97 protein-coding genes and 2 pseudogenes (1 of these 99 only partly in view) are annotated in these 115,343 nt (G+C 61.8%); 40 read left to right on the top strand and 59 right to left on the bottom strand.

Going from position 1 to position 115,343, the window contains the following annotated elements; translation table 11 throughout:
- Window positions 1–962 carry the 5' portion of an aldo/keto reductase gene (locus P9250_RS07005; RefSeq protein WP_244830776.1) on the bottom strand. The gene continues 16 nt to the left of window position 1, outside the view, so only the first 962 of its 978 coding nucleotides appear in the window; the start codon lies at window positions 960–962; its stop codon lies beyond the left edge, outside the window.
- A gap of 248 nt (window positions 963–1,210) precedes the next feature.
- Here P9250_RS07005 and P9250_RS07000 point away from each other — a divergent pair, with 248 nt between their 5' ends.
- Together P9250_RS07000 and P9250_RS06995 are read left to right on the top strand one after the other, a co-directional pair.
- A complete protein-coding gene (locus tag P9250_RS07000; protein WP_310391974.1) occupies window positions 1,211–2,176 on the top strand; it encodes a LysR family transcriptional regulator in 966 nt (321 codons plus the stop codon).
- A 120-nt stretch (window positions 2,177–2,296) separates the two neighbouring features.
- Entirely contained in the window at window positions 2,297–3,151 is an 855-nt protein-coding gene (locus P9250_RS06995) for an oxidoreductase (protein ID WP_310391972.1), read from the top strand.
- Window positions 3,152–3,207: 56 nt separating this feature from the next.
- Here the strand turns inward: P9250_RS06995 and P9250_RS06990 are convergent, their stop codons facing one another.
- Genes P9250_RS06990 through P9250_RS06980 form a run of 3 tightly spaced genes read right to left on the bottom strand, consistent with a single transcriptional unit; the run spans window position 3,208 to window position 10,261 of the window.
- Window positions 3,208–4,110: a transglutaminase family protein gene (locus P9250_RS06990; protein WP_250494576.1), complete on the bottom strand. Its 903-nt coding sequence runs from the start codon at window positions 4,108–4,110 to the stop codon at window positions 3,208–3,210.
- Window positions 4,107–6,740 carry a circularly permuted type 2 ATP-grasp protein gene (locus P9250_RS06985; protein WP_250494575.1) on the bottom strand — a complete coding sequence of 878 codons (2,634 nt, stop codon included), beginning with the start codon at window positions 6,738–6,740 and terminating at the stop codon, window positions 4,107–4,109. Before P9250_RS06985 ends, P9250_RS06990 begins: the two co-directional genes overlap by 4 nt.
- A 29-nt stretch (window positions 6,741–6,769) precedes the next feature.
- Window positions 6,770–10,261 (bottom strand): transglutaminase family protein, encoded by a 3,492-nt coding sequence (locus tag P9250_RS06980; protein ID WP_310391969.1) that lies wholly within the window; start codon window positions 10,259–10,261, stop codon window positions 6,770–6,772.
- A 190-nt stretch (window positions 10,262–10,451) separates the two neighbouring features.
- Here P9250_RS06980 and P9250_RS06975 point away from each other — a divergent pair, with 190 nt between their 5' ends.
- Window positions 10,452–11,513, top strand: coding sequence for a putative zinc-binding metallopeptidase (locus tag P9250_RS06975; protein WP_244830786.1), 1,062 nt, complete (start codon window positions 10,452–10,454; stop codon window positions 11,511–11,513).
- Between the two features lie 8 nt (window positions 11,514–11,521).
- Here P9250_RS06975 and P9250_RS06970 read toward each other — a convergent pair whose 3' ends face one another.
- Together P9250_RS06970 and P9250_RS06965 are read right to left on the bottom strand one after the other, a co-directional pair.
- Window positions 11,522–12,559: an alpha-E domain-containing protein gene (locus P9250_RS06970; RefSeq protein WP_250469366.1), complete on the bottom strand. Its 1,038-nt coding sequence runs from the start codon at window positions 12,557–12,559 to the stop codon at window positions 11,522–11,524.
- 56 nt (window positions 12,560–12,615) lie between these two features.
- Window positions 12,616–14,088: a circularly permuted type 2 ATP-grasp protein gene (locus tag P9250_RS06965; RefSeq protein ID WP_244830788.1), complete on the bottom strand. Its 1,473-nt coding sequence runs from the start codon at window positions 14,086–14,088 to the stop codon at window positions 12,616–12,618.
- A gap of 422 nt (window positions 14,089–14,510) precedes the next feature.
- Between P9250_RS06965 and P9250_RS06960 the strand changes: the two genes are divergently transcribed.
- The 5 genes from P9250_RS06960 (at window position 14,511) to P9250_RS06940 (ending at window position 19,684) form a co-directional block, all read left to right on the top strand.
- Window positions 14,511–15,218, top strand: coding sequence for a YceH family protein (locus tag P9250_RS06960; RefSeq protein WP_244830789.1), 708 nt, complete (start codon window positions 14,511–14,513; stop codon window positions 15,216–15,218).
- A gap of 282 nt (window positions 15,219–15,500) precedes the next feature.
- On the top strand, window positions 15,501–15,707 hold the full coding sequence (locus tag P9250_RS06955) for a DUF3311 domain-containing protein (RefSeq protein WP_370652249.1): 207 nt from the start codon (window positions 15,501–15,503) through the stop codon (window positions 15,705–15,707).
- Window positions 15,704–17,185 (top strand): monocarboxylate uptake permease MctP, encoded by a 1,482-nt coding sequence (gene mctP, locus P9250_RS06950; RefSeq protein WP_309847266.1) that lies wholly within the window; start codon window positions 15,704–15,706, stop codon window positions 17,183–17,185. The genes P9250_RS06955 and mctP overlap by 4 nt, the downstream gene beginning before the upstream one ends.
- Before the next feature lie 93 nt (window positions 17,186–17,278).
- On the top strand, window positions 17,279–18,217 hold the full coding sequence (locus P9250_RS06945; RefSeq protein WP_310391966.1) for an LLM class oxidoreductase: 939 nt from the start codon (window positions 17,279–17,281) through the stop codon (window positions 18,215–18,217).
- Window positions 18,218–18,223: 6 nt separating this feature from the next.
- The gene (locus P9250_RS06940; RefSeq protein ID WP_310391964.1) at window positions 18,224–19,684 is read left to right on the top strand and encodes an amidase; all 1,461 of its coding nucleotides are present in this window, start codon (window positions 18,224–18,226) and stop codon (window positions 19,682–19,684) included.
- A 27-nt stretch (window positions 19,685–19,711) separates the two neighbouring features.
- Here P9250_RS06940 and P9250_RS06935 read toward each other — a convergent pair whose 3' ends face one another.
- Together P9250_RS06935 and P9250_RS06930 are read right to left on the bottom strand one after the other, a co-directional pair.
- Entirely contained in the window at window positions 19,712–20,263 is a 552-nt protein-coding gene (locus tag P9250_RS06935; protein WP_310391962.1) for an H-NS histone family protein, read from the bottom strand.
- Between the two features lie 229 nt (window positions 20,264–20,492).
- Entirely contained in the window at window positions 20,493–20,933 is a 441-nt protein-coding gene (locus P9250_RS06930; protein WP_310391960.1) for a DUF3331 domain-containing protein, read from the bottom strand.
- A gap of 477 nt (window positions 20,934–21,410) precedes the next feature.
- On the opposite strand from P9250_RS06930, the gene P9250_RS06925 reads away from it, so the two are divergent.
- A complete protein-coding gene (locus P9250_RS06925) occupies window positions 21,411–21,680 on the top strand; it encodes a DUF1488 family protein (protein WP_244830795.1) in 270 nt (89 codons plus the stop codon).
- A gap of 6 nt (window positions 21,681–21,686) precedes the next feature.
- On the opposite strand, the gene P9250_RS06920 is transcribed toward P9250_RS06925, so the two are convergent.
- Both P9250_RS06920 and P9250_RS32590 read right to left on the bottom strand, forming a co-directional pair.
- Window positions 21,687–22,976, bottom strand: a complete 1,290-nt coding sequence (locus P9250_RS06920; protein ID WP_310391955.1) for a cytochrome c — start codon at window positions 22,974–22,976, stop codon at window positions 21,687–21,689.
- An 11-nt stretch (window positions 22,977–22,987) separates the two neighbouring features.
- Window positions 22,988–23,404 carry a molybdopterin cofactor-binding domain-containing protein gene (locus P9250_RS32590; protein WP_409014863.1) on the bottom strand — a complete coding sequence of 139 codons (417 nt, stop codon included), beginning with the start codon at window positions 23,402–23,404 and terminating at the stop codon, window positions 22,988–22,990.
- Between P9250_RS32590 and P9250_RS32585 the strand changes: the two are divergent.
- Window positions 23,399–23,449: pseudogene (locus tag P9250_RS32585) on the top strand (hypothetical protein); the annotation flags it as partial. The gene P9250_RS32590 and the pseudogene P9250_RS32585 sit on opposite strands and share 6 nt — an antisense overlap.
- 78 nt (window positions 23,450–23,527) lie before the next feature.
- On the opposite strand, the pseudogene P9250_RS06915 reads toward P9250_RS32585, so the two are convergent.
- From P9250_RS06915 to P9250_RS06870, 10 genes and pseudogenes are all read right to left on the bottom strand, one after another.
- Window positions 23,528–25,222 (bottom strand): annotated as a pseudogene (locus P9250_RS06915) (molybdopterin cofactor-binding domain-containing protein); the annotation flags it as partial.
- Between the two features lies 1 nt (window position 25,223).
- On the bottom strand, window positions 25,224–25,679 hold the full coding sequence (locus P9250_RS06910; protein ID WP_244830799.1) for a (2Fe-2S)-binding protein: 456 nt from the start codon (window positions 25,677–25,679) through the stop codon (window positions 25,224–25,226).
- Between the two features lie 321 nt (window positions 25,680–26,000).
- Window positions 26,001–26,789, bottom strand: a complete 789-nt coding sequence (locus P9250_RS06905; protein ID WP_310391948.1) for an aspartyl/asparaginyl beta-hydroxylase domain-containing protein — start codon at window positions 26,787–26,789, stop codon at window positions 26,001–26,003.
- 105 nt (window positions 26,790–26,894) lie between these two features.
- Entirely contained in the window at window positions 26,895–27,968 is a 1,074-nt protein-coding gene (locus P9250_RS06900) for an alcohol dehydrogenase catalytic domain-containing protein (RefSeq protein WP_244830806.1), read from the bottom strand.
- A gap of 32 nt (window positions 27,969–28,000) precedes the next feature.
- A complete protein-coding gene (locus P9250_RS06895) occupies window positions 28,001–29,038 on the bottom strand; it encodes an NAD(P)-dependent alcohol dehydrogenase (protein WP_250511042.1) in 1,038 nt (345 codons plus the stop codon).
- Between the two features lie 32 nt (window positions 29,039–29,070).
- Window positions 29,071–29,820 carry an SDR family oxidoreductase gene (locus P9250_RS06890; protein WP_250511041.1) on the bottom strand — a complete coding sequence of 250 codons (750 nt, stop codon included), beginning with the start codon at window positions 29,818–29,820 and terminating at the stop codon, window positions 29,071–29,073.
- Between the two features lie 7 nt (window positions 29,821–29,827).
- Entirely contained in the window at window positions 29,828–30,808 is a 981-nt protein-coding gene (locus P9250_RS06885; protein ID WP_244830810.1) for a sugar-binding transcriptional regulator, read from the bottom strand.
- Between the two features lie 36 nt (window positions 30,809–30,844).
- Complete coding sequence (locus P9250_RS06880; RefSeq protein WP_284503485.1) at window positions 30,845–31,690, bottom strand: carbohydrate ABC transporter permease; 846 nt, start codon at window positions 31,688–31,690, stop codon at window positions 30,845–30,847.
- A gap of 32 nt (window positions 31,691–31,722) precedes the next feature.
- Window positions 31,723–32,649, bottom strand: coding sequence for a carbohydrate ABC transporter permease (locus tag P9250_RS06875; protein ID WP_244830813.1), 927 nt, complete (start codon window positions 32,647–32,649; stop codon window positions 31,723–31,725).
- 39 nt (window positions 32,650–32,688) lie between these two features.
- The gene (locus tag P9250_RS06870) at window positions 32,689–34,059 is read right to left on the bottom strand and encodes a sugar ABC transporter substrate-binding protein (RefSeq protein ID WP_310391943.1); all 1,371 of its coding nucleotides are present in this window, start codon (window positions 34,057–34,059) and stop codon (window positions 32,689–32,691) included.
- Window positions 34,060–34,320: 261 nt separating this feature from the next.
- On the opposite strand from P9250_RS06870, the gene P9250_RS06865 reads away from it, so the two are divergent.
- The 7 genes from P9250_RS06865 to P9250_RS06835 all read left to right on the top strand — a co-directional run bounded on the left by P9250_RS06865 (window position 34,321) and on the right by P9250_RS06835 (window position 41,945).
- The gene (locus P9250_RS06865; RefSeq protein ID WP_250494562.1) at window positions 34,321–35,442 is read left to right on the top strand and encodes an ABC transporter ATP-binding protein; all 1,122 of its coding nucleotides are present in this window, start codon (window positions 34,321–34,323) and stop codon (window positions 35,440–35,442) included.
- Between the two features lie 120 nt (window positions 35,443–35,562).
- Window positions 35,563–35,847 (top strand): hypothetical protein, encoded by a 285-nt coding sequence (locus P9250_RS06860; protein ID WP_310391940.1) that lies wholly within the window; start codon window positions 35,563–35,565, stop codon window positions 35,845–35,847.
- A 152-nt stretch (window positions 35,848–35,999) separates the two neighbouring features.
- Complete coding sequence (locus tag P9250_RS06855) at window positions 36,000–36,509, top strand: spore coat U domain-containing protein (protein WP_244830818.1); 510 nt, start codon at window positions 36,000–36,002, stop codon at window positions 36,507–36,509.
- A 1-nt stretch (window position 36,510) separates the two neighbouring features.
- Window positions 36,511–37,305, top strand: a complete 795-nt coding sequence (locus P9250_RS06850) for a molecular chaperone (protein ID WP_310391938.1) — start codon at window positions 36,511–36,513, stop codon at window positions 37,303–37,305.
- A gap of 7 nt (window positions 37,306–37,312) precedes the next feature.
- Entirely contained in the window at window positions 37,313–39,784 is a 2,472-nt protein-coding gene (locus P9250_RS06845) for a fimbria/pilus outer membrane usher protein (RefSeq protein ID WP_310391936.1), read from the top strand.
- Window positions 39,781–40,752, top strand: a complete 972-nt coding sequence (locus tag P9250_RS06840; protein WP_310391934.1) for a spore coat protein U domain-containing protein — start codon at window positions 39,781–39,783, stop codon at window positions 40,750–40,752. Before P9250_RS06845 ends, P9250_RS06840 begins: the two co-directional genes overlap by 4 nt.
- 293 nt (window positions 40,753–41,045) lie before the next feature.
- Window positions 41,046–41,945, top strand: coding sequence for an EAL domain-containing protein (locus P9250_RS06835; RefSeq protein WP_310391932.1), 900 nt, complete (start codon window positions 41,046–41,048; stop codon window positions 41,943–41,945).
- 168 nt (window positions 41,946–42,113) lie between these two features.
- Here P9250_RS06835 and P9250_RS06830 read toward each other — a convergent pair whose 3' ends face one another.
- The 13 genes from P9250_RS06830 to P9250_RS06770 form a co-directional block, all read right to left on the bottom strand.
- Window positions 42,114–43,496 carry a sigma 54-interacting transcriptional regulator gene (locus tag P9250_RS06830; protein ID WP_244830823.1) on the bottom strand — a complete coding sequence of 461 codons (1,383 nt, stop codon included), beginning with the start codon at window positions 43,494–43,496 and terminating at the stop codon, window positions 42,114–42,116.
- Between the two features lie 5 nt (window positions 43,497–43,501).
- Window positions 43,502–45,217, bottom strand: a complete 1,716-nt coding sequence (locus P9250_RS06825; RefSeq protein WP_310391930.1) for a TadG family pilus assembly protein — start codon at window positions 45,215–45,217, stop codon at window positions 43,502–43,504.
- Between the two features lie 7 nt (window positions 45,218–45,224).
- On the bottom strand, window positions 45,225–45,524 hold the full coding sequence (locus tag P9250_RS06820) for a DUF3613 domain-containing protein (RefSeq protein ID WP_310391928.1): 300 nt from the start codon (window positions 45,522–45,524) through the stop codon (window positions 45,225–45,227).
- Window positions 45,525–45,550: 26 nt separating this feature from the next.
- Window positions 45,551–46,333: a pilus assembly protein gene (locus tag P9250_RS06815; protein ID WP_310391926.1), complete on the bottom strand. Its 783-nt coding sequence runs from the start codon at window positions 46,331–46,333 to the stop codon at window positions 45,551–45,553.
- Window positions 46,330–47,298: a type II secretion system F family protein gene (locus P9250_RS06810; protein ID WP_409014862.1), complete on the bottom strand. Its 969-nt coding sequence runs from the start codon at window positions 47,296–47,298 to the stop codon at window positions 46,330–46,332. Before P9250_RS06810 ends, P9250_RS06815 begins: the two co-directional genes overlap by 4 nt.
- Window positions 47,299–47,335: 37 nt before the next feature.
- A complete protein-coding gene (locus P9250_RS06805) occupies window positions 47,336–48,316 on the bottom strand; it encodes a type II secretion system F family protein (RefSeq protein ID WP_409014820.1) in 981 nt (326 codons plus the stop codon).
- Window positions 48,309–49,694 (bottom strand): CpaF family protein, encoded by a 1,386-nt coding sequence (locus P9250_RS06800; protein ID WP_310392752.1) that lies wholly within the window; start codon window positions 49,692–49,694, stop codon window positions 48,309–48,311. The genes P9250_RS06805 and P9250_RS06800 overlap by 8 nt, the downstream gene beginning before the upstream one ends.
- 2 nt (window positions 49,695–49,696) lie before the next feature.
- The gene (locus tag P9250_RS06795) at window positions 49,697–50,989 is read right to left on the bottom strand and encodes a fimbrial protein (protein ID WP_244830827.1); all 1,293 of its coding nucleotides are present in this window, start codon (window positions 50,987–50,989) and stop codon (window positions 49,697–49,699) included.
- Window positions 50,986–52,344, bottom strand: a complete 1,359-nt coding sequence (locus tag P9250_RS06790) for a type II and III secretion system protein family protein (protein ID WP_409014861.1) — start codon at window positions 52,342–52,344, stop codon at window positions 50,986–50,988. The genes P9250_RS06795 and P9250_RS06790 overlap by 4 nt, the downstream gene beginning before the upstream one ends.
- A gap of 100 nt (window positions 52,345–52,444) precedes the next feature.
- A complete protein-coding gene (cpaB, locus tag P9250_RS06785; RefSeq protein WP_310391920.1) occupies window positions 52,445–53,395 on the bottom strand; it encodes a Flp pilus assembly protein CpaB in 951 nt (316 codons plus the stop codon).
- Window positions 53,396–53,427: 32 nt separating this feature from the next.
- Window positions 53,428–53,904 (bottom strand): TadE/TadG family type IV pilus assembly protein, encoded by a 477-nt coding sequence (locus P9250_RS06780; RefSeq protein ID WP_244830829.1) that lies wholly within the window; start codon window positions 53,902–53,904, stop codon window positions 53,428–53,430.
- A complete protein-coding gene (locus P9250_RS06775) occupies window positions 53,901–54,410 on the bottom strand; it encodes a prepilin peptidase (protein WP_244830830.1) in 510 nt (169 codons plus the stop codon). Before P9250_RS06775 ends, P9250_RS06780 begins: the two co-directional genes overlap by 4 nt.
- 142 nt (window positions 54,411–54,552) lie before the next feature.
- Window positions 54,553–54,729 (bottom strand): Flp family type IVb pilin, encoded by a 177-nt coding sequence (locus P9250_RS06770; RefSeq protein WP_244830831.1) that lies wholly within the window; start codon window positions 54,727–54,729, stop codon window positions 54,553–54,555.
- A 643-nt stretch (window positions 54,730–55,372) separates the two neighbouring features.
- Between P9250_RS06770 and P9250_RS06765 the strand changes: the two genes are divergently transcribed.
- Both P9250_RS06765 and P9250_RS06760 read left to right on the top strand, forming a co-directional pair.
- Complete coding sequence (locus tag P9250_RS06765) at window positions 55,373–57,295, top strand: collagen-like triple helix repeat-containing protein (protein ID WP_310391918.1); 1,923 nt, start codon at window positions 55,373–55,375, stop codon at window positions 57,293–57,295.
- A gap of 233 nt (window positions 57,296–57,528) precedes the next feature.
- On the top strand, window positions 57,529–59,244 hold the full coding sequence (locus tag P9250_RS06760; protein ID WP_310391915.1) for a POTRA domain-containing protein: 1,716 nt from the start codon (window positions 57,529–57,531) through the stop codon (window positions 59,242–59,244).
- 25 nt (window positions 59,245–59,269) lie between these two features.
- On the opposite strand, the gene P9250_RS06755 is transcribed toward P9250_RS06760, so the two are convergent.
- Both P9250_RS06755 and P9250_RS06750 read right to left on the bottom strand, forming a co-directional pair.
- Window positions 59,270–59,566: a DUF4148 domain-containing protein gene (locus tag P9250_RS06755; protein ID WP_244830834.1), complete on the bottom strand. Its 297-nt coding sequence runs from the start codon at window positions 59,564–59,566 to the stop codon at window positions 59,270–59,272.
- A gap of 61 nt (window positions 59,567–59,627) precedes the next feature.
- A complete protein-coding gene (locus P9250_RS06750; protein WP_244830835.1) occupies window positions 59,628–60,071 on the bottom strand; it encodes a MarR family winged helix-turn-helix transcriptional regulator in 444 nt (147 codons plus the stop codon).
- Between the two features lie 1,026 nt (window positions 60,072–61,097).
- Between P9250_RS06750 and P9250_RS06745 the strand changes: the two genes are divergently transcribed.
- The 7 genes from P9250_RS06745 (at window position 61,098) to P9250_RS06715 (ending at window position 69,277) form a co-directional block, all read left to right on the top strand.
- Entirely contained in the window at window positions 61,098–62,012 is a 915-nt protein-coding gene (locus P9250_RS06745; RefSeq protein ID WP_284509451.1) for a lipid A biosynthesis lauroyl acyltransferase, read from the top strand.
- Window positions 62,013–62,196: 184 nt separating this feature from the next.
- Entirely contained in the window at window positions 62,197–62,400 is a 204-nt protein-coding gene (locus P9250_RS06740) for a cold-shock protein (protein ID WP_244830836.1), read from the top strand.
- 1,054 nt (window positions 62,401–63,454) lie between these two features.
- The gene (locus tag P9250_RS06735) at window positions 63,455–64,000 is read left to right on the top strand and encodes a fimbrial protein (protein WP_250469320.1); all 546 of its coding nucleotides are present in this window, start codon (window positions 63,455–63,457) and stop codon (window positions 63,998–64,000) included.
- Between the two features lie 109 nt (window positions 64,001–64,109).
- The gene (locus tag P9250_RS06730; RefSeq protein ID WP_250469318.1) at window positions 64,110–64,853 is read left to right on the top strand and encodes a fimbria/pilus periplasmic chaperone; all 744 of its coding nucleotides are present in this window, start codon (window positions 64,110–64,112) and stop codon (window positions 64,851–64,853) included.
- A gap of 151 nt (window positions 64,854–65,004) precedes the next feature.
- Window positions 65,005–67,587: a fimbria/pilus outer membrane usher protein gene (locus tag P9250_RS06725; RefSeq protein ID WP_310391911.1), complete on the top strand. Its 2,583-nt coding sequence runs from the start codon at window positions 65,005–65,007 to the stop codon at window positions 67,585–67,587.
- 34 nt (window positions 67,588–67,621) lie between these two features.
- Window positions 67,622–68,701: a fimbrial protein gene (locus tag P9250_RS06720; RefSeq protein ID WP_250527648.1), complete on the top strand. Its 1,080-nt coding sequence runs from the start codon at window positions 67,622–67,624 to the stop codon at window positions 68,699–68,701.
- 57 nt (window positions 68,702–68,758) lie between these two features.
- Window positions 68,759–69,277 (top strand): fimbrial protein, encoded by a 519-nt coding sequence (locus tag P9250_RS06715; protein WP_250527647.1) that lies wholly within the window; start codon window positions 68,759–68,761, stop codon window positions 69,275–69,277.
- Window positions 69,278–69,928: 651 nt separating this feature from the next.
- Here P9250_RS06715 and P9250_RS06710 read toward each other — a convergent pair.
- The 5 genes from P9250_RS06710 to P9250_RS06690 all read right to left on the bottom strand — a co-directional run bounded on the left by P9250_RS06710 (window position 69,929) and on the right by P9250_RS06690 (window position 75,753).
- The gene (locus P9250_RS06710; RefSeq protein WP_310391907.1) at window positions 69,929–70,474 is read right to left on the bottom strand and encodes a hypothetical protein; all 546 of its coding nucleotides are present in this window, start codon (window positions 70,472–70,474) and stop codon (window positions 69,929–69,931) included.
- Window positions 70,453–71,358, bottom strand: a complete 906-nt coding sequence (locus tag P9250_RS06705; RefSeq protein WP_310391905.1) for an AAA family ATPase — start codon at window positions 71,356–71,358, stop codon at window positions 70,453–70,455. Before P9250_RS06705 ends, P9250_RS06710 begins: the two co-directional genes overlap by 22 nt.
- Window positions 71,359–71,429: 71 nt before the next feature.
- Window positions 71,430–73,544 carry an EAL domain-containing protein gene (locus P9250_RS06700; protein WP_310391903.1) on the bottom strand — a complete coding sequence of 705 codons (2,115 nt, stop codon included), beginning with the start codon at window positions 73,542–73,544 and terminating at the stop codon, window positions 71,430–71,432.
- Window positions 73,545–73,662: 118 nt separating this feature from the next.
- Window positions 73,663–74,943 (bottom strand): cardiolipin synthase, encoded by a 1,281-nt coding sequence (cls, locus tag P9250_RS06695; protein WP_250494542.1) that lies wholly within the window; start codon window positions 74,941–74,943, stop codon window positions 73,663–73,665.
- A 57-nt stretch (window positions 74,944–75,000) separates the two neighbouring features.
- Entirely contained in the window at window positions 75,001–75,753 is a 753-nt protein-coding gene (locus P9250_RS06690) for a DUF4410 domain-containing protein (RefSeq protein ID WP_310391900.1), read from the bottom strand.
- A 324-nt stretch (window positions 75,754–76,077) separates the two neighbouring features.
- Between P9250_RS06690 and P9250_RS06685 the strand changes: the two genes are divergently transcribed.
- On the top strand, window positions 76,078–76,866 hold the full coding sequence (locus P9250_RS06685; RefSeq protein WP_250494540.1) for an SDR family NAD(P)-dependent oxidoreductase: 789 nt from the start codon (window positions 76,078–76,080) through the stop codon (window positions 76,864–76,866).
- Here P9250_RS06685 and P9250_RS06680 read toward each other — a convergent pair.
- The 3 genes from P9250_RS06680 to P9250_RS06670 form a co-directional block, all read right to left on the bottom strand.
- Window positions 76,863–78,296 (bottom strand): UdgX family uracil-DNA binding protein, encoded by a 1,434-nt coding sequence (locus tag P9250_RS06680; protein ID WP_310391898.1) that lies wholly within the window; start codon window positions 78,294–78,296, stop codon window positions 76,863–76,865. The genes P9250_RS06685 and P9250_RS06680 overlap by 4 nt on opposite strands.
- 7 nt (window positions 78,297–78,303) lie before the next feature.
- The gene (locus P9250_RS06675) at window positions 78,304–79,515 is read right to left on the bottom strand and encodes a putative DNA modification/repair radical SAM protein (protein ID WP_244830846.1); all 1,212 of its coding nucleotides are present in this window, start codon (window positions 79,513–79,515) and stop codon (window positions 78,304–78,306) included.
- Between the two features lie 76 nt (window positions 79,516–79,591).
- Complete coding sequence (locus tag P9250_RS06670) at window positions 79,592–79,951, bottom strand: DUF3140 domain-containing protein (protein WP_310391896.1); 360 nt, start codon at window positions 79,949–79,951, stop codon at window positions 79,592–79,594.
- 103 nt (window positions 79,952–80,054) lie between these two features.
- Here P9250_RS06670 and P9250_RS06665 point away from each other — a divergent pair, with 103 nt between their 5' ends.
- Window positions 80,055–80,276, top strand: coding sequence for a hypothetical protein (locus P9250_RS06665; RefSeq protein WP_244830848.1), 222 nt, complete (start codon window positions 80,055–80,057; stop codon window positions 80,274–80,276).
- Window positions 80,277–80,420: 144 nt separating this feature from the next.
- On the top strand, window positions 80,421–80,738 hold the full coding sequence (locus P9250_RS06660; RefSeq protein ID WP_244830849.1) for a hypothetical protein: 318 nt from the start codon (window positions 80,421–80,423) through the stop codon (window positions 80,736–80,738).
- Window positions 80,739–80,808: 70 nt separating this feature from the next.
- On the opposite strand, the gene P9250_RS06655 is transcribed toward P9250_RS06660, so the two are convergent.
- Together P9250_RS06655 and P9250_RS06650 are read right to left on the bottom strand one after the other, a co-directional pair.
- Entirely contained in the window at window positions 80,809–81,759 is a 951-nt protein-coding gene (locus P9250_RS06655; protein WP_250511015.1) for an aldose 1-epimerase, read from the bottom strand.
- Entirely contained in the window at window positions 81,756–82,541 is a 786-nt protein-coding gene (locus P9250_RS06650) for a phytanoyl-CoA dioxygenase family protein (protein ID WP_309847018.1), read from the bottom strand. The genes P9250_RS06655 and P9250_RS06650 overlap by 4 nt, the downstream gene beginning before the upstream one ends.
- A 188-nt stretch (window positions 82,542–82,729) precedes the next feature.
- Here P9250_RS06650 and P9250_RS06645 point away from each other — a divergent pair, with 188 nt between their 5' ends.
- The 5 genes from P9250_RS06645 to P9250_RS06625 all read left to right on the top strand — a co-directional run bounded on the left by P9250_RS06645 (window position 82,730) and on the right by P9250_RS06625 (window position 88,514).
- Window positions 82,730–83,830, top strand: a complete 1,101-nt coding sequence (locus P9250_RS06645; protein WP_244830852.1) for a LacI family DNA-binding transcriptional regulator — start codon at window positions 82,730–82,732, stop codon at window positions 83,828–83,830.
- Window positions 83,831–83,935: 105 nt separating this feature from the next.
- Entirely contained in the window at window positions 83,936–84,943 is a 1,008-nt protein-coding gene (locus P9250_RS06640) for an ABC transporter substrate-binding protein (protein ID WP_244830853.1), read from the top strand.
- 70 nt (window positions 84,944–85,013) lie between these two features.
- The gene (locus P9250_RS06635; RefSeq protein WP_310391893.1) at window positions 85,014–86,570 is read left to right on the top strand and encodes a sugar ABC transporter ATP-binding protein; all 1,557 of its coding nucleotides are present in this window, start codon (window positions 85,014–85,016) and stop codon (window positions 86,568–86,570) included.
- Entirely contained in the window at window positions 86,567–87,550 is a 984-nt protein-coding gene (locus P9250_RS06630; protein ID WP_409014818.1) for an ABC transporter permease, read from the top strand. The genes P9250_RS06635 and P9250_RS06630 overlap by 4 nt, the downstream gene beginning before the upstream one ends.
- A 7-nt stretch (window positions 87,551–87,557) precedes the next feature.
- Window positions 87,558–88,514, top strand: a complete 957-nt coding sequence (locus P9250_RS06625) for an ABC transporter permease (RefSeq protein ID WP_310391890.1) — start codon at window positions 87,558–87,560, stop codon at window positions 88,512–88,514.
- A gap of 251 nt (window positions 88,515–88,765) precedes the next feature.
- On the opposite strand, the gene P9250_RS06620 is transcribed toward P9250_RS06625, so the two are convergent.
- Window positions 88,766–89,680 carry a tetratricopeptide repeat protein gene (locus P9250_RS06620; protein ID WP_310391887.1) on the bottom strand — a complete coding sequence of 305 codons (915 nt, stop codon included), beginning with the start codon at window positions 89,678–89,680 and terminating at the stop codon, window positions 88,766–88,768.
- 254 nt (window positions 89,681–89,934) lie between these two features.
- On the opposite strand from P9250_RS06620, the gene P9250_RS06615 reads away from it, so the two are divergent.
- Together P9250_RS06615 and P9250_RS06610 are read left to right on the top strand one after the other, a co-directional pair.
- Entirely contained in the window at window positions 89,935–90,723 is a 789-nt protein-coding gene (locus P9250_RS06615; protein ID WP_310391885.1) for a substrate-binding domain-containing protein, read from the top strand.
- A 224-nt stretch (window positions 90,724–90,947) separates the two neighbouring features.
- Entirely contained in the window at window positions 90,948–95,825 is a 4,878-nt protein-coding gene (locus tag P9250_RS06610; protein WP_310391884.1) for a response regulator, read from the top strand.
- A 44-nt stretch (window positions 95,826–95,869) separates the two neighbouring features.
- On the opposite strand, the gene P9250_RS06605 is transcribed toward P9250_RS06610, so the two are convergent.
- Window positions 95,870–96,988, bottom strand: coding sequence for a 3-deoxy-7-phosphoheptulonate synthase (locus P9250_RS06605; RefSeq protein WP_284507856.1), 1,119 nt, complete (start codon window positions 96,986–96,988; stop codon window positions 95,870–95,872).
- A gap of 203 nt (window positions 96,989–97,191) precedes the next feature.
- On the opposite strand from P9250_RS06605, the gene P9250_RS06600 reads away from it, so the two are divergent.
- Window positions 97,192–97,866, top strand: a complete 675-nt coding sequence (locus P9250_RS06600) for an HAD family hydrolase (RefSeq protein WP_250469293.1) — start codon at window positions 97,192–97,194, stop codon at window positions 97,864–97,866.
- Between the two features lie 6 nt (window positions 97,867–97,872).
- Here the strand turns inward: P9250_RS06600 and P9250_RS06595 are convergent, their stop codons facing one another.
- The 10 genes from P9250_RS06595 to P9250_RS06550 all read right to left on the bottom strand — a co-directional run bounded on the left by P9250_RS06595 (window position 97,873) and on the right by P9250_RS06550 (window position 108,375).
- Window positions 97,873–99,042: a porin gene (locus tag P9250_RS06595; RefSeq protein ID WP_244830860.1), complete on the bottom strand. Its 1,170-nt coding sequence runs from the start codon at window positions 99,040–99,042 to the stop codon at window positions 97,873–97,875.
- A 256-nt stretch (window positions 99,043–99,298) separates the two neighbouring features.
- A complete protein-coding gene (locus P9250_RS06590; RefSeq protein WP_310391878.1) occupies window positions 99,299–99,754 on the bottom strand; it encodes a hypothetical protein in 456 nt (151 codons plus the stop codon).
- 203 nt (window positions 99,755–99,957) lie between these two features.
- Window positions 99,958–100,305 carry a DUF2778 domain-containing protein gene (locus P9250_RS06585; protein ID WP_310391876.1) on the bottom strand — a complete coding sequence of 116 codons (348 nt, stop codon included), beginning with the start codon at window positions 100,303–100,305 and terminating at the stop codon, window positions 99,958–99,960.
- 1 nt (window position 100,306) lies between these two features.
- Complete coding sequence (tssD, locus tag P9250_RS06580; protein ID WP_310391874.1) at window positions 100,307–100,939, bottom strand: type VI secretion system tube protein TssD; 633 nt, start codon at window positions 100,937–100,939, stop codon at window positions 100,307–100,309.
- 126 nt (window positions 100,940–101,065) lie between these two features.
- The gene (locus tag P9250_RS06575) at window positions 101,066–102,370 is read right to left on the bottom strand and encodes an MFS transporter (protein WP_250469286.1); all 1,305 of its coding nucleotides are present in this window, start codon (window positions 102,368–102,370) and stop codon (window positions 101,066–101,068) included.
- Window positions 102,371–102,402: 32 nt separating this feature from the next.
- The gene (locus tag P9250_RS06570) at window positions 102,403–103,323 is read right to left on the bottom strand and encodes an amidohydrolase family protein (protein ID WP_309847000.1); all 921 of its coding nucleotides are present in this window, start codon (window positions 103,321–103,323) and stop codon (window positions 102,403–102,405) included.
- Window positions 103,320–104,258, bottom strand: coding sequence for an amidohydrolase family protein (locus tag P9250_RS06565; protein ID WP_310391872.1), 939 nt, complete (start codon window positions 104,256–104,258; stop codon window positions 103,320–103,322). Before P9250_RS06565 ends, P9250_RS06570 begins: the two co-directional genes overlap by 4 nt.
- Window positions 104,255–105,556 carry an MFS transporter gene (locus P9250_RS06560; RefSeq protein WP_310391870.1) on the bottom strand — a complete coding sequence of 434 codons (1,302 nt, stop codon included), beginning with the start codon at window positions 105,554–105,556 and terminating at the stop codon, window positions 104,255–104,257. The genes P9250_RS06565 and P9250_RS06560 overlap by 4 nt, the downstream gene beginning before the upstream one ends.
- A 46-nt stretch (window positions 105,557–105,602) precedes the next feature.
- Window positions 105,603–106,970, bottom strand: coding sequence for a homoserine dehydrogenase (locus P9250_RS06555; RefSeq protein WP_310391868.1), 1,368 nt, complete (start codon window positions 106,968–106,970; stop codon window positions 105,603–105,605).
- Window positions 106,971–107,022: 52 nt separating this feature from the next.
- On the bottom strand, window positions 107,023–108,375 hold the full coding sequence (locus P9250_RS06550; RefSeq protein WP_310391867.1) for a gluconate:H+ symporter: 1,353 nt from the start codon (window positions 108,373–108,375) through the stop codon (window positions 107,023–107,025).
- Between the two features lie 403 nt (window positions 108,376–108,778).
- Between P9250_RS06550 and P9250_RS06545 the strand changes: the two genes are divergently transcribed.
- Entirely contained in the window at window positions 108,779–109,495 is a 717-nt protein-coding gene (locus P9250_RS06545) for a GntR family transcriptional regulator (protein WP_310391865.1), read from the top strand.
- A gap of 30 nt (window positions 109,496–109,525) precedes the next feature.
- On the top strand, window positions 109,526–111,133 hold the full coding sequence (locus P9250_RS06540; RefSeq protein ID WP_310391863.1) for an acyl-CoA synthetase: 1,608 nt from the start codon (window positions 109,526–109,528) through the stop codon (window positions 111,131–111,133).
- Window positions 111,134–111,143: 10 nt separating this feature from the next.
- Here P9250_RS06540 and P9250_RS06535 read toward each other — a convergent pair whose 3' ends face one another.
- A complete protein-coding gene (locus P9250_RS06535; protein WP_310391861.1) occupies window positions 111,144–112,040 on the bottom strand; it encodes a LysR family transcriptional regulator in 897 nt (298 codons plus the stop codon).
- A gap of 88 nt (window positions 112,041–112,128) precedes the next feature.
- Between P9250_RS06535 and P9250_RS06530 the strand changes: the two genes are divergently transcribed.
- On the top strand, window positions 112,129–112,905 hold the full coding sequence (locus tag P9250_RS06530; protein ID WP_310391859.1) for an NAD(P)H-dependent oxidoreductase: 777 nt from the start codon (window positions 112,129–112,131) through the stop codon (window positions 112,903–112,905).
- Window positions 112,906–112,956: 51 nt separating this feature from the next.
- On the opposite strand, the gene P9250_RS06525 is transcribed toward P9250_RS06530, so the two are convergent.
- A complete protein-coding gene (locus P9250_RS06525; RefSeq protein ID WP_250527629.1) occupies window positions 112,957–115,110 on the bottom strand; it encodes a hypothetical protein in 2,154 nt (717 codons plus the stop codon).
- Window positions 115,111–115,343 lie beyond the last annotated feature (233 nt).

The following is a 115,343-nucleotide window of genomic DNA, read 5'->3' as shown; positions in this document are numbered from 1 at the left end:
ACCGCGTGCGGCACGTAAGGCTTTTCGAGCTGCGCGATTTCCTCGTCGGTCAGGTTCAATTCGAGCGCAGCAACTGCATCGTCGATATGTCCCACCTTGGACGCACCGATGATCGGCGCACTCACAGGCGTCTTCTGCGCAACCCAAGCCAATGCAACCTGCGCACGCGGTACTCCACGCGCTTGAGCGACGGCGGCAACGGCTTCGACCACTGCACGGTCCGCATCGTCCGTTCGATACAGCGTGCTGCCGAATGCATCCGACTCTTGTCTTGCGCTGGTCGCATCCCAGTCGCGCGTCAGGCGTCCTCGTGCAAGCGGACTCCACGGCAATACGCCGATGCCCTGATCCACGCAAAGCGGCAGCATCTCCCGCTCTTCTTCGCGATACAGCAGGTTCAAGTGGTTCTGCATCGTCTTGAACTCGGTCCATCCTTTGGCACGCGAAAGATACAGCGACTTGCTGAACTGCCACGCATACATCGAAGACGCACCGATATAACGCGCCTTGCCCGCCTTCACGACATCATGCAGCGCTTCGAGGGTTTCCTCGATCGGGGTCGTATAGTCCCATCGATGAATCTGGTAGAGATCGACGTAATCCGTTCCGAGTCTGCGCAAGCTGTTATCGATCTCGTTGAAGATAGCCTTGCGCGACAAGCCACCACCGTTCGCACCGGGACGCATGCGATTGAAGACCTTCGTTGCAATGACGATATCGTCGCGTCGCGTGAAGTCGCGCAATGCGCGGCCGACAATCTCCTCCGATGTGCCATCCGAATAGGTATTGGCGGTATCGAAGAAGTTGATGCCCGCGTCCAGCGCGTGCTGAATGATCGGGCGGCTCTTTTCTTCGTCGAGCGTCCATGGATGCGTGCCGCGCTCCGGCACACCGAACGTCATGCAGCCGAGACACAGGCGCGAGACCTCGAGTCCGGTCGAGCCCAGTTTCACGTATTCCATCGTGTGATTCTCCATTCAAGGCGAACAAGCGTGTAGGCAACCAAGCTCTCTACCTTAGCGCATGCAGCCCCGGCGCGCTTTCAGCCAGCCTTAAAAGCCTGCATGGCAATTCGCGCTTGACGCATCCCTTCACTCCTGCCGGTAGCGTCCGCTGCTGCTAACATGCCCTGCTTCGAAGCGCCTTTATCAGATGTTCAAGCTCGCGTGGCTTGCAAGGAAGCGCCGATATTCGTTCGAGGAATGCGTGCATGCATCAGGATCAGCTGGACGGCATCATGACGTTCGTCGCGGTAGCCGAGGAAAAGGGCTTTTCCGCCGCTGCCGTGCGGCTTGGCGTGTCGCCCTCCGCCGTAAGTCAGGCTATTCGCACACTTGAGAAGCGCGTGGGCCTCGCGTTGTTCTCGCGCAATACGCGCGGCGTGAGCCTTACCGAAGCCGGAGAAAAATTCTTCGAACGCGTCTTGCCCGCAGTGCGCGAACTCGCGCTCGCTTCGGAAGAGCTCGGCGCGGCGGCCGAACGACCGTCCGGAACCTTGCGCATTACGGTGGCGCGCTCGGGTCATATGATCGTGCTGCAGCCCGTGTTACGCCGCTTTCTCGAACGTTATCCGGAGATTCGCGTCGACCTGTGCATCGACAATTCGCTCGTCGATATCGTGGCGCGCGGCTTCGACGCGGGCATTCGTTTTGGCGATCGTGTCGAGCGCGATATGGTGGCCGTACGGATCGGGCCGCCCATCGAAGCGCATATCGTCGCATCGCCTGACTATCTTGCACGGCGCGGCGTTCCGAAGCATCCGCATGATCTGGCGGCGCACGACTGTATAAGCTTTCGTCTGATCAGCACCGGACAGATCGAGCGCTGGAGCTTCAGGAAGAATGGGGAATCGCTCGATCTCGTCGTGACAGGTCGGCTCATTCTCAATGACTCGGCTGCGCTCGTGCAATCGGCGCTGGATGGCATCGGCATCGCTTATATGATCAATGGTTATATCGAGCGATTCATCGAGGAAGGCCGGCTCGTGCGCCTCCTCGCCGACTGGAGCCCGCCACTGCCCGGCTATACGCTGTATTACCCGGACCGCCGTCATGTCGCGCCGAAGCTGCGCGCCTTCATCGACTTTCTTCGCGATGAGCGTGACGGGCTCGCGACTTCGCAGCAAGACATCGAACATAGGCCAAGCGTCGATATGCTGATTCGTCCGGCGCTTTGAAGTCTTTGTCTGTCAGCGGCGCTTATAAGGGCTTGAATCTCCAGACGCTGTCGCACAAGCGGGGAATGGATCATGCTCGCGAATTGCTCATGAATAACGTTTTTTAACGGAGAATCGCACATGGCAACGACCGCTGACAAACCCGTCTGGTTCATTACCGGATGTTCGACCGGCTTCGGCCGTGAACTCGCCGCCAAGACCTTGGGCCTCGGCTACCCGACCGTGATCACCGCGCGCAACGTCGCGGCCGTCGAAGATCTTGCAAAGGAGTACGGCGATCTGGCGCTTGCGCTCACGCTCGATGTCACCGACCCTGCTCAGGTCAAAGCCGCAGTGCGCGATGCGACGGCCAAGTTCGGCCGCATCGACGTGCTCGTGAACAACGCGGGCATCGGCTACTTCGGCTCGCTGGAAGAAAGCGAAAGCGAAGAAGTGCGCAAGATGTTTGAAATCAACGTCTGGGGCTTGGTCGATATGACCCAAGCCGTGCTACCGGGCATGCGCGCGAAAAAGAGCGGGACCATCGTGAATATTTCGTCGGTCGGCGGGATCATCGCGTTCCCGGGCATCAGCTTCTATCATGCGACGAAGTTCGCGGTCGAAGGCTTGTCGGAATCACTGTCGCAAGAAGTAAAGCCGCTCGGCATCAAGGTGCTCATCGTCGAGCCGGGACCGTTTCGCACCGACTGGGCGGGCCGCTCGGCGAATCAGGCGCCGCATACCATCGCCGATTACGCCGAGACCGCGAAGGCGCGCGTCGATATGGTGCGCAACTACAGCGGCAAGCAACCGGGCGATCCGGTGCGTGCCGCCGAAGCGATCATCAAGGCGGTCGAAAGCGACAATCCGCCGTTGCGGCTCTTGCTCGGCAAGGCCGCGCTCACCAACGCGCGCCTGAAAGTCGAAGCCCTGTGCAAGGACTTCGATGGCTGGGAAGCGGTGACGCTGGGCGCGGACTTCCCAGAAGGCGAATGAGTGCGCTGATGAATAGGGCATTCTGCATGCGGTCTGTTGAATGCAGAATGCCAGACTTACAACGCCAGCACGTTCACCGCCACGTCTATGTGGTGCGACCCGCCGCCGAGAATCATCCCGCGCAATAACGACACGTCCGTGTAGTCACGCCCCGTGGAAAGCGTGATGTGATCGAGATCCGCCAGCACGTCGTTGGTCGGATCGAGATCGACCCAGCCGCTCTGCGGACAATGCACTGAAACCCATGCGTGCGAGGCATCCGCGCCGATCAGCCGGGTCTGGCCCGGCGGCGGGTCGTTGCGCAAGTAACCGCTCACGTAGCGCGCCGGCAAGCCGAGCGAGCGCAGGCAACCGATCATCACCTGCGCGAAGTCCTGGCATACGCCGTGACCCAAGTCGAAGGCGCGCGTGGCGGGTGTATCGAACGCAGTCGACGACGGGCGGTACTCAAAATCCGCATGAATGCGATGCATCAGATCGATTGCACCCACGACGAGCGGTGTGTCGGCCTCAAAGCTCTGTGCGCCGTACTCGCGCAACGCCTGATCGAGCGCGATGTTCGGCGACGCATAGCAAAACTCGCTCTCCGCGAAGAACCGCGCGCCCGCGTGGTATTGCAGGCGCTGCACGACCTTTTCCCACGGCGGCGTTTCGGCGGGATCGAACGCATTCCAGCGCGGCACGAGCCGCACCGTGGTCTCGCTCGTCATCGAAAGACGCTCGTGCGGCGCATCGAGCGAAAAGTACAGCACGTCGTTGCCGAACGCATCGACTCGGCTGTGCACATAGGACGGCACCGGCTCGATCCGCTCCGTATGCGCGATCACCTGTTGCCACGGGCAATGCAACGGGCGAATCACCGCGAGATGCTGCGCGATCTCGACAGGCGTCGAATAACGATACGTGGTGCGATGCGTGACCGCGAGCGTCGTGGCTTCGGGGTTGCTGGATACGGTCATGAAGATACCTGCGAGGCCAGCGTGTTCGCATGGCTGAAGTAACGCGCGCTTACCTCGTTCGAAGCCACGCCCACGGCGCTCACGAGCCGGTCGCACAGTTCGATCAGATTGGCGAAGCGGCCGTCCTCGTCCGTCTCGCACAGCGACTCGAGACTCGGAAATGATTCTGCATGCGGCATGATGAATGCAAAATGCGTTCGACGCGCGCCGCCCGCCGCCGCCGCGATTTCATCGAGCTTTTTGCGCAAGCGGACATACACGCCGACGAGGCCGCGCGGGTTGGTTTCATCCAGCACGATCATGTCGATGAGCGCCGGCACTTCCAGCCGTCCCGGATAGCGTGATCGATACGTCAACGTGCTGTCGAAAAGCTGCAGCAACAAGTCGAAGCCTGCCGGTGTGGTCAACGTGCCGTGCTCGGCAGCCACGCGCACGAAGCTCGCCATGTTCGCGACGCGTTCGATATGCCGGCCAATGAAGAGCAGCCGCCACGCTTCGTCGCGCGTCATGCGGTCGCCTTGCGCACCGCTGATGGCGGATAGCTGCGTCGCCAGATGTTCGAGCGCATTCGCGAGCATTACGCGGTCGTAGTGCCTGCTGACCGGCGGCGCGGACTCGCCGCTTCCGCTCGCATTCGGACTTCCGCTCGCCGAAGGCAGCGCAAGCCGCGCGAGGGCATCGCGGAAATCGTTGCGCGACGCGAGAATGTTGCGCCAATGATCGTTGGAAAGACGGTCGCGAATTTCGCCCGAGGCGCGTGCCTGATCCGCGAGATTGCCGCCAATGCTCGTCGACCGGTTTGCAAGACCCATCACCAATGCGCGCTCGAAGGCTTGCGGAGAACTGCGCGCGGGCGTATCGATCGATGGAATTAGGCCGCATTGCGCCGCGAAGTCGGCAAGCGTCGGGAACAGATCGCCGTTGTCGTTGACTTCGAGCGTGCCCAAAAGCAGGCGGCACAGGCGCACGTTGTTCTCCGAGCGCTCGCTGTAGCGGCCCGCCCAAAAAAGATTTTCTGCCGCGCGGCTCGACACCGTGCGGCGCGCGCGCACGTCGCCCGGTTTCATCGGCGAAGGCAACAGCGATGCGGCCGGCACCGGTTGACTCGACAGCACCCACGTATCCACGCTGCTGCCGCCGAACTGCATGGACACCGTGGCTCGCCGGTCTGCGGCAAGCCGCGTGAAGCCGCCCGGCACGACGCTGAAGCCGCCGTCGATGTTCGCAATGGCATACACGCGCAGCACACAGGGACGCGAACCCAACGCGCCATCATTGAAACGCGGTGCGCTCGAAAACTGCAGGTTCTCCTGCACCGTGAAAACATCCGGCGAGCGTTCAATCCGTTCGCGCCATTCCGCCAGGTCCTGCACGCCCGCGTCGATGCCCGGCGGATGGTCGGTTTGCGCGCCCGGCCACGTCGGCGCGAGCAACGCTCGGTCCAGTTGCTCGAAAGCTTCCTCGCGCGCGGCGGGCTCGCCGCACCACCACGTCGGCACGGTCGGCAAGTCGAGCGACTCATCGAGCAAGGCATCGGCGATACCCGGCAGGAATGCATTGAGCGCGGGAGATTCGGTGAAGCCCGCGCCCGGCACGTTGGACACCATCACGTTGCCCGCGCGCATGACCTGCAGCAGTCCCGGCACGCCGATGGTCGAGTCGCCGCGCAACTCGACTGGATCACAAAATGCGTCGTCGAGCCGCCGTAATATTGCATGCACTCTCGACAAACCCGCGAGGGTCTTGAGATAGAGCTTGTCGTGCCGCACCGTCAGATCCTTGCCTTCCACGAGCGTCACGCCCAGATAGCGCGCAAGGAACACGTGCTCGAAGTAAGTCTCGCTGAATGGTCCGGGACTCAAGAGCGCGATATGCGGTGCATCGGGAGAAGTCTCTTCGTGTTCGCCATCGTCGTCGCGCATGGTGGCGCGCGCGGCGCGTGCGAGCGTCGCGATGAGTTGCGCATAAGCGGGCGCGAGACGGCTTACGCGCATGGCGCGAAACGGATCGGCAAAAAGACTCGCGACGATGAGCCGGTTTTCGAGCGCATAACCGAGGCCGGAAGGCGCCTCGGTCCGATGCGCCATGACCGTCCATGTGCCCTTTGGCGTGCGCGCGAGATCGACCGCGACGATCTGCAGAAAGCGCCCGCCAGGCGGTACGTAGCCCTTCACGGGACGCAGATAGCCAGGATGTCCGAACACGAGCGCGGTGGGCAAGAGACCACGATGCAGCAGCGTCTGCGGGCCGTAGATATCGGCCATGATCGCTTCCATGAGACGCGCGCGCTGAGCGACGCCGCGTTCGATCACGGCCCACTCTTCTTCGTCGATCAGAAGCGGCAGCAGGTCGAGCGACCACGCGCGCGGCTCGCCGTTATCGGCATAGACGTTGTACGTGATGTCGTTGTCGCGAATCTGCTGCGCAACGGCGGCCACGCCTTCATCCAGATGCTCGATACCGTCTTCACCGAGCAATTCGAAAAACTGGCGCCAGGGCTCGCGCAACTGGCCGGAAGAATCGCGCAATTCGTCCCAGTGCCCTTCGCGCGCCGGCAAGGTGCGCATCAGCGCGAGTGCGTCGACACGCGCACCGGACGTGTCGAAGGGCAAGGTCGATTGAAACGGCAAGATCGTCTGGTTCCGTGAATGAGCGCTTCTTAACGATAGCGCAGGTCGAGCGTGAAGGGGAATTCGAGGCTGCGTTGCTGCGGCTCGATCTGTGTTGCACCCGGCGTATGTCCCGTCGCGAAGAAACGCGCGCGCCGGCGGCTCTCCGCTTCGTATGCATTCACCGGGAACGTCTGATAATTGCGCCCGCCCGGATGCGCGACATGATACTGACATCCGCCGATGGCGCGGCCCGTCCAGGTATCGACGATATCGAAAGTCAGCGGCGCATGCACGTCGATGGTCGGATGCAGCGACGCCGATTGCGACCATGCTCTGAAGCGCACGCCGGCCACATATTCACTGACGCGTCCCGTGGGCTGCATCGGCAAGGGGCGGCCGTTCACGGTAATGACATGCCGGGCGCCGTTGAGCCCGAGCGCCCGCACTTCGAGCCGCTCGACGGAAGAATCGACGAAGCGCACCGTGCCGCCTATCGCACCTTCCTCGCCCATCACGTGCCACGGTTCGAGTGCATTGCGCAGCGTCAGTTCGATGCCATTGGTGTCGTAGGCGCCGACGAGCGGGAAACGGAATTCAAAATGCGGATCGAACCAGCTCTTCTCGAATGCGAAGCCGGCTTCGCGCAAGTCGGCCAGCACGTCCTCGAAATCCATTTCCACGAAACTGCCGAGCATGAAGCGGTCGTGCAGCTCCGTGCCCCAGCGCGTAAGGCGCGCGGTGTAGGGCTTTTCCCAGAAGCGGGCGACCAGCGCGCGCAGCAGAAGCTGCTGCACGAGGCTCATGCGCGCGTGCGGCGGCATTTCGAAGCCGCGCAGTTCGAGCAGGCCGAGGCGGCCGGTCGGACCATCGGGCGAATACAGTTTGTCGATGCAGAATTCCGCGCGGTGCGTGTTGCCGGTCACATCGATCAGGATATTGCGCAGAATGCGGTCGATGAGCCAAGGCGGCACGGTGGCGCTGTCGCGACCGCCCAGCAGATCGAGCTGGCGTTGCAGTTCCTTGAATGCAATTTCAAGCTCGTAGACCTGATCGTTGCGCGCCTCGTCGACACGCGGCGCCTGGCTCGTCGGACCGATAAAGAGACCCGAGAACAGTGTGGATAGCGACGGGTGGTTGAGCCAATAGGCAATCAGGCTCGCGAGCAGATCGGGCCGTCGCAGGAACGGGCTATCGGGCGGGGTCGCACCGCCAAGGACGAAGTGGTTGCCGCCGCCCGTGCCGGTGTGACGGCCGTCGAGCATGAACTTCTCCGGGCTCAGATACGTCTCGTGCGCCGCGTTATAGAGAAATTCGGTGTGCTCGACGAGCTGTTTCCAGTTAGATGCCGGATGAATGTTCACCTCGATCACACCAGGATCGGGCGTGACTTGCAGCACCTTCAGACGCGTGTCGCGCGGCGGCGGATAGCCTTCGACGATCACCGGGATACGCAGGTCGGCGGCCGTGGCTTCGACGGCGGCGAGCAAGTCGAGATACGCGTCGAGCGAGGTCAGCGGCGGCATGAACACATGCATGAGCTTATTGCCGTTGCCGTGTTTCTTGAGCGCATCGGCTTCGGCTTTCGGACCTGCGGCGCGCGCCGGATTGCGTGCTTCGACGCACACGGCGGTACGCGCGATCCACTTCGCGGATTCGCCTCGTTCGGGCATGCGAGTGCTTGCCGAATACGCCGATGCATCGCCCAAGGCTGACGATCCGGTCAATGCTTTCCCCGGACCTGCCGCATCGCTGCCGAGAACATCTGCGCCCGGCTCGGCATTTTGCACACCGGATTCAAAATCCAGGTCGGCGGCATATTGCATACGAAATTCAGCCGCCCGCCGCAACGGCATGGACGGCGCAAACGGGTCGTGCTCGTGCTGATACGGATAGTCGCTCTTGGCCACCCACGGCAGCGAATCGAGCGGCATGCGGTAGCCCATCGGCGAATCGCCCGGAATCAGATACATGCGCTCGTCGCGGAAGAACCACGGGCCGCTCGCCCAGTGCGCCGGACGCGTGCCGTCGGCGGCTTCGCGGGCAATCGGCAGCGCGTAGCCGGTCACCGAGGGCAAGCCGGAATCGAACACACGGAAGAGCCGTGCGCGCTCCAGTTCGTCGTCGAGACGCGAGTCGAACGGGTCCACGTTGACCGGCAGGCGACGCTCGCGCCACAGGTAGTACCAACTGTCTTCGTAGCCCGCCTGAACGTATTTTGCATCCAAGGAAAGCTTGCCCGCGAGATGGCGAATGAAGCGCTCGGCATCTTCGGCGGTGTAGTTGGCGGGCTCGCGTTCGTCCGCGAAGAGCGTGGGATCGCTCCAGCACGGCTCGCCGTCCGCACGCCAGAATAGCGACAGCGCCCAGCGCGGCAACTGCTCGCCGGGATACCACTTGCCCTGGCCGATATGAAGGAAGCCGTTCACGCCGTACTCCGCGCGCAGCTTGTCCATTAGCGTGACCGCGTAGGCGCGTTTGGTCGGACCAAGGGCGTCGGTGTTCCATTCGGGCGCATCGCGGTCGCGCACGGCGACATAGGTCGGCTCGCCGCCCATCGTCAGGCGCACGTCGGAAGCATTCAATTGCGCATCGACCTGATTGCCCATGCGCAGCACGTCACTCCAGTCTTCCTCGCTGTACGGCTTCGTCACACGCGGCGTTTCCAGCACGCGCGTGATGGTCATGGTGTGAGTGAATTCGACTTCGCTCTCATCGACTGCACCTGAAACGGGCGCCGCGCTGTCCGGTTCCGGCGTGCACGCCACCGGAATGTGGCCTTCTCCCGCGAGCAGGCCCGAGGTCGGATCGAAACCGATCCAGCCCGCGCCCGGCAGAAACACTTCGCACCATGCATGCAGATCCGTGAAGTCGACTTCCGTGCCGCTCGGACCGTCGAGCGATTTCGTATCCGGCGCGAGCTGCAGCAGATAGCCCGAGACGAAGCGCGCTGCAAGTCCCAGATGGCGCAGCGTTTCGACGAGCAGCCAGCCTGAATCGCGGCACGAACCGGCAGCGCTGACGAGCGTTTCCTCCGGCGTCTGCACGCCCGGTTCCATGCGGATCAGGTAGCGAATCTCATCGGCGAGACGTTGATTCAATCCGACCATGAAGTCGATGGTCGGCGTCTCCGTACGGTCGATGCTCGCGATGAACTCCGCAAAGCGCGGCGTCAATTCGCGCTTGATCATGTAGGGTGCAAGGTCGTGGCGCAAATCCGGCGCGTAAGCGAACGGAAATTTTTCGGCGGACGGTTCGAGAAAGAAATCGAACGGGTTATAGACCGCCATCTCGGCGACGAGATCGACCGTCACCTTGAACTCGCGCGTTTTCTCCGGGAAAACAAGGCGCGCCTGATAATTGGCGAACGCGTCCTGCTGCCAGTTGATGAAGTGTTCCTCGGGCTCGACGTTCAACGAGTACGACAGAATCGGCGTGCGGCAATGCGGCGCCGGGCGCAAGCGCACCACTTGCGGCGACAGCCCGACGAGCCGGTCATAACGGTAATGCGTGACATGGTTCAACGCGACGCGAATGGACACACCGGACTCCTTTTATTCAAATGACGCCGCACACGGACAGTGCATCGTGCGCGTCTTATCTGTTGCTTAAGCGTTGCTGTAACGCCAGGCGGGAAGAGCGCTTAACGCGGCACGATGATTGCGTGGACTGCGCGCATCCACGAACACCGCGTCGGTTCCGACGCGAACTCCACCCCTTCCGGCTATCACGATGAAGACTTTTCACTGCAACCGCTGCGATCAGCTCGTGTTCTTCGAGAACACACACTGCGAAAATTGCGGCGCGCGGCTTGGCTACGTGCCCGAACTCAATCAGATCAGCGCATTCGAGGAAACCGGCGACGGCCAATGGAAAAGCCTGCATCCCCTCGCGAAAGACATGTTGTACCGCCCGTGTCATAACTACGAGGTCGAGAACGTCTGCAACTGGGTGGTTCCCGCCGACTCGCCGGAAACGCTCTGCTGCTCCTGCAAGCTCACGAGCGTCATTCCCAACCTCGACAATCCCGACAACCGCACCTACTGGTATCGGATCGAGGCGGCCAAGCGGCGCTTGCTCTATACGCTTTCCGAGCTCGGCCTGCCGGTGATCTCGCGGCAGGAAGACCCGGAACGCGGCCTCGAATTCCGCTTTCTCGAAGGCGATTCGCAAGGCCACGGCGTGATGACGGGTCACGACAACGGCATCATCACGCTCAACATCGCGGAAGCCGACGATGCGCATCGCGAGAAAACGCGCGCCGATCTGCATGAGCCGTATCGCACCTTGCTCGGTCATTTCCGCCATGAAACAGGGCACTATTTCTTCGATCGCCTGATTGGCGACACCGCGCGAATTGCGCCATATCGCACTGCATTCGGCGACGAGCAGCAGGACTACAACGCCGCGCTCCAGCGCCATTACAACGAGGGACCGCCTCCCAATTGGGAAGAGAACTTCGTGAGCAGCTATGCCACGATGCATCCGTGGGAGGACTGGGCCGAGACCTGGGCGCATTACCTGCATATCGTCGATACGCTCGATACCGCCGTGTCCTGCGGCCTCGCGCTCGTCCCCGACAGTCCGCATGAACCGACGCTTACCGACCAGACGCCTGTCGAGGAAACCACCTTCGATAACCTGATGAAACGCTGGTTTCCGTTGACCTATGTGCTCAACAGCCTGAACCGCAGCCTGGGCATGCCCGATGGTTATCCGTTCACGCTCGCCCCGGCGGTGATCGACAAGCTGCGCTTCGTGCATCGCGTCGTCGCGGCGGCGTCGAAACGCTAGGGACGTATTCAAGCGGAGCCTTGCGACTGGCTCTGCGACTGACCCGTCCCCTGCGTTTGCGTCTGCGTTTGCGAGGGCTCCTGAGTCGCTTCCGGCGTCTCGGGAGCGATAGGCAAGAGAAACTCGCGGCTGATACGGCCTGCAAGATCGTTCACGCGCGCGAGAAAGCTCACGAGATACGCGTGCAGCCCCGCTTGCAGAATCTCGCTGATGCGTCCCGTTCTAAGCTCGGCGCTCAATTGCGCCGCCAGGCGCGACGCCTCGGTCTCGCGACCCTTGGTGACATGACGGATGAGCAGCTCCGCTTCGGCAATACTCGCCGCAAGCGAGCGCGGCCATTCGCCATAGAGAATCAAGAGGCCCGCAACGCGCTCGGGCGTGATGACATCGCGATACACCCGGCGATACACCTCGAAGCCCGATACCGAGCCCAGCACGGCGGTCCAGTGGTGATAATCGAACGGCTGCGCGGAGGTATCGGCGCGCTGCTCCATCATCTCGAACTTCACATCGAGAATGCGAGCCGTATTATCCGCACGTTCGATGAAGGTTCCGAGACGCATGAAGTAAAACGCATCGTCCTTGACGAGCGTGCCGAGCTGAACCCCGCGCGAGAGATGCGAACGAAACTTCACCCACTCGAAGAAGGTATAGGGCTCGCGCTCGAGAATGCCATCGGCCAGCATGCGCTGACAGTCGAGCCACGTCGTATTGAGCGATTCCCACAACTCGCTGTTCGTGGAACTGCGTACAGCGCGTGCATTCTCGCGAGCAGCCCGCAGACAACTCACGATGGACGAGGGATTCGACATGTCCCGCGCCATGAAGTCGACGACCTCGTGGCTCTTCATGCCGTGGTGCGCGGCGGAATAGATGCCGCTTAGTTCGGAGATGGAAAGCATCGCGCGCCAGCCCAGTTCCGCATATTCGTCGGACTGCGGCAAGAGCGAAAGCTGATAGTTCGCGTCGAGCATGCGCGCGGTGTTTTCGGCGCGTTCGGTATAGCGCGCCATCCAGAAGAGATGATCCGCGGTACGGCTCAGCATGGGTTTTCCCGGTTGTTGATATGGAGGTTCGCGTCTCGATTCTCGAGCCGGGGCTCTTAGCGTTCAAGCACCCACGTGTCCTTGGTTCCGCCTCCTTGCGACGAATTCACGACAAGAGAACCTTCACGTAGCGCGACCCGAGTAAGGCCGCCCGGCACCATGCGCACCTCGTTGCCCGACAGCACGAACGGACGCAGATCGATATGGCGAGGCGCGATGCCTGCCTCCACATACGTCGGGCATGTCGATAGCGCGAGCGTAGGCTGCGCGATGTATTTGTCCGGATGCGCTTCGAGCACCTTGCGAAACTCGGCGATCTGCGCGGTCGTCGATGCCGGGCCGACCAGCATGCCGTAGCCGCCCGCGCCATGCGTTTCCTTCACGACGAGTTCGGGCAAGTGATCGAGCACATACTTGAAGTCGTCTGGCTTGCGGCACATCCATGTCGGCACGTTGTTGAGTATCGGCTCTTCGCCGAGATAGAAGCGCACCATGTCCGGCACATACGGGTAGATCGATTTGTCGTCGGCAATGCCTGTTCCTACCGCATTGCAGAGTGACACGTTGCCTGCGCGATATGCCGAGATGAGGCCCGGAACGCCGAGCGACGAATCTTCGCGGAACACCAGCGGATCGAGGAAGTCGTCATCCACGCGGCGATAGATCACATCGACGCGCTGCGGCCCTTGCGTCGTGCGCATATACACGAAGTCGTGGTCGACGAAGAGATCCTGTCCTTCGACCAACTCGACGCCCATTTGCTGCGCTAGGAACGTGTGCTCGAAATACGCCGAGTTATACATGCCGGGCGTCATCACGACGATCGTCGGATTTTCAACGCCTGCGGGTGCCGCCGCGCGCAATGTATCGAGCAGCAAATCGGGGTAATGCGCAACCGGCGCCACGCGGTTACGCGCGAACAGATCGGGAAAGAGCCGCATCATCATCTTGCGGTTTTCAAGCATGTAGGACACGCCCGATGGCACGCGCAGATTGTCTTCGAGTACGTAGAACTCGCCTTGGCCGGCACGAACGATGTCGATACCCGCGATATGCGCATAGATGTCGCGCGTCACCTTAACGCCGCGCATCTCCGGCCGATACTGCGAATTGTTGAGAATCTGCGCCTCGGGAATGATGCCCGCGCGAATGATGTTCTGCTCGTGGTAGATGTCGTGAATAAACCGATTGAGCGCATTGACGCGTTGCCGCAAACCGCGCTCTAGCGCTTTCCATTCGTCTGCGGGAAAGATGCGCGGAATGACATCGAAGGGAATGGTGCGCTCGGGAATGCTGCCGGATGTATCGCTCGTTCCATAGACTGCGAACGTAATGCCGACGCGGCGAAAGTTGAGATCGGCTTCGGCGCGCTTGAGGCTGATTTGCTGTTCGCTCTGCGCGATGAGCCAGGTCATGAAATCGCGGTAATGCTTGCGCGGATCGCCCACGTCATTGAAGGCTGCCGCTGGCACACCGCGCGCCTCCAGCACGCTTTGCTCGAACATCTCGTTGAAGAATGCTTGCGTCATAACCGGTCTTCCATATGAAGTGCATGCTGGGGCGGCGCCCCTTCGCTCGTAATTCTGGTTGCACTCGCAAACGCTCGAAAGCCTGAACGACGCGGCCGACCGGACTCAACCGGTATGTCGTGTTGTTTCTTAGGCGACCTCTAAGCGCGATGCCAACGATAGCCACGATTTTCGTCTGCATCGAATGCGCGGGCAGCCCAGTGCCGTTCAATCAAAAAGCAACTTCAATGCCAATGGTACAAGCCGGAATAAAAACACCTTTATATTGCGCCGATGCCAACATCCATGCACCAGAAAAGCGCATCGGTCCGAACGAGTGCACAGTCTGAGGAAGCCAGACGGCCGCACGACGGTGCGCGTACGCATGAATCGTTGCGCTCCACCGGTATCATAAGCGTCTCACCGCCAGTCTCCGACAGTTTATGAATACGCCCTCTTCTCCCGCTTCGCGCCCTGCCTTGCGCGAACTCACGCCACTCGAAGCACGCGTCCTTGGCGTGCTCGTAGAAAAGCAGCATACCGTGCCGGACACTTATCCTTTATCGCTCAACTCCCTCACCTCGGGATGCAACCAGAAGACCGCACGGGCTCCAGTCATGAACGTGAGCGAGGACGAAGTCCTCACGACCATCGACGGATTGAAGCGCCTCTCGCTCGTGATGGAAGGCAGCAGCAGCCGCGTGCCGCGTTTCGAACATAACGTCAATCGTGTGCTTGGTGTGCCGAGCCAATCGGTTGCCTTGCTCGCTACGTTGTTCTTGCGCGGCCCGCAAACCGCTGCAGAATTGCGTTCGAACAGCGCGCGTCTGCATGGCTTCGCGGACATCTCCTCCGTGGAGAGCTTTCTCGATGAGCTCGCTTCCAACGACCCGCCGCGCGTGATGAAACTGCCGCGCGTGCCGGGCGAGCGCGAAAGCCGCTGGGTGCATTTGCTATGCGGCGAAGTGAGCATGAGCGATTTTCCCGTGCGCGATGTCGCTGAACGCGAGTCTTGGTCGCCATCGGAAGTCGAATCGCTCAAGGCCGAGCAAAAGCGCCTGACACTTGAAGTCAACCAGCTAAGAGCGATGGTTCAGCGCATGGCGGCTGAATTGGGAATCGACCTCGAAGGATCGTCCGACGAAGCATGAGTGTGTCGATCGATCCCGCAGGCTTTAGCGTCGAGCGTGCAATGCTGGTCGTCTTCAAAGCGGTTCAGCTTTAGCGCATCGCGCCAGGACCAACTAAAAGCGATGGTTTAGCTAATGCTTGACGTAACCGGAAAGGAACACGTAAGCATTAAACGAAGATAGCGTGACATGCGCGCATCAATTACAAATATCTTGGATAATTCGCTCGCAGCGCCAGGCGCAGACAAAAGACGATACTGCGCCGCGCCTCGAACCCGCAACGACGTATGAGGAGAACCAGCGTTGGAACCCGACACGAGCGACCAAAACAAGAACCGTCCATGGCTCTGGGCGACTCTTTTGATTCCCTATATTGCCCTGCTCTGGCTGCCGTTTTATAACGACACGCATCCATCGTTCGCAGGCTTTCCCTTCTTCTACTGGTATCAGTTTCTTTGGGTGCCGCTCACGTCACTTTTGCTTTATGTCGTGTATCGGGGCATCAAATGAACGATCTCAATCCAGTCAATCCGGTTGCGATGACCATCTTCATCGCGTTCTTTCTATTGGTCACCGTCGTCGGCTTCTTTGCGGCGCGCTGGAAGCGTGGCGATCTTACGCAACTCCATGAATGGGGCTTGGGCGGCCGGCAATTCGGCGTATTGATTTCGTGGTTCCTGGTCGGTGGCGATTTCTATACCGCCTATACGGTGATCGCGGTTCCCGCACTGGTCTATTCGGTTGGCGCCTACGGCTTCTTCGCGCTGCCTTATACGATCATCGTGTACCCGTTCGTGTTCGCGGTAATGCCCAAACTCTGGAAAATCGCGCACGCCAAGAATCACATCACCGCTGCGGACTATGTGCACGGCGAATACGGCGGCAAGTGGTTTCCTGCTGCCATCGCGTTGACTGGCATCGTCGCGACCATGCCTTATATTGCGCTGCAACTGGTCGGCATGCAGGTGGTCATCAAGGGACTTGGCGTGACGGGCGAATTGCCGTTGATCGTCGCGTTCGTGATCCTCGCGCTCTACACCTACACGAGCGGCCTGCGCGCGCCCGCGATGATCGCGTTCGTCAAGGACATCATGATCTATATCGTCGTGATCGCGGCCGTGTGGGTCATTCCGTCGAAGCTCGGCGGCTATGCGCATGTGTTCGATACCGCCGATCAGTTTTTCAAGGCCAAGGGCGGCGCAACGGGCATCACGCTCAAGCCCGCGCAATTCACGGCGTATGCTTCGCTTGCGCTTGGATCGGCGCTTGCGGCATTCATGTATCCGCATACCATGACCGCCGTGCTGTCTTCGTCGTCCGCGACCACGGTGCGCAAGAACGCAATCTTTCTGCCTGCTTATACCTTGCTGCTGGGCCTGATCGCATTGCTCGGCTATATGGCGATCGCGGCGGGCATTCATGTGAAATCGGCGTCGGATGTCGTGCCCGCGCTCTTCAATACGCTGTTTCCCTCGTGGTTCGTGGGCTTCGCGGCGGCGGCCATTGCCATTAGTGCGCTCGTGCCGGCCGCGATCATGTCGATCGGCGCGGCGAATCTTTTCACACGCAACTTGTGGGGACCGCTGATCTCGCCAGACATGACGCCCGCTTCGGAAGCCGCGACGGCCAAGGTGGTATCGCTCGTCGTGAAGTTCGGCGCGCTGCTGTTCATCGTCTTCCTGCCGACGCAATATGCCATCGACCTGCAATTGCTCGGCGGCGTGTGGATTCTGCAAATATTCCCCGCTATCGTGTTCAGTCTCTACACGCGCCGCATGACGATGCCCGGCCTCTTTCTCGGCTGGCTCGTCGGTATCGTGCTCGGCACTGGACTTGCCATCTCGCAAGGGCTCAAGCCGGTGTATGTCCTGCATGTCGGCGCGGGATCGTGGCCGCTTTATATCGGCCTGATTGCGCTGGCGGTGAATATCGTCGTGACGTTCGCCGTATCGCTCGTAACGCATCGCCGTGTGGTGCCCGCGATTTAACGCCATGAACAGCCCGGCGCTTGACGGCGTCGGGCTTCTTTGCCGAGTGATAGTATCGATGGAGCATGCCCTTCTCATCTTCCGTCGAGTGCCATGTCCGCCTCTTCCATCGCGAACACGCTGTTCGCACCCGGCAAGCTCTCCATCGGCCTTACGCTTCCCTTGGTAACGTCGGGCCGGACCGCAGTGGACTTTAGCGAGCAGCTAGAACTCGCGCGTCTTGCAGATCAACTCGGCTTTCGTGCGCTATGGGTGCGCGATGTCCCGCTCAATAGCATCGACTATCCCGATCCCGTCGGACACCTCGATCCGTGGGTGCTGCTCGGCGCGCTTGCATCGAATACGCAGCGTATAGCGCTTGCAAGCGGAGCAATCGTGCTCACGTTGAGACACCCGCTTCATATCGCCAAGGGCGCCGTTTCCGTCAATACGCTTTCGCGTGGACGCTTCATTCTCGGTGTCGGCTCCGGTGACAGGCCGCCCGAATATGCGGCCTTCGGGCGCGATCCTGAAGAACGCCGCGACTTATACAAACGGCATTGGGAGACGCTCGCTGCGGCCATCGAGGTGCCCTCGCGCGTCATTCCGGACCGCGAGCCCGAAGGTGCGCCCGCATTCTTTCTGCTGCCTGAGCAGGACGCTTCGATTCCCTTGATCGCAGTCGGCTCCGGCGGTCAAAGCGTCGACTGGATTGCGCGTCACTCGCTTGGCTGGATGACTTATCACCGCGAACCGCAAGCGCAGCGCGGCCGCTATAGCATGTGGCGCGCAGCGGTCGAGCGCGTGTCGCCCGGCGAATTTCGCGCATTCGGCGTGGCCATGCGTCTCGACTTGAGCGAAGATCCCGACGAACCCGCCAGCGATATTTCTCTTGGCTATCGCACGGGTTATCGCGCGTTGATCGACCTGCTGCGCGCCATGCGGGATAACGGCACGCATCACGTCACGCTGAACGTTTCGTCTGAGCGGCGCGAGGCACGCGCGGTCATCGAGGAAGTCGCGAGATACGTGTTACCCGAATTTAATCGCTAAACGCATATGACCAGGCTTGCTTCCTTGCCCACCAACGATATCGTTGCACTCGACGCCATTGCGCTATTCCAAGCTATCCATGCACGAGAAGTATCTTGCGTCGAAGTGATGAACGCGTATCTGGCGCAAGTGGATCGCCTTAACCCGCAAGTCAACGCGATTGTCGCGATGCAGGATCGCGAGAGTCTTTTAAAGCTCGCAAGCGAGCGCGACACGCAGTTGGCGCGTGACGGAAGTCTTGGCGTGTTGCATGGTTTTCCTCAAGCGCCCAAGGACATTTTGCCCGTCGCCGGCATGGTGACGACCAAAGGCTCGCCCCTCTTAGCCAAGCAAATCACGCAAACCGATGCGTTCATTTTCGAACGCACGCGCCGCGCAGGCGCGGTCTTCATTGGCCGGACCAACTCTCCCGAGTTCGGCCTTGGCGGACATACCTATAACCCCGTTTATGGTTTGACGCGCAACGCATTCGATCCATCTCGGTCGGCTGGCGGAAGCAGTGGCGGCGCAGCCGTTGCGGTCGCGTTGCGCATGCTTCCCGTGGCCGATGGATCGGACATGATGGGCTCGCTGCGCACGCCGGCGGCATTCAACAACGTGTTCGGATTTCGCAGTACACCGGGATGCGTGCCGTATGGCCCCGCCGACGAAGTGTTCTATCAGCAATTCAGCGTCGCCGGTCCAATGGCGCGCACGGTCCCCGAACTCGGCTTCCTGCTTTCGGTGCAAGCGGGATTCGATGCGCGCGCCCCACTCTCGCGCCGCGGCGATTCACCGGCGGCATTTGCCAGTGCCTTGGAGCGCGATATGCGTGGCACGCGAATCGGCTGGCTTGGCGATCTGAACGGATATCTGCCTACCGAGACGTCCTTGCTCGATACCTGTGGCGCCGCCTTGCGTCACTTTGAAACGGCAGGTTGCACGGTCGAAGCGGCAGAGTTGAAATTCGATTTCAATCGCTTGTGGCAAGCGTGGATCGATTTACGCAGCTTCGCCATTGCGGGCGCAAATGCGCCGCTTTATCGCGATGCCGCTAAGCGCGCATTGCTAAAGCCCGAAGCCGTATGGGAAATCGAGCGCGGACTGGGTCTTTCGGGAGAAGACGTCTACCGCGCCGCACTGGACCGTTCGGCGTGGTATCAAACGCTGAACGCGCTATTCGAAAGTTATGATTTTCTGGTGTTGCCTGCGGCACAAGTCTTCCCCTTCGATGCCACGCTCAAGTGGCCTCATTCCATAGGCGCACGAACAATGGATACCTATCACCGATGGATGGAAACCGTGGTGCCCGCAACCATGGCGTCCTTACCCGCGTTGTCCGCGCCAGCCGGTTTCGGTCCTGCGGGTTTGCCAGCCGGAATACAAATAATTGGGCCGGCGCAAATGGATCTTGCCGTGTTGCAAGTCGGGCTTGCCTACGATCGCGCAAGCGGCTATTCCAGCATGCGCAGTCCGTTGCTTGCTTAGCGGGATTAAACCGCGCTAAGCGCATTTTCAAGTGTTTGCTTCTTGCACGCTTGCCGCTTTCTTTCCTGCCGGACGAGCTTTGCTCTTGGCGCCCGCTGCCTTAGACGATCCTGCCGGACTGTCACGACGCGCGCCCGTTTTGCCGTTCGATGCGCCGTCGATCAAATACACGCTACGGTCTGCTACATCCTTGATCCAGGCCGGTGGACGCGCGTGCCCACTCCAAGTCAGACCGCTCGCGGGGTCACGATACTTAGGCGGCATCTTCGATTTCTTGACGGCCTTCCTGGACGAAGCCGCATTCTTCGACCCCACCGGACGCCCGCGCTTCTTGACGCCAGGCGAACTGTCGCTCTTGTCGAGATCCGCCGTAGTCAGGCCATATTCCTGCATCAGCGCGCGAATGTTTGCGATGACCTCGCTCGATTTACGTTCACGCAATGCATCTGCACGGCGCTGCAATTTTTGAATCTGAGTTTCCAACTGAGCCAATGTAACCATTCTTCCCCCGTTTAATATCCTGCATAGGTCTAGGGAATGAGTGTACGAGAATTGATAAAGGCTTAAACAATGAAGCATTAATCTCGACGCGCACACTCACCCGTCGAGACATCTTAAAGCGATACCATTGTTATAGCGGCAATCGCTCAAAAGATTACTTTTTATTGCTTTCGGCCTAATTGCGTTCGATGCGCTTGACGTGCTTTAACCGCGCACGGCGCAATGGCTTGATGAATATGGCGTTGGCGAAACAATCAAAAAAGCGGTGTGGCGAGGCGTGCATTGCACACGCCCTCTTGACGACTTCTCAGCTTTCCTGCGCCATCTCGGCAGGCTCGTGCACATCCGTCACGAGCGCGCCCGCGAGAATCATCGCGCCGCTATTGAGCGGCACGGAACTGCCCACGCGCCTTGGCCGATACACCGGCTGCCCGCGCCTGATCACCTGCCCGCTTAGCACGCACGTTCCGCCCTTGCGCGCAGTGCAAAGCGCCCACACCTGCTCTGAATAATTGAATGAAGTGGGATCGTGCCATGAAAGCGCCAGTGTCGATTCGCTCAAGCGCTCCAGCACGCGAATGTTCACGCTTTCCGCACCCGCCGCTCGCGCGAATGCGTTCGATGGCTCGCGCGTGAAGGCACGCGGCATCAGCCCATGGGTCTCGCCAGACTGCGATCGTCGGCTTGACCGGCTATCGAGCAATGCCAGGGTACGGCTCCAGGGATCCATCGTCGATGGAAGCTTCATGTTCCGCTCCTGCTGGCGGCAACAGACGTCCGCGAAGCGAGCCGGACCGCTGCCTGGTGAACTTTCGGGAATGCACGACGCGCCATCTTTGACACCGGGCGAGCCGCGCCAGGTCAAACCGTTATCAACTCCCGCTCTTGGTGGAGACACTGCTCTGGACATTCGATCTAGAGTAGTACACCTGAGCATGCATTGTTTTTATTTTTCTTTCCATTCTTTTGTCGAAAATGACAAGCGTCGGTCGCTCGATCGGGCCGTCCGGCCCGCCATTTGAGACGCGGCGGGGAAAGCGAACGCGTAATGCATTAGCGAACGAACGTTCGGCAAACCCTTTAGAATACTTTAGCGGCTTCCCATGTCACCGTAATGAAGGAAGTCGTTTGCCTGCTTGCGCACGTTTGCCGAACGATGAAGCATGCGCGGAGCGGCGAATTTCTGACAAAATAAAAACCGCGAACCGGACAACCCTGTCGAATCATGACAAGCAAGATGAACGTCAATGCCAGCGTCTCGGCGGACCGCGCGTCCGTCAGTTTCGTTGCCTTCTCGCGCGAGCAGGCCATTCAGTGCAACATCACGCGCAAGGCATTGGAGCAATATTTCTGGGCGCCCGTCGGTGCTACCGACGAGCGTCTGCTCAAAGCGTTAAGCGATGGCTACGAGCGCATCAGCGCTCGCGTTCATCGTAAATTCCTTGCTCATCCGTCGAGTTCGGTCACGCTCGACGTCGTCGATTTTTCCACTTGACGCGGCTCAACGCGCCGCCTGCGTCGACTTGCGCATTTTGGTGACGTCCTCGACGTTGACGGCGGGCGTGTTGTTGTTCCATGCGCCGCGAACGAACGTTAGTACGTCCGCTATCTGCTGATCGCTCAGTACCGGCGCATAGCGAGGCATGGGATAAGGCGCCGGCACGCCTTGAATGACGAGGTCGCCAGTACCGTTCAGCGTCACGTTGATGAGCGACGACGCATCCTTTTCCAGCACGTTGGGATTGCCCGCCAAAGGCGCGAGCATCGGCGCAAAGCCACGACCGTCCACGCCGTGACAATGCATGCAGTACGCCGTGTAGACACGCGCGCCCGAATCCGATGCAGCCGGACGCGCCAGGGACACCTTCGTGGCCTTGGCATCATACGAATACGGCGCGTTGCCGTTACCGCCCGCTGCCGGCAGCGACTTCAGATAACTCGCCATGGCCGCCACATCGCTGTCGTTCATGGCTTGCGTGCTGTTGTTGATCACGCTCGTCATTGCGCCGAATGCGGACGCGTGCCCGTTCGCGCCGGTTTTGAGGAACGTCGCGATATCCTGCTCGCTCCATCGGCCAAGACCGGTGTTGTGTTCGGCGGTGAGGTTCGATGCAAACCAGTTGTCGAGCAAGCCCCCGCTTAAATAGACGCTGCTCGTTTCGTCGAGTCCTTTTTCCTGGAACGCGATACCCCGTGGCGTATGACACGAGCCGCAATGGCCCAAGCCTTGAATGAGATAGGCGCCACGGTTCCAGGCGACATCCTTGCCGGCTTTATCGCGGTACACGCCCTTCTCGAGAAATACCATATTCCAAAGCTTGAGCGGCCAGCGCATGGTGAGCGGCCATTTGAAGTCTGGTTCGCGATTAGCCTGCTTGATCGGCGCGACGCCATGCATGAAATACGCATAAAGCGCATGCATGTCCTCATCGTTGATCTTTGCATAAGACGGATAAGGCATGGCCGGATAAAGATTATGGCCATCCTTGGCAACGCCCTCGCGCAAGGCTTTAGCAAAATCCTCTTCCGTATAGCGGCCAATGCCTGTGTCGGGGTCGGGCGTGATATTGGTCGTATAGATGGCGCCTAACGGCGTCATCATCGGCAAGCCGCCGGTCATGGGTTTGCCGCGCGGAGCGGAATGGCAGGCCACGCAATCGCCGGCTTTGGCAAGGTAAGCGCCGCGTGCGACGAGTGCATCGGCGGATGCATCCGCTGCATGCGCGAGTGTCGACGTCACGGCATACGCTGCAAAACAGGCAGCCACGAGAGGCTTGAATACGTTTTTCATGTCGGCCTCCGTCAAGCGCTTTGCAACTGGTTGCCGACTGGTAATTGCCTCAGTTGCTTGCCGGTGGCGGCATAAATCGCATTGGTGATGGCGGGGGCGAGTGCCGCCGTGCCCGGTTCGCCGATTCCTCCCGGCGCTTCGCTGCTCTTGACGATATGCACTTCCACCGGCGGTGTTTCGTGAATACGCAGTATCCGGTAGTCGGTGAAATTGCTCTGCTCGACGCGGCCGTCCTTGATCGTGATCTCGCTATAAAGCACCGCCGTAATGCCGAAAATGATGCCGCCTTGCACCTGCGCCTCGACCGTATTCGGATTGACGACCATGCCGCAATCCACCGCGCATACGATTCGACTGACCTTCACCGCGCCGGCTTTATCGACGGCGACGTCCGCCACGATTGCGAAGTAACTGCCGAACGCATGCATGACCGACACGCCGCGCCCCTGACCTTGCGGCATGGTTTGCTTGCCCCATTCCGCCGCCTGCGTGGCGACATCGAGCACATTGCGCGCGCGCGGCGACTTGCCGAGCAGATCGCGTCGATACTGCACGGGATCGATCTTCGCCTGCGCCGCGAGTTCGTCGATGAAACTCTCCACGACGAACGTGCCACGCGTCGGTCCCACGCCGCGCCAGAATGCGGTCGGCACCTCGCGTGGCTCCTGGCGCACGTAGTCCACGAGTTGATTCGGCAGATCGTAGGGAAGATCGGCGGAGACTTCCACCGCATCCGGGTCGATGCCATTCTTCACCGCCGGCGGCGCAAAACGCGCGAGCACCGACGAACCGACGATGCGATGCGTCCACGCCACGGGCTTGCCGTTCGCATCGAGACCGGCCGCCAGCGTGTCGTGATAGCAAGGACGAAACATGTCGTGCTGAATGTCTTCCTCGCGCGACCATGTGACCTTGACCGGCACGCCAAGCTGCTTGCCTATCTTGAGCGCTTGCGTGGCCATGTCGAATTCGAGCCGGCGGCCGAAGCCGCCGCCGAGCAGATGGTTATGCACGACGATCTTTTCGGGCGGCAAGCCCGTGGCTTTGACGCCTGCATCGACGACGCGCGTGGGCACTTGAGTGCCTAGCCAGACATCGCAACCATCGGCGCGCACGTGCACCGTGCAGTTGATCGGCTCCATCGTCGCGTGTGCGAGCAACGGCTGCACGTAGACGGCATCGACACGCGTCTTGGCATTGGCAAACGCCTTGTCGACATCGCCGTCCTTGCGCGCCACGGCACCCGAGCGTCGTGATGCGCTCGCCATTTCATCGACAAGCTGTTTCGTCGATGTGTTCGCGCCCGCGCCTTCGTTCCATTCGATCACGAGCGCGGCCGCGCCACGTTTGGCGGCCCACGTATGATCGCCGATGACCGCCACGCCGTTGTCGAACTTGATGACCTGCTTCACGCCCGGGATTTTTTTGGCGTGACTGTCGTCGACTGAAACGAGTGTGCCGCCGAACACCGGGCAGTTCACGATGGCCGCATAGACCATGTCGGGCAAGCGCACGTCGAGACCGAATACCGCCGTGCCATCCACTTTTTCGGGAGAATCCAAACGCTTGGCGGGCGTGCCGATCAGCTTGAAGTCCTTGGGGTCTTTAAGCTTGATGTCTTTGGGAACCGGCAATTTGGCGGCTGCTTCGACGAGTTCGCCATAACTTGCGCTGCGCCCGCTCGATGCCTGCGTGACCTTGCCGCCTGCGGCGCTGCATGTCGATGCATCGCATTGCCATTGCTGCGCCGCAGCCGCTATGAGCGTCATGCGTGCGGCGGCGCCTGCCTTGCGCATCGGTTCCCATGCATAACGAATCGACGTTGAACCGCCGGTGAGTTGACCGCCCAGCAACGGGTCCATGAAAAGCTTTTCGTTGGGCGGCGCATGCGCAATCGCTACGCTGTCGAGCGGCACTTCCAGCTCTTCGGCGATCAACATGGGCAGCGCCGTATAAACGCCTTGTCCCATCTCGACCTTTGGCATGATGAGCGTGACCTTGCCGTTCTTGTCGATCTGCACGAAGGCGTTGGGCGCGAATACGCCGTCTTGCGGCGTTTCGACACCATCGCCGGCAATAACGGACTTGCCGCTCTTCTGATCCTGGCTCGCGGCCGGCAGACTAAAGCCGATCAATAAGCCGCCGCTGGCAGCCACGCCTATCGTTACGCCGAACTTGAGAAATGCACGGCGCGAGAATGCCCCGCGCGACGCATGACGTCCCGCCTCGATTAAGCCTTGCGACATCTCAGGCCTCCTTCGCGGCTTGCTTGATCGCCGCGCGGATGCGGTGATACGTCCCGCAGCGGCAGATGTTGCCCGCCATCGCGGCGTCGATGTCGTCGTCGGTCGGATTGGGAACGGTCGTGAGCAATGCGGTCGCGGACATGACTTGTCCGGACTGGCAGTAGCCGCACTGCACCACATCCAGTTGACGCCATGCGGTTTGCACCTTCTTGCCAGCGGGTGTGTCGCCGACGGCTTCGATCGTCGTCACCTTGCGCTCACCGACAGCCGCCACAGGCAGCACGCATGAACGCACGGCGACGCCGTCGAGATGAACGGTGCAGGCGCCGCATTGCGCGATGCCACAGCCGAACTTGGTGCCCGTCAGGCCCACAAGATCGCGCAGCACCCAAAGCAAGGGCATGTCGGGCGGCGCATCGACGGTATGCGTCTGGCCGTTGATGGAAAGCGTGGTCATTGGGCGGCTCCGGCTTATTAATGGTTATCGGATATCGCATGAGGCTGAAGGCGTGGGGCGGCCGTCAGTCTTTGAATTCATCGCGTCTCGAATGCAAGGCGACTAAGCACGAGGCAAGCGGATTGTAGCGCCGCATTAAAAAAGGAGCATGGATGGCGACGCCTTTAGCTCAGACGGCTTTAGCACCATGTTGCTTTGCAGGCTTAAGGAATGAGGCATTTGCTTTAAGGCGTCAACATAAAGTATCGAGCTCGATCGACAGTTAGTTGCATGATAAAAGCTAAGGCGAGTTGCTTCACGGCCCTCTCGCCTATTGGCAAGCTAGCGAATCATTTCCCAGTTTGCATAGAACACACGTCGCATGGACATGACGCCAAGACGCACCGCCGCGACCATGACGTCAAGCACGCGCGCAAAATGCGAAGGCCTCAAGACATCGAGAAAAATGCAGTACCGCAAGCGATCGGATTCGTTGACCGACCGATGCACGAGCGTATCGTCGAAAATGAATAGCGGATCGTCGTGCCAATAATGACGACGCCCCGCTACTTCGATAAAGACATTTTCGTCGTCGATAGGACGGAGGTTGTAAAGACAACGCAAGGTAAGACGCAGCGGTCCGTAATGCACTGAAGTACTCTGCCGCTCATTGAAAACCGATATGCCGATGGTCTTGACGTATTTGAAGTCGCGCGCCATTTCCGGTAAGTCAAGCGAACTATCGACAGGCATGCCGTACCAGCGCACGAAACACATGCCGCGGCGCTTGCTTGCCATTTGCCCTCCGAGGCGCGCGTTCACTAGCGGAAGATGGTCGTTGAAAGCGGCGATGATCGAGCGGATCTCGTCTTGATGCGCGGCCGGTAACTGCGAGAGATCGTAGACGCCGTGATTCCGTTCGCAGATGAGATCGACCAGCAAATTGAAGGGAGAAAGCACCCACGTAAGCAGGCCATTGCCAAGAAAATAACGCCGCGAGTTTGCTGCATCGAACTGGCGGCTGCGTTGAAAATCCGCTAAGCCGCTTGCCAGGAAACAGAGCGCAAGGACAGGCAAGAACCTTAGAAGAAGCGCCAGAATCGCAAGATAGAGCAGATCCTTTCGTCTCACATTCGGCCTCGGCGAGCGTCGTCGTTGACCGTTACATCTTAGTACGGGTTATGTCAGCAAGAAAACGCCTGCTTAAGAAAATGCGGCGCGCTTGCAACACCTGCTTCAAGCGCTCTTAGGCTTGAGCAAAACCTTGATTGAGTCGAGTGAATTGGCGGTCTTGATCGCTTCGTCCCATTCTTCCAGGGAAAAGTCGTGCGTGACGATGCCCTTGGAAGTCACGAGCCCGCGCGCCAGCAAGTCGATAGCGATGGGATAGCAATAAGGACCGAGATGCGCGCCGCGCACGTCGAGCTCCTTGCGGTCGCCGATGATCGACCAGTCGACCGTCGTATCCGCACCGAACACGGAGAACTCCACGAAGCGTCCAAGCTTGCGAATCAATTCCAGCCCTTGCGACACGCCGGCAGGCACGCCCGTGGTTTCGATATAGACATCGCAACCGTATTGGTCCGTGATCGAGCGGATGATGTCGAGCGCGTTATCGCTCTTGGGATTGATGGTGATATCCGCGCCGTATTCGCGCGCGAGTTCCAGCCGCTCATCCACGAGATCGATCACGACCAGCTTCCTGGGCGTCTTGAGATGCGCGACTTGCGTCATCATCAAACCGAGCGGTCCCGCGCCTGCGATCACGACGACATCGCTTAGTTGAATATCGCCGCGATTCACCGTATGAATGGCACACGCGAGCGGTTCGATGATCGCGGCATCTTCGAGCGAGATGCCGTCCGGAATCTTGTGAACAATGGCTGTCGGCGGGAAGCGCATGTATTCGGCCATGCCGCCATCCGCCACTTCACGCTGAAAGCCGAAGATGTTATGCACTTCGCACATCCAGTATTGCCCGGACTTGCAATAGCGGCACTTCGCGCACGGCACGATCTGTTCGGCGATCACGCGGTCACCCTTGTTCACGCCGAAGTGCTCGGCCGCCCCCTCGCCCAGTTCTTCCACGTAGCCGAAGAATTCATGGCCTGGAATGACCGGCGCCTTGACCCAAGGGTTCGGGCCGCCCCAGAACATCTTTGCGCCCGACCAGCATTTGCAGTCGCTCGCGCAGATTCCGCATGCGGCAATGCGAATGACGATCTCGTTTCTGCCCGGCGTCGGGCGCGCGACGCGCTCCACGCGATAGTCCTTCGGCGCGCGGCACACAATGGCCGTCATATCCGTCATGTTCGTGTCTCCGGTTATCGTTTTGACGTTCGTTATTCTTCGAGCACGATCTGCACTTTCACATCCGTAGGCAGGCCGCTCGATGCTTCCTCGAACGCCTTGATACCATCGGCGAAGGGGAATGTGCGCGAGATGAACGGCTTCACATCGAGCTTGCCGGATGCGATCAACTGGATCGCACGCGGGAAAATATTCGCGTAGCGGAATACGGATTCGATGCGCGCTTCCTTGATCTGCACGGCGACCACATCGAGGGCAATGGCGCGCTGCGGCATGCCGACCAGCACGAGGCAGCCACCGGGACACAACAGATCGACAATGCCCTCGAAGGCCTTCTCATTGCCGCTCGCCTCGATCACGATATCCGCGCCCCAGCCGTCGGTCAGTTCGGCGATCACGTCCTTCGCATTGCGTTCGCGGATATTCACGGCCGTCACGCCCTGCACCGCGCCAATGAGATCGAGCTTCTCCTGCACGAGATCGCAGACGATGGCGCGGCTGCATCCACCTGCGAGCGCCGCCAGCGCGCACATCATGCCGATGGTGCCCGCACCCAGCACGACGGCGACATCGCCCGGCTTGATCGCGGCTTTCTTCGCAGCCTGCAAGCCGATGGAGAGCGGCTCGACGATCGCGCCTTCGGCAAAGCTCACGTTGTCCGGCAACTTGTACGTGAAGGCCGCGGGATGCACGACGAACGGCGCGAGACAGCCATGCACGGGCGGCGTGGCCCAGAAGCGCACCTTGGGGTCAAGGTTATAAAGCCCTTCACGCGATGCACGCGACTCCATGTCCGGCACGCCGGGTTCCATGCACACGCGGTCGCCCGCCTTGAGATTGCTCACTTCATCGCCGACCTCGATGACCGTGCCCGACGCTTCATGCCCGAGCACCATCGGCTCATTGACGACGAACGGTCCTATGCGGCCATGCTGGTAGTAGTGAATGTCGCTGCCGCAAATGCCCACCGTGTGAATGCGGATACGCACGTCGCGCGGTCCGACCACCTGCGGCAAGCTGAACGGCCGCAAGCTGATACGCCGTGCTTCTTCGAGAACCAGTGCTTCCATCGTCGTTCCTTCCTTGAAATGTTTATTGTTGGCTAGCCCGCCTGAAAGCCGCCGTCGATGGCAAGGCTCACGCCGCTGACCATGCTGGAATCGTCGCTTAACAGATAGGCGATGGAGCGCGCCACTTCCACGGGCTGCACGAAACGGTTCAGCGGAATGCGCGCGAGCATCGGGCCAGATTTGACGGGGTCGCTCCAGGCTCGCTCGGCCATGGGCGTCATCGTCACGACAGGGTTCACGGCGTTGACGCGGATGCCGTGCGGTCCGAGTTCGACGGCCATCACGCGCGTCAGTGCATCGAGTCCGCCCTTGGACGCGCAATACGCCGCATGCAACGGCAAGCCGACGGTCGCCGACAAGCTCGACACGTTGACGATGGCCCCGCCCACATTGCGCGCGATCATGCTCTTCGCGCACTCCTGCGCGACGATCATCGCGGCGCGCACGTTGACGTTCATGGTGAGATCGAACGCTTCGGCGGTCGTCTCGAGGAACGGCTGCAATTGCGCGATGCCCGCGCAGTTCACGAGCAGATCGACCGGTTGCGCGCCGCGCGCGGCTTCGCGGGTGGCATCGGCATTTGCGAGATCGACGGCGATGGTTTCGCAGCCGGTCTCTTCCTTGAGTTGCGCGAGGTCGGCAGCGCTGCGGCTCAAGGCAACGACCCGCGCGCCGCGTTCGATCAGGAGATGCACGGTCGCGTGGCCGATGCCCTTGCCCGCGCCGGTGACGAGCACGGTCTTGCCTGCAAACTCGCGGTTACGGTCGATGGTGTCGGTCATGTTCTCTTCAAGGTTCGTCGCAGAGTCGCCGCGCCGTGTCTTCATCGGTCACGAGCACCGACGGATAGCGTCCGCGCAACGCCGCACGCGTGACATGAAACTTCTTCGCCCCGCCACTGACGAGAACCACGCGACGCAGCTTGCGCAAGTCTTCGAGCGTGATCGCAACGGTGCGGCGATTCAGCGGATGATCGATCAGCTCGCCGTCTTCATCCATGAAATGCCCGAGCATGTCGCCGACCGCGCCCGCTTTTTCGAGCGTGCGCAATTGCTCCGGATTGTCGATGCCATAGGTCACGACGAGGGATTCCGTCAGATCGCCGCAAGTCAGCAGGGCAAGGTCGGAGTTGCGCGCGAGCTCGTAGGTCTCGCGCACGGTGCCTTCCTGCAAGATCACGTCGCGTGCCTTCTGGCTGCTGACGTAGATGGGCGCGGCGAACAGATATCCGTCCGCTCGGCAGATATCCGCGAAGTCGGAAACGATATCGAACGTGTTGATGCTCGGGCAATGCGAGAGGCCGCCTTGCAGCGACACCGCCGACACCGCGCCATAACTGCGTTGCGGCATGGCGCGCAGCACGGCGCGGATCGTGCGTCCCCAGCCAAGCCCGATAGTTTGCCCTGCAACTATCTGCCTCGAAAAGTAACTCGCCGCGCCGATGCCGAGCGCCGCGTTGTTCGCTTCGGTGTTCGCACCGGTCGGCACGACCACCGCGCATTCAAGACCAAAGCGTTTGCTGAGCGCTTCTTCCAGCGCGACGCATGGCGCTATCTTGCTGTTGATGGTGATCTGCACGAGGCCCGACTCGCGGCTTGCCGCGAGCAGCCGGTTCACACGCACGCGGTTGCTGCCTATACGTTCCGCGATCTCCTGCTGCGTCAGGTTGCCGACGTAGTAGTGCCACGCGACGCGCGCCTGCAATTCCTCTTCCGAGTCGATGGATTCGTCGGTTTCGGCGAAGGCTAGGGGTGGTACTGTCTTGCTCATATCGAGTGTCTGGTCACAATGGAAGGCCGAAGGAGTCTACTTCACCGCGCCCATCGTGAGACCTTGCACCAGCCGCCCGGACACGAGCAGCGCGAAGACGACCATCGGCAGCACGATCAGCGTACCCGTGGCCATGATCTCGCCCCAGGGCAATTCGTAACCGCTCATGTAGCTCGTCGCGGCGACCGGCGATGTAATGGCATCGGTGCGTGTCAGCACGAGCGCATAGAGCAGATCGTTCCACGAGAAGATGAAAGCGAAGATGGCGGATACGACGATGCCCGGCATCGCGAGCGGCAAGTTGATGCGCCAGAACACGCGCCACGGCGACGCGCCATCGAGCCGCGCGGCCTCGTCGAGTTCCACGGGAATATTGCGGAACTGGTCGGTGCAGATCCATACGACGATCGGCAACGAGAACGTCAGATAAAGAAGAATCAGCACGATGTGCGTATCGACGAGATCGAGCTTGGTCGCAATCAGAAAGAACGGCACCGCGAGCACCACGGGGCTCACCATGCGGTTCGAGATGAACCAGAACCACAGATCTTCCTTGCCACGAAATTCGAAGCGTGCGAGCGCGTAGGCAGCAGGCGCGCCGAGCAGAATGGCAAGCACCGTCGTGCTGCTCGCGATGATGAGCGAGTTGAGCAGACTGCCCGCCACGTCATGCTCGAAAAGCGCCGCCGAATAGTGATGAAACGTGGGACTGAACAGCCACTTCGGCGGATACGCGAGCGCGTCGGACTGGCTCTTCAGGCTCGTCGTCACCATCCAGTAGAACGGAAACACGGACGACAGAAAGACGATCGCCAGACCGAAAAAGTGCCATACGGTGGCGCGTTTGCGTGCGGCACGCGCACGCAGGGCACGCTTGGTCATGCCGCCATTCGCGGCTTGCAGAGTCGGAGAACTCACGCGGCCTCCCGGTACACGAAGCGGATATAAAGACGCGACAGCACGATAGTCAGGATCAAGAGAATGATGGCCTGAGCGGACGCCATGCCCTGATCGAAGAGACGAAAGCCCACGCGCTGGATATAGATGCTGATGAACTCCGTCGCGGTGCCGGGGCCGCCGCGCGTCATGGTGAAGACGGCATCGAACATCTTCAGCATGTCGGCCGAGCGCAGAATGAGGATGGCCGTCAAACCCGGCAGCAAATACGGTCGCTGCAAGTGCCAAAGAATCATGCTCCACTTCGGCGTTTCGAGGCGCGCCGCTTCCTCGGCTTCCTTCGGCACCATGGAAAGCCCGGCCAGCAGAATCAGCGCGCAAAACGGCGTCCACTGCCAGATATCCATGATCATCACGGAGACGAACGCAAGCGTCGGATCGGCAAGCCAGTCTTGCGGCGGAATGCCGAAGAGGCCCGCCAGATAGTTCGCCACGCCGAACTGCCGGTTGAAGATCAGGCGGCCGATTAGGCCCACGACCGCGTAAGTTGTCGCCATTGGAATGACGAGGCTCACGCGAGCGGCGGCGCGCATCCATCGCAGGTCGATACGGTGCAGCATCAACGCCGCAAAGAGCCCGAGTGCGACCTCGATCGGCAAGGTAAGACAAAGGAACAACGCAGTGCGGCCGAGCGCGCCCCAGAACGAGGGATCGGTGAGCGTCGCCACGTAATTGTCGATGCCCACGAACGGCGTGCCCGACGCGAGATCGGCGAGCTTGTACTGATGAAACGAGTTATAGAGCGCCAGCAGCAGCGGGTAAATGCCGATGACCGCCAGCGCGAATATCGCCGGAATCAGGAACCAGAAGGCAGGCGTTCGCGGCACCACGCCAAAGTAACGCGTCCGCTTTCCGAGCCTTGGAGAAGTTGCCACGCCTGCCATTCGATCGCCTCCGGTTCCTGATGTTTAGCGTTCAGCCGATTACTTGAGCAAAGGCTTCTTGCCGTCGTAATAGCCGGCTTTCTTCAGGATGTCCTCGGTCTTCTGACCGATGGTCTGCGCGCCATCCTTCACCGTCACCTGACCGAGCATGATCTTGCTGCCCCATTCGCCGATGACTTCCGACACCGCCGGCCATTCGGGGAAACGCGGACGATAATCCGGCACGCCGCCTTGCCACGATTCGACCATCGGCTTCACGAACGGATACTTGTCCTGCACCGCCTTGTCCTGATAGACCGCCGTTCGCGCCGGCACGCCGCCCGCCTCGAGATAAGGCTTCGCCATGGCCTCGGACGTGATCCATTGGATGAAGAGCCACGATGCCGCTTGCTTCTTCGCGCTGGCCTTTGCATTCACGGCAAGCGAGAAGCCGCCGAGCGCGGGCTTGAGTCCCGCCGGCCCCTTCGGTTCGGTGGTGATCGCAAGACAGTTGCCGAGCTTCGACTTGCTCGGGTCGGTGAGCGTCGGATAGAAAGCGGACCATTCGGTGATCATCGCGACCTGCCCTTGCGCAAGCGCGTTGACGGCTTCGGCGTGATCGAAATCGACGATACCCGGCGGCATGTACTTCATCAGCTTTTGCCGGTATTCGAGGCCCGCTTGCGATTGCGGCGACATCAGGTTCGACTTGAACTTAACATCGAGAAGCGATCCGCCATTGGGCCACAACACGCGCATGAAGCTATCCGCCGATTGCGTCTCGCCGCGCCGCGACTGCAACGCGAAAGCGAACTTGTCGCCCTTCGTGAGCTTCGGCGCGTAGGTTGTCAGCAACTCGTCCCAGGTCTTCGGCGGCTCGTCGAAACCCGCGTCCTTCAGCATGCACTTGTTGTAGAACATGAGGCCCGAGTAATTATCGAACGGCAGGCCATACGTGACCTTGTCCCATGTGCCGAACGAGTCGAGCAGGATGGGGAAGAAGCCCTTCAGATTGAGGTTCGGGTCCGCGAGCTTGGGGTCGTCCGTGAACTTCTTGATGGGCACGAGCCACTTGTTGCTCGCGAATTCGCCGATCCACACGACGTCCACGAGCACGATGTCCTGATCGCCGCCGCCCACGAAGTTGAGCACTTCCTTCTCACGCGTGTTCTCGTACGGAATCACTTCCCAGCGCACCTTGATGCCCGTCTCTTTCTCGAACTGCGGTATCAGGGTTTGTGCTGCCTTGTAACCGGGACGATCCAGAAAGATGGCCTTGATGGTGGTGCCAGAATACGGCTCCGCGGCTTCCTTGAGCGTCCACGCCTGTGCGTTCGATGCGGCGAAAGCCGCGCTGGCCGCAAGTAGCGCGACAGCCGCTACGTGCTTGACGGGACCAAGTTGTCTCACCTGGGTGAAGCGCTTCTTCATGCCTGTCTCCTTTGATTTTTTTAGAGCAGTGATGGCTTGCGGATTCGTTCGTAGCGTCTTTCGGTTCCTGCGAGTGCGAAGGGAAACGGGTGGAAAACACGGCGTATGCGGCGAAGACCGTCTGTGTCGTTTCACTTGTAATTTCGGTTTTACAATTGTATATTTTGGCCCGAACAGGTTGTCAAGAACTAAATCGACGAAGCCATTCGATGCTGCGCTGCGGTGAACACACGCGTGGCCCGGCCATAGACGGAGACAGGCATGAGCGCCGTTCATCTACAGCAGATCCGCAAGTCCTTTGCAGGCACCGATGTGCTCAAGGGCGTCGACATTCAGGTGAAGGACCGCGAGTTCATGGTCTTCGTCGGACCATCGGGATGTGGCAAGTCCACCTTGCTGCGAAGCATCGCCGGGCTCGAACGCAGCGATTCAGGGCAAATACTGATAGGCGGTGAAGACGTCACCGAACTCGAACCATCGCAGCGTGGCGTGGCGATGGTGTTTCAGTCGTATGCGCTCTATCCGCATATGACGGTGTACGAGAACATCGCGTTCGGACTGCGCATGCTGAAGCTGCCCGAAGCGCAGATCAAGGAACGCGTGCAGCGCGCAGCCGAGATCCTGCAGATCGGTCAACTGCTCGAACGCCGGCCGCGCGCGTTGTCGGGCGGACAGCGTCAGCGCGTTGCCATCGGGCGATCGATCGTGCGCGAACCGCAAGTGTTTCTCTTCGACGAACCGCTCTCGAATCTCGATGCCGCCTTGCGCGTGCAGATGCGCCTCGAACTCATCAAGCTGCACAAGCAACTCAACGCGACGATGATCTACGTCACGCACGATCAGACCGAAGCGATGACCATGGCCGATCGAATCGTCGTGCTGAATCATGGGCGCGTGGAGCAGATCGGCACGCCGCTGGAGCTTTATCGCACGCCGCATAATCGCTTCGTCGCGGGCTTCATCGGCTCGCCGAAGATGAACTTCATGGACGTGCGCGTGCAACGTGTCGATGCCGCCGGCGTCAGCATCGAACTGCCCGGTGGCGAGGCGCTCACGCTGCCCTTCAAGGCTTCGTCGGTGAAGGCGGGCGAGACGCTCACGCTCGGCATTCGCCCGGAACATTTCGTCGAGGAATGCGGCGGCGATATCGATAGCGGTCTTGCCGGCGAAGTGATGGTGATCGAGCATCTCGGTGGCGAGACGCTCTTGCATCTGCGATTGCCGAACGACCTCGTGATTCAAGTAAAGGGCTCGGGCGAGTCCACTGCGTTCGAAGGACAACGCCTGAACGCGGGCTTCAGCATTCGCCATGTGCATCTGTTCAACCAGGACGGCAGTGCGCTCGAACGTCTTCGGCCCGTGACGGAGACTGCTGCCGCTTGAGGCTGGGTCGCTCGATCAAGTTTCCTCAGCGGATGCCGTAAACGAAAAGAGGCGCCGAAGTAGCGGCGCTCGCGGCCGCGCCGTCGGCTGCATCCGTCACCGCTGTTCATCGTGAAACTCATGGCATCCAGCATCCGTTCGCTGACGGCATGGTCCGTCGTGGTGACGTTCGCGCTCAGCGCGGCACCTTCCGCTTTCGCAGGCACCGGCAACGCAGAGTTGCCCGTGACGCTGACCGTCTACGATATCTGCACGCTCGATACGGGCGCCACGCAGCCGAGCGTGGCCTGTTCCGCAGGCGGCCAGTACCGCATCCTCGCGGGCGAATATTTCGCGGACGTCCGCATCGCCGATATCAAGGCCGCGCAACGACCGCAAATGCCGGTCGTCGAGATCGCGTTCTGAAACGTCGAACCCTTGACGACGCATTGTTACAATCGCTTACGCTTTAACGTCTGAGGAATGCACATAATCAGGGCGTCACGACGCGCCAAAAATCTGAGAGAGCAGCGCAAACGTTTGGCGCGCGGAAGACACTTCCAGAGAAGAGGTGAACAATGCGTCGCCGTAACCTTGCCGTTTCCGTGCTTTGCATCGCGTTGGCATCGGGGCCGCTCGTTCCGTTTGGAGCGAACGCAGCCACGCGAACCACTACCTTCACCGTATCCCTCACGCTGCAGAACGATTGCCAGATCGCGGCCAATCCGCTCAATTTCGGCAATTCGGGTGTTATCGCGGCGAACATCGATCAGACCACCACGTTGAGCGTCACCTGCTCGAACGGCGCGTCGTATAACGTCGGGCTGGATGCGGGTTCGGTGTCGGGCTCCACGGTGCCGAACCGGCTGCTCGCGGGCACGGGCACGCCTCTGCCGACAGTCGCCTATCAGCTCTATCGCGATGCCGCGCGCACGCTCGTCTGGGGCCAGACGGTCGGCACCGACACGGTCTCCGGCACCGGCACGGGCGCGGCGCAGACGGTCACGGTCTATGGCCGCGTCGCGCCGCAGACCACGCCGGCCGCGGGCACGTATTCATCCGTCGTCACGGCTACCGTCACGTTCTAGCATGCGCTCATCGCAGTGTTACCGGGCCGCGCGGCTCGGCAGGCGGGCGCTCGCGTGTGCGCTGGCGGGCTTCTCGTGGTGGTGCCTTCTGTACGCGGCGAACGTATCGGCGGCGGCCTTGCAAGTGTCGCCGATCCGGCTCGATCTCTCCGCCGAAAGGCCCGCCGCCGCGCTCACGCTGCATAACGACGGCAGTGCGCCGCTCAATGCTCAGGTACGCGTGTTCGCATGGACCCAGTCGCTCGACGAAGACCATCTGGAGCGCACGGCCGCCATCGTCGCGAGTCCGCCGATCGTGCAGATCGCGCCGAACGGCGATCAGACCATCCGCATTCTGCGAGTGGGAAGCGAGCCGCTTGCGCGCGAGGAGACGTATCGTCTGCTGATCGATGAAATTCCGAACGGACAGAGCGCACAGAACACGGGCGTGCGCATGCAGTTGCGCTACTCGGTGCCGGTCTTCGTGGGCGCGGACGAAGCGCGCTTGCCCGCGTTGAAGTTCGCGCTGGAACGCAAGAGCCAGGCAAGCAACGAAGCCGACGTCATGCTGCGCGTGTCGAACGGCGCGCAAACGCATGCGCAACTGAGCCGCGTTCATCTTGACTGGTCCGATGGTCAGAGCACGCAAGTCTCGGCGGGACTGCTCGGCTATGCGTTGCCCGGCGCCGCGCGCCGCTGGCCCGTGCAGGGCGCGCCTGCGAATGGCACGTGGGCGACCTTGCACGCCGTCGTCAACGGCGAGCCCGTGACCATGCGTGTGAACGTCGAGCCGGGACCGCCGGGCTCCGACCGCTAGGCCGTGGATGCCATCGCCGCGCCCGCGTGCGAGCCGGTCACGCGCTCATGTGCTTCGTCTCGTGCCGATCATCGTGTGGTCCGCCATGCCCGCGTGGTCGCACGCGAACGACTCGACACCGGCAATAGCGCCCATGCAGATGCAAGGCGCCCTTCCCCATGAACGCGGCGACCTGTATCTCGAAGTGTCGATCAACGGAACATCGACGCAAAAGATCGCGCAATTCTTCGTGACCGACGAGACGATCTACACGACGCCTGGCGAATTGCGCGAACTCGGCTTGCGCACCGACGACCTGCAAGCGCAAGCGGACGGCCGCATCGCGCTGGGTGTCGTGCCAGGCCTGCGTTATCGATACTTCGAGCAACAGCAACGCATCGACCTCGAAGCCGCCGATGCGCGCCGCGTGCCTTCCGCGCTTTCCAACATTCCGGCACGCGCGCCGGTGGCCGCAACCGGCACGGGCCTCGTCATCAACTACGAAGCGAGCGTGCAGACCAACTCGCCGGCGCAATACGGCTTCTATGGCGAGGAACGCTTCTTCTATCCGGGCGGCCTCTTCGACAACACCGGCACGGCGTACTGGTATGCGGACAGCCGCCGCTACGTGCGGCTCGATACGTCGTGGAGCCATTCGGACACCGCTTCACTCATGACCACGCGCATCGGCGACACGATTTCCTCATCGCTCACATGGACGCGCCCGGTGCGCATGGGGGGCGCGCAACTATCGCGCGATTTCGGCTTGCGGCCCGATCTCGTCACGTATCCCGTGCCCGCGCTCGGCGGTTCGGCCGCCGTGCCGAGCGCCGTCGATCTCTACGTCAACAATGTGCGCCAGTTCAGCGGCGCGGCGCCCTCGGGACCGTTCGTCATCAATGCGGTGCCGGCCATCAACGGCGCGGGCGAAGCGGTGATCGTGAGCCGCGATGTGCTCGGCCGCAGCGTGATGACGACGGTGCCGCTCTATATCGACGCGCGTCTGCTCGCAAGCGGCCTCACGGACTTCTCCGTCGAAGCGGGCTTCGTGCGCCGCGCGTATGCGCTGCGCTCGTTCGACTATGCGGGCGACCCGTCGGCATCGGCGTCGATCAGGCGCGGCATAACCGATACCATCACGCTCGAAGCACACGGCGAAGCCACGCGCGGCGTCTACAACGCGGGCGCCGGCGTATTGTTCGGCATCGGACAAGCGGGCGTCTTCAACGTGTCGCTGGCGGGCAGCGCGGGCAACGGCGGCTCGAATCCCGCGCCCCTTTATATCTATCCGGCAAGCTTCTACAACGGCTTCGATAGCAGTTCGCCGCCTTATGTTCCGCAAGCGCCGCATGGCGGCAGCGGCATGCAGGTTTCGGTGGGATGGCAATGGCGCACGCCCGCGCTTTCCGTCGATCTGCAAGCGCAGAAAGCGACGCCTCACTACAGCGATCTGGCGTCCGCCGAAGGCACGCCCGTGCCGCGTTCGACGTATCGCGCGACGCTTGCCGCGCCCGTGCGCGTGCTGGGTTCTTCGAGCACGGCAAGCGCGAGTTACGTGGGTCTTGCCGATCCCTACTACGGCGACTCGCGCATCGGTTCGCTGGCGTACACGGTGACGTTGCCGCGCGGCACGTCGCTATCGGCGAGCGTGTATCACGACTTCGGCGACACGCGTAACACCGGCGTCTTCGTGGCGCTCGCCTTCGCGCTCGGCGGCGCCCTCAACGCGAGCGTCGATGCAGGCAGCGATCACGGCAAACCGCTCTTCGGCGCATCGGTGACGAAGACGGCCGACTACGGCGGCGGCTTCGGCTGGCAAGCGCAGACGGCGCATCAGAACGGCGTGCAACAGTCGCTTGCGCAAGGCGCGTATCGCACTCGCTATGGCGATTTGCTCGGCACCGTGGCGAGCGTGCAGTCGCGCGTGTATGGCGAACTGGACGCATCGGGCTCCATCGTGATGATGGAAGGCGATGTGCTCGCGGGCCGCCGTATCGACGACGCCTTCGCGCTCGTCTCCACCGATGGCGTAGCGAACGTGCCCGTGCTGCACGAGAACCGCGAGATCGGCAAGACCAATGGCGCGGGGCATTTGCTGGTGCCGGATCTGATCGCGTATCAGGCGAATCATCTCGGCATCGACCCGCTCGATCTTCCCGCCAATACCTCCATCGCCACCACGCAGCTCAATCTAGCGCCGCAATCGCGGGCGGGCGTCGTCGCGCGTTTTCCGTTACGGGGTTTCAGCGGCGCACAACTGCAGCTCGTCGATGCCGCAAGCGCTCCCTTGCCGCCGGGCACGACGCTTACGCACCGCGAGACCGGCAAGCGTTACGTCGTCGGCTACGACGGACTCGCCTTCATCGACGATCTCGCCGCGACCAATACGCTCGACGCCACGTTATCCGGCACGCCCTGCGAAGCGCACGTTGACTTCACGGCGCAAGCACACGCCTTGCCGACGCTCGGCCCATTCACCTGCAAGAGCGCGTCGCCATGAAGCGCGCATGGTTCTTGGCTATCGCGCTGTTCGTCTTCATGACGACGCCGGTGCGTGCGCAAGTGTGCACGGCGTCGATATCGAGCATCAACTTCGGATCGATCGCGCCCGCGACGGATTCGTCCGCGAACGTCTCGGGCTCGGTGACGGTGTCTTGCACGGGCTTCGTGCTGACCTTGCCGGTGCGGGCGTGCATCAGCATCGGGACGGGCAGCGCAGGCGCGTCCTACACGCCGCGCCTGGCGGCCAACGGCGCCAGCACGCTGCAATACAACCTCTATGCCGATTCGACCGGCGGCACGATCTGGGGTTCGCGGCGCTCCGCGAATTACGGCGCGGTGGCGCTCGACATACCGCTTACCCTCGCGCTCGGCACGGCATCCGGCAGCCGTACCTTGCCGTTTTATGGACGCATCGCGGCGGGTCAGAGCACGCTCGTCGCGGGAACGTATCTATCGACATTCTCGGGCGCGACGCAGGCCGAAATGACGTATCAGCAATACGTCGTTTCGCCGCCCAACTGCTCGACCGTGACCGCCAATTCGAACGCCCTTTCCTTTACCGTAAGCGCGACCGTCATCAACGATTGCACGCTTGCCGCGACCAACATCAATTTCGGCACGGCCGGACTACTCGATAGCGCCTTGACGGCAACGGGCACACTGAGCGTGGCATGCACCAATAACGACCCTTACTCGATAACGTTATCGGCCGGCGGCGGCAGCGGCGCAAGCGTCGCGGACCGGCGCATGACGCGCGGCGGCGGCAGCGAACAGGTGCGATATCAGCTCTATCAGAACGCGGCTTACTCGACTCCGTGGGGCGATGGCACGAATTCCGCGCCGGCTCTTGCAGGCACCGGCACCGGTTCGAGTCAGGCGATCACGGTCTATGCGCGCGTGCTCCCGCAAGCCACACCCACCGCCGGAACTTATAGCGATACCATCCTTGCGACCATCACTTACTGAGCCGCGAACGTGCGCTCTCCACTAGTCAGCATTGCAAAAGTTATTACACACAGGCTCGAAACTACAAGGCGCCGTGCACGGTGACGACGCATGCGGGCGTAACGCTTGCCTCGACGTAACGTTACCTTTGACCGATACGCTCTTCCCGATGCTTCCGAGGATCGCTCAACACCGGCAAAAATTCGGGTTTTCCCTTTCTGAAGTCCGCATCCGAACGCCGAACCGCCGCGTATATCCAAACTGGCACGACTCCTGCAAACCTTCTCTTGAACACTAAGGGAGGGCGGCAAAGCATGAGTACAACGACATCCCGCTCGCAGGTCGAGAACGTCGTGCGCGACTCCGGTCAGGCATTGAGGCGTCGCGTACTTCAGGGTCTCGCGGCTGGCGAGTTTTGTATCGCCTATCAGGGAATCTACCGAGTCGACAGCGGCGAGCTTGCGCGCATGGAAGCGCTCATCCGCTGGCGTCATCCAGACTACGGCGTGCTCTTGCCTGGCGCGTTCTGCGAGGCGTTGCAGGACCCGGACGTCATGGTGAAGATCACCTGGTTCGTCATGGATGCCGTCGCAGGCGATATCGCCACGTGGCTCGCGCGCGGCGGCAAGCGTTATCCCGTCGCGGTCAACGTGCCGCCTTCGGTCGCCGCCATGCCGGGCTTCGCAAAACGCATGGAAGCGATCTGCGTGGCGCATGGCATCGCGTCGAGCTATATCGAACTCGAACTCTCGGAAAGCGAGGATCTTGCGCTCTTTCCGTCGATTCAACAGGTCGTCCAGCGCTTCCGTAATAAAGGCGTCAACATTGCGATGGATGATTTCGGTACCGGCTACGCGTGCCTCGCCGCGCTCGGGCCGATCGACTTCGGCACCGTGAAGATCGCCAAGGAGCTGCTCGCGGAAGCGCCGCGCTGCCCGAATGCGTGCATGGTGTTTTCCTCGGTGCTCGCGCTGCTCACGCGGCTCAAGGTATCGATCGTCGTCGAAGGCGTGGAGACGCCCGCGCAGGCGCAATGGCTCGCGCAGTGGCCGCATGTGCTCGCGCAAGGCTTCCTGCTCGCGCGGCCCACGTTTGGCATGGACAACGTGCCGGGCGTCGATGCTCACGCGGACATGCAAGGCATGCAGGGAGCCCTTGCAATCACGCGGCAGACCAGCCGGCGCTCGGCGATGCGTATCGCGGACGCGGCATGAAGGCGCGCACCGCCTGTATGGAAGGTTGAAAGGACATAAGGCCGGACCCGCTGATTTTATCCGGCCGCCCAGAGCTTCTGGCAGCCCTCGAAACGCCAGAACTTCGCCGACGTAGGCATGCGTCGGCGTTTTTTTTGGACGCCCGGAATCGATACCCGAGCGCGGCACTCAGAGCGGGCGCGTCTCCGGTTCCTCATCGAAGATCTGGAACTTGCGCATCTTCTCCCACAGCACCTTGCGGCTGATGCCCAGATGCAACGCCGTGTCCTGCCGGCGCCAGCCGTTCGCTTCGAGCGCGGCGATCACGCGGTTTCGTTCGTTCATGTCCCACTTGCTCCGGTCGACGAGCAGCTCAGTGGCGTTATCCACGGGTTGCGCATTGCGCGCGAGCACGAGGAGCCGCTTGACGCGCCCTTCGTCCCACGAGCCGAGTTGCCGCACCGTCACACCCACGCGCTCCGCCAGATTGCGCAACTCGCGCACGTTGCCGGGAAAATAGACATCGGCGACGGCGTCCGCCAGCCAGTACGGTAACTCGGGCAAGGACTCGAGCTTCTCCTTGCCCACCACTTCGTTGATGAACGACTTGAAGAGCGCAATCTTGTCGGCCGCGCCGCGTTCTTCCAGCGTCGGAATCTTGAGTTCGATGACTGCGAGCCGGTAATAGAGGTCCGCGCGAAACGTGCCGTCCTTCACGAGCTGCGGCAAGCTCTTGTTGCTCGCCGCGATAAGCCGGAATTCGAGCCGCACGGGCGTCGCGGAACCGAGCCGCGTGACCGCCTGATCTTCCAGCACGCGCAGCAGCTTGACTTGCTGATAGAGCGGCAAGTCGCCGATTTCATCGAGAAAAAGCGTGCCGCCGTTGGCCTGCTCGAAGTAGCCTTTATGCGCGAGCACGGCGCCCGTGAACGATCCCTTCGCATGCCCGAAGAACAGCGACTCGAAGAGACCATCGGGAATCGCGCCGCAGTTCACCGGCACGAACGGACCTTCGCCATAGCGGCGATGCTTCTCGTGCAGCAATTGCGCAATGCGCTCCTTGCCGACGCCGGTCTCGCCGTGCAGAAGCACGGGCGTATCGCAATCGGCGAAGGTATCGACTTCGTGCAGGAGCGCCTGCATGCATTCGGCATGCGCGATCAACGCATGCGACGCCTGCGCTTCCTCGCCATGCGCGCGCAATTGCTGTGCGAGTTTCGAGACCATCGCGCGCAATTCGGCGCCGGTGAAATCGAGCGGCAGGATGTGCGAATAATCGGCGGGAAACATGGACGGATCGCGTTCGCGCGGCGCCGCGCCGACCCAGACCACGGGCATCGAATGACGCGCTTCCCAGTCGCGCAGCACGAACGCGCCGCTGTCTATCACGCTTACGCTGATGATCGCGATCGCCGGGCGCGACGAATCGCGCGGCGCGCTGATGGACGTGCCGTCCGCGCGTAATACATCCACTTCGTGACTGGACATGCAGCGCACCACGCGCTCGACGATGTCGGACTTGCCCTCCCACACGTGGATGTCGAGGCCATCGATTTTGGTGATCTGTCTCATGTCGTTCAGTACGCCAGTTGCGATTCGCCGCAGGTAAGCGACAAGTCGTGAATCGTGCTCGTGCCGATCTGCGCGCCGAGGAGTTGCAGGACGGGGACGAGAACCTGGTCCAGTCCGGCGAGTATCGTGGTCAATGCGGGCGTGAGCAGGGCAAGCAGCAGCGGTGCGATGCTATTAAGCAGCGCGGACGGAAGCAGCGGCGACGCGAGTATCAAACCGCCAGGCGCCGAGAGACTCGTGTTGAGCGAGGACAACGCGTTGGCGAGCGTCTTCCCCGGCAGCGATGCAAGTGTCTGATAGTCGTCGCTGTTGCCGCTCTGGCCATCGAACGTGAGCGTGCCCGATGCCGAAGGCACGGAGCCGGTGGTCACCTTGGCGGTGACCGTCAGCAGTCCGAGCACGTTGACGAGCGTCGCCGGTTGCGAGCAGGCGGCGGTGCCCGCGGGGGTGTCGCCGACACACACGTTCGCCACCGTGCTGTTGACGCCGATGACCGAGCGCCGCGCGAGCGGCGGCCCCTTGCATTGCGTCGACGCAAGGTACGCGGAGCCCGCCACGGCCTCCACGACCACGGGCAGATGCACGGTCGGCGCGATGTTGCCGAAGAGCGGACCGAGCACGAGCGACAGCGTGCCGACCGTGACATCGAGCGATGCGCGCACTTGCGCGGTCTGCGCCTTCGTGCGCCAGTTGCCGTTGGCATCCTGGCCCGCTTCGCCGATGGCAAGCACCGGCGGCTGAATGACCTGCACGGTCAGCCCGGCGGAAATCCCGAGCAGATTCAACCCGCCCGCCACGTTCACCGCCGACTTCCCGGCCTGCGCGATCTCGGCCATGACGAAGAGCGCGTCCAACGGGCTGATGGTCGCGTTGAGCGCGGATTGCGTGTTGGCGAGCGCCACCGAAAGCAGCCCCGGCGCCGTCGATGTCTTGCCGAGCGAGATCGTCTGATTGCCCGAGATATTGGCGCTCGCGATGGTCTGCATCGCGCCAAGCGCCGTCGAGAGATTGGCGTTGGCCACGCTCGTCGTTTGCAGCGCGTTCACCATCAGGCGCGCGATCTGCGCGGCCGTGAGACTCGTGGCGAGCAGTTGATCGACCGTGCCCACGCCCGCCGCCGTCACCAGATCGGCGATTTTCACGCGGGTATCGGCGAGTCCCTGATACGACGCGAGCGAGAGATTGAGGCTCGTGCCGAGCAGCGCGTTGAGCAGGCCGTTGATCGGTCCCGGGCCAATGCTCGCGAGCGTCGTGCCGATGCTGAACGCGCCGATATCCGTGACCTTGGCGACGGCCGTCGCCGTCACCGTGCGTGCCGGCCCCACGAAGAAGTACGGCACGGTGCGCGTCGCGACGACTTTCACCGCGTTGATCGGCGTGCCGCCCGCCGCGAAGTAGTCGGGCGCGGCGTTCGCTTGCGTGTCCCAGCGGCCGCACGCGGTCGTCATGCCGTTGCCCGACGCGGTGGCATCGAAGCCGTTGACCGCCGCGCTGCCCGTCGCGGCAGCGGTGGCGCGCGTGCACGCGGCATCGGCGACTTGCGAGCCTGCGGTTGCCGCTAGATCGGCCGCGCTTTGCAGGCTGCGGCGCGCGAAAAAGAAATTGCCGACGTCGATCGCGCCGAGCGCCGCCACCGCCACGATCAGCCAGATGGCCGCGAGCGTGCCCGCCACGCCGCGTTGCGCGCGCCGCGCTGGTCGATGGCGAAAAGGCCGTGTCATGGGTCGGTCAGTCCGCGTCGTGATAGTTGACATCGAGCGCCGGACGTCCCGCCTGTTCCAGCGACGAGCCGTAGCGCTCGGGAATAACCGTCTCGAACGACTTCATGTAGCGCGCGTAGGCAAGACTCGCTTGCGCGCCGGGCATCGGGCGCGCGGGACCGGCTGCGGCATTGCTCGACTGCAACGTGAGCCAGGCTTCGGTTGCGTGACCGACTTCGCTTGCTGCCGGTGCGCCTTCCTCGGCCCGCGCTGCGGATACGAGCGCCATGGCGCTCAACCAGATCGCTGCCATTGACGATGCTTTCATCGACTGCTTCCTCGCTCGATTCGATTTCAACGTGACGCGATACGGCTACCGCCGCCTTTGTCCTGCACTTGCGCGCGATACGTGCGCGCCGCCTGCTGCACGCGCTTTGCATCGCCCTGAATGGCCTGCTGCACGTCCGGCGTGAACTTCTGTTGCGTCATCAATCCCTGCGCGTTCGCGGCCTGCCCGCTCGAAAGCAGGAAGAGCGCGACGTTGCTCATGATCTTCGCGTTGTCCGGCGCGAGTTCGGCGGCCTTCATCAATGGCACGCGCGCGCCCGCAATGTCGCCTTCGCGCAGCTTCGCGTACCCCAGGTCGGACAGCGTCGCGGCATCGGTCGGCGCGCGCTGCGCGGCGGCTTCGAAGCGCATTGCCGCCAGCCGGAAGTCGCCCGCCTGGCCGGCCAGCAAACCCAGTCCACGCAGACCGCGCGCGGCGAACGGGGTATCGGCGAGACGCGCATAAGCTGCTTCGGCGGGCTGTGTCTGGCCGGTCTGACGCAGTGCATCGGCGCGCAAGAGAATGGTGTCGGGCGACTCGCCATACTGCTGCTCGTAAGCGTCGATATGCGCGAGCGACGCGAAGTACAACCCTTGCGACTGCATCCGGTCGATGAGCGCCAGATACATGCCGGGCGTGTCGGGCGCGGCATCGCGATGCATCGCCTGATCGAGCGCGGCCTGACGTTCGGCCTGAATGCCGACGCCGTAGCCGCTTTCCATCTTGCTCGCGCATCCGCCTATCAGCATGCATGCGCCGACAGCGGCAAGCGTGACGAGTCGCGTCCGGTTGATTGAAGATTGCGTCATCGATGAAGCCCCGAAAGCGAATGCAATACCGCGAGAAACCCCGGCCCCGCGGTGACGATGAGCAGCGCAGGCAACAGCGTCAGCACCATCACGCCCGTCATCTTCACGGTGACTTTGCCGATGCGCTCACGCAGCGCCGCACGCCGCGCCTCGCGCAGACGGTCGCCGAACTGCCTGAGCGGCTCCTGCACCGCGCCGCCGTATTTCTCCACCTGAATCACGAGCCGCACGACCGCCGCGAGGTCTTCGTTCTCGTAGCTGCTGGAAAGGCGCTTGAGCGACTGCTCGCGCGTGCGGCCCGTCGCAAACTGCGCCTGCGCCGCCGCCAGTTCCTTCGACAAGATCGGCAGCACCGTTTTGAAGTCGTGGATCATCACTTGCAGGCTCTGATCCAGCGATAACCCCACGCCCTGCAACAGCCGCAACAGATCGACGAACATCGGCAGCTCGTTGCCGACCGCGCGCTGACGCGCGTTCGCCCGGCCCTGCACGAACCACTTCGGCGCCATGAAGCCGCCCGACAGCGCGACGAACAGCAGCAGCATGAAGCGCGCGCCGTGCGGCGTGCCACGCGCGAGCAACATCAGCGCGACCGGCGCGAGCGCCGCGCCCGCGATGCGCGCCAGCATGAAAGCGCCGCGAGCGCGCGCGTCGAGATAGCCGCAGCGATCGAGCAGGCGGCGGTCTTCGTCGGCCACGGCGATGCGCCCGAACGAGGTATCGAGCCACGCGATGCTCGCGCGACCGATGGCGGCGAACAGGCCCGTTGGCGGCGCTTCGCTGCGCGCGGGCCCGCTATCCGTCGATACCGGCGCGCCTGCCGCGACACGTTGCGTGAGCGCACCTTCCAGCGTGCGCGCCGAGCGTTGCATGCGCGCGTAGCGGCTCAACGCGAGCACGCCGATCAGGGCGGCGGCGCATGCGAGCGCGAGCACGGCGAACGCGGCCACGAGGTTGGGCGTCAGATGCATCGCGTCCTCTTAACGTTTACGGCGCGCGCGCTCATGTCCTGAGCCTCGCCATGCGAAACAGCAGCCACACGCCGAGCATTTGCAGGCCGAGCGCCGCGTACACGAGCCGCTGGCCGAGCGGATCGGTCCACATCGCATCGAAATACTGAGGGTTGGTGACGATCACCGCCGCGCCGAGCAGAACGGGCAGGAGACCGAGCACCCACGATGAGAGGCGCGTTTCCGTCGACAGCGCGACGAGTTCGCGGTCGGCCTGTTCCAAATCGCGCATGAGCGCCGACATGCGGTCGAGCATCACGTCCGAGCGCCCGCCGTATTTCACCGATACGCGCAGCACCGCGCCCACCAGTTCGAGCTCGCGCACGCGATACATCCGCGCCACCGCGCCGAGCGCGTGATCGATCTCCATGCCGGTACGCAGCATCGGCAACACGCGGTCGAGGCAATCGGCGAGCGGCGGCTCCGCGCTTGCGAGCGCGGTCTGAAACGCCGCCGGCACGCTATGACCGATGACGATGAGCCGCACGATGCCATCCATGAACGAGGGCAACTGCCGCACGATACGCTGACGTCTTTTCTGCGCGCGCCAAAACAGCGCTGCCGCCGTCACGGCAAGCACGAGCGCGGCGGCCGCAAGCCCGAGCAATGCGTTCGTGCGCGCCGTCATCCAGAATGCGGCCAGCGCCGCGGCGACAAGCGTGACGAAAAAGAAAGCGCGCGGCCGTTCGATTCCCGCACGCCGCATCAGATGTCCATAAGCGGCACGCGCCCGCACGATGTCTCGCGCAATCTCGACACTCACGCCCGAGTGCGTGTTCGCCGATGCCCGCGACTGCTCGGGCTGCCGTGCAGTGCGCGGCCGGGGCGTTGCGTGCGACGCCATGACCTGCCGCTCCACGAAGCGCGCGGCGAGCATGCGTTCGCGCTTTTGCGCGCCGCGCCGCCACAAGGCGAGCGCGGCGGCCGCGAACAACAGCGCGAGCATTGCGACGAGCGCCACGCCTCTAGACACGGAAGCCTCCGCCGAAGCCGCCGAAACCACCGCCGCCGCCCTTGCCGAATCCTTCTGCAAGCGACGCGCCCAACGCCTGCCGATACTTCGCGAGCTTGGGCGAGCTCGGATGAATGCCGAGCGAGGTCCAGCGGTCGGTTTCCTCGCCGTTCGCATCGGCGACGGGGTCGTAGCGATACAACTCCTGCATCGCGATGATGTTGTCCGACAGCCCGGTGACTTCCGTCACGGAAAGAATGCGCCGCTTGCCGTTCGAGAGCCGCCCGATCTGCACGATAAAGTCGATGGCGTTCGCGATCTGCCGCCGCAGACTTGCCTCGGTGCCCTGAAAGCCCGCGAAACCCGCGAGCATTTCCAGCCGGTAAAGGCACTCGCGCGGTGAACTCGCGTGCACGGTCCCCATCGAGCCGTCGTGGCCGGTGTTCATCGCCTGCAGCATTTCCAGCACTTCGCCACCGCGCACTTCGCCGACGATGATCCGGTCGGGCCGCATCCGCAACGTGTTGCGCAAGAGGTCGCGAATCGACACGACGCCCGCGCCGTCGAAGCCGCCCGGACGGCTTTCGAGCCGCACCACATGCGGATGGTTCAGCGACAACTCGGCCGTATCCTCGATCGTCACGACGCGTTCGTGCTTCGGAATGAAGAACGCGAGCGCGTTGAGCAGCGACGTCTTGCCCGAACTCGTGCCGCCCGAGACGAGCACGTTGCAGCGCGCCTCCACCGCCGCTTCGAGCAGCGAGCTGATCTCCTGATTGAACGTGGAGTTCGCGAGCAGATCGTCGGGGCGCAGCGGATCGCGGCGAAACTTGCGGATCGACACCACCGGCCCGTCGATCGACAACGGTTCGATGACCACGTTCAGGCGGCCGCCGTCTGGCAGGCGCGCATCGACCATCGGGTTCGACTCGTCGAGCCGTCGGCCGATGGGCGCGAGAATCCGCCGCACGATGCGCAAGAGGTGCGCGTTGTCCGCAAAGCGCACGGGAATCTTTTCGAGCATGCCGTGACGCGACACGTAGACATCGCTATAGCCGTTGATGAGGATGTCTTCCACGGCGGCATCGGCGAGCAAGTCCTCGATCGGACCGAAGCCCGCGAGCTCCTTCGTGAGCGCGGCCGCGACGAGGCGTACCTCGCTCTCGTTGAGCGGGATGCGTCGCAGGCGCACGAAGCTGTCCATCTCCAGATCGACGAATTGCTGGATGGCCTGGCGCGACCATCGCCCGAATTCGGCGCCGAGTTCCTCGATACGCGTGAGCAGATGTTCATGCGCCGCGCTCGCCACGTCCTGGAACTGCTGCGAGTGCGCGAACGCGACGGCATCCTCGGCCAGATCGTTGGAAAACGCGATGTCCTTGCTGAAGTCCTGAACCATCGTCATGACCGCCTGAGAAAGGTGGGAAGAAGTTGCGCGAGTCCGGCGGCCGGGCTTTCAGTAGCCTTGGGCAGTGCATGGCGGCCGGCGGGCGCGGGTTCATCCGCGAGACGCGCGACGAGAGGTAAAAGCGCGCGCACGTAAGGGTCGCGAGGCGCGGTATCCGCGAGCAGGCTTCCCTGATTCACCGCGCGCCCGAGCGCCTGCGCACGTTCCGGCAAGATGCCGATGAGCGGTAGCCCGAGCCGCGCGGCCAGTTGATCCGCGCCGAAGTTGAGCGCCGCATCGAACTTGTTGACGACGAGACCGAGCGAAATCTTCCGCGCCGCGGTTTCGGTTTGCTCGCCGCCGCGCACATGCTCGACGAGCGTGACAGCCGAGACCGCCGAGACCACGTTCGGATCGCATACGAGCCAGGTTTCGTCGGCGGCCTGCACGACTTGCGCGACGAAGTCGGGATTCGAAAAACCGCCGAGATCGACGATCTGGTGGTCGAAGTATGCGCGCAGCCGGTTGAGCGTGCTGACGGCCGTGGCAAAGGAAATCGCGCGCATTTCGGCAAGATCGGCGGGCAGCGCGGTAAGCGCGAGGCCGCTCGCATGACGCGCGAAGGCGGTGTGCACGAAGGTTTCGTCGAACCGGCGCAGGTTGCGCACGGCATCGACGAAATGCAGTTCGCTGCGCGTGTCGAGCAAAAGCGCGCTGTCGGCGGCGGGCAGGCCGAGATCGAGCAGCGCGGTGGCGCGGCGCGCGCTCTGACCGCGCCGTTGCAGACTCACGGCGAGATTGGCGGCGAGCGTGCTCACGCCCACGCCGATGCGCGCGCCGAGCAGCACCGTCAGCTTGCCGCGCTTGGGCACATGTTCGGGACGCTCGTCGATAAGCCGCCGCGCCACCGTGAGCACGCTGCCGGGATGTCCACCGGTATCGATGAAATCGCGCACGCCCGCGCGCAAAGCGGCGAGCGCGGGTGCGGGCGTCGCAAGCGTGCCGAGCGCCACGACCGGCACGTTTGGAAAAGCGTCGCGGGCCGCTTCGGCGAGTGCGGCCGCGTGGTAATCGGCGCGCTCGGTGAAGTCGATGAACACGATGGCCGGCGCGCATTCCGCGATGCGCGTGACCAGCGCGACGGCGTCGCACGGCGCGATTTCCACCGCGCCCGTGCTGGTCAGCGCCTGCTGCAGCCACGCTTGCCTCGACGGTTCGGGACTCGCCAGCAGAAAGCGCGCGGTGAGCGGCTCGCCCGCTGCCGCCGCCGCTGCTGCCTTGCCGGGTCCGAATCCTTGGGTGTTCATCGCGAAAATCCTGGCGCGGTGTCGGAAGAAAGCGCTCCGCCGACGAAGCTCTTCCACACCGGTCCGTCGCGCTGTTCGGACTGCTGGCCGGGCGTCATCGGCAAGGCGGCGCCCCGGGCGATAGGCGCGACCAGGTGCGGCGTCACGATGATCACCAGCTCGCGGTCCGTCTGCGAGTACTGCAAAGTCTTGAAGAACGCGCCGATGATCGGCAAGTCGCCGAGCAAGGGCACCTTGTTCACGTTCGACGCCGTTTCGCGATCCACCAGCCCGCCGATCATGAAGCTCTCGCCGTCGCCGAGTTCGACCGCCGTTTCCGCGCGGCGCGTGGTGAGCGCGGGCACCGAAACACCGTCGATGGTGATGGCGTGCGCGAAGTCGAGCTGGCTCGCTTCGGGCGCGACCTTGAGCGCAATGCGGTCGGCGCCGAGCACGGTCGGCGTGAGCGAAAGGCCTATGCCATACGGCTTATAAACGATGGTCGTGCTGCCGAGCGCCTGCGGCACCGGAATCGGAATTTCGCCGCCCGCGAGAAAGCTCGCGCTCTGGCCCGAGAGCGCGACGAGCGTCGGCTGCGCGAGCACGCGCGCGAGGTTGTTCCCTTCGAGCAGGCTCAGGTTGGCGAACAAACCGCGCGAGCCCGAGTTGAGCAGCAGGTTGAACGCGGCGCCGATTGGCGAGGTGGACGTCACCTGCAACGCGGTCGTCGCGCCGCCGGTATAGGAACCCAGCGAACTGGGCGCGAAACTGCCGAACGCGAAGCCCGCGTGATTCTGCGAGAACAGATTGAAGCCGGCTTCCTTGAGCACGGCCTTGCTGAACTCGATCACTTTCACGTCCACCTGCACGACGCTCTTGCTCTGTACCGTCGATGTATCGACGAGCGCGCCGTCCTTGCCGATAGCCGCGCGCGCCGCCGCTGCCGCGCGCTGATGCTTGGCCATCGACGGCGTGCTGCCGCTGAGCACGGCCGTCTTGCCGAGCACGCGCACTTGCGGCGCGTCGTGGTCGAGCAGCGCGGCGTTCGCGCTGGCGGCGACATCGACGGTATAGGACGCCGGCGTGTCGCGGCCCTGTTCCCAGACGAGCAGATTGGTCGTGCCTGCCGACTTGCCGACCAGCAGCACGCCGCCATTCTTGAGCACGAGAACATCAGCGATGGCGGGATCGGCGACGGCCACGCGCGACACCGAGCGGCCATGCGCGAGAACCCGCTGCGCACCGGTCGCAAGCGCGATCACGGGAGCGTCTTGCGCGCTGCCCGTCGATGCACGCTCGATGTCATCCGCGTGCGGCGTCGCGACGGCTTGCGCCACGTTCGCGTTGAGGCCAAGCAAAACCGCGCAGCACGCCATGAGCGCGCGCGTGTGGAACCGCAAGATCGGTGGCCGGTTTATCGTCATCGTCATGGCTTGCTTCGTTTCGAATTCATCGGGATAGCCGGCATCGGCGCGCTCAATATGCGGTTCGCTCGACACGGCCACCCCGGATCACTTCCACTTCGTTGCTACGCGGCGCACGCGCCACGCCCGCCGCACGCGGCTGCGTCACCGGTTCGCGGCCGGCGCGCGCGCCCGACAGCGCACCGAGCGATACCCCGGCGGCCGCGCGTGCGGCGCCATCCGCGTCGGCATGCAAGGCAGCGGCATGCAGGGGCAGCCACGACTGCGGCGGCGGCATTTCGTCGTCGTTGGTGTTGCGCAGCGCCAGCACGAGGCGGCCCGAGCTTTCGGCGAGCGTGAGCGCATCGACGTCGGCGGTGCGCACGGCGAGTACGGCGGTCTGTGCGTTCAAATTGCGAGTCGCCTGGTTCGTGTCGCCCGCGGCCTTGCCATCGACACCTTCCACCGACGCGCCGCCCACGCTCAGCACGCGCACTTTCGACAATAGAAGGCGCGCCTGTGTCGCCTCTACTTCGGCGCCACTGCTGCCGCCGCCTTCGCGCTTGAGCGTGAAAAACACATCGACGAAATTGCCTGGGCGCACGAGATTGCCGACCGCGTTGGTTTCGTCGACGCGCACCGCGACCGCGCGTTCGCCCGGCTCGACGACATCGGCAAGTCCGCTAGACAGCGTCTCGACCGTGAGCGGCGTGCCTTGCGGCACCGCGACGCGCGTGGTGCGGCCGGTGAGCGCGGCGGTATCGCTGAACACGCCGGACGCGGGTTCGGCCTGCATGCGCACCGTGAGCGACGCGGCATCGAGCGGCTTGCCGGGCTGCAAATCGCGTGCGGCGATCACCACCGGCGCGAGCTTGCGATCCACCGCGAGCGCGGGACCGGGCGCGCCGCCGTTGGCGCTTGCCGGCAGCGGCGCCGGGGCGCGCGCCAGCGTGAACGCGAAGATGCCCAGCGCGATGGCCAGCATGAAAAACAGGACCGCGAGCGTTCGTGTGACGTTGGCCATGTGAGATCAATCGTGAAAGTTCGGGCGGACGCTCATAACACGTTGTCCGGATTGAGTTGGACCATCGCGCGCGCCACCAGCGAATCGGGCAGCGCGAGGCCGATCAACGGCAGCGTCGGCACCAGCGGCTTTTGCGCATAGGCATAAGCGAGCGTCACCTGGATGCAGCGCAGGGTCCCGTCGTAGGTACACGGCGCGGGCGTGGCGGTGCATTGCGCGAGTCCCGCAAGCCAGTTCGACAAGCCTTGCGCGGTCTGGCAGGCGGCACTGCCACGGCGCGCGAGGGCGTCGTCGATGCTTGTCGCGTTGGCCTGATAGCGCAGCGCGGCGCGTGCGCCCTCTTCCGCTGCGAGCGTCAGCGACTGCTGCGCGACGAACACGAGGCTGTAGGTGACGATGGCGTAGAAGATCAGGAAGAACAGCGGAAACACGATGGCGAACTCGACCGCCACGTTGCCGCGCTGGTTTCGTCGTGGGCGTGGCCGTTGGATTGATGGCGCGGACTTCATGCTGGCCGCCCCGTTGCGTTCAGCAGATGCAGCGCCAGCTGACCGATCCCAGCCGCCGCGAGCAATGCGCCGTAGGGCGTGCTGTTGCGCCTGCGTTCGGCCACGCTCGCATGCGCGGCAAGACTGCGCAGCGACAGCACCACGCGGTCCTCACGGCGCGCGAGCAACACGAGCGCATGCACCGCGGCCGCAAGGCTCGCCGCGACCCAGACGCCGACGAGTTCGCGCGGGCCGCACCACGCGCCGAGCACGGCGAACGCCTTGACGTCGGCGGCGCCCATCATGCCGAGCAGGTAGAACGGCAAGAGCGCGGCGAAACCCGCCAACGCGCCGAGCAATGCGAAGCCGATCGCCGTCTGAAAAGGCGAAATGCCGAGCGCGGCGAACGCAAGCGCGAACACGCCTCCGGCCGCGACCAGCGAATTCGGAATGGACCTGCGCTGCCAGTCGAATAAGACGACCGCCAGCGCCCAGCCGATAAATATCGCGGATTCAAAATAAATCATGGCAGCGTAAATCGGCAGGCAATAAGACAGCGCCCTCCGTAGTAATACGGAGGTTTAATCGAAACTCGAAAGATGTATTCGGTCCGCGCGCCGGATTGCTCCGGCGCGCGAATCGGCATCTCGTCAGCGAATAAAGATGGGATTAGCTCGACGTTTTAGCGAGCTCCGCCTTTATCGCGTTGAAAGTGGACGTGAGCTGAGTGGAGACGCCGCCCACGGCCGTCATGATGCCGAGCGCAAGCACGCCGGCAATCAGCCCATATTCGATGGCGGTGATCCCACGCCTGTCGCGGATGAATTGAAGCAAGGTAGATGTCATTCTTGTTGCCCTCGGATGGTGTACTGCCTGGCCGCGGATTCGCCTCTTCGTGCGAGGCTCCAGGCGGCAGACCACCACGCGAACGCGATGTCGTGACCCCGGGCCCATGCATCGGAGCGGCGCTCCAACTCTCTCGATATTTTTGGTTTTTCTTGTTGATCGCTACCCTCCCACAACGTTTGCCGAAAGAAGAGGACTGCGTTGGCGAATTTATATCGCATGCACATCTCAAAATCAATTACGTCAGAACATTTTGTATCGTGCAGTGCATCAATAGTTGCATCGGGTAAATAAACTCTGGCATATCAGTAAAATCAACTTGATGCGAATGCAGCGACTCGTATTGATTTCCTGCCCCGCTCTTTTTCATTGACTGGCTCTTTATGGCGGGCCCGCGTAACGCGTCGCGTCGTAACGCGGCTCGATGTTCGTTACGTTACGAACGTCCGAATTGCCGTTTGCCGATACGCGGTGAGAGGCGGCCGCAATCTCCCGCCGAACCCCGAATTCATTTGGAAATTCTCCTTTCGCGAGCGCTTCTCGCAGGGCGAGGAACGCCTGCGAGCCCCGTCGTCCGTACGTTGGCACACCTTTCGCAGTTACTGGCCCGCGGTTCAACCAAAACAAAGTAACGAGGGCCATCATGAATACGAGGAACGTCGGACAGGAATTCTTGCGCAAGTCTATCGTCGCGGCAGCGGTCGCGAGCGTACTCACGCTGGCGGCGTGTGGCGGCTCGGGAACGATGAGCAAGTCGGCAGGCGCGAGCGGTAGCGGCTCTGGAACGATCACGACCGGCGACAGCGGCACGGGCTCGGGCAGCAGCGGCGGTACCGGAACGGGTAGCGGCGGGGGTAGTGGCGGGGGGACCAGCGGGGGCTCCGGTGGCAGCACGGGCGGCACAAGCGGCGGCGGCACCGGAGGCGGTAGCACGGGTAGTGGCGGTACGGGTGGTGGCAGCACCGGCGGTGGCAGCACCGGAGGCGGTAGCACGGGTGGTGGCGGTACGGGTGGTGGCAGCACCGGCGGGGGCAGCACGGGCGGCGGGGGCACTGGCGGTGGGGGAACCGGCGGTGGCACCACGGGCAGCACGACGCCTCAGCCTGTCGCGGCCGTCGTAGGCAAAACAGGCAACGTGGTGTCCGCGCTTGGCGCGACGGTATCGGGAATCGGGTCGGCAATCGGCGCGACGACCACACCGCTCGTCAGCGCGGGCACCACGAAAGCCACGGGCGATGTCGTCACGAACGCAGGCGCGGCTGTCACGACGCTCGGCGATGGCGTGTCGGCCGGGCTCGGAACCATCGGCTCGAGCACGAATCCGGTCGGCACGACGGTGGCGAGTCTTGGCGGTGTCGTCGAAAAAACCGGCGATACGGTCAGCAGCGCCGGGACGCTCGTATCGAGCCTCGGCACCGGTACGCTTTCGCCGCTCGCACCTGTTACGACGCCGGTCGGGAGCATCGTCGGAATCGTGGGTAACGCGGTGACGCAGACGGGCGGCGTCCTCGATCAAACGCTGACCGGCGCACCGGTTCAGCAACTCACGCAGCAAGTCAGCCAGGCCATCACGCCGATCACGTCTGTCGTCAGTTCGACGACGCAGACCGTCGGCGCGGCGACGGGCCTCGGCACGCCGGTCGACAACCTGCTTACGACGCTCGGCGGCGCGCTCGGTCAGGCGGGTCAGGGCATCGCAGGCACGGGCGCCAATCCGGTCACGGCGGGCGTGGGCAATCTGGTGTCGACCACGGGAACGACGGTGGCATCCGCGGGCGGCCTCGTCAGCGGCACGCCAGCGTCCAATCCGCTCGCACCGATCACCGGCATTCTCGGCGGCGCGACCGGCGCAGGCTCGGGCGTACTTGCGCCGGTCACGGGTCTGGTCGGCGGCGTCACGGGCGCACTGACGGGCGCAACGGGCGGCACTGGAACGACGGCAGGCTTGCTTGCGCCGGTCACCGGTCTCGTCGGCGGCGTGACGAGCGCGCTTACGAGCGCGACGGGCGGCGGCACGGGCTCGACGGCGGGCTTGCTCGCACCGGTCACGGGGCTTGTCGGCGGCGTCACGGGTGCGTTGACGGGCGCGACCGGCAGCGGTACGAGCGTGCTCGCGCCGGTCACGAGCGTGGTCAGCGGCGTGACGGGTGCGTTGACAGGCGCGACGAGCGGTACAGGCGCTGGTGCCGGTGTGCTTGCTCCGGTCACGGGCGTGGTCGGCGGCGTAACCGGCGCGCTTACAGGCGCCACGGGATCGGCCGGTGGCGTGCTGGCTCCGGTGACAGGCATCGTTGGCGCGGTTACTGGTGCGCCGGGCGGCACGACCGGCTCGTCCGGTTCGGGCGGCGGCGTGCTCGGCACGGTGACCACGATCACGGGCGCGGTCGGCGTGACGGTCGCCACGACGCACGGCACGACCAGCGCAGGCGCCGGTACGGGCGTAGGTATCGCGACGACGACAGGCGGCACGGGTAGCACCGCCAGCACCGCAAACGGCTCTGGCACGGGCTTGCTCGGCGCGGTGGGTTCGATCGTCGGCGGCGTGCTCGGAGGACCGCGACGCTAACGCATGAAGCCAGGCGTCACCGTTTCCGGATCGCGGCGTATCGCGGTTCGGAAACGGCGTGACGCCAGGCGAATGTCGACGCGCATGCCAGCAACACAACCCGCGTCCGATCGAAGCCACGAATCGCATCACCAAACGACAACACACGACGAAGAACGCGGCGCTGCCCGTGCAGGACGTTGGAAGAAGCACGCACCGTACGACGTTCTCGCGACAACCTTCGAGGATTCATCGTGGAGATCCGCGACTGGAAACGGGTGCTCTTGCTCGCCGCAATCGGCGCACCATTCACGGCGCAACTCGCGCTCGCTCAAACTGCTCCGGCGGCGCCGCGCGCGAGCATCGGCGGCAATCCGCTCGATGCCCTGCCGCAAGTGAACACGCCGCCCAAGCCGGCGGTATCGGTGAACGTGCAGCCTCCCGCTCCCGCGCTCGACGCGCTCCTCGCACAGCATCTCACGCCGCGCAAATTCGAAATCGAGGGCGTCAAGGCTCTGCCCTTCGACGATGTCGCGCAACGCTTCGCGCCGCTCGTCGGCACGGACGTGACCATCGGCAAGCTGATCGAAACCGCCAACGGCATCACCGCGCTTTACAAGGAGCGCGGCTATGCGCTCTCGTTCGCCTTCATTCCGGCGCAAACGTTTCGGGAAGGCGTGGTGCGGATAACGGTGGTCGAAGGGTATATCGCGCAGGTCGTCGTGAAGGGCAACGCGGGCGCGGCCGAGAAGCGCATTCGCGCGGTGGCCGACCGCATGCGTCAGGACCGGCCGCTCACGCAAGCGAATTTCGAGCGTTATATCAACGTGCTCGGCATGATTCCGGGCGTGAAGACGCGTGCGACCGTCGCACCGCCGCAGGATACGGACGGCGCCGCCACGCTCGAACTCGATGTCGAGCGCAAGCCTTTCAACGTGAGCACGGGCATCGACTTCAATCATCCGGGCGTGCAGGGCATTCTGAGCGCGACCGAGAACGGCATGCTCGGCTTCGGCGAATCGCTGTCGGCGTCCGCTCTGTTGCCCAAGGGACGCGACGATCAAACCTATTACGCGCTCAACGGCTCGCTGCCTATCGGCACGGATGGCTTCACCGCGAAAGTCGATGCATCGCATTATCACGGGCATCCGGTCGACAATCCGGGGCTGCCGTCTTATATCGAGCGCACCGTCGTGAACGACAAGCTCGCGTTTTCCGCCGTCTATCCGTTCCTGCTGAGTAACGCGCGTAGTCTCGTCGGCACGGGAAGCGTCTATGCATCGCACGATGAAGACCGGCTGAAGAACACCATCGTCGCGGGCAATCCGCAGTTGTCGCAGCGCTCGCAGATTCGCGTCGCGCAATTGCAGCTCGATTACACCGGCATTGCGACAGGCGTCGTGCGGCGCGCGAGCGTGAACGTGGCGAAGGCGTTCGACGTGCTCGGCGCCTCGAAGAGCGCGGACACCAACATTGCCGGCTACGCGCCCGTCAATCCTGTCTCGCTCACCTTCGTGCGGACCGGCGCGAGCTACACGCAGAGCAACGAATGGCCGATGAAAATCGGCACGGCGCTTTCGCTGACGGGGCAGTATTCGCCCGACTCCCTGCCGACATCCGAGCAGGTTTCGTTCGGCGCGCAGCGTTTCGCGCTGGGCTATCAGCCGGGCGAAGTGTCGGGCGATTCGGGCTTCGGCGCGTCATTCGAAGTGAACCGGCCGCTCGATATCGGCATGACGTATCTGAAGACCTTCACGCCTTACGTCATGGTCGATGCCGCGCGCGTTTTTCTCCACGGCGGCACGGCGAGTCCACGGCGTTTGTCGTCGTTCGGGATAGGTTTTCGAGTGTCGGATTCGAAGCACTACAGCATCGATCTCTCCGTCGCCAAGGCAACGGGCGATGCACCCGTCGAGAGCGCATCGCGCAGTCCGCGTGTGAACGCTTCGTTGTCGTATCAGCTGGACTGAAGCTTCACGTGACTGAGCGTCCGGTTCACGGCGTCGAAGCGGGCGCCGGTTGTCCGGCCTTCTTTGCGTTGACCTTGGCCTGCGCGTTCTGCAGATTCTGCGGATAGTCGTTCTGCTCGCCGCCGGGGTTATAGCCGTTCTTTTCGAGCTCGCCGAGTTCGGCATTTTTCTTTGCGCGCGCTTCCTTGCGCTGCGCTTTCTTGACCTGCTTGGGCGTGGACGCGCCGGCGTCTTGCGCGTGTGCGGGCGTCGCGGGCAGCGTGACGAGCGCCGCGACGGACAGCGCGATGACGGCGAGCGGTGCGGTGCGTAGGTTCAGCATGGTTCTTCTCCCCAGGAAGTGAATGAAGCGCCTGTCGCGGCAGCAAGAACCGATCCAAACCTTATCTGTCGACGATCCGGCTGAGGTTCGCCCGCACCCGCTGCAGGAGCCCGATCAACTGCTCGCTTTCCTGGCGGCTCAGGCCCGCGAGCGCCTCGGAAGTGATTTCGTCGCCGACGCGCCGCGCCCGGTCGAGCGCCTTCTCGGCTTTCGCGGTCATGCTCACTTGCCGCTCGCGGCGGTCGTCGGGATTGAGCCGCCGTTCGATCCAGCCGCCCTCCTCCATGCGATCCAGCAGCCGCCCGGCGGAAATCGGCGCGACCTCGAGCAGCCCGGCGAGCCGCGCCTGATTCACCTCGCCGTAATGCGACAGATAGGCAAGCACGCGGCATTGCGCGCGGGTCAGATTCAGCGATGACTTGGCCAGCTCGTCGAAGCGGTTGCCGCACAGGCGGTCCACATCGGCGACCAGAAAGCCGAAGCGTTTGTCGAGTTGAGTTTCCATCGGGCGATTATAGGGAAGACGCCGCCCGGTGTTCCATAGGCGACGGGCAGGCAAACCACGATGATCGTGATCTCAACGACTTCATGCTGATGTGCGTTGTCGGTGTGATGCGCCCAGCGATGAATTGAGTCGCTAATCATTCGACGCACGCCACGGCGAAAAGTCCATGCCTATGTGTGCCGAAGAGATGACTCGACTTCTTGAAGTTAATCGTTATGTTTCGGTATCCGAATATCTCTGAATGCTTTGCCGATGGCGCGGTCGATTCGAATCATGGATGTATCAGTCCGCATATTCGAATTTGGTCACGGGTCAACGTCTGCCACAACGGCCGATAAAGGCTCGACCGTACTAAATTATTTAGTCTCTGCACACAGGATGACGCGCGCGTTAGTTGGGCAGGATTTAGTTGCACAGCGCCCGGTAAATATCGTTCCAATTGCCTTATGTTTTACCGATTTACAGCCGCATGCGTGTTAAGCTTCACAGCATGCCTCCTGAAGCAAGCCACGCGGCACGCACCATTCGCCGCTTGTGAGTTGCTCCCTCCTATCGATCGTGCCCGTATCGTCCAAGGGGCTTCAACAATCCATGCTCCATTCAACGAGAAAGCGCCCTTTTCGCACGACTCGCTTTATTAGTAATTAGCGCATTATTGATCTGACGATCCTTTTTTCAATACTCGCTTCGTTAGTTCTAACTTCGTGTAAGTGCAGCGACGGGTTGCACGATCTCCTCGGTTGCAGGCGCGTTTGAACGCAAGCCTTGCCCGCTTCTAATCCGCCAAGAGTCGCCATTCTCTGCGACTAATGTCTTGCGTGCGTCACGATCGCATCGGCGATCGATTCGCGAAAAATAGTCTTTGCCACCTTGGCCGGCGCGTCCAGGCCACCGACCATCAGCGTGAAATATCCAGCCGGCTGTTTTCCGGCTCAACAAGACTAAATGCCTACTACGTATGTGTAAATAGCTGGTTCAGGCCGGTCTACGGAGCAAACGGTGTTTACTACCGAGTGGTACCTGCCCATGAAAGCCGATTCCCTCCCTCATCCACGAGAACAAATACCGGAGAACCCCGGCTTCACGCCTGTCGCGCTACTGCTCCGTGCTCTCTCGATGCTTCCATATCGATGGGTTGCCAGAATTGGCAGCATACTTGGCGCGCTGCTGTACGAGATCCCGAGCCGTCGCAAGCACATCGTTCTCGTCAATCTGCGCCTTTGCTTTCCCGGCAATTCCGAAGCGCACTATCAAGAGCTTGCCAAAAAGCACTTTCGTCATGTAATCCGCAGCTATCTCGAGCGCGGTATTCAGTGGTACGGCAGCGCGAAGTCGATACGTTCGATAGTGCAGATAGACAGCGAAATCGATCTCGATGATAAAAACGCCCCGCCAACCATTTTCATGGGCTTTCACTTCGTTGCCATCGAGGTCGGCTGTCTGGTCCATTCGACGACTTCGCCGGTGGCTGCGCTCTACACCCGCATGTCGAACAAGCGCCTGTGCGCGCTCGCCAAACGGCAGCGCGGCAGGTTCGGCGCCGAGCTAATAGAGCGGTCGACGAGCGCCAGAAAGGTGGTTGCGCTGCTTCGCTCGGGCACGCCGGTGATGCTGGCGGCCGATATGGATCACGGCATCGACAATTCGGTTTTTGTGCCGTTTTTCGGCGTGCCGGCCTGCACGTTGACTGCCGTCTCTCGGCTTGCAAAGCTGGGACATGCGCGTGTGGTACCGTTCGTCACCGAAGTGTTGCCCGATTATCGAGGATACCGGCTTAAGGTCTTTAAACCCTTGATCGATTTTCCGTCCGCCAGCGACACGGTCGATGCGACCCGCATGAATGCATTTCTGGAAGAACAGATTCGCCTGATGCCCGAGCAGTATTATTGGGTGCACAGGCGCTTCAAGCATCGGCCGGACGGCTTGCCATCGGTATATTGAGGTTGAAATGGACGTTGTGTGCCCGAAAGGCAGGAAATCCGGCGTTTCGCGAACCGGAGTTTGACGCAGAAGTAATTTTGCGCACAACACCAGTTGCCTTTCAGACGTAGGCAGTTCACTATAGGCGCCTTAGCGCAATCGCGATAGGAAACCGCCGCTACGCGGCAAAATTCAGGAAGAAGATATGGCAACCGGTACGGTCAAGTGGTTCAACGATGCAAAGGGTTTTGGTTTCATCACGCCTGATGGCGGTGGCGAGGACCTGTTTGCACATTTCTCGGAAATCCGCGCTGACGGCTTCAAGAGCCTGGCGGAAGGCCAGAAAGTGAGCTACGAAGAAAAGATGGGCCCGAAGGGCAAGCAAGCTTCGAACATCAAGCCTGTGTAAGGCGAACGCGCCGCAGCAGCTTTCGGGTTTGCTGCGGCGCGTCATATTTGACCTTCTGTTTAGGCACGGCGACGCGCATCGGTTTTGCGCTGCTCGGCTGCTGCTATCTAATACCGCTTAGTCTACCTGGGGCTTGATGCGCTCGTGCTTCGGCGCAGCATGTTAAAGCCGAAGATCGCGTGGGCACGATATGTTGTGCCGATGCTTTTGTACATGAGTCGTTTAGGCGCGTCGATCTAACTCGTCTTCCAACACCGTCCTTCCCGTTTTTCCCGGTTCGCGTCCATTCGGCCTCTGGTCTTCTTTGGAGCGTCAGCAAAGAGAGCCTTTTCTCAAAGCGCGTCTGTGTAAGTTGCGCGGCTTTCGATCGTTGCCTTCCCCATGACTTTCGTCTTGCTTCACCAGGCGAGGTGTCCCTGCCGCACTGCAGCGCCGCTACAGGCCGCTTTCACCTAACGCACTACGCATGCAACCGCCGCGTGACGAAAAGCCGTCCCAAGTTTATAAGCTGCCTGGCGTCAAGCACTGGTCCATGCTGCTTGCGAACTGAAAACCTCACCTCGTGTTCGGACGCTTTCCGGCTGCGTTATCAATCCGGCGAGCAGGGATATTCAAAAGCGCATCTTCGGTTCCGCATCTGATCGACTCGCTTCAGACCCTTCTTGCAGTGATATTTTAGGCAGGCGCCAGGACGCATACGACGCCCCAGGCGCAGCAATAAGCCGGCTCACCTGCTGCCTTAAAGCAACTTCCCTCTCACCTCTCTTGGCATCTCTCAATCAAAGATTCGATTTCCTAAACATAAGCAACAATGCCAATGAAAATATAAGACCAATCTCGTTGAAGCTTAGATAAGGATACCGGATCATTCAAACACGCTTTGTAGAGAGCGACTCGGATGACTTTAGTCGCACTGACTCTGTCGTCTGATGAAGCTGACTGTCTGGACTGACGCGCACCTTTTCGGCGCCAATCCAGGCTCGACGCTTCACATACTTAGCGGCGATTTAACTTTAAAACAAACATTCGCAAATCTAACTGTCTGGAATCTCGTATGAAGACTTTTGCTATTTCGACCCTCGTTGCTGGCTTGCTTGGCTTGACTGCCGCCAGTGCATTCGCCTCGGACGGAACCATCACGTTCAACGGCGCATTGACTGCCTCGACTTGTACCATCAACGGCAACGACACGTCGTCTAAAGATTTCACCGTCAACTTGCCTAACGTTATGACCAGCCAACTCACGGCTTCAGGCCAGACAGCCGGCACGACGTCCTACCACATAGCACTGACGGCCTGCTCGCCGGTTACCGCCAGCAGCAAGGCGGCGGTGTTCTATGAAGCGGGCTCAACCGTCGACCCGAGCGATGGTCGTCTGATGGTCGCAAGCGGCGGCGCCGGAAACGTCAAGCTGCAACTGTTGAACTCCGACTCCTCGCCTATCAAGGCAGGTTTTTCGCGCGATTTGCAGAACTCCATCGCGGCCAACATCTCCTCAGGCTCGGCTTTGCTGAACTATCAAGTCCAGTACTACGCAACCGGCGCAACGTCCGCTGGCGCGGCAAACTCGTCAGTCGTGTATAGCATCGACTACCAATAAGCCGAGCTTGTGGCAGCGGTTGAGTTCGCATAAGTAAGAGGTCATGCGAGGGTGAGCGCGAGCCCACCCTCGCGTTGGGTCAAAGCATTTGGTTGAGATTTTAGTTCCCATGAGACTGGCAAGCAGGCTACTCACAATCACAGCGCTGTGCATTGGGCATCTCACGGCGGCGCCACAAGCGTACGCCTCCGTGGTGATTGCCGGCACGCGCGTCGTCTATAACCAGAGCGATTCCGAAGTCACCGTGAAGCTCACGAACAATGGAAAGCTCCCGGGGCTGACCAAGGTGTGGCTCGATAAGGGCGACCCGGACGCCAAGCCGGACAGCATCGACGTCCCGTTCACGATCACACCTCCCATCATGCGCATCGATCCGGGCAAGTCTCAGACGTTGCGCATCATGTCGACCGGCGAGGCGCTGCCTGCCGACAAGGAATCAATTCTCTACCTGAACGTGCTGGAAGTCCCGCCAAAGCCATCCGGCGATGACGCTTCCGCCAACCAGCTGCAATTGGCGTTCCGTACACGCATCAAGTTCTTCTTCCGGCCGACTGGACTGAAAGGACAAGCATCGGACGCGCCCGGCGCTGTCGTGTGGCACATCAAGCGTGATGGCTCGACGAATGCGATCGAAGCGTCCAATAGCTCTCAGTATCACGTTTCTTTCGACCGCATCGAACTTACGGGGGACGGGCATACCGCGGCATTCGATCAAGGTGGAATGGTCGGGCCGGGAGAATCAAAATCGTTTCCGCTCAAGGGTGAAGTGCCTTCATCGGGCGGAAAGGTCAAATACACGGCCATTAACGACTACGGCGGCCCCCAGTCTGGCGAAGCGAGTCTGGCTCCCTGACTAAGAGACAACCCCGGTTCGACCGCGTGGCCAACTAACCACGAGTTTGCAAACGCGCCGGATTTCCTCCAAAAGACGCGCAGGCTGGCATGCACGCCTTTAATGGCTGCATGGCTATGCACGCCCGTAATTTTCGTATGCGTCAGGGAACATGAAATACCGCAGCATTAAGTTGGCAGGCACGCACCTGAAACCGGTAAGTATTCTGGTCATTCAAGCTATCGCGGCAGTGGGTACCAGTTGCCGTGCCTGGGCGGATGCACCGCAACACTTTGCCGCCGTCGAGTTTAACGAGCAATTCCTCGATTCCAGCGATTCCGAGAAGTTAGATGTATCTCGATTCAATAAAGGCCAAGAAGTGCTTCCGGGCACGTATCGGTCCGACATTTATGTCAACGACGCTTGGAAAGGAAAGCTGAATATCGAGGTGCGAGAGTTGGGAGGGGACTCCCACGAGGTCGTTCCTTGCATGAATGCCGATCTGCTCGAACGGCTTGGCGTCGACCCGAGAAAGCTCTCGGCGGAGTCGACCGCCAAACTCGAGACAGCAGATAAGGGCTGCCTGACTCTATCAGACTTGATTCCGAACGCGGTCGCGTCGTTTGATGGTGGCGAGCAACGGTTGGACGTCTCAATCCCCCAGATCGTGATGAATAGCCGTGCCCGAGGCTATGTCGATCCGAAGTACTGGGAGGACGGCGTGCCTGCGGCCATGCTGCAATACAACGCCAATGCATATCACAGTTCGTCGCCGCAATTCAATAACGACTCTCAGTATCTCGGATTGATCGGCGGGATCAACGCGGGTGCCTGGCGCTTTCGCTATCAGGGCAACCTGACGAACACCAGTAACGGTGGTTCGCACTTCCAAAGCGTGCAGACCTATGTTCAGCGCGGGTTCAAGGGAATCAAGAGCCAGTTGACCGCCGGTGACACTTTCACCGACGGCGCGCTATTCGACAGTTATGGCGTTCGAGGCGTCACACTGGGCACCGATGACCGGATGTATCCGGAATCGCAGCGTGGCTATGCGCCGGTCATCCACGGCATTGCGAATAGCAACGCCAAGGTTCAGATCCGGCAGAACGGCAACATCATCTACGAAACGACCGTCTCCCCCGGTGCCTTCGAGATTGACGACCTGTATCCGACTGGCTACGGCGGCAATCTCGATGTCATCGTCACGGAAGCAGACGGGTCTCAGCATATCTCCACTGTGCCGTACGCCGCAGCCGTCAATGCGCTGCGTCCGGGAGTGACGCGCTATAGCGCGACGATAGGTGAGTATCGTGATGCCACGCTCAACATCCATCCCTTCGTCTCGCAGTTCACGATACAGCACGGCATAAGCAACCTGCTGACGCTCTACGGCGGGATCACCGCTGCGGATCTGTATTTCGCGGGCATGGTGGGCACGGCGCTAAACACGAGCGTTGGTGCATTCGGCGTGGACGTAACCAGCGCGACCGCGAGTTTCAAGCGACTCGGCACGCGTAACGGGGCGAGCGTACGCCTGAGTTACTCGCAGCTAATTGCACCAACCGACACGAATATCGCGATCGCGGCGTACCGCTATTCCACGAGCGGTTTCTTCAGCTTGCCTGATGCCATGACCATGCGTCAATTGAACGACGACGGTCAGCTAGCGGCTATGTCGGCGCTACAGAAATCGCGTGTTCAGTTCGTGCTGAATCAGAGCATCGGATCGAGTGGCCGTTTTGGGTCAGTGTATGCAATGGGTTCGGTCACTTCTTACTGGAATCGCTCCGGCCACGACACGCAGTATCAAATTGGCTATAACAACAGTTGGAAGCGTCTGACCTATGGCGCGTCGCTTGTGCGCCAGTATCAGGTCGATGCGGACCGCTGGGACAACCGGATCATGCTGAATCTTACGGTTCCGCTGGGTTTGGGTTCGCACGCGCCGCAATCGTCAACATACTTCCAGCATGACACGAGCGACAGCAGTTCAAGTATTCAACAGTCGATCACCGGCACCTTGGGTGAGGACAACGCCATCACGTATGGCCTGAATGGAAACTTTAACGACGGCGGCCACGCACGCAGTTCGTTCAATGCAGGCGCCAATGTGGGCTATATGTCGCCATTCGCGCTCCTGACGGCCAACGCCAGCACGGGACGTCAATACTCTCAGGTGGGCGCGAGCGTTTCAGGCGGTGTGGTGGCCTGGGGCGATGGCGTGGCGTTCACGCCGAACATGGGCGAAACGGTTGCCGTGGTGGAAGCCAAGGATGCGGCTGGAGCGAAGCTTGCGAACGGCTCGGGCCTTCGCGTGGATCCTTGGGGCCACGCAGTGGTGTCGGGCATACAGCCGTATTCGAATAACGACGTTGAGATCGATCCCAAGGGCTTGCCTTTGAATATCGAGCTGAAATCAACCGTTCAGCGAACAGCGCCGACGGCAGGCGCAGTCGTGAAGCTCAAGTTCGAAACCGAGGACAAGGGCAAGTCCGCAGTAATGCGTGTCTTGCAGGCCAACGGCAAGCCGCTTCCGTTTGGCGCCACAGTTTCGGACGACGCACAGAACACCGTCGGTACCGTTGCTCAGGGCAGCCGCATTATCGCGGTGGGACTGAAGCTCGATAGCGGCAAATTGAATGTCAAGTGGGGCGACGCATCTGATCAAACCTGCTCCGTGCCTTATCAGTTGCCAGAAAAGACAAACTCGGTGACGCCGATCTTGCTAAAGATCGCGGACGGCGTATGCCAGTAATGCAAGGCACGAGCTAACCATTTTGGAGTTATACATGAATCACGTTAAGAGGATAGTGCTGACATTCGCGCGGCTCGCGGTGTGCTCGGTGTTAGCTGTCACTATGCTCCCTAACAATGCTAAAGCCGATGTCTCATGCCGCTCGAACTATACGAGTTTTACTATCACGATGCCGGGCACGGTTGCGGTTCCTCGCGACCTGGCCAATGGTTCCATGCTGACATCCTGGTCAATGATGCCGAACACGACCAACATGTACACATGTACATCGACTAACCTTACTTATTCAGGAATAGACTTCGAACTCGCAGGCATGAGCTCGACCATGACGAGCTATACGGCCTCGTATAACGGCACCGCTTTCCCTGTCTATCAGACGACCCTTCCTGGCGTGGGAATCGCGATGGGAGGCAATCTGAATGCTCACGGACGCACGGCCGGTCCTGTCGGCTTTAACGGCATGGGCTTTCACTGGAACAGTAACGGCACTAATGACAATGGGGGTCAACTGATCGTTGCCTTGGTGAAGATCGGTGATATTACTCCCGGCACGCTTTCAGGTTTGATTGCGCAAGGCTTTTCATGGGAAGGCGCTGTTAGCCCACCCGCCGGAGATAATCCTGCGTCAGGAGTTATAAGCTTCAACATTTCGCCTGTCGTCGTAACCGTGTTGACTTGTCAGACACCAGACAAGACGATCCCCATGGGCATACACGGCCCAAGTGACTTACCTACTGTTGGGTCGACGTCGAGCAATCCGGCATCGTTTACGCTCGACTTGAATAACTGCCCCGGTGGTGCGCCCGTAGCAGGCCTTTCGGTTGGGCAAATTAACAGCATTCAATACCGAATCGATCCATCGAATGGAGTAGTGGCCGGCTTTACCAACGTCGCGGCGTTGAGCGGAAGCCCATCTGCCGGCGGCGTCGGAATCCAGCTTTATGACAGCACCGGTGCAGTCTTTCCGCTTAGCGTGTACAAAACTTTAAGCAACTTCAATAGCGCCACAGGTGGTAGCTACAACATTCCGCTCACGGCACGCTACTACAGAACAGGAACCCTTACTCCGGGACCGGCGAACTCGACCATGACAATGACTGTGCTGTACCAATAGAAGCGTAAAAAAACGTGTTTGTACCATTCAAGTTTATAAACATTTCCGGGAAGCAAGATGAACAAACTTAAGCTCATTCTAGTAGTCTCAGCATTGGCCGCCGCGAAGTCGGTGTTTGCAGTAGACGCGACGCTCAACTTCACAGGCACAATCATTCTGCCGACCTGCACGGTCGATTCGAGTAGTGCGAACCAGACAATCTCGCTCGACACGGCGAAGACGACCGATTTCGCGGCTGTGGGGTCCACTCAAAATCCTCGGCCGTTCAACGTGAAGTTGGCCGCTTGTGCTACGAACACCAACGTGACAATGACCGTGAATGGTACGAATGACACGTTGACCAGCGTGTTGAAAAACACCGGTTCAGCGGCGCAGGTGGGCGTGCAGTTGCTAAAGGCATCGAATGTTGGCGACACGACTGGATCGCCTATTACGCTTGGAAGCGCTGAATCGCTCGGTGCTGTGGATCAGACGAATGAGATGACCATCCCGATGGTTGCGCAGTTCTACCGACTTGGAGCAATGACGGGTGGTACGGTGACAGCAGTAGCTACAGTCAATTTCGCTTATAATTAACTGGTCTAAGGTTCGTTTTCCGAACTAACAATATGTGAGCCAATTTTAAGGATTCAGCGCGCTCTAAACGCTCCCAGATTGACTGGTCGACTAGTCACCGCGCTATCCGTCAAACATCCGCGTGTCGTTGCATCGATATCCATACGTAACGACCTTGGAAAACCCATTCTCGTCAACAGGTTCGAGAATTTTTATCAACGCTTTTACTTTAAATAGGTTCAAAAATGAGTATGCAGAAAATCACGCGAAGCGCACTCGCACAAGTCGATATCGCGGGCGCCGGTTCGACGTCATCTTCCTCATATACGAGCGTTACAATCAACATCAACCGAGCCGATACAACTGGTGGCCTCAAGTCCGGAATCGCGATATCTGTTCAGTAAGATAATTAGCTAGCGACTATGATTCGCGGAGCCATCACCGATGGCTCCGCGTTTTCTTAAAGCAGGGCTGCGACCTCTACGCCATGTCTGTCGCATCGGCGAACTTGCGCAGGAATGTACCCAAAGAATATGCCATTCGACATGAACATTATTCGTTGATTGCCACCGCTGCCCTAATTGTGCGAGCGATAGGCGGGCCGCTACAAATGGCCCCTCATCGTTCTGAAGGACGACCGCTTTCTATTTTCCCAGAACCCACGCGTTGGCGTCAGACGTCCATACCATCTGACGATCCGCCAATGTCCCGCGGCTCGCGCCCAATAAACGCCGCACCTCGGTTCCTCCTGGCCTCCAGCGCATCGGCGATAAACTCTGCCAGCCTTCCGACATCTCTCCATCGCGAAGCCCTTCGCGCCGCATCCATATCTTCGCGCCGAATGATCGCCCTAAGCGTCTCCACCGCGAGTGAACGCAGCCATATGCGCAAGCCTTCATCGCCGAGCTTGGCAAACTCCTTATGCACATCGGGCAAGGCGATTTTCGGCGAGCGCGCACGCAAAGTCGGAACCGCATCCGCATCCGCAGCCGCAGCATAGGCAGGAACCGCAGACGCAACCTCGGCTGCAACCTGAATCGGACTTGGAACCGCCGCAGGAACCTGCACTGCAGTCGGAGCCGCAGCCGCCTCCACCTCCTGCCCTACCGAAACCAACACCGCCCCTAGTCTCACCGCAAACCCAGGATAAACCGCCTCCTCCTCCACCACCCGAGCAAGCCGCATCAACAACTTCCTCAATGGCATCGTGCTTCGCATAGCGCCCATATCTCCAAGGTAAGCTCGTGCAAAGCCTCATAGGCTTCGATGCCATACTTGCTTTTCAGCGTGCGCAGCCCCGCGTCCGCATCACCGCCTCGCGCGACGTCTACCGCCAGCGGAATTCTGCTCTTGAAAAAGCGCGACTGCGGCACGCCCTCTTCCGAGAACTTGCCCAGTCGTCCATGGAACAAGTCCTCCATCACGCGCGCGTGCAGGTTGTTCCTCTGCACCTTGGTCGCGACGATCCCAAGCGGCTCGAGCACGCGCCCAAAGCGCGCACCAAAGCTCCGTACGTTTTGCACGATCTGGTAAATGCCCCAAGTCGAAACGATGTCCGGTATCGTCGGAATCACATAGCCCGTGGAAATGCGCAAGCCGTTCTTCGTGACGGAACCAAGACTCGGCGGACAATCGATAATCACATACTCGTAACGCTCAAGCACCGGCTCCAGCGCCTGACGCAAGACATCGAGCGGACTAATCAGAAAACCGGGGTTGTGCGAGATCATCGCAATGCGCTCTTCGAAGTCGATCAACCGGATGCTCGAAGGCAAGAGATCGAGCCGCGCAATGCCGCCATCGACCGTGGAAACGCCGCGCACGATCGCCTTCTCTATATCGAACTTCGGCTTCCGATGCAGGTTGATCTTGTCCTCGAACAACTGCGCGATGGTTTGCCCTTCGCGATCGAGTTCGTCCCAACGCTTTTCGGAGATGAGATTGATGGTTGCGTTCGTCTGCGGATCGAGGTCGATCAGCAACACGCGCTTGCGCAACTCGTGCGCAAGCATTTCGGCGACGGCCACCGCCGTCGTGGTCTTTCCCACGCCGCCCTTGAGATTGATAAAGTTCAATACATGCGGCAAGTTACTTCTGTACATCGACATCTCGCTCCAGCACTAGCTTCGTTCGGGAGAGAGATGTATGGATTGCTATGAAACGCCCGGCGCGCTTATCCCGTAATTAAGCCAGACGCCGATGCGCCACTTACCGCATCATCGGTCCTCGCGTTCGAGGGAGCCAGCAACTCGCCAAACGCATCCGCCGAAAGCGGTCGCGCCAGCAAGAAGCCTTGCATTTCATCGCACATCAAGTCTTGCAGGCGATTCAATTGCGATCCCGTCTCGACGCCTTCCGCGACCACATCCATGTCCAGCGAATGCGCGAGTGCAATGATCGCCGATACGATCGCGCGCCCTTCGTGGCCGTTCTCGTCCAGCCCGTTGGTAAAAAACCGGTCGATCTTCAATTGCTTCGCGCGAAACCGCTGCAGATACGCGAGACTCGAATAACCCGTGCCGAAATCGTCGATGGCGATTTCGAAGCCATTGTCCTGAAACGCGCGAATCATCTCGATGGTGCGCGGCGCGTCCTGCATGGCGACGGTCTCGGTGATCTCGAACATGATCTGGTCGCTCGGCACGCTCTCTTCACGCACGATTCGCATCACGTTCGCCACGAGGTCCACTTCGTTCATCTGACGCGGCGACAAGTTGATGGCCACCTTCACCGCCGGCCGGCCCTCGGCACGCCAGCGCGCGATATGTCGGCAAGTCTCGCGCACGACCCAGTAGCCGATCTGCACGATCTGCCCCGAGCGCTCCGCAATCGGAATGAATTCGAGCGGCGTCAGTACGCCGATCACGGGATGATCCAGCCGGATGAGCGCTTCCGCGCCCGCCAGCGTACCGTTGGCGCCGCGAAACTTCGGCTGGAACAGCAAATAAAAGTGTCCCGCGTTCAATGCCTCGTGCAACGCCTGCTGAATCTGCAAGGTCCGCACGGCGGCTTCGTTCATGCTCGCCTCGAAGAAGCGATAGGTGCTGCGCCCGCCGCGCTTCGCTTCGTACATGGCGATATCCGCGTGCTTGAGCAAGGCATCGACCGTGTCGCCGTCCTGCGGATAAAGCGCAATGCCGATGCTCGGCATTACCTGCAAGGTATGTTTCGCGACCATCAGCCCCTGACGCATGGATTCGAGTACGCGCTCGGCCATCTTTTCGGCATCGGCGGGCTCGGGAAGGTTTTCCAGCATCACGACGAATTCGTCGCCGCCGATGCGCGCCACCGTATCGCCACCACGCACGCATTGTTGCAGACGCCGGCCGAACGCCTTCAGCACTTCATCGCCGATGGAGTGGCCGAGCGAATCGTTGATCGTCTTGAAGCCGTCTAGGTCCATGAAGAGAATGGCGAAGCCGTTGCCGCCCGACTGCGCGCTCTTGATTGCGCGCTCGATGCGCTCGGTGATCGTGCTGCGATTCGGCAAATCGGTCAGCGTGTCGAAGGTCGCCATGCGCACGATCTGTCCGTTCAGCCGCGAGACGGAGCCGGCGAGGAACGCGGTGCGCGCATCGAGGCGCGACAGCACCAGCGTGATGATCAGAATGGTGAGCGTAAAGAGCACGACGGTAGTCGCGAGCCAGTGTGTATCGACATCGTTGGCCGCGCCGCAGATCGAACCCGGCGCGAACTCGGCCGCCGCATTGCCGGTGTAATGCATGCCCGTGATGGCGATACCCATCACCAGCGCCGCCGCCGCGCGCTTGGTCAGCACGTGCGACTTGTTCGCGTCAGACAAGGTCCGCGCAATCCACAACGCCGCGCCCGAAGCCACGATGGCGATCACGATCGACGCCGCGAACAGCGTCGGGTCGTAGACGATCGCGGGCAGCATGCGCATGGCGGCATCGCCCGTATAGTGCATGGCCGCGATGCCCGCGCCCATCATCACGCTGCTGACCACGAGCCGTCGCGCCGTGAGCTTTGCGCCGGTGATCACGTAGAGCGCGAAGAAAGACGTCAGGACGGCGATGACCAGCGATCCCGTGGTGATCCAGAAGTCGTAGCCGAGCGGAATCGGCAACTGGAACGCCAGCACGCCGATGAAATGCATCGACCAGATGCCGAGGCCCATGGACGCCGCGCCGCCTGCGAGCCAGACGTGGCGCAGGCGCGACTGCCCAAGCATGGCGAGGCGGCCCGAAATGTCGAGCGCGGTGAAGGAGGCAAGCGTCGCGACGATCAAGGATGCCGCGACCAGCCATAAGTTATAGGTGCCGTGCATGTCCGGGCCGATGTCGAAGACTCAATAGTGTGAGCGTCTTATCGGCGCGGTATCGCGCTTCTTTAGTGTGCGGCTGCAATTAGTTCCGCACGCAACTTTTGTCCAGGTAAGAAGCGCTTCAAAGTTGCGAATCGAGAAGCGCGGCCACGCGTTCGAGCACGCGTTCACGCAAGGACCGATGTTGCCAGTCTTTCAGCGTGATGCGTTTGGCTCGGGTCACGTCGTCGTCGAAGATAGCGGTCTGCTGGGCCGCGAAGTCGCGGTCGTAGATGTTGAGATTGGCTTCGTCGTTGAGCTTGAAAGACCGGCTGTCGAAGTTGGTCGACCCGACCGACACGAGATATTCGTCGACCACGATCAGCTTGCAGTGGAACATGGTCGGCTGATATTCGTACATCTCCACGCCCGCCGCGAGCAGGTCGCCCCAGCAGGCGCGCGAGGCTTCGCGCACCGTGTGTGTATCGATCCGCTTGCCCGGCGTGATGATACGCACGCGCACGCCGCGCTTCGCCGCTTCCACGATGGCGTTGATCGTCAGCTTGTCCGGCACGAAATACGCGCTCGACAGATGGATCGACGTCGTGGCGGCGGTGATCGCCATGAGATACATGAGTTGCATGTCGTCGCTGCCGCCCGAGGGCGATGAGCTGAACATGTGCGCGAGGCCGTCGCCCGCGGGCGCGATCTCGGGAAAGTAGTCGCCGCCGTGCAGCACGTTGCCCGTGGCCTTGACCCAATTGTCCATGAAGACCGCCTGCATCTGTCCCACCGCCGGGCCGGTTATCCTGAAGTGCGTGTCGCGCCAATGCTTCTCGTCCTGAGCGTGTCCGGTCCATTCCTCGGCAATGCCGACGCCGCCCGTGTAGCCCGTATGACCGTCGATCACGAGCAACTTGCGGTGCGTACGGTCGTTCATGCGGCCAAGACCGGTCCAGTGCGGCTTGTGATACTGAATGACCTCCGCGCCCGCGTCCTTGAGCATCTGCAAGTAGCGCTTGTCCATCTTCGAGGAGCCGACCCAGTCGAGCAGCACGTGTACCGCGACGCCGGAGCGCGCTTTCTCGGCGAGCGCGGCGGCCACCTCTTCGCCTATCTTGCCCGACCAGTAGATGAACGTTTCGAAGGTAATGGTTTTCTTCGCCCCGCGAATGCCCGCGAGCATAGACGGGAAAATCTGATCGCCGTTGACGAGCATCTCGAAGCAGTTGCCATCCACGACGGGCGGGCCGAGCAACAGTCCCATCGAGCGGAGAAATTGCGGATCGTCGCTCGCGTAGAGCCGTTCGATCTTGTGTTCGATCTTCTTTTCGCCGCTCGTCAGATTCGCGATCAGCAGCACGATGACCACGGTCACGACGACGGTCAGGACAATCACAGCAATCAGGGCAAGCGCCGGCATGCGGGGGTCTCGGTGAAGGAACTGGCGTCCGGGACCCACAGTGTATTGGGTTTTTGTTCAACCGCTAAATGCCGTCCAGCCTGCTTCCCGGCTCACCTTGGCGATTTCCTTGGCGATGGCGTCGCCCAGGCGCTTTTCATCGGACGATACATCCGCGTGCTTCGTCTCCGATACCGCGTGCATGCCGCCCGATACCGCGAGCGAACTCGCCACATGGCCCGCCGCCGCGCCGACGCCCGCCATTTCCGCGACGCCCGGTGCGTGGCCGCTGTCGCCCTTGGCATCGAACTGTTCGATGACTTGCGGCGCGCCGTGCGCCGGCTTGAAGACGAGTTGCACGTTCGCGCCCACCTGGCTTTCGCCCGCGCCGAGTCCGATCAGGACGCGCCGGCGGCGATTGCCCGCATCGATCGTGCTGAAGTTGCCGACCACGGCGAGCACGTTTTGATCGTCCGGCGACGCGACGTCTGCGCGAATGGCGCGCAGACCCTGCGCTTGCAGCTTCGCGACGATTTCGTTGGCCACTTCCTCACGCGCGGCCGTGGCCTCCTGCGCTTGCTGTGCGGCGGAAGTATCGCCCGAGAACGCGCTGGAAAGCTTCGACGCGAGACCATGTTGATCGAGCTTGACGTGGGACGCGTCGCTATCGAATGCGTAGACGTAGATCACGTCGGGGCCTGCGACGGTCTGCGCGTTTGCGTTCGTACAACCGGCCATGAGCGCCGCTCCGGCAAACAGGCTTGCCACCGTCACGCGGCGAGCCAGCTTCAGCAGCGAGTGAAGCGAAGGGGTCTTGATCGAGTCGAACATGATGTGCACCTTTTATGCCGGCCGCGCCGGAAAGCAAAAATTCGGGGATATCGGACCGTATAACCGCGATCCTGGCTGTGCGTGATACGGCGCTTGGGTTCACTCGTTACCGCGATGTCTGCGTCACGCTGGTCGCCACTATGGACGATGCCCGCCGCGTGCGCCATCGAGCATTGATGTCGCGAGGTTTCACGTCTTTCGCGGCCTTCGCGGCCCGCGCCGGCGCACCGCTTGTGCAGAGGTGCACCACTTCTGGTTACCATGACCGCCAGGCGTCGCGCGAGGTGGCGCGTCGCATCCACGAATCGTTTTCAAGGAGCGCATATGGACCTCAAGATCGCCGGCAAGCTGGCATTCGTATCCGGATCGACCAAGGGCATCGGGCACGCCATCGCGGTGGGACTCGCGCGCGAAGGCGTGCGGGTGATCCTCAACGGCCGCTCGCAGGCTTCCGTCGATGCCGCCCTCGCCAAGCTCAAGGAGCAGGCGCCGGGCGCACAGGCCGAGGGTTTCGCGGGCGACGTATCGGATGCCGCTCAGGTCGCGGAACTCGTGAAGCGCTTCCCGAGTGTCGATATTCTCGTGAACAACATGGGCATCTTCGATCCCAAACCCTTCGAAGAAATTTCCGATGAAGAATGGCTGCGCTTCTTCAACGCCAACGTGATGTCGGGCGTGCGGCTTTCGCGCGCCTATCTGCCGAAGATGAAGGAGAAAAACTGGGGCCGCGTGGTGTTCATCAGCAGCGAAAGCGGTATTCAGATTCCCGTCGAGATGATTCACTACGGGTTGACCAAGACCGCGCAACTGGCGCTGTCACGCGGTCTCGCCGAGACGTGTTCGGGCACGAACGTGACGGTCAATTCGGTCTTGCCCGGTCCGACGAGTTCGGAAGGCGTCACGGAATTCGCGGAGAAGCTCTCGGGCGGCAAGAGCCTGAAGGACTTCGAAAAGCAGTTCTTCGAGGAAGCCCGGCCGACCTCGATTCTCAAGCGCTTCATCACGCCCGAGGAGATTGCGAACACGGTCGTGTATGTGTGCTCGGAACTGTCTTCGGCGACCAACGGAGCGGCGGTTCGCGCGGATGGCGGCGTCGTGAAGTCGGCGTTTTAGCGCGACGCGTTCACTTCGGCGGCCTTTTCGAGCGCACTGACGATAGCCGCGACGGTTTTCTCGCGCGCGGCTTCGTCGTTCTGCCGCAGCGCATACGAAGGGTGATACGTGGCGACGATGAACTTGTCGCCATACGGCACCACACGGCCGATATGCGCCTGCAAGGTCGCCCGCTTGCCGAGCAAGGCAGTCAGCGCCGTGGCCCCGAGCGTGACGATCACGCGCGCGCCGGTCTCCTGAAGCTCCTTGTCGAGCCAGTACGAACACGCTTCGATTTCCTGCTGCCCGGGCGTCTTGTGCAAGCGCCGCTTGCCGCGCGGCTCCCATTTGAAATGCTTGACCGCATTCGTGAGATAGACCTGCTCGCGCGGAAGCTGCGCGCGGCGCATGGCGTCGTCGAGTAACTGCCCTGCCGGGCCGACGAATGGTTCGCCCTTCAAATCTTCCTGATCGCCCGGTTGCTCGCCGAGCAGCATGATGCGCGCGTCGGCCGGGCCGCTGCCGGGTACGGCTTGCGTCGCGTGCTTCCACAGCGAACAGCGGCGGCATTCATCGAGCGATGTAGGCGCGTCGCGTTCGGGTTGCGCGGCGTCGGCTTCGACCTGCACCGCCTTGCCGCCGAGTGCGCCGACGCTGCGCGCCTGGCCGACACGCCGCGCGCCGCCGCGCGCATCGCTCACGAGCTTGGGAATGAGCGCGCCTTCGGGCAAACCTTTCCAGAACCGCACCGGCATATGCTGTTCGAGCGCGTTCTCGTTCAGCCGCGCCGGGTTGAAGATGCTGCGGTAGTAGGTCATCCAGAGCGCCTCGGCGGCGTCGGCGGCGTCGTTCGCGTGATCGGCGGCGAGCGCGCGGCGGCGCTCGAGTTGCAGGCGCTCGCCGTTGAAGAGCGCGGCGCCGTCGGGCGTGGTGATGAGCCATGACGAGCGTCCCATGCGCGCCGCGAAGTGTTCGGCGGCCCAAGCGAGCACGTCGTGATCCGGCTCGTACCATGCGACGTACTCAGGTGCGCCGAGCGCCTCGTCGCGCTGCCGGAAACGCACGTAGGCGATCATGTCGTGCTGCGCGCGCCGCACGGCCTTGGCCATCCTATAAAGCCGCGCGCCGTCTTCATCCGCGGGCGATGCCACCGAACGGTCGCCATGCGACCAGCGCCATAGCACGAGATAGAGGAAGCTCCAGCGGCGTTCGTCGCGAAAGCAGGCTGCGTCTTTCAGCAACGCCGCCAGTTCCTTCGAAACGCGGATCTGTGCGGGCTTCACCTCGGAGGCGGCGGCGTCTTCAACGACGTCGCCGAACAGCGCAGGCGCTTGCGCCGCGCCTTCGGCCGTGCGCCATTCGATCGATTCGGGCGCGCGCTCTTTTGCCAGCGCGATGAGCGCCGCGCTCCGCCAGGAGTCGAAGTCGTCGTCTATCTCGATGACGTGCATGATCCGCTCAGATGAGCGACAACTGCACGGGCTCGGTCGCGAGCGAACGCCGCAACTGCTCCGTCGACGCCTCGCGCAACGGCGGCCGATAATCGTCCGTCACGATGAACGGTTTCACCTTGTCCATTGCGCAACGCAGCCGCGCGACATCGTGATACCGCACGCGCCGCGAACGGCGCAACTCGACGATACGCTTGGCATTACGCATGCCGATGCCCGGCACTCGCGAGATCATGCGCACGGGCGCGGCGTTCAGATCCACCGGAAAGCGTTCGCGATGGGACAGCGCCCAGGCGAGCTTAGGATCGATATCGAGCGAGAGGTTACCGGCCGTTCCGAGCAATTCCTGCGCTTCGAAGCCGTAGCCGCGCATCAGAAAATCCGCCTGATACAGTCGATGCTCGCGCAACAATGGCGGCGCCTGCGACGGCACACCCGACGGGCTGTCGGGGATAGGGCTGAAGGCCGAGTAATAGACGCGCTTGAGCTGATAAGAACCGTACAGCGTTTCCGCCGTGCCGAGGATGGTGCGGTCATCGGTCTCGTCCGCGCCAACGATCATCTGCGTGCTTTGCCCGGCGGGCGCGAAACGCGGCGCGCGCGGCTCCGCTTCCGACTCTTCGCGCGCCACGCGGATGTTGCCCATCGCGAGTTTGATGGTGCGGCCGCTCTTCTCCGGCGCAAGACGTTCGAGGCTGATTTCGGTCGGCAGCTCGATGTTGACGCTCAAGCGGTCCGCATAACGCCCCGCCAGTTCGATGAGTTCCGGGTCGGCATCCGGTATGGTCTTCAGATGGATATAGCCGCGAAAGCGATGCTTTTCACGCAGCGATCGTGCTACTTGCACGAGCTGATCCATCGTGTAGTTCGACGAACGGATCACGCCTGAACTGAGAAACAAGCCGTCGATGTAATTGCGGCGATAAAAGTCCAGCGTGAGCTTGACGACTTCGTCCGGCGTGAAGCGGGCGCGCGGCACGTTACTCGACCGGCGGTTGATGCAGTAGCGGCAATCGTAGAGACAAAAGTTGGTCAACAAAATCTTGAGCAGCGACACACAGCGGCCGTCCGGCGTGAAGCTATGGCAAATGCCTGAGCCCGTGCTCGCGCCAAGCCCGTCGATGCCGCGCGATTCCCGTTTCGGCGCGCCGCCGCTGGCGCACGACGCGTCGTACTTGGCGGCGTCAGCAAGAATTTCGAGCTTTTCGGACAGATCCATCTTGGCTTTTATACTGTATATACGTACAGTATTCTATGTGTGTGGGTAGCGGAAAGCAATCGACCGTTTTGGCGGCTTACTTGAGAGGATCATGGCCCCAGTTCATCAGCGAATAGCGCCAGTGCGAGTGCTCGACGTCATTCGGTCGTTGCGCGAGGTGTCGCTTGATATAGCCGACCACTTTGCGCATATGCGCGTAGTCGTCATCGCTCAGGTCGGCCTTCTTCTTGCCGAGTGTGTCGATAATGTGCCGCCCCGACTTGTGTCCCACGGACTCGCTGTTGCCGTCTTTCTGGCCAACTTCGCGGGATTGATCCGTCGCGAGCCACTTTTCTATCTGGTGCGGCGTCATGTTCACGAGGTCCTTGAAAGCCCCGTAGATTTGGGCTTCATCTTCGTCCGCAGGGTGTCCATGCTGCGCGTGTCGAGTGGTCATGAGCGTTCATCCGTTAAGTTTCTCGTCACGAAAGAGCAAGCCATGCACCCGGCAAGACGCCGCAAGCGTGCTAGCCTTTGTCCACTCACCTACGGAGAAATCAATGCGCTTTGATTACCGGTCCTTTCACATCGACTGCACCGCGCCACACGACGAAGACGGGAACTACCAGGCTCACGCGCGAATTACGCGCGCCTCGGAGGACGACACCGCGCATGTGGAAGTTTTCGATTCAGGCGATCTCGACTCCTTCCAGAGCCAGGCGGATGCGCTGCATTGCGCGCGCTCGTGGGCTATTGAGTGGTGTGACGAAGTGCTTGCCTAACCGCTAACCCGGTGTTCTTTCTTTTAGACGTCGACGGCTGAAAGCTGCTCGCTCGCAACGCGGCACGCCGATTGCGGTATGTAAGCAGCGACGTCGCTCCGGACACGAGGCGGCGCGCATCGAAATTCCACTCGGGAGGACATCATGAAGATTGCACAAAAAAGCTTGCTGGTATCGGCGCTGGTTCTGAGCTTGTCGGGCGCGGCATTCGCGCAGGGCGCGGGCGGCGGAGCAGGCGGCGGTGGCGGCACGGCAGGCGGTAACGGCGCGGGTCAAGGTGGCACGGGCATGAGCACACCGAACGCAAACGGCACGACGGGTTCGACCTCGGGCGCCACCGGTGGCGACACTTCCGGTTCGAACAGCAGCGGCTCGCACAAGATGGGCAAGATGAAAAAGGGCAGCTCGGGCATGTCGAACAACGGCATGTCGAACAACAGCACTGGCGGCCAGTCCAATTAAGTCGTCAACAGTTGAAAGCGCCCGGGCCTTGGTCCGGGCGCTTTCGTTTGTTCTTCAGCGAATCGATGAATCAGCGCACGTTGGTCGTAAGCGAAAACGATGCCGTGATCGACTCACCCGCTTGCAGCACGCCTCCTCCCTTCAGCGCCGGCTCGACATTCAAATTGACCCAGTCCGCGACATTGCTCACCGGCTCCACGCAAAGCAGTGAAGGAAACACGGCCGGCGCGTAGATCACCATGAAGTCCAGCGGTGCATCGGCGTGCAGCGTGACCGAGCGGCCTTCGTTCGGCCAGTCGATTGTCGCCGTGTGCTTCCAACCCGTGAAGTGGTTATCCAGATCGAAGCCGTTTGCAGACATACCTTGCGTCGAAGTCAGTGCATCGACGCTAGCATGCGGACCGGCGTGCAGCGGCAGCGGATCGGGACTTGCATGCCACATCGAGTCGACATTTGCGTGAACGAAAGTCGCTTCGGTGCGCGGAAAGTACGGGTGATGTCCCATGCCGAAGGGCATCGCTCTTGGCGAGAGATTGCGCATCTTGATCGTCACATTGAGCGCATGTGCGTCGAGCGTGATGCGCTGTTCGGCTTCGTAAGCGAACGGCCAGTGATGCGCGGCTTCTTGCGAAGGCTCGTGCCGCAAACTCAACGTCGCCTGCGCCTCCGATAACGCGCTCACTTGCCACGGCAGCCGCCACGCATTGCCATGCAGCGCGTGCGCAAAACCGTTGCCGTCGCCGGACAGATCGATCTCCACGCCATCGAAGGCAAAGCGCGCATCGCGAATGCGGTTGCAATACGGCAGCAACGGAAAACTGCCCATGCCGAGCGGATTCCTTCCAGCGAGCGCATCCGGCGTAGCGGGCCGCAGCCAGTGAACGACGCCGTCATCGCGCGTTTCGAAGAACGCAGCTATCGCGCCGCCGATATGCGGAGCGAGTACAACACGCCGCGCGCCATGACGCAGTTCGACGAGCGCTTCACTTCCGCGGGCGTTGGAGTCTAGAGCGGCGTTCAATATGCAAACTGCCGGTAGCTTTCGTCGAAGGTGCGCGCCGTGCTTTCGACTTGCGGGTTGTAACGCAGCAAACGCTTTGCGCGAGCGGGCAAGCTGGCGAAGACATCGCGCGGCACATCGATCCGCACTTCAGGCCGGAAATACCACGCCCGGCTGTAGCCGACCACGACCATAGGCCGGGGCGCACCGGAAAGATTCGGTGTGCCGCGATGCAAGCCGCGTACATCGCGAATCATCACGTCGCCAATTCGCATTGGCACGCGTTCGGCGGGGAAGCGGCCATCGGCGAGACCGGCGAGCGCTTCTTCGCGCGACATGCGATGCGTGCCGCGCGTGGTTTCGAGCGGACCGTTGCTGTCGTCGACATCGACGAGCGGGAAGTTCACCGCTAGCTGGAACGAAGGCGTTTCCGGCGCGTCGTCGAAGAGCGCGGGCGTATCGCGATGCCAGTCCTGAAAGTCAGAACCGCGCACGGGCGTATCAGTTGCGAGCTGGCACATGACCGGATCGGCGCCGGCTACGCGCTCGACGATGGCCACGATGTCCTCATCGCAAAAAATCGATGGATCGGCAAATGCGCCTTCGAAAGGCAAGGTCACGTAATAGCGGCCTGGCCCGCGATTGCCGTCCGCTGCTTCTCTATGCGGCGCGAGCAAAGGCATGAACGCATCGCGCCAGGCTTCGATGGTTGCGCGTGGAAAGTGTTCCCGCAACAAAACGAAGCCATCGCGCTCGAAGTCCTGCGCGAGCGCATCTCTTGCGCTCTCGTCGTATCGGCCCATGCGTGTCGTCTCCTTGTTATGTTTGCCGAAGTGAAGCCAAGAATGGCATGGGCGTAATCCGTCCGTCAATATTATTAGTAATTTTCCACGCAAAACCAGTGAAAACCCCGAGCGGCATTTCGCGGAATCATCATTAATATTAGCGGCACGCTCACGGATGAATCGCCGCCGTTACGACGGCGCGCCAGATGAAGAAAACCACCCAACGCCGCCCGACGATGACAGACATCGCGAAACTCACCGGAGTCTCGCAATCGACGGTATCGCTCGTGCTGAACAACGCGTCCGGCGCGAAGTTTTCCGACGCCACGCGCGACAAGGTGCTGCGCGCCGCGCACGAACTCGGCTATCGCATGACGCAGCGCGAGCCGCTTTCGTTCGCGCCGCTGGATACGGCGGAGCGCAATCTGATCGTCTATCTGGCCGATGAAATCTCGACCAGTCCGCATCCGGTGGTGAGCATCGACGGCGCGCGCGATGCCGCCTTCGCCCACGGCCGCATGCTCGCGGTTTATTCGACGCACGGCAACGCGGAAATCGAGGCGCGCGTGCTCGACGCGACGCTCGGCAATCCGGACGTGCTCGGCGTGATCTACGCGACGGTCTACACGCGCCGCGTCACGGTGCCCGCCGCGCTCGAACAGGTGCCGACCGTGCTGCTCAACTGCTATGCGAGCGAAGCGAACGTGTCTTCGGTCGTGCCGGCGGAGGTCGCGGGCGGTCACACGGCGACGGATCATTTGCTGGCGGCGGGGCATCGGCGAATTGGTTATATCAACGGCGAACCGTGGCAAGACGCGGCGCGCGACCGGCTCAAGGGTTATCGCACGGCATTGGCGACGGCGGACCTGCCGTTTGCGCCGGAACTGGTCCGCGAAGGCGACTGGGGACCGGCCACTGGATTCGAGCAGACGCTTTCATTGATGCGCGAGGCGAATCCGCCGACGGCCATCTTCTGCGCCAACGACCTGATGGCGCTCGGTGCAATCGAAGCGCTCAAGCAACTCGGACTGCGCGTGCCCGACGATGTCTCCGTGCTCGGCTACGACGATCAGGAGATCGCGCGCCATACGCATCCGCCGCTGTCGAGCGTGGTCTTGCCCAACTACGACCTGGGTCGCTGGGCCGTGGAAACGCTACTGCAGGAAGAACACAATCGCGCGGCCGGCGCACCGGTGCGACGCCGCACCGTGAAGCTGGACGGCCCGCTCATCGAACGCGGTTCCGTCAGGGAAATTACCGAAGCAAAGCAACTCGCAATTAATAATATTAGCGATGACGAGTCATAAACCGACTACGCTCTCGCCGGAAATCAACTCTCGCAGCAGCAGACCGGGCAACACATAAGCATCGGCATCAATAGAAGAAGGCACCCATCCCTATCGGAGGAAGACATGCTGTCGCTAGAAAAGAACACTCGCCTGGGCTTGCGCCCGCTCGCCGCCACGCTTGCCGCCCTGACGCTCGCCATGGGTTTCAGCGCGGCCCATGCCGCCGACGACGGCTTGCCGAAGATCGCCAACAAGAAGCCGCTCAAGGTCGGCTTTGCGCAGACCGAGAGCAACAATCCGTGGCGGCTCGCGGAAACCAAGAGCTTCAAGGATGTCGCCGCGAAATGCGGCTGGCAGGTAGTCATGACCGACGCGAACAGTTCGGCCGCGAAGCAGGTATCGGACATTCAAAGCATGATCGCGCAGCACGTCGATCTGCTCGTGTTCCCGCCGCGCGAAGAGAAGCCGCTCGTGCCGGTCATCCTGCAGGCCAAGAAAGCCGGCATTCCGGTGATACTCGTCGATCGTAACGTCGATCAATCGACGGTGAAGGCCGGCCGCGACTACATCACGTTCATCGGTTCGGACTTCATCGATCAGGGTCAGCGCGCCGCCGACTGGCTCGTGAAGGCAACCAACGGCAAGGCGACGATCATCGAACTGGAAGGCTCGACCGGCGCCTCCGCTGCAAACGACCGCAAGAAAGGTTTCGACGATGTCATCGCGAAGAACTCGGGTATGAAGATCGTCGCGTCGCAAAGCGGCGATTTCGCACGCGACAAGGGTCGTCAGGTCATGGAAACGCTGTTGCAGGCGCATCCGGACGTGACCGCCGTCTACGCGCATAACGACGAAATGGCGCTCGGCGCGATCGCGGCGATCAAGGCGGCCGGCAAGCAGCCGGGCAAGGACATCGTGCTCGTGACCATCGACGGCACCAAGGGCGGACTCGAAGCCATTCAGGCGGGCGAACTGGGCGCAAGCGTGCAGTCGAGTCCGTTCTTCGGCCCGCTCGCGTGCGACGTCGCGCAGAAGTTCGCGAAGGGCGAAACCATCCCGCCGTGGGTCAAGGTCTCGGACCGCTTCTACGACAAGAGCAACGTCAAGGAAAGCATGCAGTACGGGTATTGAGCGCAGTTGGCTGGTTCGCGGGCGTCTATTCACGGACGCCCGCTCTTTTCTCCGGACGAACACCGACGCCATGCCCAACGCTCCCCTCCTCGACATGCAGGACATCGACATCGCTTTCGGCGGTGTGCCCGCATTGAAGCGCGCCCGCCTCACCGTGGCGGCGGGCGAAGTGCACGCGCTCATCGGCCAGAATGGCGCAGGCAAGTCCACGCTCATCAAGATTCTCACGGGCGCGTATAGAAAGACCGCGGGCACGATTCGCTTCGATGGCCGCGAAACCGATTTCCGCACGCCCAAGGAAGCGCGTGAAGCGGGCATCAGTACGATCTATCAGGAGATCAACCTGGTGCCGTTCCGGTCCGTGGCCGAGAACATCTTTCTCGGACGCGAACCGCGCCGCTTCGGACTCATCGACTGGAAAACCGTGCAGCGGCGCGCGCATGAATTGCTCGAATCGTTCGGCCTTCACATCGACGTCAAAAAGCCCGTGCGCGAATATTCCACCGCCATTCAGCAGATGGTCGCGCTGGCGCGCGCGGTATCGTCGGATGCGAAGATGGTGATCATGGACGAATCGACTTCCTCGCTCGACGAGCGTGAAGTCGAATTGCTGTTCACGGTCGTGCGCCGCTTGCGTGACGACGGCCGCGCGGTCATCTTCGTGTCGCACCGGCTGGATGAACTCTATGCACTGTGCGACCGCGTCACGGTGATGCGCGACGGCCAGACCGTCGCCGAAAGCAGCATGCAGGAGATGGACAAGCTCAAGCTCGTCACGACCATGCTCGGCCGCACGCTTGCCGCCGTCGTGCACGAAGACGATGCCGTGAAGGAAGCGAATCTCGCCAAGCGCGGCGCGGTGGCGTTGCGCGCGCAGGGTCTCTCGGCGGGCGCGAAAGTCACCGACGTCACGCTCGATGTCCACGCGGGCGAAGCCGTCGGACTCGCCGGATTGCTCGGCTCGGGCCGCACGGAAACCATGCGCCTGTTGTTTGGCGCGGACCGTCCGTCCAACGGCACGCTCGCGGTCGACGGCGCGGAGATCGCATTCAAGTCGCCGAAAGACGCCATCGCGCGCGGCATCGCTTATCTCACCGAGGATCGCAAAGCCGAAGGCATCGTGCCGGAGCTTTCCGTGCGCGACAACCTCACGCTCGTGTGCCTGCCGGCGCTGACCAGACGCGGCGTGATCGACGTGGCCAAACAGCGCGAAATCGTCGATGGCTTCATCACCTCGCTCGGCATCAAGCTGCGCTCGCCGGATCAGCCGATCCGCGAGCTATCGGGCGGCAATCAGCAGAAGGTGCTGCTCGCGCGCTGGCTCGCGACCAACCCGCGTCTCTTGCTGCTCGACGAACCCACGCGCGGTATCGACGTCGGCGCGAAAGCCGATGTCGCGAAAATCGTGCGTGAGTTGCGCGATGCGGGGCTTGCGGTGCTGCTGTCGGCATCGGAACTGGAAGAGTTGACGGCGGTGGCCGATCGCGCGGTCGTGATCCGCGACGGCGAAACGGTCGCGCAACTGGACGGCGCGCAGATGACCGAGACCTCGATCATGGATGCGATCGCTTACGGCACGGGCGAGGAATCGACATTGGCTTCGGCCGCTCAAGGAACCGAGTCGTGATAGAGAAAACCGGCGCACCTATCGTCGCGGATACCGCGCCCGCGCGGAAGAAAAAACGCGGCGTGGCGATTCAACGCGAGATCGTCGTGCTCGTCGCGATGATCCTTTTCAACCTGCTCTTTACCGATCACTTCTGGTCGCTGCAGACCTTCAACGTGAACCTTACGCAGGTGGTGACGATCGTGATCGTCGGCATCGGCATGACGCTCGTGGTGGCGACAGGCGGCATCGACCTGTCCGTGGGCGCTTCGATGGCCATCTCCGGTGCGCTCGCGCCGATGCTCTTCATGAACATCGACGGGCCGGGCGGCTTGCTGCTCGCATTCACCTTGCCGATCGTGGCGGCGGCACTATGCGGCGTCTTCAACGGCTTTCTCGTGACGCGGCTGAATGTGCAGCCTATCGTCGCGACGCTCGTGCTGTTCATCGCGGGACGCGGCATTGCGCAGGTCGTCACCGATGGCAGCCTGCAGGCCTTCAACAATCCCGCGTTTCAGTGGATTGCGCTGGGCCGCGTGGCGGGCGTGCCGTTTCAGATCCTGCTCATGCTCGCGCTCGTCGCCATCTTTACGTGGATCGTGCGTAAGACGCTCTTCGGCAAATATCTGCTCGTGACGGGCGGCAACGAGGAAGCGGCGTATCTTTCCGGCATTCCGACCGCGCGCGTGAAGATGATCGCGTACACGGCGTGCGCGGCGCTCGCGGGTCTGGCCGGACTGATTTCGATCTCGGTGAATTCGTCGTCGGATGCGAACGTGGTCGGCCTCGGCGTGGAACTCGATGCCATCGCGGCCGTGGCCGTCGGCGGCACCGCGCTCACGGGCGGCAAGGCGTATATCACGGGCACGCTGATCGGCGCGCTCATCATCCAGTTGCTGCGCTATACGCTGCTTGCACACGGCATTCCGGATGCCGCCGCGCTGGTGCTGAAAGCCGCGATCATCATCGCCGCCGTGTACGTGCAGAGAAAGCGAGGCTGACGACGACATGAAGAAGAACCTCCCGATTCTCATCGCGCTCGCGGCGCTGCTCGTGCTTGGCGTCGTGCGGTACGAGCACTTTGCATCCGAATACAACGTGACGTCGTTCTGGCGCTACAACTCCATGTTCGCGCTGATTTCCATCGGCATGGCGTTCGTCATCATCACGGGCGGCATCGATTTGTCCGTGGGCGCGGTGGCCGCGCTCGCAAGCGTGGTCGCGGCGCTCGCGAGTCCGCATGGCGGCGTGGCGGCGGTGCTCGCGGGCTCGGCTGCCGGTCTCGCGGTGGGCCTGCTCAACGGGCTCGTGATCACGCATCTGCGGATACTGCCCTTCATCGTTACGCTGGCGACGAGTCTCGGCGCGCATGGCCTCGCGCTTCTGCTCGGCCATAACGATGCCGTCGCCATCTCGTCGGACACCAGCTTCGCCAACTTCGGCCAAGGCGATCTCTTCGGCTTGCCGATTCCGGGGCTCGTCGCGGCCGCGGCGGCGATTGTCGGCTGGCTCGCGCTGCGCAGCTCGCGCTTCGGGCGGCATGCGCTGGCTATCGGCGGGAGCGAGGAAGCATCGCGTCTGATGGGACTGAATGTGGATCGCACGCTCGTCGCCGTGTATGCCGTGAGCGGCTTGCTCGCGGGCATCGCCGGCGCGATTCTCGCGGCGCAATTCGGCGCGGGACAGCCAAACGAAGGCATCGGCTGGGAACTGTTCGCGATCTCGGCGGTGGTGCTCGGCGGCACGCGTCTGACAGGCGGCGACGGCTCTATCGCGATGACCATTGCGGGCGTCGCGCTGCTCGGCCTCGTCTTCAATCTGCTCAACTTCGAGAACGGCCTGGGCTATATCTCGTTATCGGCTTACTGGCAGTCGGTGATTCGCGGGTTGTTCCTGCTGCTCGTGATCGTGCTGCAGGCGCGGGTGCTGAACAGGAAAGCGATGGTGGCCAAGGTGGCGCGGTAGAGTTTGGATGTTGCACGATCGTTGGAGCTTGATGAAGTCTATCGCGACGAACCGCCGCTTTAGCAAGCAGCGCCGCGCTTTGCGATCGATGCAAACGGCAAAGTGCGGACCCTTCCCCGCGAACGCGTGAAGGGTCCGGTCATGCCTGGGGCACTCTGCTCGCTGCATCGCCATGGAAAGTGGCCGGAGCAGCGAGAGGTGTTGTGGTCGGCATGCTCCTCGCAGGAACAATCGCCCGGCTTACCCAAGCATTAGGGCGACGTCTTCTGGTTCGGCGGGACTGCGAACACCGTTCCCGGCACAAGCGGGGCCGGTTTGAGTTGACGCGTAAGAACGAAGTTGAGCGCATCCTTCGCGCGCATGTCGTCGGGGCGAATGGCCAGCGCCTGACGCAGCGCACCTTCCGCCTCGGCGAATCGGCCGAGATTGAGCATGGCCATGCCTAAACCGATACTCGCCTCGAAAAACGGCTGACGCCGTGCCAAAGCTTCCTTGAAGTGCGCCTCGGCCTCGGCCGGATTGAAGCGTCGTTCCGACACATTGCCCAGACCGCAACAGGCTTCCGCGGATTTGGGATCGATGTCCAGTGCACGATGGAATGCAGTGTCGGCTTCGGTTAGACGAACGGCGGCGCAAAGGACATCACCGAGCGCAAGATAGCCGGAGACCGACTGCGGCTGCGCCTCGATGGCAGCATGCGCTGCAGCCTCGGCTTCTGGCAGACGCTGCCGACGGCGCAGCAGATCAGACAGCGCGCAATGCGCCTGAAGCATGTCCGGCTGATGATGGATAGCCTGGCGAAAAGCGTCCTCGGCTTCCGACTCGCGCTTTTCGTCGCTGAGGATGCAGCCGAGCATCCAGTGCGCGAGTGAGGAATCCGGCCTGATAGCCAGCGCTTCACGGCAAAAGGATGCGGCGTCGGCGAAACGCTTTTGATCTGCCATGACAAGCGCCAGATTGACAATAATGTCGGCGGACGTGGGCTGCAGAGTCCGCGCCTCGTTCAACAACGTCTCTGCTTCGGCGAAGCGGCCAAGCTGGCGCAGCACCAGCGCGAGATTGTTTTTTGCTGCAACCGAGGAAGGATTGGCCTCGATGTCCTGACGAAACTTCGCTTCGGCTTCAGCAAATGTCATCGTTACGTTTCGATCATTGTCTTCAGGCATGGTGATTATTTCTCTTGCGTAGGAAACCAAACTAATTCGATCTCAGGTAGATCTCTGTTATTTCGTCTTGCGGACGGAAGATGAGGCGTTCGCTTGATCCCTCTTCGCGAATCAAGTCGCGGCGTTGTTTCCACATTCGTACCGGTGCCCGCAAAAACGAAGGCCGAACGATAACGCATCGATTTCAGTATAGTGCAAAAAGTTATGACCAAATCCAACCTGGCCCAGCCATTGAACCACCAAACAAGCCGCCTATGAAACCACTCTCCTCAAGACTCGCCGCATTCGTGTTTATCGCTTTCGGCGCCATTGCCGCGCCTGTTTCCTCGCAAGCCGAGGAGCTTCATGTCATGAGTTCAGGAGGCTTCACCGCCGCCTATAAAATCCTCGGCCCGAAATTCACGGCCGCAACCAGCAATACGCTCGATACCCAACTCGGCCCGTCGATGGGCAAGGCGCCCGAAGCCATCCCCAATCGACTCGCGCGCGGCGAACCCGCCGATGTCGTCATCATGGTGGGCTACGCGCTCGACGATCTCATCAAGGAAGGCAAGGTCATGCCGGACTCGCGTGTCGAACTCGCCGATTCGCGCATCGGCGTATCGGTGAAAGCCGGCGCGCCGAAACCCGACATCGGCAATGTCGATGCGTTGAAGGAAACGCTGCTGCACGCAAAATCGATCGCTTATTCGGACAGCGCGAGCGGCGTCTATATCCAGAACGAGATGTTCAAGAAACTCGGCATCGAAGATCAGGTGAAACCCAAGGCGAAGATGATCCCGAAGATTCCCGTGGCCTCGGTCGTCGCGGACGGTCAGTACGAACTCGGCTTCCAGCAAGTGAGCGAACTGTTACCGGTACAAGGCGCGGATTTCGTCGGCAGGATTCCGGAGTCCGTGCAGTCCGTCACGCGTTTCGCAGCGGGCGTTCCGGTTGGCTCGAAGCACCCGGAGGAGGCGCGCGCCTTGCTTCGCTACCTCGCTTCGCCGCAGGCACAAGACACCGTGCGCGCCACCGGACTCGACCCGATCGCCGCGCATTGAAGCGCAGGCAGGTGCCACGCGCCGGTTCACCTTGCGTTTCATGCGTATTTGCGAAGCGAAAACGGCGTTCCGTGCGAAAATCGAGATGCTCGCGCAAGCGCCTCCACAGGCAGGATTGGTCCGCTCAATAGTTGAAAAGCCGTTCGCTGGGCCAAGCCGGGTTGAGCCGATCCACACGCGAAACGACACGCAAAAAAGACATGCAGCGAGGAGAACCTGCGTCAATGGAAGCTGACAAGCTGATACCGGACACGCGCACCGACGCGCCCGAGCCGAGCTTTCTGCTCGGCGGCGGCGAGATGGGCGCGCTCATCCGCGCTTTCGACTGGACGCAAACCTCGCTCGGCTCGCCCGAACAATGGCCGCAGAGTCTCAAGACGGCCGTGCGCATCATGCTCACCTCGCGGCAGCCGATCTGGGTCGGCTGGGGTCCCGACCTCCTGTTCTTCTACAACGATCCTTACAAGTCGATCATCGGCGGCAAGCATCCGCAAGCGCTCGGTCAGCCGACGTCGGTGGTGTGGCGCGAAATCTGGAACGAGATCGGCCCGCTGCTCGACACCGCGCTTGCCGGCATCGAAGGAACCTTCGTCGAGCAGAAGCTGCTCATCATGGAACGCAACGGCTTCCCGGAGGAAACGTACTACACGTTCTCCTATAGCCCGATTCCGGACGATCGCGGCGGCGCGGGCGGCATCATCTGCGCCAATAGCGACGATACCCAACGCGTGCTTGGCGAACGCCAGTTGCTCGTACTGCGCGAACTGGCTGCGTCGGCCGCGAACGCGCGTTCGTGGCGCGAGGCCTGCGAACGTTCGATGAACGTGCTCGCGAACGCCGCGCGCGACATGCCTTTCGCGTTGCTCTATACAGCCGAGCCCGGCGACGAAAGCGCCACGCTCACCGGCGCATGCGGCATCGCGCCGGGCAGTGCGGCCGCGCTGGAAGTGCTGCACGCGGCGCATGCGGGCGCGTGGCCCGTTCACGAAGTGCTGCGCGACAACCAAGCGCGGCTCGTGACCAATCTGAAGGGTTTCATCGACGGACCGCTGCCCACCGGCTCGTGGAACGCCGCGCCGACGCACGCGGTGCTGCTGCCTATCGCGCCGTCGGGCGAGACCGGGCGCGCGGGCGTGCTGATCGCCGCGCTCAATCCATACCGTCTCTTCGACGAAGGCTATCGCGCGTTCCTGAACCTCGTGGGCGGCCAGATTGGCGCGGCCATCGGCGCCGCGCATGCCTATGAAGAAGAACGCCGCCGCGCCGAGGCGCTCGCCGAAATCGACCGCGCCAAGACCACCTTCTTCTCGAATATCAGCCACGAGTTCAGAACCCCGCTCACGCTGATGCTCGGCCCGCTCGAAGACCTGCTGACGAAGCCGGAGCGCGCGGGCGACGAAGTGCGTCTGCTCGAAATCACGCATCGCAATGGCTTGCGCCTGCTCAAGCTCGTCAACGCGCTGCTCGACTTTTCGCGCATCGAGGCCGGGCGTATCGAGATTCATCGGCAGACCACCGACATCGGCGCGTTCACGGCGGAGCTGGCTTCGTTGTTTCGCTCGGCCATCGAATCGGCGGGGCTGCGCTTTTACATCGACATTCCCTCGACGCCGGTGCTCGCCGACATCGATCGCGACATGTGGGAAAAAGTCGTGATGAACCTGCTGTCGAACGCGTTCAAGTTCACGTTTCGCGGCACGATCGAAGTGACGCTGCGCACGACCGCCGCGCAGCGCGTGGAGATGAGCGTGCGCGATACCGGCATCGGCATCGCGGAGGCGGAACTGGCGCGCGTGTTCGAGCGCTTTCATCGCGTGGCGGGCGCGACCGGGCGCTCGGTGGAAGGCAGCGGTATCGGCCTTGCAATGGTTCAGGAGCTCGTCAAGCTGCACGACGGCGCCATCAGCGTGCAAAGCAGTCCCGGCGAGGGCACGTGCTTTACCGTGACGCTGCCCGCCGCGCATGAACGAGTCGACGCGCAACATGCCGATACGCCGCGCGCGCAAGCCAGCAGCGGCGCGCGCAGTTATGTCGATGCCGCCTTGCGCTGGATTCCCGACGCAAGCGAACCGGCGCTCGCCCTCGACGACGAAACGCCGCTCGGCGCGGGCGCGAACGCCAGCGCATCCGCCGATGAAATCCGCGGCCGCGTGCTGGTGGTCGACGACAACGCCGACCTGCGCGAATACATGCGTCGCATGCTGGTCGCGGCGGGCCACGAAGTGAGCGTCGCGGCCGACGGCGAGAGCGCGCTCGAAGCGGCGCGCACCGGGCATCCCGAAGTGATCGTGTCGGACGTGATGATGCCGCGCCTCGACGGCTTCGGCCTCTTGAACGCGGTGCGCGCCGACGAAGCGCTGCGCGAGACACCGGTCGTGCTGCTGTCCGCGCGCGCGGGCGAGGAAGCGCGCCTGGGCGGTCTCGAAGCCGGCGCGCACGACTATCTGACCAAGCCCTTCGCCGCGCGAGAATTGCTTGCGCGAGTCGCGAGCAATCTGCGCATCGCGCGGCTGCGGCGCGCGTCCGAGGAGAACCTGCGCGAAGAGTCGCGCATGCTGGAGATTCTGAACGACGTCGGCACCACGGTCGCGGGCGAGCTCGATCTGTCGCGCGCCGTGCAGGTCGTCGTGGATGCCGCCACCGAGCTCACCGGCGCGGCCTTCGGCTCGTTCTTCTACAACCTGCTCGACGACAAAGGCGAGAGCTACACGCTCTATTCCATCTCCGGCGTGCCGAAAGACGCGTTTTCGCGCTTTCCCATGCCGCGCAACACCGCGCTCTTCGGCCCGACTTTCGCGGGCGAAGGCGTGGTGCGTTCCGACGACATCACGAAAGACCCGCGCTACGGCCAGAGCGCGCCGCATTACGGCATGCCGGAAGGTCATCTCAGCGTATGCAGCTATCTCGCCGCGCCCGTCATCTCGCGCACGGGCGAAGTGCTGGGCGGGCTGTTCTTCGGTCATCCCGAACCGGCGATGTTCAACCTGCGCGCGGAGCGGATCGTGGTGGGGATCGCCGCGCAGGCGGCTATCGCCATCGACAACGCGCGGCTCTTTCAGGCGGCACAGGACGAGATCGCCGAGCGCACCAAGGCGCAGGCCGCGCTGCACGATCTCAACGATACGCTCGAACGCCGCGTCGCCGACGCCATCGCGGACCGCGACCGGCTGTGGGAACTGACCGAAGACCTGTTCGTCGTGACGAGCTTCGAAGGCGCGCTGTTGCGCGTGAGCCCGTCGTGGTCGACCGTGCTCGGCGTCGATCTGCAGCGCGTGCATGCGCGAACCATGCTCGACCTCGTCCATCCCGACGACGTCGAAGCGGTCGCGAGCGCGATGGAAAGTCTGCGCCAAAGCGGCGCGTCCGTGCGTTACGAGTGCCGGCACGGCTTCGTGGAAGGCGGCTGGCGCTGGATCGCGTGGACCTTGTCGATCGACCCGGCCACGCGCCGCATACACGGCGTGGGGCGCGACGTCACCGCGGACCGCGAAACCGCCGACGCGCTGCGGCACGCCGAGGAAGCGCTGCGCATGGCGCAGAAGATGGAAGCCATCGGCAAGTTGACGGGCGGCGTCGCGCACGACTTCAACAATCTGCTGCAGGTGATCGGCGGGAATCTGCAATTGCTGGCAAAGGACGTCGCGGGCCAGGAACGCCCCGAGCAGCGCGTGAAGAGCGCACTCGCGGGCGTGGCGCGCGGCGCGAACCTCGCCTCGCAGCTGCTTGCATTCGGCAGACGCCAGCCGCTCGCGCCGAAGGTCGTCAATCTGGGCCGCTTCGTGCGCGGTCTCGACGACATGTTCCGCCGCGCGCTGGGCGACGGCATCGAGATCGAGACGATCGTATCGGGCGGCTTGTGGAACACGCTCGTCGATCCGTTCCAGGTCGAAAACGCGCTGCTCAATCTGGCGATCAACGCGCGCGACGCGATGAACGCGCACGGCAAGCTGACCATCGAAGCGGGCAATGCATCGCTCGATGAAAACTACGCCAAGCGCCACGCCGACCTGTTGCCCGGCCAATACGTCATGGTCGCTGTTACCGATACCGGCTCGGGCATGTCGCCCGAAGTGCAGGAACGCGCGTTCGAACCGTTCTTCACCACCAAGCGCGAGGGCCAGGGCACGGGTCTCGGACTCTCGATGGTGTACGGCTTCGTGAAGCAGTCCGGCGGCCACGTGAAGGTGTACAGCGAGGAAGGACACGGCACGACGATACGCATTTATCTGCCGCGCGCACGCCAGGAAGAAGACCTCGAAACCACGATCGACGCCGGCCCCGCGCACGGCGGCGACGAAACCATTCTCGTGGTCGAGGACGACGAAGAAGTGCGCGCAACCGTCGTCGCCATGCTTGGCGACCTCGGTTATCGCGTGCTTCGTGCAAAGGATGCGCAAAGCGCGCTGGCTATCGTCGAGAGCGGCGTGCCCGTGGACCTGCTCTTCACCGATGTCGTGATGCCCGGTCCGCTACGCAGCCCCGAACTGGCGCGAAAGGCGCGCGAACGCGTGCCGGGTATCGCGGTGCTGTTCACGTCGGGCTACACGGACAACGCCATCGTGCATGCGGGACGGCTCGATGAAGGAATCGATCTGCTGAGCAAGCCCTATATGCATGAGGCGCTCGCCCGCAAGGTGCGTCAGGTGCTCGCGGCTAGCGGCAAGGGCGCGAGTTCCAGCGCACCGCCCGCGACGGTCACCGGCAACACGGTTTCCGATGCCGCGCCCGCCGACGCCCTTTCGCACATGCGCGTGCTGTTCGTCGAAGACAACGAACTCGTGCGCGTAAGCAGCGCCGAGTTGCTACGCACGTTCGGGCTCGATCTCGTGGAAGCCGGCAGCGTCGCCGAGGCGCTCGCCCTGCTGCGCGAAGAGCGCTTCGAACTCTTGCTGACCGATGTGGATCTGGCGGGCGAATCGGGCATCGAGCTGGCCCTTGCGGCGAGCCGTGAGGCGCCCGGAATCGGCGTGGTGTTCGTCACCGGATACGACCTCGTCCTGAGCGCCGACGAACGCAAGGCCTTGCCGCGCGCGACGCAGTTGCGCAAGCCTTACGACCCGCTGGCGTTGATCGAAGCGCTGAACGCAGCGGTGATGCGTTGATCCGCTAGCCGTCTCCGAACGCGGAGACGGCTAGGTACGCACGCCTAGCCGCGACGGCGCTGTCTCACCGCATCGGCAAGCAGTTCGAGCACCGGCTCGGTCTGGCTCCAGCCGAGACACGCATCCGTGATCGAGACGCCGTGCTTGAGCGGCACGCCCGGCTTGAGGTCCTGCCGCCCTTCGTCCAGATGGCTTTCTATCATCACGCCGGTGATGCGGCTTTCGCCCGCGATCAGTTGCCGCGCGATGTCTTCGGCCACATCCACCTGCCGCAGATGCGACTTGTTCGAGTTGGCATGCGAGCAATCGATCATCACCTGCTCGCGCTGTCCGAGCGCCGCCAACGCCGCGCAACTCGCCGCGACGCTAGCCGCATCGTAATTCGGTGCTTTTTTGCCGCCGCGCAGGATCACGTGGCAGTCGTCGTTGCCGCGCGTTTCGAAGATGGCGGCAAGGCCCATCTTCGTCATGCCCATGAAGGCATGGCTCGCGCGCGCCGCGACGATCGCGTCCGCCGCGACCTGCACGCCGCCGTCCGTGCCGTTCTTGAAGCCGATCGGGCAACTCAGCCCCGACGCCAGTTGCCGATGGCTCTGACTCTCCGTCGTGCGTGCGCCGATCGCGCCCCACGCGATCAGGTCCGCGATGTACTGCGGACTCAGCAGGTCGAGAAACTCGGTGCCCGTTGGCAGACCAAGCTCGCTGATTTCCAGCAGAAGCTCACGCGCGCGGCGCAGACCTTCGTTGATACGGAAACTGCCGTCCAGACGCGGGTCGTTGATATAGCCCTTCCAGCCGACCGTCGTGCGCGGCTTTTCGAAGTACACGCGCATGACGATCAGCAAATCGTCGCCGAGACGATCCGCGACGGTCTTCAGATGGTGCGCGTATTCGATCGCCTGGTCGTGATCGTGAATGGAACACGGTCCGACCACGACTACGAGGCGGTCATCGCGGCCATGCAGAACGTCCGCGATGCGCGCGCGGCTCGTTTCCACGAGCGCCTGCACGCCGGGCGTGACCGGCAGTTCGTCGAGCAAAAGCGCTGGCGAGATCAGCGGGCGCACCGCGCCGATGCGCGTATCGTCGATACGGGTCGTGTCTTGCGTGGAGTCGGCCACGCCGGCCTCCTGATCGCGGGAGGGGTTGTCGATGCGGCTCAAGGTCAGCTCCGTCGGGCGTAATGAATGCGTAAAGAATGCATGTTGCGGTCATTCGATGCGAGAAAACCGCGCACTTCCGGCCGCGCGGTGCAAACATCGATTATCGCATTTGAAGCGCATGCGTCGCGCATTTCCGAAAGCGGACGAGGATCGTGCGTATCATGAAAGGAACCGGAACACGCCATTCATCAAGGGAGCAGACCATGCGAATCGAAACATCCTTTCTCTTCGATCTCGACGGAACGCTGGTCGACAGCGTCTATCAGCACGTGCTCGCGTGGAAAGAAGCGCTGGACAGCGAGGGCATCGAACTGTCGGTGTGGCGCATTCATCGCAAAATCGGCATGAGCGGCGGCCTCTTCACCGATCAATTGCTGCGCGAAACGCATGGGGAGATCAACGCGGATCGCGTGGAACGTCTGCGGCGCCTTCATGCCGACGCTTATCAACGTCTGCGCGCACAGGTCTGCCCACTGCCGGGCGCGCGCGAATTGCTCGACGCGCTGACCCAGGCGGGCACGCGCTGGGCGATCGCCACGAGCGGCCGCATGGAAACGGCGGCGTTCAATCTCGAAGCATTGGGCGTGGATCCAGGCAAGCAAGTGGTCGTCACGCGCGATCAGGTGAAATACGCCAAGCCCGATCCCGACTTGTTCCTTGCGGCGGCCGCGCGTCTGAACGTGCCGATCGAGCATACCGTGGTGGTTGGCGACAGCATCTGGGACATGCTCGCGGCGCGTCGCTGTCGATCGCTCGGCGTCGGCCTGCTGTCGGGCGGTTATGGCAGCGACGAACTGGAACGCTCGGGCGCGCTGCGCGTCTACGAAGACCCCGCCGACCTGCTGTTCCATCTCGACGAAGTGGCCGCGCGCCCTTGAATCATGCTAGAACGCGTGCCGCAAGCCGACAGTGACGCCGACTTGCGTACCTGTCGATGACGGCGACAACGTATTGAGCATCGCCTGCCCGAGCACGGAATCGGGCGGCGCCCCCTTTACGTGCTGATAGACGCCTTCGAGATAGACATCCGTGCGTTTCGAGAGCGAATAGTCGGTCTGCAACATGACCGTATGCCACGAGGGATAAGCGATGGATGCAGCGTTGCCATAAGCGCCGTCCGTGAACGTGTAAGCCGCCGATACGCTCAACACGGGCGTGAGCGCGTAATGCACGTTCGCTTCGTAATTGTCGAGACGCAGGGTGCCATCGAGCGGAATATAGTTGCCGAGCCCGATGGAAAGCACGCTGTTCATATTGTCGAGTTGCGTGTGCGACCAGACGAGACCGACCGTCGCCGGCCCGAAGGTGGCGTTGGCGCCCGCGCCCCAGATGCGCTGCCGTTGCGCGACGAAGTTCGCGCTGCCATCCCCTTGCGACACCGCGCCATTCAAATTCGTCCCCGCAATGCCGCCGCCCGCGTTGTTCAATTGCAGATAGCCGCCCGCGACCGTGAACGGCCCTTGCGCGTACGATGCCGAAAAGCCATACGCGCGGTTATCCGCGAAGTTTCCGGCGCTATTGCCGAAGGAATACATGCTCTCGACCGTCACGCCGCGATAAGTGGGGCTGACGTATTTGACGGTGTTGTTGATGACGACCGAGTTTGCCGCCAGATTATCGTTTTCGAACGGATGCGCCGAGATGCTGCCGCCCCACGTATTGAATTCGGCGGTGAGCGGACCGAGCAGATCGTTGAGCACGTCGTATTGACGCCCGGCCGTGAGCGTGCCGTAGTCGTCGTGTTGCAGGCCGACCCATGCTTGCGAGCCGAAGCCATCGCCCGCGAATGCATTGGTGCCGTTATTCAGATTGAAGCCTTGCTCCAGCTTGAAGATGGCCTTAAGGCCGCCGCCGAGATCCTCACTGCCTTTCAGGCCGAAGACCGTGTTCTGCGTGACGCTGCTGAGCATCTGCCAGTTGCTGTGGCCGGTCTGATTGTTGGTATAGACGATACCCGTGTCGATCAGGCCATATAGCGTGACACTGCTTTGCGCATGCACCGAAGCTGCGCATAAAGCGGCGGGCAGCGCGACGATCAACATTGACCTTTTCATTGCTGAAAGCTCCATGAACGATTGAAAGCGACGGCCTGCCCGGAGAGCGGCGACTGGCAATTGATCGTACGACGCCAAAATTGTGCGGGCGCAATATCGGCATGGCGTTGCATAAATGCTATTCCGGCGCGGTACTGAATTCTTGCGGAAGGCTTTCCTATACTGGGGTCTCGAATTAACGCAAGAGTGCGTCAATATCCGGCTGGTGCTGCGTAAAGTCGTAGAACGTCCAAAACATACGAGGCCCGCACGGCAGTTACAGCGAATGCGTTTGACGCCTCCGCATGTGCGACATCAGCACGAATAAGAAGACGACGACGCCGAGCCAGCAGGCCACGTGAAGACATAGGAGATATAGAGGCAAGAGCGCACTTGGTTCTGCGGTCGGATCGAGGTTGAATCCGATGCGACGGAGTGGAAGCAACGTGTCATTGATCCACTGAGACAGTAGCGATCCGCCAACGTATGTCCCACCGATAGAAGCCAGGAAGATCGCTACATGGTCGATCAGTTTGCGGCTGAGACGATAAGCGGCAAGCATGATGAACGCGACGATCATCCAGCACGCAACGAATGTCGCCAAGAGGCTCGCGTCCATGATGTCCTCGACACCGATCGGCTCAGGAACGCGAACCGCTTCAAGCACAAAACGAGTCGATACAGCCATCCAATAGGGCATCTGACCGGATCGAATGATAACGAAGCGGGTCATCGCACAAGCAATAAGAAAAGATTCGACCGCAACCGACGACAAATGAACGACGCGAGATAATCTCTTGCATTTCATTTCACTGTCACCATTCCATAGGCTCGCAGCGTCGAACCCGGCACTGAAAGTATTGGCGGTGATTTGCGAATGAAACGCTGCAGCAACTCAAACTCGGCTGGATTGACGAGAGTAATGCATCCTTCGCTCTAACCCCGATCTCCTACCGGGTGCAATCGAAACTCACCGCGCATCACTCCATCGATGTTCGTCATGTCTCCCGTCGTTGGATTCCAGAGCATGAACCATTTCCGGCGATCAGTGGAACCGACGAGTGGCGAAAGATTGTCCCGCATATGACCGAGCGCGCCTCCTGACTGACGGTCGACTATGTAATATGTTCCCCGTGGGATTGGGCCGATTCCCTTCGAAGTCACTTCGTTTGGGTTATCGCGCCCTTGCTTCTGACCTGAGAATGCCTCGACCGTACCGTAGCCAGAACAAACCAGCGCCGAAGTGTTTTTATTGTTCAGCGTGAATACGCAATTTACAGGCATGTCACGACCTCGAATGCTCTCTCACCGCACTCAACGCATCCGAGACCTTTAAATTGCCGTCATGGTAGTGCCAGGAGATGCTGTCGTAATACATCTCCACGCTCTCCATGTGATTGAGTAGCGCGCATTCTTTGTTTTTTAAGTTCGGCATCAACGCCATGATGGAGCCAAGCTTTACGCTCTCAAGACGCATCGTGTAGTAGGCTTCCTCCTGCCCTGCATGGTTGATTCGATAGAACACAAGATCGGCCGATTCGAGTGTTCGCGAGTCGCGGAGCATTTGGTGGAGCAAGGGTGACGAGGCGTCGATTTCTTTTTCAACCGTGACGGGTGTGTGCATTCGTGTTCCTGTTACCTTCCCGGTGAGTGGGTCGATAGGCACACTAAAGCAGTGCGCAAGCGCAAGAACCTCGATGCTGCCTTCCCTATTTTGTACGGTGCATGATCCTCTCAGGTCCCGTCCTTGATCATCCTTCAGAAACAAATGAACCGGCATGACCATATTTGAACTCCTCCCGATAAAGAAAGCCGCCAAGCCGCGGACTTTCAACATATCGCCAAGAGTCAATTCAATGTATGGATTTTCGTAAAGATCAACGCGCCGGTGACTTTCAGCAGTCTTACCGACGACCATATGCGCCTGAAAAGCCTACGTTCAAGTCAAGCAGTTGCCGAAGGGCAGGCGGCATAACGCAATCTACTGCCGCAGATCTGCAAGTTTGGGCGCGGACAAGCTACCGTCCGCGCAAGACAAGGTCGACTAACTCCTCACCCCCACCCCCGCCGCCCCAACTCCACTACGCCCACGCAACACACACCCCACCGCCACCGCGCCGACCAACAAACCCGCCGCCACGACGATCAACGCCACATCCGTGCGTCCCGTCACGTCCTTGAGATAGCCGATCATATAGGGCGACACGAAGCCCGCGAGATTGCCGATGGAGTTGATCATCGCAATGCCCGCTGCCGCCGTCACGCCGGTGAGAAACGCCGTCGGCAAGCTCCAGAACAACGCGGGAATCGACAGCACGCCCATGTTGGCGATGCACAGCGCGATCACGCCCAATACCGGCTGGTTCTGCCACACGACGCACAACGCAAAGCCAAGCGCGGCCATCGAGAACGCGGCAATCAGATGCCACTTGCGTTCCTTGCGACGATCCGCCGAGAATCCGAACGCCAGCATGCTGATGATCGCGCACACGCCCGGCAACGCCGTGAGAAGCCCGATGGTGAACGGATCGGCCACGCCCATCTTCTGCACGAGCGTCGGCATCCAGAAGCTGATCGCGTACAGCCCCATGTTGTAGACGAAATAGATCAGCACCAGCGCCCAGATGCGTCCATGACCCAGCAGGCTCATGAAACCATGCGCGATCTTGTCGCGATTCTCCGCCGCAAGCACCGCGCTCAGATGCGTCTTCTCGCCATCGGTCAGCCACGTGACGCGGCGAATATCCTCGCTCATGCGGAAGTAGATATAGATGCCGAGGAGTATCGTCGGAATGCCTTCGCACAAGATCAGCCACTGCCAGCCGCGCATGCCGCCGACGCCCGACAGAAAGCCGAGAATCGAGCCGGACACGAGTCCGCCGATTACGCCCGACGATGCCAGCGCGATATAAAACACGCCCCATGCGCGTCCGCGTCGCGCCGCCGGATACCACTGGCTCATGTAATAGATCGCGCCCGGAATGAAGCCCGCTTCGGCGAGACCCAGCAGAAAGCGCATGACATAAAACTGCGTCGGCGTGCGGATGAAAATGGTCGCGCACGAAAGCAGGCCCCACGTCACCATGATTCGCGCAATCCAGCGTCGCGCACCCACGCGATGCAAGATTACGTTGCTCGGCACTTCGAGCAGAAAGTAACCGAGAAAAAAGATGCCCGCGCCGAAGCCATACACGGCATCGCTGAAATGGAGGTCGCTCGACATCTGCAGCTTGGCGAACCCCACGTTCACGCGGTTCAAATAGGAAAAGAAAAATCCAAGCATCAGCACGGGCAGAATGCGCAGGGATATCTTTCTGAAAAGCCTGTTTTCGTCGATGGCGGGCGTCATGTCAGTCTCCTTGATTTCGTGCGGTCATGTTTTTATTCGACGCGATAGAAACGTCGCGCGGTCCCTTCGAACAACGCGCGTAAATCGGTTTCGGTGGCTTGCGGCAAGGCGCCGAGCACATCGGCGACGATCTCCGTGAAGCTCGCCGACAAGTTACCCACCGGCAGATTGCTCGCGAACATCGAACGCTCGTAGCCGAATAAATCGACGGCCTCGCGAATCACGCGGCGATTGCTCGCGCTGTCCCACGTGCCGTTCGGCAAGCCGAGTTCCGATACCTTCAGATAGACGTTCGGACACGCCGCGAGCTTCTCCATGCCACGGTGCCAGATCGCGACGCCTTCGTCCGATCGATCGAGCGGCAAGCCGAGATGGTTCGTGACGATAGGCGTCTTCGGGAATGCACGCGCCACTTCCGCCGCTTCTTCCAAGTGCCAATACGGCACGCGCAAGTCCCACGAGAAGCCGTACTTATCGAGTAAAGCAAGACCCGCAAGCCATGCTTCGTCTTGCATCGTGCCCGGTTGGCCCGCAACGGATTCATGCGGACCGCTGGAGATTTCAGGCTTCGAGCGCACACCGCGCGCGAGCGGGCTGTTTGCATGACCTGCGAGAATCGCATCGCAATCGGGCTGCACGAAGAACACATGGCCGACGATCGCGCTGGGTAATCCCGTTTTCGCGTTGAGCGCGGTGAGCCAGTCGGTTTCGCGCACTTGTTGCTTGCGCGAACGCTCCGCTTCCACATGCACGGTGCCGATCACGTTGAAGCCGGCCGTCGCCTGGCGATACTGCGGCGGCAAAAAGTCCTGACACATTCGGCGATAGTCGCCGAGGAAGAAGGCGTCGTCGTACTCGTTCGTGAGCCAGGGAAAGTCGCCGTCCGACAGGTCCCAGAAGTGATGATGCGCATCCAGTATCGGCAAGTCGAAGCCGAGCGTGTTGGTGGTCATCGCGATGTCCTTGCGTGAGTGCCGCGTGCGTTGTCGTCGAGCCCTTCCGGGCGATAGATGCGCACGGCCGTATCGTGAAAGAAAGCCTCTTGATCCGCGCGCGGCCAGGCGCGCACCAGTTCGGCAAAGCCGCGTAGCAGACCGTCGAGCGAGATGAACATGCCATCCACGGGGAAGTTGCTGCCGAACATGAGACGCCCGGCGCCGAAGACTTGATGAAGCGTATCGAGCACTGGCTGGTTTGCGGCCACGCTCCACGGCTTGCCCGCCTCGCACAGCCCCGACACCTTCACGGCCACGTTCGGCAAACGCGCGAGTTCTTCCAGCGCCGCGCGCCAACCCGTAAGCGTCGCGTTCGATCTATCGCCGGGCACGCCCGCATGATTGACGATGAGCGTGGTGTGTGGAAAATCGCGGGCGAGCTGTGCCGCTTCGGACAATTGCCGCCACGACGCCTGCAAGTCGAAGTGCAGGCCGTATCGTTCGAGCAAGGCATAGCCGCGCTGCCAGCGTTCGTCGGACATGAGCGTGCGGCCATCCTTGTCCGGTGCGCCCGGCTTGTGACGCACGCTGCGAACGCGAGCCACGCGGGCTTGCGCGGACAACACGTCGTCCACGTCGGCGCGGTCGAGCCACGCTTGCGCCACGATCGCGTTGGGGCGACCCGTCTCTTCGGCAAGCTCGCGGACATAGCGCGTTTCGCCAAGCGGATCATCCGGGTTCCACTCGGCTTCGACATACACGCTGCCGATCACGCGATGCCCCGCCGCATCGCGCAGATAGTCCGATGGCAGGTACGTCTCTTTGATCGGCGTGTAGTCGCCGTAACGATGTTCGACCAGCACGCCCGGCATGAGCCACGGATAGCGATTCGCTTCGAGGTCCCAGAAGTGCTGATGCGCGTCGATGATCGGCCCTTCGTACAACTCGTTCATGCGCGCGCTCCCGGATCGTTGCGGCCGAAATCGATAAAGAGCGAGCCGACGAGATAAGCGAACGCCGCCGCCGCGAAGAACAGGATGACCGCCGTGAAGCCGCCTGTCATATCGACGATCACGCCCACGACGATAGGCACGATGATCGCGCCGCCCGTGCCCGCGAAGTTCATCACGCCGCCGACGAGGCCGACTTGCTCGCGCGGTGCGAGCATCGCGGGAATGAGCCAGTACAGGCCGCCCCACAAGTGAAAGAACACGCCGAGCGACAACACGGCGACCGCGAACCGGATATCCGCCACGAACGGCAAAGCCAGCAGACAAAGAAGCGACATGCCGCCCGACACGCCGAAGAGGATCTTGAACGCCGTCTTGCGTGCGAAATGCCGTTGCAGCCAGTCGGCTGTCACGCCCGACAGAATCTCGCCGACCGCGCCCGCGAGAAAAATGATGAAGGTCGCGAAGCCCATGCCGCGGATATCGAGCCCGCGTCCCACCGACAAATAGTTCGGTCCCCAGGTCACGAGGCCGAAGAACACCATCGCCCAACCGACACGGCCCACCACCATCGCCGAAATGATGCCGCGTGACAGCGGCGCCATCTTCGCGCTAGGGGTTTCGCCAGCAACGAGCTTCTGCTCGCGGATATACGCGACTTCCGCCTGGTCGATACCCGCGTGCCGCTCGGGCGTCTCGCGCAGCATGCGATAGACGACGAGACCGAAGACGATCGTCACCGCTCCCACGATCAGGAACGCCGAACGCCACGATCCCGAGAAGCCGATCAGCGCGCTGATGAGCAGGCCACCGAGCGCCGAGCCGAGCGGCGCGCCGCTATCGATGAGTGTCACGCCGCGCGCCCGTTCCGCGGGCGGCAGCCACGCCGCCGTGAGCTTCGTCGCGGCGGGCATGTAAGGCGCTTCGAACACGCCGAGACCGATACGCGTAAGCAACAGCGTCACGCCGTTCATGGCGAACGCGGCAAGACACTGGAAGCCGCCCCACAGCACCGCCGAGATGCCGATCATGCGGCGTGCGCCGAAGCGGTCGGCGGCCCAGCCAGCGGGAATCTGGAACGTGCTGTACGTCCAGAAGAACGCAGAGAGGATCAACCCCTGCATCGTCGCGGCGAGATGAAACTCGCGCACGATGGTCGGCATTGCAATGGACAGCGACATGCGGTCGATGCAGTTGATCGTATAGAGCACGAAGAGCAGCAGCACCATGCGCCAGCGTGTCGTGCAAAGAAGCGCGCGCAGCGAACTGCCCGAGGCGCTCGCGGATAAATTGGTTTGCATGTCTCCTCCTGTATGGGTCGAAAGCCCTCGTCGTATCGCAGGCCGTTTATAGCGACGGATTGCGCTTCCACGCTTCGTAAAGCGCCGAGCCTTGCAAGTCGAGCGCATCGAGCGGAACGAGGTCGCCCTGCTTTACATCGGCGAGAAGACGCTTGTTGGCCGCGAGATAGAACGGCGCCGCGACTCCCGCCTTCGCGCGTTCGATGAGCAATGGCGTCGCGCCCTGAATGGTGTGATGATGACCGCCCATGGCAAGCGTCTCGCCCGCCTTGAAGTCGCGTTCGGCACGCGCCACCATTTGCGCGTGCGGCAACTGCTCCGCGCTGCCAGTCGGCTGATTGAGCAGCACCGCCGAAAAAATGCTCATTGGCGTTTCGAGACCCATCAGGTGATACGGCAAGTAGATGCATGCATAGCGGCCGTTCTTGCCGACCACATGGCCCTTTTGCTTGAGCAACTCCCAGGTTTCCTCGTCCTTGCAGCGCACGATGACGAACACGCCGCCACCGAAGCTCAGATCGTCCGGACGACGCAGGCAGTTGAAGACATCGACCACGCCGGTGCGCTCTAGAATGCCGCCGTCTTCCTTCGGCACGAAGATATCGGCGAGTTCATTTAAGCGCGCGAGCGGATAGTTGAGCGCATCGGCAGCCGGCACGAAGCCGGTCGAATTGGCGACGACGTTCATCTCGCAGTAATCGGGCGTCGCGCTTTGCGGCAGCATCGAGAGCGCCTTGCTACGGGCGGCGAGCGTCGCGGCGATATCGTCGCCTGGCGTCCAGCACGCATCGAGCGAGACTTCGTGGCGTTGATCGAGATAGTCGATGGTATGCGCGTCCGGATCGTAGATGAAGTCGTACTCGCTCGACTTGCCAGCCACGATCACTTCGAAACCGAGCACGCGCGCCCACGTCACGAGGCCGATCAGATTGCTCGGCTGATCGCCGTCGGGCGTCGTGTACGTCACGCCGTTTTCGATCGCGAGCCGGTTCAGATACGGGCCCACGACCGAATCGGTTTCCTTGGTCGCCATCGCCACGTGCACGCCGCGCTTCAATGCGTTCTCGGCGATCTGCACGCTCACTTCAGGATGCCCCGTCGCTTCCACGACGATATCGAGCTCCACGTTCTTCAACAGCAGATGGTCGCCCACCAGCGCGATACGGCCATCGGCGCGAGCGGCGCGCACGTCGTCGGCGTTGTTGCAGACGCGCGCAGTATCGTTCGCGAAGCCGAGCGATGCCAGGGCGGCGAGCGTGCCTTCGATATCGATATCGCACAGCGCGGCGATCTCGAGGCCCGGCAACGCGCGGCATTGCACGAGCAGCGAGCGGCCGAAGCCGCCTTTCGGACCGACGAGCGCCATGCGGATCGTGCGGCTGCCGAGCGACTTGAAGAGATGTTCGTAGTTCATGGCGATGTCTGTCCTTTAAGGCCTGATCTTGTGGGGAACGTGAACGGCACGTTTAGCCGATCACCGAGTTGATGAGGAGAATCACGCCGAGCGCGACGAGCGATTGAAACGAGACGAGCAGCGTCCAGGTCTTGAGCGTATCGGCGACCGAGAGGCGGAAATATTCCTTGAAAAGCCAGAAGCCCGAGTCGTTCAGATGCGAGAGCATCAGTCCGCCCGAGCTCACGGCGAGCACCAGAAGTTCGAGATTGACGCCGGGCGTGGCCGCCGCGATCGGCGCGACGATGCCCGCCGCCGTCACGGTTGCGACCGTCGCCGAGCCGATCGCGATACGGATCAGCGCCGCGACCGCCCAGCCGAGCACGAGCGGCGAGATCGACCAATGCGTGGCCCAATGCGCGATGGCGTCGCCGATATGCGTGGCGAGCAGCATCTCTTTCAGGCCGCCACCCGCGCCGAGGATCAGGATCACGGCGGCAGCGGGCGCCACGCTCTTGCCGAGGAGCTTTTGAATCTGCGGCAACGTGAGGCCGCTCTTGACGCCGAGCGACCAGATTGCGAACAGCACGGCAATCAGCAACGAGACGATAGGGTCGCCCACGGTTTCGAGCAGTTCGCGCATCGGCGTGCCGGTCGGCGCGTAGTTGCGGCCGAACGTGCGGATCATCATCAGGACCGGTGGCAACAGGACCGTGATGAGCACGAGCGCGAGCGGCGGCGTGGCGCGGCCGGCTTTCTTGTCGTCGGCGGCAGCGGGCGAATAAAGACCCTCGCCTGGCGTAACCGGCAGAAAGCGCATGACGAAGGCCGTGAAGAGCGGGCCGGAGAGAATGGCCATCGGAACGGCGACGATCAGGCCGAAAAAGATCGTGCGGCCCGCGTCCGCATGCAACGCGGCAAGCGCGAGCGTCGGCGACGGATGCGGCGGCAAAAGTCCGTGCGAGACGTAAAGGCCGGCGGCCATCGGAATGCCGACGGCCATCAGCGGACTTTTCGTGCGATGCGCGATGGCGTAGACGAGCGGGACGAGCATCACGAAGCTCACATCGAACAGATGCGGCAAGCCGATGAGCAGCGACGCCGCGCAAATGGCCGCCGGAATCCAGCGCTTAGAACCGAGTCCGATGAACGCATTGGCAATGCGATCCGCGCCGCCCGATTCGAGCAGCAAGCCGCCGAGCATGGCGCCGAGCCCGACCACGAGCCCCACGGAACTGAGAATGCCGCCAAAGCCTTTTTCGAAGCTCTTGATGACGGCGGTAGGCGCGAGTCCGGCCGCGCAGCCGAGAAAGCCGGCCGTGAGAATGAGCGCGAGAAACGGGTGAAGCTTGACCTTCGTGATCAGCAGTACCAGCAGAAGGATCGCGATAACGGGCGCGATCAACGTATAGAGCGAAGGCGACATGAAGTAGTGCGGCTCGAAAAGCGTGGCGCCCCGCCGGTGTCGACGAGGTTTTTCATTGCGGTATACCGGACGAATGTGGCGCCCGGACGATGGAGTTATTTGCCAAAAACACGGACGAACTACGCGGGCATCGGCAAGAAACCCTTATTTAACGGTGTTTTCGGTCGATCGACATGCAGGTCTCCAAGTCGCGTTCTTATGAATTTCGCAGGCGCCGGGCGACGTTCTGCGCTCTGTCTAATTCTGGTATACCGAAATTTAGTTCTATCGTCGTGTACCGTCAAGTGCGGGATCGCACCTAGGCGGGGCAATTGTCGGCCGCAAATCTCAGGTGACGCGTTCGCTGGTAAAGTGGCATACCAGAGCGACCGAGGATGTCGCCGCGCCGAGGGAACAAGCAAAAATGAAGGACTTAGACGACGAGCAGGAAGGCTTCGACGGTGCCGACGAGCCGGATTCGCTGCTCTCCATGCAGATTGCGCAACGCTTGCGCACGATGATCGCGACCGACGAACTCAAGCCCGGCGAGCGCCTGCGCGAGCGCACGCTCGCCGAACGGCTGATGGTCTCGCGCACGCCATTGCGCGAGGCGCTCAAGGAACTGGCGGGCGACGGCCTCGTCGTCGTGCTGCCTAAGCGCGGCGCGGTCGTGGCGGACCTGAGCGCGGCGGAAATCCGCGAGAAGCTCGACGTGTTGGGCGCAATCGAGGCGTTTGGCGGCGAACAGGCGTGTCGTTTAGCGACGGATGCGGAGATCGCCGAGATTCGCGCGCTCCATCACGAGATGCACGCGGCTTACGAGCGGCGCGACCGCATGAATTACTTCCGGCTCAATCAGGCGATCCACGCGAACATCATCGTGGCGGCCAAGAACGCCACGCTCACGCAAGTGCACGAGCGGCTCAACCGGCAGCTTTATCGCTATCGCTTTCAGGGTAGCGTGACGTCGGAGACGTGGCATACCGCTATCGATGAACACGAGATCATCGTGCAATTGCTCAACGCGCGCGATGGCGCGCGGCTGGGGGAATTCCTGAGGCGGCATGTGCATAGCACCTGGGAGCAGATTACGCCCGAGCGCGACCACGAAGTGAAGGAGCAGACGCTGCAACGCGTATGATCGAGGAACCCTCACCCACCACAAGAAACCATGCTGCCGTCAGGAGACACTTACGAAGCAGTCGATGCCGCCTTCACCTGGCGCATCCCCGCGCGCTATAACATCGCGCAAGACGTGTGCGACAAATGGGCGGGCGGCTCGAACCGGCTCGCGCTGATCGTCGAATCGAACGATCTCTCGCAGCAACGCTATACCTTCGACGACCTGCAACGCCTCTCCAACCGCTTCGCCAATGCGCTCGCCGAACGCGGCGTGCAGCGCGGCGAGCGCGTGGCCATCTTCGTGCGGCAATCGGTCGAAGCGGCGATCGCGCATCTCGCGGCCTATCGCATGGGATGCATTGCCGTGCCGCTCTTCGCGCTCTTCGGTATCGATGCAATCGAGTTCCGGCTCGCGCATTCCGGGGCCGCCGCCGTCGTGACGGACGCCGAAGGCGCGGCGAAGATCGCGTCGATTCGCGCATCGCTGCCGGAGTTGCGCCACATCTTCGCGACCGATGGCAGCGACGCTACGTTCTGGCCCGCGCTCGAAGCGGCATCGGAAGAAGACACTCTCGTCGATACTTCCGCGGACGATCCCGCCGTCATCATCTATACGTCTGGCACCACGGGCAAACCGAAAGGCGCATTGCACGGACATCGCGTGCTCCTTGGGCATCTGCCGGGCGTGGAGATGTCGCAGCAGTGCTTCCCGCTCGACGCGACGCTCATGTGGACGCCCGCGGACTGGGCGTGGATCGGCGGCCTCTTCGATGTGCTCTTGCCTTCGTGGCATCACGGCGTGCCGGTACTCGCGCGGCGCTTCGACAAGTTCGATGGCCACGCCGCGTTCGATCTGCTCGAACGGCATGGCGTGAGCCACACGTTCCTGCCGCCGACCGCGCTCAAGATGATGCGCGCGACGCCGCAAGCGAAAGCGCCGGCGCTCGCGTTGCGTTCGGTGGCGAGCGGCGGTGAATCGCTCGGCGAGGAGTTGCTGTCGTGGGGCCGCGCAACGCTTGGCGTCACCATCAACGAATTCTACGGGCAGACCGAATGCAACGTGGTGCTCTCCTCGTGCGCCAGATGGTTCGAACCGCGCAACGGCGTGATCGGGCGCGCGGTGCCGGGGCATCGCGTAGCTGTCGTCGACGATTCGGGTATGCCGCAGCCTTTGGGCACGCCCGGCAATATCGCCATTGCCGCGCCCGATCCCGTGATGTTTCTCGGCTACTGGCGCGACGAGGCCGCGACCGCGCAGAAGTTTCGCGGCGACTATCTGTTGACGGGCGACCTCGGCATGCTCGACGCGGAGGGCTTCTTTCGCTTCATCGGTCGCGACGACGATGTCATCACGAGCGCGGGTTATCGCATCGGGCCGGGACCGATCGAGGACTGTCTTTTGAGGCATCCCGCCGTGCGCTTCGCGGCGGTCATCGGCGTGGCGGATGAACGGCGCACGGAGATCGTCTGCGCGGTCGTCGTGCTCAACGACGGCTTCGAACCGGGCGATGCCCTCGTGCTCGAACTGCAGCAGCACGTCCGCACGCGGCTTGCGGCGCATGAATATCCGCGCGAGGTGCGCTTCGTCTCCGAATTGCCGATGACGGCGACTGGCAAGATCATCCGCAAGTCGCTGCGCTCGCAGTTCACGTCTTAGCAATCGCGCGTCATACCGATCCGGCGATGAAGTCTCGCAACCACCGATGCGCCGGATCGCGATGCACGCGCTCGTGCCAGAACATCGACATTTCATAGCCGGACACTTCGATTGGCGCGTCCACCACGTGCAGCGCCGCATCGTGCTCGACTAGCCGCAATGGCAGCATGCCCACGAGATCGGTCGATGCAATCAGCGAACGCACGAAGAGAAAATGCGGCGCGGACAGCACGACGCGACGCGCGACGCCGAGTGCCGCGAGCGCTTCATCGGTCGGACCGAAGAAGCCTCCGCCGTCCGGCGACACGATCACATGTTCGAGCGCACAGAACTGCTTGAGGCTGGGTTTGCGCTTGAGACGCGGATGCCCCTTCTTTGCCACCAGCACATAGCGTTCGGTAAAAAGCGCCTGCCGATGCAGACCCGGTGGCGCGCCTTCGGTGATATGAAACGCAAGATCGATCTCGCCGCGTTCGGCTTGTCGCGCGAGACGCGGCGGCGTGGCTTCGAGCACGGCAATGCGCGTCCGCAGTGCGGCCAGCCGCAAGCCGTTTATCGCCGGCATGAGCACGGTGGACTCGCTGTAATCGGTTGCGGCGATACGCCACGTAAGCTCCGCGCTCGCCGGCTCGAATGCCTGCTCCGGCGACACCGCGCGCGCAAGTGCTGCAAGCGCTTCGCGCAATGGTTCGCGCAAACCCTCGGCGCGCGCAGTCGGACGCATGCCGCGCGGGCCGGGCAGCAATAGCGGATCGCCGAAGATATCGCGCAGTTTCGCCAGATGCACGCTCACCGAAGGCTGCGAGAAGTTCAGCCGTTCGGCCGCACGCGTGACATTGTGTTCGGCGAGCAGCGCGTCGAGTGTCACGAGCAGATTGAGATCGAGCCTGCGGAGGATATTATTCATCGTAATGCCTGGCATATTGACTATTCATTTCCAATATACCTTCATCCGCACTAGTCTGGCGGTCATACGAACCAGGAGAGTTGCAGCCATGAATGTGCTGATCGTCTATGCCCACCCCGAACGCCGCTCGCTGAACGGCGCGCTCAACGACTTTACCGTGCAGCGCCTGCGCGATAACGGCCACACGGTGCAGGTGTCGAACCTGTATGAGATGAACTGGAAAACGACGCTCGACGCGAACGACGTGCGCGAGCGCAACACCGACGCGCCGTTTCATCCCAGTCTCGATTCGAAACACGCGTTCGCAAACGGCCTGCAAAGCCACGACATCGAAATCGAACAGGACAAGCTGCGCTGGGCCGACGCATTGATCCTGCAATTCCCGATGTGGTGGTTCTCCATGCCCGCCATCATGAAAGGCTGGTTCGAGCGCGTCTATGCCTATGGCTTCGCTTACGGCGTGGGCGAACACTCGGACACGCACTGGGGCGATCGTTATGGCGAAGGCATGATGTCGGGCAAACGCGCGATGATCATCGTGACGACCGGCGGTTGGGAATCGCATTACGACGCGCGCGGCATCAACGGCCCGATGGACGATATCCTCTTCCCGATCCAGCACGGGATGCTGTTCTATCCGGGCTTCGACGTGGTGCCACCGTTCGTGGTGTATCGCACGAGCAAGATGGATGAAACGCGTTTCGGGGCCACGCGCGATGCGCTCGGAGAACGGCTAGACACCCTCTGGGACAACGCGCCGATTGCTTATAGACGGCAGAATCATGGCGACTACCGCATTCCGCAGTTGACCTTGCGAGACGAGCATGCTGCGGGACAGACCGGATTTGCCGCGCACGTCGAATAAAAAGAAGCGGGCTCCTTTTGCAAGAGGAGCCCGCTTTGCCTTGCACGAGGATCAGTTCGGGTCCGCGTACTTCAAGGTCCAGCTAAAGTTGCGTTGCGCGCCACCCGCAAGAGAGAACGCATTCGCCTTGCATGCGAAGTTCGAGTGCAACTGGCCGACAGGCGTAGTCGACAGCGGATTGGTGACACCGTTCGCGACATCGAAATTCGACAGCGCGCAAGCATCGAAGCCGCTCGTGGCATAGCTCGTCGCGGCGCTATTGGCGTAGGTGACCGAGTTACCGTTCGCGCCCGCCGCCGTGCTTTGAAAGTCCGCGAACGAGGTAAAGTCCGTTTCCACCGCGAGCGGCGCCGCAAGGGTGGCCGAACTCAATGTGTCCGTACGCGTGATTGTGCCATGCGCGAAAGTCAGCACCGTGTGCGCTTGCAGGTCGATATCGGTCGTGTACGCCGCGTTCTTGGTCGCTTGACGGAATTTCGTCGTATCGAAGGAAACGGTCACCTGACCGTTGCTCTCCTGCACGCTCAGATTCTTGTAGTACGTCACCGGAATGTATGTCTTGCCGTTGTACGTCACTTGCGGAATCAGCAAGGCGTAACCCAGGTCGGTCGTGCCGTAGATGAGCTTGTCGGAGAACGGCACCGGATAGTACGGCGAATACGAGTTGTAGTCCGGCGCCTGACTCAGATTCAGGTTGATCACACGCTCGCCATCACGCACCGTCAGCAACGCCGCGTTATACGGATGCGCGCTGTCGCTCGGCAAGTTGTAATACGTGAGCGTGTAATGAGGCAATGCATCGCGCCATGATTTGAAATCGCTGTCGCTCATGGGGGCTTGGCCGCCGAAGCCGAGCTTGCTCCACCACGCGTTGACGTACATGTACTGATGCAGCAGGCTGAAGTTTTCGCCCATCACGCGAGGCTTGCCGCGATATGTGTCCGTGCCGCGCCCCTTCACCCACATGTTCACGGACGGCGTCGGCAGGTTCGGGTCGTACCAAAAGGTGTCGAAGCGCAGCGCTGCCTTGTAGATGAACGTGTAGGCGACCTGCATCTCCTTGGCACTCAGCACGCCCGCGTTGGCTGCGGCCGTGAGAATCTCCATGAAAGCGGAATCGCCGTAAGGTCCGATCGAGCGGCCGTAGTTGAAGCCCTGCCCGTCCGGATTGATCTGCGGCAGAATCAGATCGATCGACTTGCGCAAATAGCCCTTCAATTCCGGCGTCAAATTCGCTTCGTTGCCCATCTCGAGACTGCGCTCGACCGTCTCCGCGATAAGCAGCGTGCTGTAGCGGTCGAAGCGCGCTTGATCGTAGTAGGTCGTATGCGTGTTCGATGCCTCATCCGAGAAGCCGCCCGACGAATCATTGCGGATATGCTTGGTTAACGTGTAGAGCAGCGCATCGCGCGCGCCCATGGTCGCAACCGCCGGGTCCGAAGTGGAGACGAAGCCCGGATTGCTCCAGCCGAGCTTCTGTCTCAGCCCGGCAATGCCATATGACACCGCATAGTAATTCTGCGCCGTGTTGAGCGAAGCCACGTCGATAGACGCGCCGCCAGCCGGGCACGTATTGTCCTTGCCGCTTGCATCGGGGCCGAACATGTCGCAGAACGTGAGGCGGCCTTGCAACGTGTTGAGCATGGCATCGCTAAAGACTTCGTTCAGCATGCCGTTCGCCTTCAAATTGTTGAGGGCGACGAGATAGTAATACTCGCCCCAGGACGTGTTCGCGTAGACGTAGTCGCCGCTCGCGGACTGCGCCATCATCGCCGTGGTTATTTTCTGATAGGTTGCGAGATAGTCGGCGTACTTGGGGTCGCCCTTCTTCTTCATGTCGATGAGGATGTAAGACAGACCGAGCGCCAGCTTGCCCGGCAGGAACTTGTCGCCCGTGTTCGTATCGAGTACGTGCACGGGGCTGCCATCGCCCAGATCCATCACGACCTGAGTGAAATCCGGCGACTTGCGGATGAGGTCGAAGAGCGCGCGCATCTGGCCCATCATCGTGATGGGAACGCCGGCGCCGGCGGGCACGCTCGTGTCGTTCGCGCCGTAGACCACGGCTTGAAGCGAATTAGCCGCCACAGCGGCGGGCGGCGGCGTGGAACCATCCGATGAGTCATGGCCACCGCATGCAGCGAGGACGAGCGCCGAGAGCGTGCCGAGCGCGAACGCACGCGTGATTTGCCTGTTTCGATTCATGTTGTCTCCGTCTTTAGTTATGAATGTGGGTAGTGCGGGGGGTTTCTTTTGCGCCTCCTTTGGGCGCGTGATCGACACCAGACGTTATTTGGCCTTCCGAAGTTTTTCATCGGAATCGGTGAAGATTAGAAATGATTTGAATGAAGCCCCGAGCTTGAGTCAGCGAACTTTATCGGAAAACGTTTTCCAAATTTAGGCTTTGTAAGCCGATGCTGTCAAACGTTTTATCCAAC

The organism is Caballeronia sp. LP006 (assembly GCF_031450995.1).
In the GTDB taxonomy this organism is placed as follows: domain Bacteria; phylum Pseudomonadota; class Gammaproteobacteria; order Burkholderiales; family Burkholderiaceae; genus Caballeronia.
This window is presented reverse-complemented; position numbering and strand designations above follow the sequence as displayed.

Coding starts and splice junctions, on each gene's coding strand:
- P9250_RS07000 (WP_310391974.1), top strand. CDS start 1,211: ATGCATCAGGATCAGCTGGACGGCATCATGACGTTCGTCGCGGTAGCC.
- P9250_RS06995 (WP_310391972.1), top strand. CDS start 2,297: ATGGCAACGACCGCTGACAAACCCGTCTGGTTCATTACCGGATGTTCG.
- P9250_RS06990 (WP_250494576.1), bottom strand. CDS start 4,110: ATGACCGTATCCAGCAACCCCGAAGCCACGACGCTCGCGGTCACGCAT.
- P9250_RS06975 (WP_244830786.1), top strand. CDS start 10,452: ATGAAGACTTTTCACTGCAACCGCTGCGATCAGCTCGTGTTCTTCGAG.
- P9250_RS06970 (WP_250469366.1), bottom strand. CDS start 12,559: ATGCTGAGCCGTACCGCGGATCATCTCTTCTGGATGGCGCGCTATACC.
- P9250_RS06965 (WP_244830788.1), bottom strand. CDS start 14,088: ATGACGCAAGCATTCTTCAACGAGATGTTCGAGCAAAGCGTGCTGGAG.
- P9250_RS06960 (WP_244830789.1), top strand. CDS start 14,511: ATGAATACGCCCTCTTCTCCCGCTTCGCGCCCTGCCTTGCGCGAACTC.
- mctP (WP_309847266.1), top strand. CDS start 15,704: ATGAACGATCTCAATCCAGTCAATCCGGTTGCGATGACCATCTTCATC.
- P9250_RS06945 (WP_310391966.1), top strand. CDS start 17,279: ATGTCCGCCTCTTCCATCGCGAACACGCTGTTCGCACCCGGCAAGCTC.
- P9250_RS06940 (WP_310391964.1), top strand. CDS start 18,224: ATGACCAGGCTTGCTTCCTTGCCCACCAACGATATCGTTGCACTCGAC.
- P9250_RS06935 (WP_310391962.1), bottom strand. CDS start 20,263: ATGCTTCATTGTTTAAGCCTTTATCAATTCTCGTACACTCATTCCCTA.
- P9250_RS06930 (WP_310391960.1), bottom strand. CDS start 20,933: ATGAAGCTTCCATCGACGATGGATCCCTGGAGCCGTACCCTGGCATTG.
- P9250_RS06925 (WP_244830795.1), top strand. CDS start 21,411: ATGACAAGCAAGATGAACGTCAATGCCAGCGTCTCGGCGGACCGCGCG.
- P9250_RS06920 (WP_310391955.1), bottom strand. CDS start 22,976: ATGAAAAACGTATTCAAGCCTCTCGTGGCTGCCTGTTTTGCAGCGTAT.
- P9250_RS32590 (WP_409014863.1), bottom strand. CDS start 23,404: ATGCATGCGTTCGGCAGTTACTTCGCAATCGTGGCGGACGTCGCCGTC.
- P9250_RS06910 (WP_244830799.1), bottom strand. CDS start 25,679: ATGACCACGCTTTCCATCAACGGCCAGACGCATACCGTCGATGCGCCG.
- P9250_RS06900 (WP_244830806.1), bottom strand. CDS start 27,968: ATGACGGATATGACGGCCATTGTGTGCCGCGCGCCGAAGGACTATCGC.
- P9250_RS06895 (WP_250511042.1), bottom strand. CDS start 29,038: ATGGAAGCACTGGTTCTCGAAGAAGCACGGCGTATCAGCTTGCGGCCG.
- P9250_RS06890 (WP_250511041.1), bottom strand. CDS start 29,820: ATGACCGACACCATCGACCGTAACCGCGAGTTTGCAGGCAAGACCGTG.
- P9250_RS06885 (WP_244830810.1), bottom strand. CDS start 30,808: ATGAGCAAGACAGTACCACCCCTAGCCTTCGCCGAAACCGACGAATCC.
- P9250_RS06880 (WP_284503485.1), bottom strand. CDS start 31,690: ATGACCAAGCGTGCCCTGCGTGCGCGTGCCGCACGCAAACGCGCCACC.
- P9250_RS06875 (WP_244830813.1), bottom strand. CDS start 32,649: ATGGCAGGCGTGGCAACTTCTCCAAGGCTCGGAAAGCGGACGCGTTAC.
- P9250_RS06870 (WP_310391943.1), bottom strand. CDS start 34,059: ATGAAGAAGCGCTTCACCCAGGTGAGACAACTTGGTCCCGTCAAGCAC.
- P9250_RS06865 (WP_250494562.1), top strand. CDS start 34,321: ATGAGCGCCGTTCATCTACAGCAGATCCGCAAGTCCTTTGCAGGCACC.
- P9250_RS06860 (WP_310391940.1), top strand. CDS start 35,563: ATGGCATCCAGCATCCGTTCGCTGACGGCATGGTCCGTCGTGGTGACG.
- P9250_RS06855 (WP_244830818.1), top strand. CDS start 36,000: ATGCGTCGCCGTAACCTTGCCGTTTCCGTGCTTTGCATCGCGTTGGCA.
- P9250_RS06850 (WP_310391938.1), top strand. CDS start 36,511: ATGCGCTCATCGCAGTGTTACCGGGCCGCGCGGCTCGGCAGGCGGGCG.
- P9250_RS06845 (WP_310391936.1), top strand. CDS start 37,313: ATGCCATCGCCGCGCCCGCGTGCGAGCCGGTCACGCGCTCATGTGCTT.
- P9250_RS06840 (WP_310391934.1), top strand. CDS start 39,781: ATGAAGCGCGCATGGTTCTTGGCTATCGCGCTGTTCGTCTTCATGACG.
- P9250_RS06835 (WP_310391932.1), top strand. CDS start 41,046: ATGAGTACAACGACATCCCGCTCGCAGGTCGAGAACGTCGTGCGCGAC.
- P9250_RS06830 (WP_244830823.1), bottom strand. CDS start 43,496: ATGAGACAGATCACCAAAATCGATGGCCTCGACATCCACGTGTGGGAG.
- P9250_RS06825 (WP_310391930.1), bottom strand. CDS start 45,217: ATGACACGGCCTTTTCGCCATCGACCAGCGCGGCGCGCGCAACGCGGC.
- P9250_RS06820 (WP_310391928.1), bottom strand. CDS start 45,524: ATGAAAGCATCGTCAATGGCAGCGATCTGGTTGAGCGCCATGGCGCTC.
- P9250_RS06815 (WP_310391926.1), bottom strand. CDS start 46,333: ATGACGCAATCTTCAATCAACCGGACGCGACTCGTCACGCTTGCCGCT.
- P9250_RS06800 (WP_310392752.1), bottom strand. CDS start 49,694: ATGGTTCAGGACTTCAGCAAGGACATCGCGTTTTCCAACGATCTGGCC.
- P9250_RS06795 (WP_244830827.1), bottom strand. CDS start 50,989: ATGAACACCCAAGGATTCGGACCCGGCAAGGCAGCAGCGGCGGCGGCA.
- P9250_RS06790 (WP_409014861.1), bottom strand. CDS start 52,344: ATGGCGTGCTGCGCGGTTTTGCTTGGCCTCAACGCGAACGTGGCGCAA.
- cpaB (WP_310391920.1), bottom strand. CDS start 53,395: ATGGCCAACGTCACACGAACGCTCGCGGTCCTGTTTTTCATGCTGGCC.
- P9250_RS06780 (WP_244830829.1), bottom strand. CDS start 53,904: ATGAAGTCCGCGCCATCAATCCAACGGCCACGCCCACGACGAAACCAG.
- P9250_RS06775 (WP_244830830.1), bottom strand. CDS start 54,410: ATGATTTATTTTGAATCCGCGATATTTATCGGCTGGGCGCTGGCGGTC.
- P9250_RS06770 (WP_244830831.1), bottom strand. CDS start 54,729: ATGACATCTACCTTGCTTCAATTCATCCGCGACAGGCGTGGGATCACC.
- P9250_RS06765 (WP_310391918.1), top strand. CDS start 55,373: ATGAATACGAGGAACGTCGGACAGGAATTCTTGCGCAAGTCTATCGTC.
- P9250_RS06755 (WP_244830834.1), bottom strand. CDS start 59,566: ATGCTGAACCTACGCACCGCACCGCTCGCCGTCATCGCGCTGTCCGTC.
- P9250_RS06750 (WP_244830835.1), bottom strand. CDS start 60,071: ATGGAAACTCAACTCGACAAACGCTTCGGCTTTCTGGTCGCCGATGTG.
- P9250_RS06745 (WP_284509451.1), top strand. CDS start 61,098: ATGAAAGCCGATTCCCTCCCTCATCCACGAGAACAAATACCGGAGAAC.
- P9250_RS06740 (WP_244830836.1), top strand. CDS start 62,197: ATGGCAACCGGTACGGTCAAGTGGTTCAACGATGCAAAGGGTTTTGGT.
- P9250_RS06735 (WP_250469320.1), top strand. CDS start 63,455: ATGAAGACTTTTGCTATTTCGACCCTCGTTGCTGGCTTGCTTGGCTTG.
- P9250_RS06730 (WP_250469318.1), top strand. CDS start 64,110: ATGAGACTGGCAAGCAGGCTACTCACAATCACAGCGCTGTGCATTGGG.
- P9250_RS06725 (WP_310391911.1), top strand. CDS start 65,005: ATGAAATACCGCAGCATTAAGTTGGCAGGCACGCACCTGAAACCGGTA.
- P9250_RS06720 (WP_250527648.1), top strand. CDS start 67,622: ATGAATCACGTTAAGAGGATAGTGCTGACATTCGCGCGGCTCGCGGTG.
- P9250_RS06715 (WP_250527647.1), top strand. CDS start 68,759: ATGAACAAACTTAAGCTCATTCTAGTAGTCTCAGCATTGGCCGCCGCG.
- P9250_RS06710 (WP_310391907.1), bottom strand. CDS start 70,474: ATGCGAAGCACGATGCCATTGAGGAAGTTGTTGATGCGGCTTGCTCGG.
- P9250_RS06705 (WP_310391905.1), bottom strand. CDS start 71,358: ATGTACAGAAGTAACTTGCCGCATGTATTGAACTTTATCAATCTCAAG.
- P9250_RS06700 (WP_310391903.1), bottom strand. CDS start 73,544: ATGCACGGCACCTATAACTTATGGCTGGTCGCGGCATCCTTGATCGTC.
- cls (WP_250494542.1), bottom strand. CDS start 74,943: ATGCCGGCGCTTGCCCTGATTGCTGTGATTGTCCTGACCGTCGTCGTG.
- P9250_RS06690 (WP_310391900.1), bottom strand. CDS start 75,753: ATGTTCGACTCGATCAAGACCCCTTCGCTTCACTCGCTGCTGAAGCTG.
- P9250_RS06685 (WP_250494540.1), top strand. CDS start 76,078: ATGGACCTCAAGATCGCCGGCAAGCTGGCATTCGTATCCGGATCGACC.
- P9250_RS06680 (WP_310391898.1), bottom strand. CDS start 78,296: ATGCACGTCATCGAGATAGACGACGACTTCGACTCCTGGCGGAGCGCG.
- P9250_RS06675 (WP_244830846.1), bottom strand. CDS start 79,515: ATGGATCTGTCCGAAAAGCTCGAAATTCTTGCTGACGCCGCCAAGTAC.
- P9250_RS06670 (WP_310391896.1), bottom strand. CDS start 79,951: ATGACCACTCGACACGCGCAGCATGGACACCCTGCGGACGAAGATGAA.
- P9250_RS06665 (WP_244830848.1), top strand. CDS start 80,055: ATGCGCTTTGATTACCGGTCCTTTCACATCGACTGCACCGCGCCACAC.
- P9250_RS06660 (WP_244830849.1), top strand. CDS start 80,421: ATGAAGATTGCACAAAAAAGCTTGCTGGTATCGGCGCTGGTTCTGAGC.
- P9250_RS06650 (WP_309847018.1), bottom strand. CDS start 82,541: ATGGGCCGATACGACGAGAGCGCAAGAGATGCGCTCGCGCAGGACTTC.
- P9250_RS06645 (WP_244830852.1), top strand. CDS start 82,730: ATGAAGAAAACCACCCAACGCCGCCCGACGATGACAGACATCGCGAAA.
- P9250_RS06640 (WP_244830853.1), top strand. CDS start 83,936: ATGCTGTCGCTAGAAAAGAACACTCGCCTGGGCTTGCGCCCGCTCGCC.
- P9250_RS06635 (WP_310391893.1), top strand. CDS start 85,014: ATGCCCAACGCTCCCCTCCTCGACATGCAGGACATCGACATCGCTTTC.
- P9250_RS06625 (WP_310391890.1), top strand. CDS start 87,558: ATGAAGAAGAACCTCCCGATTCTCATCGCGCTCGCGGCGCTGCTCGTG.
- P9250_RS06620 (WP_310391887.1), bottom strand. CDS start 89,680: ATGCCTGAAGACAATGATCGAAACGTAACGATGACATTTGCTGAAGCC.
- P9250_RS06615 (WP_310391885.1), top strand. CDS start 89,935: ATGAAACCACTCTCCTCAAGACTCGCCGCATTCGTGTTTATCGCTTTC.
- P9250_RS06610 (WP_310391884.1), top strand. CDS start 90,948: ATGGAAGCTGACAAGCTGATACCGGACACGCGCACCGACGCGCCCGAG.
- P9250_RS06600 (WP_250469293.1), top strand. CDS start 97,192: ATGCGAATCGAAACATCCTTTCTCTTCGATCTCGACGGAACGCTGGTC.
- P9250_RS06595 (WP_244830860.1), bottom strand. CDS start 99,042: ATGAAAAGGTCAATGTTGATCGTCGCGCTGCCCGCCGCTTTATGCGCA.
- P9250_RS06590 (WP_310391878.1), bottom strand. CDS start 99,754: ATGACCCGCTTCGTTATCATTCGATCCGGTCAGATGCCCTATTGGATG.
- P9250_RS06585 (WP_310391876.1), bottom strand. CDS start 100,305: ATGCCTGTAAATTGCGTATTCACGCTGAACAATAAAAACACTTCGGCG.
- tssD (WP_310391874.1), bottom strand. CDS start 100,939: ATGGTCGTCGGTAAGACTGCTGAAAGTCACCGGCGCGTTGATCTTTAC.
- P9250_RS06575 (WP_250469286.1), bottom strand. CDS start 102,370: ATGACGCCCGCCATCGACGAAAACAGGCTTTTCAGAAAGATATCCCTG.
- P9250_RS06570 (WP_309847000.1), bottom strand. CDS start 103,323: ATGACCACCAACACGCTCGGCTTCGACTTGCCGATACTGGATGCGCAT.
- P9250_RS06565 (WP_310391872.1), bottom strand. CDS start 104,258: ATGAACGAGTTGTACGAAGGGCCGATCATCGACGCGCATCAGCACTTC.
- P9250_RS06560 (WP_310391870.1), bottom strand. CDS start 105,556: ATGCAAACCAATTTATCCGCGAGCGCCTCGGGCAGTTCGCTGCGCGCG.
- P9250_RS06555 (WP_310391868.1), bottom strand. CDS start 106,970: ATGAACTACGAACATCTCTTCAAGTCGCTCGGCAGCCGCACGATCCGC.
- P9250_RS06550 (WP_310391867.1), bottom strand. CDS start 108,375: ATGTCGCCTTCGCTCTATACGTTGATCGCGCCCGTTATCGCGATCCTT.
- P9250_RS06545 (WP_310391865.1), top strand. CDS start 108,779: ATGAAGGACTTAGACGACGAGCAGGAAGGCTTCGACGGTGCCGACGAG.
- P9250_RS06540 (WP_310391863.1), top strand. CDS start 109,526: ATGCTGCCGTCAGGAGACACTTACGAAGCAGTCGATGCCGCCTTCACC.
- P9250_RS06535 (WP_310391861.1), bottom strand. CDS start 112,040: ATGAATAATATCCTCCGCAGGCTCGATCTCAATCTGCTCGTGACACTC.
- P9250_RS06530 (WP_310391859.1), top strand. CDS start 112,129: ATGAATGTGCTGATCGTCTATGCCCACCCCGAACGCCGCTCGCTGAAC.
- P9250_RS06525 (WP_250527629.1), bottom strand. CDS start 115,110: ATGAATCGAAACAGGCAAATCACGCGTGCGTTCGCGCTCGGCACGCTC.